Annotated in this window: 102 protein-coding genes (1 of these 102 running past the window's edge); 51 read left to right on the plus strand and 51 right to left on the minus strand. The window is 61.7% G+C overall.

The window, feature by feature from the left end:
* Positions 1 to 473: GntR family transcriptional regulator (locus DFO48_RS19245; protein ID WP_147282762.1), on the minus strand; the 473-nt coding region annotated here is incomplete at its 3' end.
* Positions 474 to 755: 282 nt separating this feature from the next.
* On the opposite strand from DFO48_RS19245, the gene DFO48_RS19250 reads away from it, so the two are divergent.
* Positions 756 to 1,457 (plus strand): GntR family transcriptional regulator, encoded by a 702-nt coding sequence (locus tag DFO48_RS19250; protein ID WP_003077729.1) that lies wholly within the window; start codon positions 756 to 758, stop codon positions 1,455 to 1,457.
* A gap of 734 nt (positions 1,458 to 2,191) precedes the next feature.
* On the opposite strand, the gene DFO48_RS19255 is transcribed toward DFO48_RS19250, so the two are convergent.
* A complete protein-coding gene (locus DFO48_RS19255; protein ID WP_147282763.1) occupies positions 2,192 to 2,521 on the minus strand; it encodes a hypothetical protein in 330 nt (109 codons plus the stop codon).
* Between the two features lie 2 nt (positions 2,522 to 2,523).
* Between DFO48_RS19255 and DFO48_RS19260 the strand changes: the two genes are divergently transcribed.
* Positions 2,524 to 4,128, plus strand: coding sequence for an NCS1 family nucleobase:cation symporter-1 (locus tag DFO48_RS19260; RefSeq protein WP_233506470.1), 1,605 nt, complete (start codon positions 2,524 to 2,526; stop codon positions 4,126 to 4,128).
* Positions 4,129 to 4,146: 18 nt separating this feature from the next.
* Positions 4,147 to 4,881, plus strand: coding sequence for an aspartate/glutamate racemase family protein (locus tag DFO48_RS19265; RefSeq protein WP_003077723.1), 735 nt, complete (start codon positions 4,147 to 4,149; stop codon positions 4,879 to 4,881).
* 159 nt (positions 4,882 to 5,040) lie between these two features.
* Here DFO48_RS19265 and DFO48_RS19270 read toward each other — a convergent pair whose 3' ends face one another.
* Positions 5,041 to 5,928 carry a LysR family transcriptional regulator gene (locus tag DFO48_RS19270; protein ID WP_114864488.1) on the minus strand — a complete coding sequence of 296 codons (888 nt, stop codon included), beginning with the start codon at positions 5,926 to 5,928 and terminating at the stop codon, positions 5,041 to 5,043.
* A gap of 252 nt (positions 5,929 to 6,180) precedes the next feature.
* Between DFO48_RS19270 and DFO48_RS19275 the strand changes: the two genes are divergently transcribed.
* The 7 genes from DFO48_RS19275 to DFO48_RS19305 all read left to right on the plus strand — a co-directional run bounded on the left by DFO48_RS19275 (position 6,181) and on the right by DFO48_RS19305 (position 16,711).
* Positions 6,181 to 7,890, plus strand: a complete 1,710-nt coding sequence (locus DFO48_RS19275) for an acyl-CoA dehydrogenase family protein (protein ID WP_114864489.1) — start codon at positions 6,181 to 6,183, stop codon at positions 7,888 to 7,890.
* A gap of 95 nt (positions 7,891 to 7,985) precedes the next feature.
* Positions 7,986 to 8,981: a tripartite tricarboxylate transporter substrate binding protein gene (locus DFO48_RS19280; protein WP_003077716.1), complete on the plus strand. Its 996-nt coding sequence runs from the start codon at positions 7,986 to 7,988 to the stop codon at positions 8,979 to 8,981.
* A 54-nt stretch (positions 8,982 to 9,035) separates the two neighbouring features.
* Complete coding sequence (locus DFO48_RS19285; protein ID WP_003077714.1) at positions 9,036 to 10,019, plus strand: tripartite tricarboxylate transporter substrate binding protein; 984 nt, start codon at positions 9,036 to 9,038, stop codon at positions 10,017 to 10,019.
* A gap of 169 nt (positions 10,020 to 10,188) precedes the next feature.
* Positions 10,189 to 11,367, plus strand: a complete 1,179-nt coding sequence (locus DFO48_RS19290; protein ID WP_114864490.1) for a M20 aminoacylase family protein — start codon at positions 10,189 to 10,191, stop codon at positions 11,365 to 11,367.
* Between the two features lie 30 nt (positions 11,368 to 11,397).
* Positions 11,398 to 12,405 (plus strand): tripartite tricarboxylate transporter substrate binding protein, encoded by a 1,008-nt coding sequence (locus tag DFO48_RS19295; protein WP_114864491.1) that lies wholly within the window; start codon positions 11,398 to 11,400, stop codon positions 12,403 to 12,405.
* A gap of 93 nt (positions 12,406 to 12,498) precedes the next feature.
* The gene (locus DFO48_RS19300; RefSeq protein ID WP_114864492.1) at positions 12,499 to 13,638 is read left to right on the plus strand and encodes a CaiB/BaiF CoA-transferase family protein; all 1,140 of its coding nucleotides are present in this window, start codon (positions 12,499 to 12,501) and stop codon (positions 13,636 to 13,638) included.
* Between the two features lie 166 nt (positions 13,639 to 13,804).
* A complete protein-coding gene (locus DFO48_RS19305) occupies positions 13,805 to 16,711 on the plus strand; it encodes an aconitate hydratase (RefSeq protein WP_114864493.1) in 2,907 nt (968 codons plus the stop codon).
* A gap of 73 nt (positions 16,712 to 16,784) precedes the next feature.
* Here the strand turns inward: DFO48_RS19305 and DFO48_RS19310 are convergent, their stop codons facing one another.
* The 6 genes from DFO48_RS19310 to DFO48_RS19335 all read right to left on the minus strand — a co-directional run bounded on the left by DFO48_RS19310 (position 16,785) and on the right by DFO48_RS19335 (position 24,275).
* Positions 16,785 to 17,174: a VOC family protein gene (locus tag DFO48_RS19310; RefSeq protein WP_012839226.1), complete on the minus strand. Its 390-nt coding sequence runs from the start codon at positions 17,172 to 17,174 to the stop codon at positions 16,785 to 16,787.
* A gap of 106 nt (positions 17,175 to 17,280) precedes the next feature.
* Complete coding sequence (locus DFO48_RS19315; RefSeq protein WP_114864494.1) at positions 17,281 to 18,396, minus strand: PepSY domain-containing protein; 1,116 nt, start codon at positions 18,394 to 18,396, stop codon at positions 17,281 to 17,283.
* Positions 18,397 to 18,458: 62 nt separating this feature from the next.
* Positions 18,459 to 20,681 carry a TonB-dependent siderophore receptor gene (locus DFO48_RS19320; protein WP_114864495.1) on the minus strand — a complete coding sequence of 741 codons (2,223 nt, stop codon included), beginning with the start codon at positions 20,679 to 20,681 and terminating at the stop codon, positions 18,459 to 18,461.
* A gap of 256 nt (positions 20,682 to 20,937) precedes the next feature.
* Positions 20,938 to 21,798, minus strand: a complete 861-nt coding sequence (locus tag DFO48_RS19325) for a hypothetical protein (protein WP_003077699.1) — start codon at positions 21,796 to 21,798, stop codon at positions 20,938 to 20,940.
* A 155-nt stretch (positions 21,799 to 21,953) separates the two neighbouring features.
* Entirely contained in the window at positions 21,954 to 23,342 is a 1,389-nt protein-coding gene (gene yegQ, locus DFO48_RS19330) for a tRNA 5-hydroxyuridine modification protein YegQ (RefSeq protein ID WP_114864496.1), read from the minus strand.
* A 27-nt stretch (positions 23,343 to 23,369) separates the two neighbouring features.
* Positions 23,370 to 24,275, minus strand: coding sequence for a LysR substrate-binding domain-containing protein (locus DFO48_RS19335; protein ID WP_114864497.1), 906 nt, complete (start codon positions 24,273 to 24,275; stop codon positions 23,370 to 23,372).
* A gap of 146 nt (positions 24,276 to 24,421) precedes the next feature.
* On the opposite strand from DFO48_RS19335, the gene DFO48_RS19340 reads away from it, so the two are divergent.
* A complete protein-coding gene (locus tag DFO48_RS19340; RefSeq protein ID WP_003077693.1) occupies positions 24,422 to 25,180 on the plus strand; it encodes a sulfite exporter TauE/SafE family protein in 759 nt (252 codons plus the stop codon).
* Between the two features lie 130 nt (positions 25,181 to 25,310).
* On the opposite strand, the gene prfH is transcribed toward DFO48_RS19340, so the two are convergent.
* The 25 genes from prfH to DFO48_RS19465 all read right to left on the minus strand — a co-directional run bounded on the left by prfH (position 25,311) and on the right by DFO48_RS19465 (position 51,721).
* Complete coding sequence (prfH, locus tag DFO48_RS19345) at positions 25,311 to 25,898, minus strand: peptide chain release factor H (protein ID WP_003077689.1); 588 nt, start codon at positions 25,896 to 25,898, stop codon at positions 25,311 to 25,313.
* Positions 25,889 to 27,043 (minus strand): RNA ligase RtcB family protein, encoded by a 1,155-nt coding sequence (locus DFO48_RS19350; RefSeq protein ID WP_003077686.1) that lies wholly within the window; start codon positions 27,041 to 27,043, stop codon positions 25,889 to 25,891. The genes prfH and DFO48_RS19350 overlap by 10 nt, the downstream gene beginning before the upstream one ends.
* Positions 27,044 to 27,434: 391 nt before the next feature.
* Positions 27,435 to 28,607, minus strand: coding sequence for a cell envelope integrity protein TolA (gene tolA / locus DFO48_RS19355; protein ID WP_003077684.1), 1,173 nt, complete (start codon positions 28,605 to 28,607; stop codon positions 27,435 to 27,437).
* A 76-nt stretch (positions 28,608 to 28,683) separates the two neighbouring features.
* Positions 28,684 to 29,115, minus strand: coding sequence for a biopolymer transporter ExbD (locus tag DFO48_RS19360; RefSeq protein ID WP_003077683.1), 432 nt, complete (start codon positions 29,113 to 29,115; stop codon positions 28,684 to 28,686).
* Positions 29,116 to 29,259: 144 nt separating this feature from the next.
* Positions 29,260 to 29,964 (minus strand): protein TolQ, encoded by a 705-nt coding sequence (gene tolQ, locus DFO48_RS19365; protein ID WP_003077681.1) that lies wholly within the window; start codon positions 29,962 to 29,964, stop codon positions 29,260 to 29,262.
* A complete protein-coding gene (gene ybgC, locus DFO48_RS19370; RefSeq protein WP_034349281.1) occupies positions 29,961 to 30,395 on the minus strand; it encodes a tol-pal system-associated acyl-CoA thioesterase in 435 nt (144 codons plus the stop codon). The genes tolQ and ybgC overlap by 4 nt, the downstream gene beginning before the upstream one ends.
* 52 nt (positions 30,396 to 30,447) lie before the next feature.
* Positions 30,448 to 31,641, minus strand: coding sequence for a pyridoxal phosphate-dependent aminotransferase (locus tag DFO48_RS19375; protein ID WP_003077677.1), 1,194 nt, complete (start codon positions 31,639 to 31,641; stop codon positions 30,448 to 30,450).
* Between the two features lie 206 nt (positions 31,642 to 31,847).
* Positions 31,848 to 32,384, minus strand: coding sequence for a transcription antitermination factor NusB (nusB, locus tag DFO48_RS19380; protein ID WP_003077675.1), 537 nt, complete (start codon positions 32,382 to 32,384; stop codon positions 31,848 to 31,850).
* Positions 32,377 to 32,850, minus strand: coding sequence for a 6,7-dimethyl-8-ribityllumazine synthase (ribH, locus tag DFO48_RS19385; RefSeq protein WP_003063913.1), 474 nt, complete (start codon positions 32,848 to 32,850; stop codon positions 32,377 to 32,379). The genes nusB and ribH overlap by 8 nt, the downstream gene beginning before the upstream one ends.
* A gap of 15 nt (positions 32,851 to 32,865) precedes the next feature.
* Positions 32,866 to 33,987 (minus strand): bifunctional 3,4-dihydroxy-2-butanone-4-phosphate synthase/GTP cyclohydrolase II, encoded by a 1,122-nt coding sequence (gene ribBA / locus DFO48_RS19390; RefSeq protein WP_003077673.1) that lies wholly within the window; start codon positions 33,985 to 33,987, stop codon positions 32,866 to 32,868.
* Positions 33,988 to 34,347: 360 nt separating this feature from the next.
* Positions 34,348 to 34,653, minus strand: coding sequence for a 2Fe-2S iron-sulfur cluster-binding protein (locus DFO48_RS19395; RefSeq protein ID WP_003077671.1), 306 nt, complete (start codon positions 34,651 to 34,653; stop codon positions 34,348 to 34,350).
* A 576-nt stretch (positions 34,654 to 35,229) separates the two neighbouring features.
* Entirely contained in the window at positions 35,230 to 36,651 is a 1,422-nt protein-coding gene (locus tag DFO48_RS19400) for an amidohydrolase family protein (protein ID WP_114864498.1), read from the minus strand.
* A 7-nt stretch (positions 36,652 to 36,658) separates the two neighbouring features.
* Positions 36,659 to 37,774, minus strand: a complete 1,116-nt coding sequence (locus DFO48_RS19405; RefSeq protein ID WP_114864586.1) for a BMP family ABC transporter substrate-binding protein — start codon at positions 37,772 to 37,774, stop codon at positions 36,659 to 36,661.
* 49 nt (positions 37,775 to 37,823) lie between these two features.
* Entirely contained in the window at positions 37,824 to 38,756 is a 933-nt protein-coding gene (locus tag DFO48_RS19410) for an ABC transporter permease (protein ID WP_114864499.1), read from the minus strand.
* Between the two features lie 2 nt (positions 38,757 to 38,758).
* On the minus strand, positions 38,759 to 39,790 hold the full coding sequence (locus DFO48_RS19415; RefSeq protein ID WP_199407035.1) for an ABC transporter permease: 1,032 nt from the start codon (positions 39,788 to 39,790) through the stop codon (positions 38,759 to 38,761).
* 25 nt (positions 39,791 to 39,815) lie between these two features.
* A complete protein-coding gene (locus DFO48_RS19420) occupies positions 39,816 to 41,429 on the minus strand; it encodes an ABC transporter ATP-binding protein (RefSeq protein WP_114864501.1) in 1,614 nt (537 codons plus the stop codon).
* A 1-nt stretch (position 41,430) separates the two neighbouring features.
* Positions 41,431 to 42,822, minus strand: coding sequence for a nucleobase:cation symporter-2 family protein (locus DFO48_RS19425; RefSeq protein WP_034349261.1), 1,392 nt, complete (start codon positions 42,820 to 42,822; stop codon positions 41,431 to 41,433).
* 84 nt (positions 42,823 to 42,906) lie between these two features.
* Positions 42,907 to 44,304, minus strand: a complete 1,398-nt coding sequence (locus DFO48_RS19430) for a UbiD family decarboxylase (RefSeq protein WP_370449597.1) — start codon at positions 44,302 to 44,304, stop codon at positions 42,907 to 42,909.
* Between the two features lie 99 nt (positions 44,305 to 44,403).
* Positions 44,404 to 45,351, minus strand: a complete 948-nt coding sequence (locus tag DFO48_RS19435) for an amidohydrolase family protein (protein ID WP_003077654.1) — start codon at positions 45,349 to 45,351, stop codon at positions 44,404 to 44,406.
* Between the two features lie 20 nt (positions 45,352 to 45,371).
* Entirely contained in the window at positions 45,372 to 46,307 is a 936-nt protein-coding gene (locus DFO48_RS19440) for an amidohydrolase family protein (RefSeq protein WP_003077653.1), read from the minus strand.
* 34 nt (positions 46,308 to 46,341) lie between these two features.
* Positions 46,342 to 47,454, minus strand: coding sequence for a GTP-binding protein (locus DFO48_RS19445; RefSeq protein ID WP_114864502.1), 1,113 nt, complete (start codon positions 47,452 to 47,454; stop codon positions 46,342 to 46,344).
* Positions 47,451 to 49,745, minus strand: coding sequence for a xanthine dehydrogenase family protein molybdopterin-binding subunit (locus tag DFO48_RS19450; protein WP_003077650.1), 2,295 nt, complete (start codon positions 49,743 to 49,745; stop codon positions 47,451 to 47,453). The genes DFO48_RS19445 and DFO48_RS19450 overlap by 4 nt, the downstream gene beginning before the upstream one ends.
* The gene (locus tag DFO48_RS19455; protein ID WP_003077648.1) at positions 49,742 to 50,230 is read right to left on the minus strand and encodes a (2Fe-2S)-binding protein; all 489 of its coding nucleotides are present in this window, start codon (positions 50,228 to 50,230) and stop codon (positions 49,742 to 49,744) included. Before DFO48_RS19455 ends, DFO48_RS19450 begins: the two co-directional genes overlap by 4 nt.
* The gene (locus DFO48_RS19460; protein WP_114864503.1) at positions 50,227 to 51,096 is read right to left on the minus strand and encodes a xanthine dehydrogenase family protein subunit M; all 870 of its coding nucleotides are present in this window, start codon (positions 51,094 to 51,096) and stop codon (positions 50,227 to 50,229) included. The genes DFO48_RS19455 and DFO48_RS19460 overlap by 4 nt, the downstream gene beginning before the upstream one ends.
* A 16-nt stretch (positions 51,097 to 51,112) precedes the next feature.
* On the minus strand, positions 51,113 to 51,721 hold the full coding sequence (locus tag DFO48_RS19465; protein WP_114864504.1) for a UbiX family flavin prenyltransferase: 609 nt from the start codon (positions 51,719 to 51,721) through the stop codon (positions 51,113 to 51,115).
* Between the two features lie 17 nt (positions 51,722 to 51,738).
* On the opposite strand from DFO48_RS19465, the gene DFO48_RS19470 reads away from it, so the two are divergent.
* From DFO48_RS19470 to DFO48_RS19490, 5 genes are all read left to right on the plus strand, one after another.
* Positions 51,739 to 52,149 carry a TIGR02444 family protein gene (locus tag DFO48_RS19470; RefSeq protein WP_003077642.1) on the plus strand — a complete coding sequence of 137 codons (411 nt, stop codon included), beginning with the start codon at positions 51,739 to 51,741 and terminating at the stop codon, positions 52,147 to 52,149.
* Between the two features lie 178 nt (positions 52,150 to 52,327).
* The gene (locus DFO48_RS19475; RefSeq protein ID WP_053283426.1) at positions 52,328 to 53,308 is read left to right on the plus strand and encodes a LysR family transcriptional regulator; all 981 of its coding nucleotides are present in this window, start codon (positions 52,328 to 52,330) and stop codon (positions 53,306 to 53,308) included.
* Positions 53,309 to 54,099: 791 nt separating this feature from the next.
* Positions 54,100 to 55,011, plus strand: coding sequence for an SDR family NAD(P)-dependent oxidoreductase (locus tag DFO48_RS19480; RefSeq protein WP_034349259.1), 912 nt, complete (start codon positions 54,100 to 54,102; stop codon positions 55,009 to 55,011).
* Positions 55,012 to 55,328: 317 nt separating this feature from the next.
* Entirely contained in the window at positions 55,329 to 56,855 is a 1,527-nt protein-coding gene (gshA, locus tag DFO48_RS19485; protein ID WP_114864505.1) for a glutamate--cysteine ligase, read from the plus strand.
* Between the two features lie 155 nt (positions 56,856 to 57,010).
* A complete protein-coding gene (locus DFO48_RS19490) occupies positions 57,011 to 58,663 on the plus strand; it encodes a methyl-accepting chemotaxis protein (protein WP_233506471.1) in 1,653 nt (550 codons plus the stop codon).
* Between the two features lie 35 nt (positions 58,664 to 58,698).
* Here DFO48_RS19490 and DFO48_RS19495 read toward each other — a convergent pair whose 3' ends face one another.
* Together DFO48_RS19495 and DFO48_RS19500 are read right to left on the minus strand one after the other, a co-directional pair.
* Complete coding sequence (locus DFO48_RS19495; protein WP_003077632.1) at positions 58,699 to 58,917, minus strand: oxidoreductase-like domain-containing protein; 219 nt, start codon at positions 58,915 to 58,917, stop codon at positions 58,699 to 58,701.
* On the minus strand, positions 58,914 to 59,138 hold the full coding sequence (locus DFO48_RS19500) for a hypothetical protein (protein ID WP_114864507.1): 225 nt from the start codon (positions 59,136 to 59,138) through the stop codon (positions 58,914 to 58,916). The genes DFO48_RS19495 and DFO48_RS19500 overlap by 4 nt, the downstream gene beginning before the upstream one ends.
* Positions 59,139 to 59,261: 123 nt before the next feature.
* On the opposite strand from DFO48_RS19500, the gene ylqF reads away from it, so the two are divergent.
* Both ylqF and DFO48_RS19510 read left to right on the plus strand, forming a co-directional pair.
* Positions 59,262 to 60,209: a ribosome biogenesis GTPase YlqF gene (gene ylqF / locus DFO48_RS19505; protein WP_003077630.1), complete on the plus strand. Its 948-nt coding sequence runs from the start codon at positions 59,262 to 59,264 to the stop codon at positions 60,207 to 60,209.
* A gap of 159 nt (positions 60,210 to 60,368) precedes the next feature.
* The gene (locus tag DFO48_RS19510; protein WP_114864508.1) at positions 60,369 to 62,654 is read left to right on the plus strand and encodes a bifunctional diguanylate cyclase/phosphodiesterase; all 2,286 of its coding nucleotides are present in this window, start codon (positions 60,369 to 60,371) and stop codon (positions 62,652 to 62,654) included.
* A 65-nt stretch (positions 62,655 to 62,719) separates the two neighbouring features.
* On the opposite strand, the gene DFO48_RS19515 is transcribed toward DFO48_RS19510, so the two are convergent.
* On the minus strand, positions 62,720 to 63,916 hold the full coding sequence (locus tag DFO48_RS19515; RefSeq protein ID WP_046461988.1) for a M20 aminoacylase family protein: 1,197 nt from the start codon (positions 63,914 to 63,916) through the stop codon (positions 62,720 to 62,722).
* Positions 63,917 to 64,254: 338 nt separating this feature from the next.
* Between DFO48_RS19515 and DFO48_RS19520 the strand changes: the two genes are divergently transcribed.
* The gene (locus tag DFO48_RS19520; RefSeq protein ID WP_003063891.1) at positions 64,255 to 65,274 is read left to right on the plus strand and encodes a DHH family phosphoesterase; all 1,020 of its coding nucleotides are present in this window, start codon (positions 64,255 to 64,257) and stop codon (positions 65,272 to 65,274) included.
* A 54-nt stretch (positions 65,275 to 65,328) separates the two neighbouring features.
* Here DFO48_RS19520 and DFO48_RS19525 read toward each other — a convergent pair whose 3' ends face one another.
* The gene (locus DFO48_RS19525) at positions 65,329 to 66,099 is read right to left on the minus strand and encodes a pseudouridine synthase (RefSeq protein ID WP_003077624.1); all 771 of its coding nucleotides are present in this window, start codon (positions 66,097 to 66,099) and stop codon (positions 65,329 to 65,331) included.
* A gap of 203 nt (positions 66,100 to 66,302) precedes the next feature.
* Between DFO48_RS19525 and rarD the strand changes: the two genes are divergently transcribed.
* Positions 66,303 to 67,193, plus strand: coding sequence for an EamA family transporter RarD (gene rarD, locus DFO48_RS19530; protein WP_114864588.1), 891 nt, complete (start codon positions 66,303 to 66,305; stop codon positions 67,191 to 67,193).
* A gap of 81 nt (positions 67,194 to 67,274) precedes the next feature.
* Positions 67,275 to 68,270, plus strand: coding sequence for a diaminopimelate dehydrogenase (locus tag DFO48_RS19535; protein ID WP_003077619.1), 996 nt, complete (start codon positions 67,275 to 67,277; stop codon positions 68,268 to 68,270).
* Between the two features lie 91 nt (positions 68,271 to 68,361).
* Here the strand turns inward: DFO48_RS19535 and DFO48_RS19540 are convergent, their stop codons facing one another.
* Positions 68,362 to 69,666, minus strand: a complete 1,305-nt coding sequence (locus tag DFO48_RS19540; protein WP_003077617.1) for an MFS transporter — start codon at positions 69,664 to 69,666, stop codon at positions 68,362 to 68,364.
* 344 nt (positions 69,667 to 70,010) lie between these two features.
* On the opposite strand from DFO48_RS19540, the gene DFO48_RS19545 reads away from it, so the two are divergent.
* On the plus strand, positions 70,011 to 70,358 hold the full coding sequence (locus tag DFO48_RS19545; RefSeq protein ID WP_003053278.1) for a hypothetical protein: 348 nt from the start codon (positions 70,011 to 70,013) through the stop codon (positions 70,356 to 70,358).
* A 438-nt stretch (positions 70,359 to 70,796) separates the two neighbouring features.
* On the opposite strand, the gene DFO48_RS19550 is transcribed toward DFO48_RS19545, so the two are convergent.
* Positions 70,797 to 71,618, minus strand: coding sequence for an META and DUF4377 domain-containing protein (locus DFO48_RS19550; RefSeq protein WP_003077615.1), 822 nt, complete (start codon positions 71,616 to 71,618; stop codon positions 70,797 to 70,799).
* A 437-nt stretch (positions 71,619 to 72,055) separates the two neighbouring features.
* On the opposite strand from DFO48_RS19550, the gene DFO48_RS19555 reads away from it, so the two are divergent.
* Complete coding sequence (locus DFO48_RS19555) at positions 72,056 to 72,514, plus strand: DUF2242 domain-containing protein (RefSeq protein WP_003077613.1); 459 nt, start codon at positions 72,056 to 72,058, stop codon at positions 72,512 to 72,514.
* 111 nt (positions 72,515 to 72,625) lie between these two features.
* Here DFO48_RS19555 and DFO48_RS19560 read toward each other — a convergent pair whose 3' ends face one another.
* The 5 genes from DFO48_RS19560 to DFO48_RS19580 form a co-directional block, all read right to left on the minus strand.
* On the minus strand, positions 72,626 to 73,507 hold the full coding sequence (locus DFO48_RS19560) for a M23 family metallopeptidase (protein ID WP_114864509.1): 882 nt from the start codon (positions 73,505 to 73,507) through the stop codon (positions 72,626 to 72,628).
* Between the two features lie 113 nt (positions 73,508 to 73,620).
* Complete coding sequence (locus DFO48_RS19565; protein WP_114864510.1) at positions 73,621 to 74,247, minus strand: FMN-binding negative transcriptional regulator; 627 nt, start codon at positions 74,245 to 74,247, stop codon at positions 73,621 to 73,623.
* A 127-nt stretch (positions 74,248 to 74,374) separates the two neighbouring features.
* Positions 74,375 to 76,315, minus strand: coding sequence for a DUF3300 domain-containing protein (locus tag DFO48_RS19570; protein WP_114864511.1), 1,941 nt, complete (start codon positions 76,313 to 76,315; stop codon positions 74,375 to 74,377).
* A 325-nt stretch (positions 76,316 to 76,640) separates the two neighbouring features.
* Positions 76,641 to 78,062 (minus strand): YdgA family protein, encoded by a 1,422-nt coding sequence (locus DFO48_RS19575; protein WP_114864512.1) that lies wholly within the window; start codon positions 78,060 to 78,062, stop codon positions 76,641 to 76,643.
* A 309-nt stretch (positions 78,063 to 78,371) separates the two neighbouring features.
* Positions 78,372 to 80,189: a glutamine--tRNA ligase/YqeY domain fusion protein gene (locus tag DFO48_RS19580; RefSeq protein WP_114864513.1), complete on the minus strand. Its 1,818-nt coding sequence runs from the start codon at positions 80,187 to 80,189 to the stop codon at positions 78,372 to 78,374.
* Between the two features lie 226 nt (positions 80,190 to 80,415).
* Here DFO48_RS19580 and DFO48_RS19585 point away from each other — a divergent pair, with 226 nt between their 5' ends.
* The 5 genes from DFO48_RS19585 to DFO48_RS19605 all read left to right on the plus strand — a co-directional run bounded on the left by DFO48_RS19585 (position 80,416) and on the right by DFO48_RS19605 (position 83,555).
* A complete protein-coding gene (locus DFO48_RS19585; protein WP_003077602.1) occupies positions 80,416 to 80,751 on the plus strand; it encodes a hypothetical protein in 336 nt (111 codons plus the stop codon).
* Positions 80,752 to 80,884: 133 nt separating this feature from the next.
* Positions 80,885 to 81,328 (plus strand): type II 3-dehydroquinate dehydratase, encoded by a 444-nt coding sequence (aroQ, locus tag DFO48_RS19590; RefSeq protein WP_003077599.1) that lies wholly within the window; start codon positions 80,885 to 80,887, stop codon positions 81,326 to 81,328.
* Positions 81,322 to 82,260 (plus strand): alpha/beta fold hydrolase, encoded by a 939-nt coding sequence (locus tag DFO48_RS19595; RefSeq protein WP_114864514.1) that lies wholly within the window; start codon positions 81,322 to 81,324, stop codon positions 82,258 to 82,260. Before aroQ ends, DFO48_RS19595 begins: the two co-directional genes overlap by 7 nt.
* Positions 82,257 to 82,667 carry an alternative ribosome rescue aminoacyl-tRNA hydrolase ArfB gene (gene arfB / locus DFO48_RS19600; RefSeq protein ID WP_114864515.1) on the plus strand — a complete coding sequence of 137 codons (411 nt, stop codon included), beginning with the start codon at positions 82,257 to 82,259 and terminating at the stop codon, positions 82,665 to 82,667. Before DFO48_RS19595 ends, arfB begins: the two co-directional genes overlap by 4 nt.
* A 195-nt stretch (positions 82,668 to 82,862) precedes the next feature.
* Positions 82,863 to 83,555 carry an alpha/beta hydrolase gene (locus tag DFO48_RS19605; RefSeq protein WP_114864516.1) on the plus strand — a complete coding sequence of 231 codons (693 nt, stop codon included), beginning with the start codon at positions 82,863 to 82,865 and terminating at the stop codon, positions 83,553 to 83,555.
* Here the strand turns inward: DFO48_RS19605 and DFO48_RS19610 are convergent.
* The 3 genes from DFO48_RS19610 to DFO48_RS19620 all read right to left on the minus strand — a co-directional run bounded on the left by DFO48_RS19610 (position 83,549) and on the right by DFO48_RS19620 (position 85,089).
* Positions 83,549 to 83,881, minus strand: coding sequence for a multidrug efflux SMR transporter (locus tag DFO48_RS19610; protein ID WP_043005486.1), 333 nt, complete (start codon positions 83,879 to 83,881; stop codon positions 83,549 to 83,551). The genes DFO48_RS19605 and DFO48_RS19610 overlap by 7 nt on opposite strands.
* A gap of 141 nt (positions 83,882 to 84,022) precedes the next feature.
* Positions 84,023 to 84,829, minus strand: a complete 807-nt coding sequence (gene map / locus DFO48_RS19615) for a type I methionyl aminopeptidase (RefSeq protein WP_003077586.1) — start codon at positions 84,827 to 84,829, stop codon at positions 84,023 to 84,025.
* Positions 84,826 to 85,089 carry a ParD-like family protein gene (locus DFO48_RS19620; RefSeq protein ID WP_114864517.1) on the minus strand — a complete coding sequence of 88 codons (264 nt, stop codon included), beginning with the start codon at positions 85,087 to 85,089 and terminating at the stop codon, positions 84,826 to 84,828. The genes map and DFO48_RS19620 overlap by 4 nt, the downstream gene beginning before the upstream one ends.
* Before the next feature lie 386 nt (positions 85,090 to 85,475).
* On the opposite strand from DFO48_RS19620, the gene DFO48_RS19625 reads away from it, so the two are divergent.
* The gene (locus DFO48_RS19625; protein ID WP_003077580.1) at positions 85,476 to 86,855 is read left to right on the plus strand and encodes an NAD(P)/FAD-dependent oxidoreductase; all 1,380 of its coding nucleotides are present in this window, start codon (positions 85,476 to 85,478) and stop codon (positions 86,853 to 86,855) included.
* A gap of 1 nt (position 86,856) precedes the next feature.
* Here DFO48_RS19625 and DFO48_RS19630 read toward each other — a convergent pair whose 3' ends face one another.
* From DFO48_RS19630 to DFO48_RS19640, 3 genes are all read right to left on the minus strand, one after another.
* Positions 86,857 to 88,527 carry a phospholipase D family protein gene (locus DFO48_RS19630; protein ID WP_114864518.1) on the minus strand — a complete coding sequence of 557 codons (1,671 nt, stop codon included), beginning with the start codon at positions 88,525 to 88,527 and terminating at the stop codon, positions 86,857 to 86,859.
* A gap of 22 nt (positions 88,528 to 88,549) precedes the next feature.
* Positions 88,550 to 90,157, minus strand: coding sequence for an alkaline phosphatase (locus DFO48_RS19635; protein ID WP_003077576.1), 1,608 nt, complete (start codon positions 90,155 to 90,157; stop codon positions 88,550 to 88,552).
* A gap of 86 nt (positions 90,158 to 90,243) precedes the next feature.
* Complete coding sequence (locus tag DFO48_RS19640) at positions 90,244 to 91,221, minus strand: NADPH:quinone oxidoreductase family protein (protein ID WP_114864519.1); 978 nt, start codon at positions 91,219 to 91,221, stop codon at positions 90,244 to 90,246.
* Positions 91,222 to 91,344: 123 nt separating this feature from the next.
* Here DFO48_RS19640 and surE point away from each other — a divergent pair, with 123 nt between their 5' ends.
* The 22 genes from surE to DFO48_RS19750 all read left to right on the plus strand — a co-directional run.
* A complete protein-coding gene (gene surE, locus DFO48_RS19645; protein ID WP_003077571.1) occupies positions 91,345 to 92,130 on the plus strand; it encodes a 5'/3'-nucleotidase SurE in 786 nt (261 codons plus the stop codon).
* The gene (locus DFO48_RS19650) at positions 92,127 to 92,912 is read left to right on the plus strand and encodes a protein-L-isoaspartate(D-aspartate) O-methyltransferase (RefSeq protein WP_199407033.1); all 786 of its coding nucleotides are present in this window, start codon (positions 92,127 to 92,129) and stop codon (positions 92,910 to 92,912) included. Before surE ends, DFO48_RS19650 begins: the two co-directional genes overlap by 4 nt.
* A 13-nt stretch (positions 92,913 to 92,925) precedes the next feature.
* Positions 92,926 to 93,786: a peptidoglycan DD-metalloendopeptidase family protein gene (locus DFO48_RS19655; protein ID WP_114864521.1), complete on the plus strand. Its 861-nt coding sequence runs from the start codon at positions 92,926 to 92,928 to the stop codon at positions 93,784 to 93,786.
* A gap of 2 nt (positions 93,787 to 93,788) precedes the next feature.
* Entirely contained in the window at positions 93,789 to 94,847 is a 1,059-nt protein-coding gene (locus DFO48_RS19660; RefSeq protein ID WP_114864522.1) for an RluA family pseudouridine synthase, read from the plus strand.
* A gap of 174 nt (positions 94,848 to 95,021) precedes the next feature.
* The gene (gene scpB / locus DFO48_RS19665; protein WP_370449598.1) at positions 95,022 to 96,119 is read left to right on the plus strand and encodes an SMC-Scp complex subunit ScpB; all 1,098 of its coding nucleotides are present in this window, start codon (positions 95,022 to 95,024) and stop codon (positions 96,117 to 96,119) included.
* Entirely contained in the window at positions 96,116 to 97,693 is a 1,578-nt protein-coding gene (locus tag DFO48_RS19670) for a pseudouridine synthase (protein ID WP_114864524.1), read from the plus strand. Before scpB ends, DFO48_RS19670 begins: the two co-directional genes overlap by 4 nt.
* A gap of 122 nt (positions 97,694 to 97,815) precedes the next feature.
* Entirely contained in the window at positions 97,816 to 98,241 is a 426-nt protein-coding gene (ndk, locus tag DFO48_RS19675; RefSeq protein ID WP_003053316.1) for a nucleoside-diphosphate kinase, read from the plus strand.
* Positions 98,242 to 98,373: 132 nt separating this feature from the next.
* Entirely contained in the window at positions 98,374 to 99,495 is a 1,122-nt protein-coding gene (gene rlmN / locus DFO48_RS19680; RefSeq protein WP_003077560.1) for a 23S rRNA (adenine(2503)-C(2))-methyltransferase RlmN, read from the plus strand.
* A gap of 25 nt (positions 99,496 to 99,520) precedes the next feature.
* Positions 99,521 to 100,372, plus strand: a complete 852-nt coding sequence (gene pilW, locus DFO48_RS19685) for a type IV pilus biogenesis/stability protein PilW (protein ID WP_233506472.1) — start codon at positions 99,521 to 99,523, stop codon at positions 100,370 to 100,372.
* Entirely contained in the window at positions 100,365 to 101,345 is a 981-nt protein-coding gene (locus DFO48_RS19690; protein WP_114864525.1) for a helix-turn-helix domain-containing protein, read from the plus strand. The genes pilW and DFO48_RS19690 overlap by 8 nt, the downstream gene beginning before the upstream one ends.
* Before the next feature lie 19 nt (positions 101,346 to 101,364).
* The gene (gene ispG, locus DFO48_RS19695) at positions 101,365 to 102,645 is read left to right on the plus strand and encodes a flavodoxin-dependent (E)-4-hydroxy-3-methylbut-2-enyl-diphosphate synthase (RefSeq protein WP_114864526.1); all 1,281 of its coding nucleotides are present in this window, start codon (positions 101,365 to 101,367) and stop codon (positions 102,643 to 102,645) included.
* Positions 102,646 to 102,880: 235 nt separating this feature from the next.
* Positions 102,881 to 104,161 (plus strand): histidine--tRNA ligase, encoded by a 1,281-nt coding sequence (gene hisS, locus DFO48_RS19700; RefSeq protein ID WP_218568235.1) that lies wholly within the window; start codon positions 102,881 to 102,883, stop codon positions 104,159 to 104,161.
* Between the two features lie 49 nt (positions 104,162 to 104,210).
* Positions 104,211 to 104,888 (plus strand): tetratricopeptide repeat protein, encoded by a 678-nt coding sequence (locus DFO48_RS19705; protein ID WP_003077545.1) that lies wholly within the window; start codon positions 104,211 to 104,213, stop codon positions 104,886 to 104,888.
* Positions 104,889 to 104,890: 2 nt separating this feature from the next.
* Positions 104,891 to 106,066, plus strand: a complete 1,176-nt coding sequence (bamB, locus tag DFO48_RS19710; RefSeq protein WP_114864527.1) for an outer membrane protein assembly factor BamB — start codon at positions 104,891 to 104,893, stop codon at positions 106,064 to 106,066.
* Between the two features lie 15 nt (positions 106,067 to 106,081).
* A complete protein-coding gene (der, locus tag DFO48_RS19715) occupies positions 106,082 to 107,422 on the plus strand; it encodes a ribosome biogenesis GTPase Der (protein ID WP_003077541.1) in 1,341 nt (446 codons plus the stop codon).
* A gap of 104 nt (positions 107,423 to 107,526) precedes the next feature.
* A complete protein-coding gene (gene hfq, locus DFO48_RS19720; protein WP_012839170.1) occupies positions 107,527 to 107,781 on the plus strand; it encodes an RNA chaperone Hfq in 255 nt (84 codons plus the stop codon).
* Positions 107,782 to 107,882: 101 nt separating this feature from the next.
* A complete protein-coding gene (hflX, locus tag DFO48_RS19725; RefSeq protein WP_003077539.1) occupies positions 107,883 to 109,046 on the plus strand; it encodes a GTPase HflX in 1,164 nt (387 codons plus the stop codon).
* A 71-nt stretch (positions 109,047 to 109,117) separates the two neighbouring features.
* Positions 109,118 to 110,509: an FtsH protease activity modulator HflK gene (hflK, locus tag DFO48_RS19730; protein WP_003077537.1), complete on the plus strand. Its 1,392-nt coding sequence runs from the start codon at positions 109,118 to 109,120 to the stop codon at positions 110,507 to 110,509.
* An 11-nt stretch (positions 110,510 to 110,520) separates the two neighbouring features.
* Complete coding sequence (gene hflC, locus DFO48_RS19735; protein ID WP_003077535.1) at positions 110,521 to 111,411, plus strand: protease modulator HflC; 891 nt, start codon at positions 110,521 to 110,523, stop codon at positions 111,409 to 111,411.
* Positions 111,412 to 111,557: 146 nt separating this feature from the next.
* Complete coding sequence (locus DFO48_RS19740) at positions 111,558 to 111,746, plus strand: DUF2065 family protein (RefSeq protein ID WP_034349243.1); 189 nt, start codon at positions 111,558 to 111,560, stop codon at positions 111,744 to 111,746.
* Between the two features lie 93 nt (positions 111,747 to 111,839).
* Complete coding sequence (locus DFO48_RS19745) at positions 111,840 to 112,988, plus strand: ATP phosphoribosyltransferase regulatory subunit (protein ID WP_114864528.1); 1,149 nt, start codon at positions 111,840 to 111,842, stop codon at positions 112,986 to 112,988.
* Between the two features lie 37 nt (positions 112,989 to 113,025).
* Positions 113,026 to 113,948, plus strand: partial view of an adenylosuccinate synthase gene (locus DFO48_RS19750; RefSeq protein ID WP_003063796.1) — the 5' portion only. The gene runs 454 nt beyond the window's last position; only the first 923 of its 1,377 coding nucleotides appear in the window; its start codon is at positions 113,026 to 113,028; its stop codon lies off the right edge, out of view.

Raw genomic sequence — 113,948 nt, forward strand, 5'->3', positions numbered from 1 at the left:
ATCAATGCGCAGCGGGAAATCAGCTCGCCCAGCAGCTGAGCCAGCACCTCGTTGCCCATGAGCTCGGCCATGCGCACGTGGAAGTCGCCCAGCAGTTCGGTGCGCTGGCCCACGTCATTGGCTTCCATGGCCTTCTTCTCGGCAGCCACATGCGCTTTGAGCTCCAGCAAGCGGGAGGGTGTCTGCTGCGCGGCAAAATTGCGCACCATTTCGGCTTCGAGCATGCGACGCACGGCAAAGACCTGGCGCGCTTCTTCAACCGAGGGCGTGGCCACAAAGGCACCGCGCGTGGGCTCGAGTGTGATCAGCCGGTTCTGTGATGCCTGAAACAAAGCCTGGCGAACCAAAGTGCGGGAAACACCAAAATGATTGGCCAGCTTCTGTTCCGGCAACTTGGTGCCGGGCATCAGTCGATGTTCAACAATTGCTTTGGTCAGACTTTCTGCAATGGACCAAGTAAGTGAGGTTTCCATTGCTTCATCATAGATCTTGAACTCAACACTTGTATACAACATTGATTCAAGAAAAGGTAGGTGTTCTCCCTTAAGGCGTATCGGGCGTTTCTTGAGGCAATCGCAGGAGAAGATAGATGAATGGCCCGCTAGGCGTATTTAACTTACGCTCCTCCTTCAGCCAGCTCTGCCACATGCTCTCTGGAGCGCAATATTTATCACCTGCCATTGCGGGCACGGTCGAATTTATTGACTCTTCCGATCCTCAACTTCGTAACAGCTCGGTCGCATAAAATCAATTTAATGAGTACTCCAGTCATCACCAAAACCAAGATCGCCGAGCGTCTCATAGAGTCGATCCTGACAGCCAAGCTCCGTCCAGGAGAGAAACTTGGTGAGCAAGACATTGCGGACTTGTTTCAGGTCAGTCGAACCCTGGTCCGCGAGGCATTGATGCACCTTCAGACCCGGGGTTTTGTGGAGGTCCGCTCCAGGGTTGGCTGGTATGTTGCAGAGCCTTCGTTTGAGGAGGCTCAGGAAACCTATGCAGCGAGGCGCGTCGTTGAACCGGGCATGTTGCGTGACGCTGGTCAACCCTTGCAGGCAACACTGAAACGCCTGCGCAAGCACATCGCCGAAGAGCGCAAAGCCATTGCCTGTGGGGACGCAGAAGCCCGCAGCTGGCTGCTGGCCGACTTTCATATTTGTTTGGCAGAGTGTCTCGGCAATCGGTTCCTGACTTCTATGATGGTCGATCTCTCGGCGCGAACAACTTTGATCTCAGATCTATATCAATCGAAGACTGAGGCCAGAGTCTTCAATGACGATCACGCTGCCATTGTTGAGGCGCTGGCAGATGGGGACAATTTGCGGGCCGAACAATTAATGATTGCTCACATTGATGCGTTGGCATCGCGCCTTGATGAAAGCCTGATCGGTCGTCGCGGAGCACGCAACCGACTCCGCTCCATTCTGGCTCCTGAAGATTCGTCTTCAGCCAAATAGGCGTTTCAAGTCGATGGGAGTCCTGGGCGGGATCAAGCCTGGTTGAGCCCCTCGGCTGCTCGGCCGCTTCCCTGATCTTGAGCTCCCATCACTTTCCGGCGAGCCAATATTGACGCTTGAAGCGCTTGCCCCTGGCAGGCAGCGATTGAGCTCGCCATCTGTGCCGGTGATGACTTGAGCGTTCGCTGATCGTGCCTGGCGGCATTCATCAAGGAGCCGGTCCATGGAGATCATGGCATCGGCGCTACGCCAGCTCCTCGACCAGGACTTGGAATGGCTCGCGCAGCAGATAGACGTCGCCACAGTTTCAATGAGGGCCATGAAACCACACGGATAGCCATCGCGTCGTGGAATGGTCTTCCAGCAAGAATTGCCAATGCCACCGATCGCAACAGAGCGCTCGTCTGCGCATTACCTGCCGAATGGACTATCCATCTATCTCGACTGCTGCCGCACTTGGTGAATGCAGCTGCCAAGGTCTTGCCTTGCATTCCAACTGATCTCAAAGCCATGGGCGCATCAGCGCCGATTGCTCATTGGCGAGCGATATTGCTGCGATGGACACGGGCTGAATGCCAGCTTTGCAGCAACTGACCGGTGACTACTGGTACTCATTGCGGTGTGCGACTTCGGCAATATTTTCTATGGCACCTGGATACGCACAGTGACCTGGCTTTGCTCAGCGCGGATCGTGGAGAAGTTCATAGATGGATATCTGCGCAAAACAGCCATGATCAAAGTGTAGGTTCCTGCGCCTCGCCCAGTGCAGAAATGCGCGCCAGGGCTTGCTGCGCCTGCTGGTGACCGTTTGTCCTCCCATCTGAGGACTCCACCGAACCAATCTCTCTGGCCGATAGAACAAGGGTTCCTACTAGCATCTTGAATTCATGCCTTGTATACATTGCATGCATGTCAGCGATGTGTTCAAAGCATTGCTGAACAAGCTTGCGGAAGCAGATGGATATGGGGCAGATTCGATTCGCTTCATGAGCATCACAGCTCTTCAGCAGCGAAAACATGGCTGCAGGCCTGCGTCGCCCGTAGCCGCTAATAACGGTAGACAAGCATGGCCTGCTCAGCCGAAATGAGGTCATGGCAAAGGGGCTCCACGGCGCACCCTGATGGAAGGCGGCATATGAACAACCTAGTACTGGACACCCATGGTGAGTCATTAACCTCGGGGGCCAACACCACAAGCCCAAAGCGAGATGAGGGCTTGCCGGCCGGAGTTTCTCCGGCGCTGTACAACCACGATCTGGCACCAACCTCAAAGGAGGGGCGTACCTGGGGGAGCTACAGCCTGTTCACCCTTTGGGCCAACGATGTACACAGCCTCGGCAACTACGCGTTTGCCATTGGTCTTTTTACACTTGGGCTGGGAGGACACCAGATCCTGATGGCGCTTTTGCTGGGTGCGGCATTTCTATTCGTGCTGCTGTCCCTCTCGGGCTTTATGGGGACCCGTACAGGGATTCCATTTCCGGTGATGAGCCGCATCAGCTTTGGTACACGCGGTGCGCAGATTCCTGCATTGATCCGCGGCGGAGTCGCTATTGCCTGGTTCGGCATTCAGACCTACCTGGCATCCATGGTCCTCGACGTGATGCTGATCACGCTGTTTCCCGGCTTGCAATCGCTCAAAGAGCAAGTCGTACTGGGCCTGCCATTGCTGGGCTGGCTTAGCTTTTCCATCCTGTGGGTTGTGCAGGTGCTCATTGCCTGCTGGGGCATGGAGAGCATCCGAAAGTACGAGGCCTTTGCCGGCCCTGTAATTCTGTTGACTTTCATTGCCCTGGCAGGATGGATCTTCTATAGCGCCAAGTGGACTCTGCACTGGTCCGCCCCTTTTGAAAGCAGCGGCAAAGCCATGTGGCTGCAGATCCTGGGCGCAGCGTCACTGTGGGTTGCCATCTACGGTACCTTCGTGCTGAACTTCTGTGATTTCACACGGGCAGCTACTTCAAGCAGCGCTGTGGTGAAAGGCAATTTCTGGGGTATTCCGATCAATATGCTGATCTTCGGCTTGATCGTCGTCATTTTGACGGGGGGACAACTTGCCATCGATGGCACGCTGATTCAAAGCCCGACCGACATCGTCCAGAACATTCCCAACAAGCCACTGTTGATGCTGGCCAGTCTTTCACTGCTGATCCTGACCATTGCCGTGAACCTGATGGCAAATTTCGTGGCTCCGGCCCTGGCGTTGGCAAACCTCATGCCCAGGCATCTGAACTTCCGCCGGGCAGCTCTTGTCAGTGCAGTTCTCGGTTTCGTGATCCTGCCCTGGAATCTCTACAACTCTCCACTGGTCATCGTCTACTTCCTGGGAGGGCTGGGTTCATTTCTGGGACCGCTATTCGGCATCGTGATGGCCGACTACTGGCTGATCCGCAAACAGCGCGTGAACGTGCCGGCGCTCTATACACACGACCCCGCAGGCCCCTATCACTACCGCAATGGCATCAACCCCAAGGCAATTCAGGCGCTGATTCCTTCATCCCTGATCTCGCTGCTCTTTGCATTCCTGCCGACGCTGCAATCGCTGTCCCAGTTCTCCTGGTTCATCGCAGCCGGACTTGGTGCTCTGTTCTATTGGATGGTTGCACCGAAAGGACTCACCTACGAAGACCAGGATGGCGAAGCCATTTCCGTAGCCTCCGCCAAACACTGAGAAAGAAAGTTGAAAATCATGCGCATTCTGATCGTGAACGTGAACACCACTGAGTCGATGACCCATGCCATTGGCATGCAAGCTCGGAAAGTTGCTGCGCCTGGAACAGAGATAGTCGCGCTGACCCCGCGCTTTGGTGCCGAATCGGTCGAGGGGAATTTTGAGAGCTATCTTGCCGCGGTCGGTGTCATGGATGCAGTGATGAGCTATCGACAGCCCTTTGATGCAGTCATTCAAGCCGGCTACGGTGAACATGGCCGCGAGGGCCTGCAGGAGTTGCTGGACGTTCCCGTGGTGGACATCACCGAGGCGGCGGCCACTGCGGCCATGTTCCTGGGCCACAAATACTCGGTGGTCACGACGCTGGATCGCGCTGTGCCATTGATTGAGGACCGACTAAAGCTCGCTGGCCTGGACGAACGCTGTGCATCGGTTCGCGCCAGCGGCATGGCTGTGCTGGAGTTGGAGACTCAACCCGAACGCGCGGTTGAAGCGATTGTTCGTCAAGCGGGCCTTGCCGTCAGCGAAGACCATGCTGAAGTCATTTGCCTCGGCTGTGGAGGCATGGCCGAACTGGATGCCAAGATCCGTGAGCTGACCGGTGTACCAGTGGTCGATGGAGTAGCTGCGGCCGTGACCATTGCCGAGTCGCTGGTGCGCCTGGGCCTGAGCACCTCCAAGGTCCGTACCTACGCGCCCCCCCGAGCCAAGCGCGTGACCGGCTTCCCATTCGCTAGCCAGGTCGCAGGATGAATTGCCTTGAGTTGTGTCAATCGTCCTGGCCTCTTGTTTCCATTCAGGCGAGAGTTCCTTGTGGGCAGTCAATGCTGTCTCGAAGAATTCGGCAGTGAAGCGTTGAAGTAGATCCGCGGGCTGGCCTGCCGGTCAGCGATGATCGGTCCTGACTTGGCGTCATAGCTCTGTTACCGCCTGCTGCAGGCAGGCCAGCAATGCCTGCACCAGCGGATTGGCCGGCGTACGACGCCACATGGCCAGCATTTCTGAAGATGGGTGCGAGCCTTTGAGCGGACGAAACACCAGGCGCGGCATGCCCACGCGCGTCAGTGCCTGGGGCACCAGTGCCACGCCCTGACCCAGCGAAACCAGAGAGATCACCGACAGCCAGTGCCGTACCTCGTGGCGTACTTCGGGTGCAAAGCCATGGGCCAGGCACATCTCGTAGATGCGCTGGTGATAGGTGGGCGAGACCAGGCTGGAGAACAGGATCAGACGGTCGTTCTTGAGTTCGGCCAGATCGATGGCGGAGCTGGCGTGCAGCGGGTGGCGCTCGGGCAGGCAGACCACGAAAGGCTCTTCCATCAGCAGCCGGCTGGCAATTCCTTCGGGCGGCTGTATGGAGTGGACCAGGGCCATGTCTAGCCGCATTTGCTGCAGGTCCAGAATTTGCTCTGCGCTGTTGGCCTCAAGCATGTCCACGCGCACCAGGGGGTGGTCGTGCTGGAACCGCTCCAGTGCCTGTGGCAAGCCGCGGTACAGGCTCGATCCGACGAAACCCAGGCGCAGATGGCCTCGCGTGCCCTGGGCCACGTCGCGCGTTTCCTGTGCGGCCTGCTGACTCAGAGCCAATAGCTGGCGCGCCTTGTCCAGCAAATGTTCACCGGCCGCAGTCAGCCGTACGCCCTTGCTGCTGCGCTCGAACAACTGGGCCTGCAGTTCCTGCTCCAGCTGCTTGATGGCTACGGACAGCGGGGGCTGGGAGATCGACAGCCGCTGGGCCGCACGGCTGAAATGAAGCTCTTCGGCGAGGGTGACGAAGTAGTGCAGCAGTCTCAGTTCCATGGGTTATTGATATTTTAGAAGTATTGAGAAAGATTTTAATAATATTTGACGCGAATATATGAGGGTGCTGAAATTCGTGACAGTCCTTGCCTCCATTGCCGGCTTTGTGTGCGGTACATATCGCCTGAATTCGTCACAGCCCCAACCAGAGACGGCAAGCAAGGTCAGCCCTGTAGCGAGGTTGTCGTCCTCTTTCCAATGAGAGGGCGCTCAGCTCCTCAGGGGGATATTCGAATTCAGCAGGAGACGTTCATGTCCGCAAACGATAAGAGCCAGATGCATGCCTTGGCCCAGGCTGAGCGCGCTGCAGCCCATCCCGTGCCTGATCGCCACGGAGCCAATTTCTACGCCACCGATCCTGAGTTGCAGTCGCTGCTGGCGCTTTATCTGCCAGCCGATCTGCTGGCGCATCTGCAGCCCTATCTGCAGCGCATGGGTGAGCTGGCCGGTGGGCGCGTCGACGAGCTGGCCGGCATTGCCGACAGGAATCCGCCCACGCTCGAGCACCGCAGCCGCGCCGGCCAGGACAGCCAGCGCATCATCAAGCATCCAGCCTATGAAGAGCTTGAGCGCATCGCCTACGGGGAGTTCGGCCTGCAGGCCATCTCGCACCGGGAAGACATGCTGGGCTGGAGCGGCAAGCTGCCGCCCATCGTCAAGTACGCGCTGACCTTTCTGTTCGTGCAGTCCGAGTTCGGTCTGTGCTGCCCGTTGTCCATGACCGATTCGCTGACGCGCACGCTCAAGAAGTACGGTACCCCTGAGCTGGTGGACAAGTATTTGCCTCAGCTGCTCTCGCTGGATTGGGAAAACCAGGCCCAGGGCGCGATGTTCATGACCGAGCAGGCAGCAGGCTCGGACATCGCCAACACGCTGACTATGGCCGCCCCTCAGGCCGATGGCTCCTGGCTTCTCACCGGCGACAAGTGGTTCTGCTCCAACCCCGATGCCGAGTTCGCCATGGTGCTGGCTCGTGTGGAGGGTGGAGCGCCGGGCATGAAGGGCATCTCGCTGTTTCTGCTGCCGCGTTCCCTGGACGATGGCAGCACCAATCGCTACCGCATCGTCCGCCTCAAGGACAAGCTGGGCACCAAGTCCATGGCCAGCGGCGAGATCCGCATGGACGGCGCCGTGGCCTATCTCGTGGGTGAGCAGGGCCGGGGCTTTGTGCAGATGGCCGATATGGTCAACAACTCGCGTTTGTCCAACGGTGTGCGCTCCGCCGGCATGATGCGCCGCGCTGTGGCCGAGGCCGAATTCATCGCCCATGAACGCATTGCCTTTGGCAAGCGCCTGGAGCAGATGCCGCTGATGCAGCGCCAGCTCGACAAGCTGCGCGTGCCCGCCGAGCAGGCACGCACCATGGTGTTCCAGACCGCGCAGACGCTGATGCGCTCCGACGCGGGCCAGCCGGATGCCTATGCGCTGCTGCGCATCCTGACGCCGCTGATCAAGTTCCGCGCCTGCCGCGATGCACGCAAGGTCACTGGCGATGCGATGGAAGTGCGCGGCGGCTGCGGCTATATCGAGGAGTGGAGCGATCCGCGTCTGGTGCGCGATGCCCACCTGGGCTCCATCTGGGAAGGCACCAGCAATATCGTGGCGTTGGACGTGATCCGCGCCATCAAGCGCGAAGGTTCGTTGCCCGTACTGCAGCAGTACCTGCGTGGCTTGCTCGATCACGCCCGCCTGGTGCCCGGTTACCGCCAGGCGCTGGAAGATGCATTGGCCCGCGCCAGCACCCTGGCCGATAGGGCCGCTCAGGACGGCGGCGAAGTGCTGGCTCGCCAGGCCGCCACAGCTCTGTACAACTGCACCACGGCCATCGCCATGGCCTGGGAAGCCGCACAGACCGGATCAAACGAGCGCCTGCGCCTGTCGCAGCTGGTGCTGCTGCACCGTGTGCTGCCGCGTGATCCGCTGGACGATGCGGCCGCCGTGCCGGCGCAGTGGCTGGAGTGATTGCTGGCGGCCTTGAAATAAGTAGAAGAAACGGCTGAAGCGCTTCGTGAGAAAGGCGCTATCGGCTCTCGGATTATTTCTGCAAGGAGACAAATATGCGCAATCACACAAGAGAGCGCCGAAGGCTGCTGGTCGCAGCCTCGGGTGCAGTGCTGCTGGCGGCAGCCCATTTCGCCGTGCAGGCTCAGGGCGACTCCTATCCGGCTCGGCCGATACGCCTGGTGGTGCCTTATGGCGCGGGCGGGCCGACGGACGCGCATTTGCGGGTGGTGGCACAGCAAGCCTCGCAGCTGCTGGGGCAACCGGTGGTCATAGAGAACAAGCCAGGCGCCAACGGCACGTTTGGCGCGGTGGAGCTGGCGCGGGCTCAGCCTGATGGCTACACCCTGGCCGTGCTGCCTGCCAGTGTCTATCGCGAACCGTATCTGAACCGGGTGAGCTTTGACCCCTTGAAGCTGAGCTATGTGATCGGCATGACCGACTACACCTTCGGGCTGGCTGTGCGTCGGGAAGCGCCGTGGAAGAGCTGGAAGGAGTTTGCCGAAGATGCGAGCAGGCGTCCCGGCCAGATCTCCGTCGGTGCGGCCGGCCCGGTGCAAACGCCCAGCATCGTGCTCAGCGAGCTGGTGCAGTCCACGGGCCTGCAGTTCAATCGCGTGCCCTACAAGGGTGACTCGGAGCAGGCCAGCGACCTGTTGGGCGGTCACATCGATGCGGGCGTGCTCTCCGGCGTAGCCTCCCAGCATGTCCAGTCGGGCCGATTGCGCTACCTGGCAATGTTCACCTCCAGTCGTGTTCCGCAGTTCCCCCAGGTACCCACCTTGACGGAGCTGGGCGTGGACGCGGTGATCGAGTCGCCTTATGGGATTGCCGCCCCTGCCGGCCTGGCTCCGGCGCGGTTGCGCATCATTCATGACGCCTTCAAGGCTGCTCTTGAGTCGGCGCAGGGGCGCAAGATCCTCGAACAACTCAATCAGCCGCTGAACTACCGCAGCCCGCAAGAGTTCGAGCAGTACGCCAGGAGCGCCTACGCACGCGAGAAGACGCGCATGGAGCACTTCAAGGCCGGTGCCGGCGGTACCCCCCAGTGATATCTCAGTGATATCTGGCCGGTTCATCGGCAACACCCTTCCAAGGAGACAGACATGCATAGAGCCAGACGCGCAGCGCTGGGCCTGATGGCATCCGCCGCCCTGTCGGCAGCACTGCCCGCACTTGCCCAGGAGAAATACCCGACACGCCCCATCACGTTCATCGTGCCGTTTCCACCTGGCGGCCCTACCGACGCCATGGCGCGCATTCTGGCTACCGAGCTGACCAAGGAGCTGGGCCAGAGCGTGATCGTGGAGAACAAGGCCGGCGCCGGCGGCAATATCGGAGCCGACTTCGTGGCACGTGCCAAGCCTGACGGCTATACGCTGATGTTCGGTACTTCGGGTCCGCTGGCCATCAACAAGCCGCTGTACAAGTCCATCAGCTACGACCCACGCACCAGCTTCACGCCCATCATCTACGTTGGCTATCTGCCCAATGTACTGGTGGTTCGGCCGGATCTGGGCGTTGGCAACGTCAAGGAGCTGATTGCGCTGGACAAGAGCAAGCCCGGCAAGCTCAATTTCGCGTCTTCGGGCAATGGTGCTTCATCCCATCTGGCGGGTGTGCTGTTCAATGGCCTGGCCGGCACCCAGCTGCAGCATGTGCCATACAGGGGCACGGGGCCGGCACTCAACGACCTGCTGGCCGGTCAGGTGGACATGACTTTCACCGACATCCTCACGGCCATGCCCTATATCAAGGCCGGCAAGGTCAAGGCCCTGGGCGTGGCCACGTCCAAACGCTCCAGCGCCATGCCCTTGATCCCCACCATCGCCGAGCAGGGTCTGGCTGGCTATGACGTGAGCGTGTTCTTCGGCGTGGTCGGCCCCAAGGGCATGCCGGTAGAGCGGGTGGAGCTGCTCAATCAGGCCTATGCCAAAGCGCTGGATTCCGAGAATGTGAAGAACGCCTTTGCGGCCCAGGGCCTTGAGCGCGGCGCGGATGCCAGGCCCGCCTATCTGGCCGGCTTCGTCAAGAGCGAACTCGACAAATGGAGCGAGGTGGTGCAAAAGGCCGGCGTGAAGCTTGACTGATGGCGCTGTCGCTTGGGCGCAAGCGCAGGCATGCCATCGAAGGTTGGACGTGTTAGAACTTTTCGAAACTCCTCATCTTGGTCATGAGGAGGACACTGTTTCGCACTGCCTGCCACTGCCCGAGAGTCCATGCAATGCATGAGCCGGGGTACTTCACCTATCCATAGCCATGATATCTTCACCTTCCCTTCTGCTCGCACAACTGCAGTCCGTCGCAGCCGAGTTCGTCGAGGTGCGCCGCAGCATCCATGCCCATCCCGAACTGGCTTTCGAGGAGACGCGCACCAGCGATTTGGTGGCCGCATCCCTGACTCGCTGGGGTTATGCCGTGCACCGAGGTTTGGGCGTGACCGGCGTGGTCGGCGTGCTCAAGAAAGGCTCGGGCAGCAAGTCGCTGGGCATACGCGCGGACATGGATGCCTTGCCCATCCATGAAAGAACAGGCCTGGACTATGCCAGCCGACTGCCTGGGAAAATGCACGCCTGCGGCCATGACGGACATACCGCCATCTTGCTGTGCGCGGCAAAGTACATCGCCGAAAAGCTCGATTTCGACGGTACGCTGAACCTGATCTTCCAGCCTGCCGAGGAGAATGAGGGCGGCGCCATGCGCATGGTGGACGAGGGCCTGTTCGAGCTGTTTCCCTGCGACGAGATCTATGCGCTGCACAACGCGCCTGGCCTGCCCGTGGGCCGGATGGCCATCAGCTCCGGACCGGCCATGGCTTCGTTCGACCGCGTAACCGTTACGCTGCGCGGGCGCAGCGCCCATGGCGCCATGCCGCACCACGGCATAGACAGCATGCAGTGCGCGGCCAGCATCGTGCTGGGCCTGCAGTCCATCATCACGCGTGAGATCGATGCCCAGCATGCGGCCGTGATCACAGTGGGCTCCATCCAGGCTGGCGAGGTCTTCAACATCGTGCCCGAGAGCGCCGTGCTCAAGATTGGCGTGCGCGCCCTGCACCCGGACGTGCGCAGCTGGGTGGAGACGCGCATCAAGGCCTTTGTGCAGGCCCAGGCCGAGAGCTATCAGCTCAGCTGCGACATCGACTACGTGCACAAATACCCGGTGCTCGTGAACTGTGCAGCCCAGACCGAGTACGCGCGCCAGGTGGCAATCAGCCTGCTGGGCGAGGACAAGGTGGGCGAGCGCACGCCCACCATGGGCAGCGAGGACTTTGCCTACATGCTGCAAAAGCGTCCCGGTGCCTATATCCGGCTGGGCAACGGCGTGGGCGAGGATGGCGGTTGCATGGTGCACAACCCGCTGTATGACTTCAATGACAAGGCCTTGCACATCGGTGCGGCCTTCTGGACGCAACTGGTGCAAAGCTATCTGGCCTGAGCGGCCGCTTGCTGAAATGGGAGGCAGGAGATGGATACATGGAACCGCCGCAGCTTTATGCGGCACACACTGTGGCAGACGGCTGCCTTGGCGGCAGCTTCGAGCTGGGTCCGGGCTGCAGAAAGCTTTCCGGCCAAGCCTCTGACTCTCATGGTGCCTTTTCCTGCAGGCGGGGCCAGCGATGTGGCAGCGCGCATCTTTGCCGAATCCATAGGCAGCAGCATCAGGCAGCAGGTGGTGGTGGAGAACCTGGGAGGCGGCACGGGACTGATTGCCGCGGCCAAGGTGCTCAACGCGCCAGCAGACGGCTATATGTTCTTTCACGGCTCGGCCAACGAGATCTTCCTGGCGCCCATGCTCAATACGGCAGCGCGCTACAAGCCAGGCGATTTCACGCTGGCGGCCCCCACGACGGAGTCGCCCATCGTGCTCATGGTCAAGAGCAGGCTGCCTGTCGAAAGCTATGACGAGTTCATTGAATATGCACGCGCCAGCAAAAGCGGCCCGCTGACCTATGGCACGGTGGGCGTGGACTCCATGTACAACCTGATGGGCGATGCCCTGGCAGCCAGACTGAAGCTGCCGTTTCTGCACGTGCCCTACAAGGGCGGCGCGCCGGCTCTGCAGGACCTGGCAGGAGGGCAGGTGGACTTCGCCATCCTGCCTTATCAGGCAAGCTTCGAAGGCATGGCCAAGCAGGGGCGCCTGAAAATTCTGACCAGTTTCTCCAGGACCCTGCCCAAGGAGCTGGCCCATGTGCCGCTGATATCGCAAAGTCGCCTCAGCCCGGATTTTGAATACACGGTCAGTGCGGGCTACTTCGTGAAGAAGGGCACACCCGCCGATCGCGTGGCCGCGCTGCGCAGCGCCATAGGGCAGGCGCTGGTGAATCCGGAAATCCGCGCCAAGCTGGAGCTGGAGGGCAAGCATATCCGCCAGCCCGTTGCCTCGCAGGTAGAGGCGGACCAGAGCTTCCATGCCATCCATCAGCGCCTGAGCGCGCTGGTGCGCGGCCTGGGCCGAAAGCCTCTGGCCTGAGGCGTGGGCTGCCGCGACTGGCGGCGCAAGCCTTCGAGCAATCTTTGATCAACACGCGGGCCCATGGGCCTGCATTCTGTCGGAAAGTGAAACATGCACAATCCAGCCGCGGTTGGCGCCGGAGCCTTGCAGGGCGTCAAGGTGCTTGATCTGTCACGCATTCTGGGCGGTCCGTTCTGTGGCCAGATACTGGGCGACCATGGCGCCGATGTGCTCAAGGTGGAGCCGCCGCAGGGTGACGATACCCGCACCTGGGGGCCTCCGTTTCGCGACGGCGTGGCCTCCTACTACTTCGGCTTGAACCGCAACAAGCGCCTCCAGTTTCTCGATCTGTCCGTGCCCGAAGGCCAGCAGCGCGTGCGCGAGCTGATGGCCCAGGCCGATGTGGTGGTGGAGAACTTCAAGGTCGGCACCATGGAAAAATGGGGCATAGGCTTTGAGCAGATGCGAGAAGAGCTGCCGCATCTGATCTGGTGCCGCGTCACGGGCTTCGGCGCCGACGGCCCTCTGGGCAGCCTGCCCGGCTACGACGCCGCCATCCAGGCCATGGCCGGCATCATGAGCATCAACGGCGAGGCCGATGGCGACCCGCTGCGCGTGGGCCTGCCGGTGGTGGACATGGTGACGGGGCTGAATGCCACCATCGGCGTGCTGCTGGCCCTGCACGAGCGGGGGCGCAGCGGGCAGGGCCAGCTGGTGGATGCCTCGCTCTACGACTCCGGCCTGTCGCTGCTCCATCCCCACGCAGCCAACTGGTTCATGGGGCGCAAGGTGCCGCAGCGCTCGGGCAATGCCCATCCCAATATCTATCCCTACGATGTGCTCAGCACCGGCGGTGCCCCCATATTTCTGGCCGTGGGCAATGACCGACAGTTCCGGCTGCTGTGCAGCCATGTCGGTCAGGAGGGGCTGGCGCAGGACGAGCGCTTTGCCACCGCAGGCCAGCGCTCCGTTCATCGTGCCGAGCTCAAGCCCTTGCTGCAGCAGGCGTTTGCGTTGCTCGATGGCGTGAAGCTTGCCGATGAGTTGATGGCCATAGGCGTGCCCGCCGCGCCGGTGCTCGATGTCGCCCAGGCGCTAGCGCATCCGCACACCGCGCACCGGGAAATGGTGGTGGAGATGGGCGAGTACCAGGGGCTGGGCGCACCGGTCAAGCTCAGCCGCACGCCGGCCAGCTACCGCTTTGCGCCCTTGAGCGAAGGACAGGAGTTTCTGCCGGATGCCGGCGCCTGAGCTTGCCTCACCGTAACTCCAGCCCGCCCAGCGCGGGCTTTCTTTTTTGCCCCCATGCGAGCCGGTTTGCGTTGCCGGCGCCCTGTCCCACCCTTTTCTCGGGAGTTGTGTGCACAATGGAATGCAAAAGCGTTTTCCCTGTGTTCTGTCCATGGAGAGTCTCACGATGTCGCATGCTTTTGCCAAAACCCTGAAGTCCTTTGAACTGGCCGAGGGCACGAAGGGCAAGTTCTATTCCCTGCCGGCCCTGGCCAAGCAGTTCCCGGAGATCAAGCGCCTGCCGGTCTCGATTCGTATCGTGCTCGAATCGGTGCTGCGCAACTGTGACGGCAACAAGATCACCGAGGAGCATGTGGCGCAGCTGGCGCGCTGGCAACCCAAGGCCGAGCGGGTCGACGAGATTCCGTTTGTCGTCGCGCGCGTGGTGCTGCAGGACTTCACCGGCGTGCCCTTGCTGGCCGATCTGGCCGCCATGCGCAGCACGGCTGCCAAGCTGGGCAAGAAGCCCAAGTCCATCGAGCCGCTGGTGCCCGTGGACCTGGTGGTGGACCACTCCATCATGGTGGACTACTTCGGAACCAAGAAGGCGCTGGACCTGAACATGAAGCTGGAGTTCCAGCGCAACCAGGAGCGCTACCAGTTCATGAAATGGGGCATGCAGGCCTTCGACACCTTCGGTGTCGTGCCGCCGGGCTTCGGCATCGTGCACCAGGTCAATCTGGAATACCTGGCGCGCGGCGTGCACAAGGCAAGGAGCGGCAAGGGTGATGCGGTGTACTACCCCGACACCCTGGTCGGCACCGACAGCCATACCACCATGATCAACGGCATAGGCGTGGTGGCCTGGGGTGTGGGCGGTATCGAGGCCGAGGCGGCCATGCTGGGCCAGCCCGTGTACTTCCTCACGCCCGATGTGGTGGGCTTCGAGCTGACCGGCCAGTTGCGCGAGGGTGTGACGGCCACCGATCTGGTGCTCACTGTCACGGAGCTGCTGCGCAAGGAAAAAGTGGTCGGCAAATTCGTCGAGTTCTTTGGCGAAGGAACGCGCAGCCTGTCTCTGCCGGATCGCGCCACCATCGGCAATATGGCTCCTGAATATGGGGCGACCATGGGTTTCTTCCCGGTCGATGAAAAGACCATCGAGTACTTCAAGGGAACGGGACGTACCAAGAGCGAGATCCAAGCCTTCGAGGCCTACTTCAAGGCCCAGCAGCTGTTTGGCGTGCCCAAGGCCGGCGAAATCGACTACTCGCATGTGGTCAAGCTGGACCTGGGCAAGGTGGCTCCGAGCCTGGCCGGGCCCAAGCGCCCGCAGGACCGCATCGAGATCGGCCATGTGGCCGGGCAGTTCGACGAGCTGTTCAGCGCTCCCGTGGCCCAGAATGGCTTCAACCTGCCTGCCGATCAACTGGCGCGTCGCCACGTGGTGAGTCCCGATGGTCCCGAGGCCTTGCAGCCCGAGAGCAAACCCCTGTCGGCTGGTGCGGAGCGCAACAAGGCCGAGATGGTGAGCAACACGCCCGAGACCGGCAAGGCCGAGGCCAGTGCGATTGCTTCTGATGCCAGCCATGCGGTTGCAGCGCCGGAAAAGGGCTTCGATATCGGCAGCGGCGATGTGCTGATTGCCGCCATCACGAGCTGCACCAATACCTCCAACCCCAGCGTCATGCTGGCGGCAGGCCTGCTGGCCAAGAAGGCGGTTCAGGCAGGCCTCAAGGTCAAGCCGCATATCAAGACCTCGCTGGCGCCGGGCTCCCGCCTGGTGACTCGTTATCTGACCGAGGCAGGCTTGCTGCCCTATCTGGAAAAGCTGGGTTTTGCGCTGGCCGGCTACGGCTGCACCACCTGCATTGGCAATGCCGGTGATCTCACCCCCGAGATCAATGCTGTCATCACGCAGAACAATCTAGTCTGCGCGGCCGTCCTGTCGGGCAACCGCAACTTCGAGGCCCGCATTCACCCCAATATCAAGGCCAACTTCCTGGCCAGCCCTCCGCTGGTGGTGGCCTATGCGATCGCCGGGACAGTGCGCAAGGACCTGATGACCGAGCCCGTGGGCAAGGGCAAGGGCGGCAAGGACGTGTATCTGGGCGATATCTGGCCCAGCAGCGAGGAGATTCAGGAGCTGCTCAAGTTCGCCATGAATGGCAAGGCCTTCCGCAGCAATTACGAGCAGGTGGCCAGCGAGCCGGGCAAGCTCTGGGAAAAGATTCGGGGGGTGACAGGCGCCACCTACACCTGGCCCGAGAGCACCTATATCGCCGAGCCGCCGTTCTTTGCCGACTTTGCTCTGGAACTGAAAGCGCCGTCCGCAACGACAGATAGAGCCTCCAATCCAAGCGCTGCGCACGGCGCCCGCATCATGGCCTTGTTCGGTGACTCCATCACCACCGACCATATCTCGCCCGCAGGCTCCATCAAGGAGTCTTCGCCGGCCGGCAAGTGGCTGCTCGAGCATGGCGTGCAAAAAGCCGACTTCAACAGCTATGGCTCGCGCCGGGGCAACCACGAGGTGATGATGCGCGGCACTTTTGCCAACGTGCGTATCAAGAACCTGATGATTCCCGCCGCAGCCGACGGCTCACGCGAGGAGGGCGGTGTCACCTTGTTCCGCGATGAGCATGGCAAGACCGAGAAGATGGCCATTTACGACGCGGCCATGAAGTACCAGGCCGCAGGCCGCGCCACGGTGGTGCTGGCCGGCGAGGAATACGGCACGGGCTCCAGCCGCGACTGGGCGGCCAAGGGCACGCAGCTGCTGGGCATCAAGGCCGTGGTGGCACGCAGTTTCGAGCGCATTCACCGTTCCAATCTGGTGGGCATGGGCGTGTTGCCGCTGCAGTTCAAGGGCAATGACAGCTGGCAAAGCCTGGGCCTGACGGGTGAGGAGTTCATCGATGTGATCCCAGCCGCTGACCTGGCGCCGCAAAGCGATGCTCAACTGGTGATCACCAGGCCCGACGGCAGCAAGAAAACCGTGACCGTGAAGCTGCGCATCGATACACCCATCGAGGTGGACTACTACCGCCATGGCGGCATCCTGCCCTATGTGCTGAGGCAACTGCTGGCCTGATTGCACCCGCTAGCCACGTAAAAAAGGCCTGCTCTTCTCGGAGGCAGGCCTTTTTCGTGGACCGGTGCGAGCTCTATTTCATCGAGTGCAGGCCAAACATATTGCCTTCGGTGTCGATGGCCAGGGCAATAAAGCCATAAGGGCCTATGGAGACTTTGTCGCGGTGCAGGCTGCCGCCGTTGCGTGCAACGCGCGCGGCCTGCTCGGCGCAGTCTTCACAGACGAAATAGACCAGCGTGCCGCCGCCGCCAGAGGGGCATTCGGGCATGCGGACCAGCGCTCCGGTGGCGCCGGCATTATCCGGCTGTCCGGGAAAGGCCCACATCTCCATATCGGGGTGCTCGCCGCCTTCCGGCATGGCCAGCGCTTGCAGCTGACAGCCCAGCACGGCTTCGTAGAAGCTTCTGGCGCGCGACATGTCCTGCACGTAGATCTCGAACCAGCCAACGGGATTCATAGCCATCTTCAGCTCCTTGTCTGCTCATCGGTGGAAGTCCAGATGCTGAGGCCGCAGAGGCTGTGATGCAAGCAGACCCGACCCTGAACAGGGGCATCCGAGCGCGGATCCCTCAGGGCTTTCTCTGGGCCGCAAGCTTTCTGGCCTTGCGGCGGTGCCACCAGAGCCAGATTCCGCTGATTCCCAAGCCGCCCAGCACCAGACCGTTGAGGCCGGCCAGGATTTCCATCAGCACGCCCCCCAGCTCTCCCGTGTGCAGCGGATAGGCCACGGCCACTGCCGCAGCGCCGGTGTCGAGTTCATTCCAGCGCCTGACGTCCAGCACGGCACCGTTGCGCGGGTCCAGCCATACCGAGCTGATGCCGTTGGGGTGCGGCTCGCCGGGGGCGCGAAAGCGGATGCGCACGGCTTGTTTGGCATTGGGCGGCAACTGCACGAAGCTGGCCTGGGCATCGGGCATGGCCGCACGGGCCGAGGCCAGCATGGCGTCCACATTGGCGGGCAGCGGCTGGGCGGCGTCTTGCGCAGCCAGTGCGGGCAGCTTGGGCGGCTTGATTGCCGTGCTGTTGCTGAGCACATTGAGCCAGTCGCCCAGCGGTCGCCAAGCCATATAGGCACCGGTGACGACCGACACCGCGATCAGCAGGCCCATGATCACGCCGCCGATGCGGTGCATGTCGAACAGGGCGCGCACCAGGGATTTGTTCAGTTCTATGCACCAGTTGCCCGGCCAGCGCTTGGGCCACCAGAGAATGACGCCCGTCAGCAGCAGCAGCACATAGGCCAGCGTGGTCCAGGCCAGTATGGCCTTGCCATTGGCGTCGAGCAGCAAGGTGCTGTGCAGCTTGAACAGTGTGTTGACAAAGCCCTCGGTCTCGCCGCGCCGGCCCTGCTCCTGTCCGGTGACGGGGTCCAGGTAAATGGTGCCGCGCCAGTTGGCCGCCTGAACGCGCAGCCACAGGCTATCGAGCCTCTCCTGAGGCAGTCGGAAGCGCAAAGTGGCTTTGCTGCCGAATTCCTCATGGGCTCTTGCCAGTATCGGCGTCAGCGCTGCGGCCTGCTGCGCATGCGTCGTACGGGCCTGGAACAGCTCGGGGTGTGCCATGCGGTCCAGCGGCTGGCCGATGATGAGCAGGGTGCCGGTGAGCCCGGCCAGAATCAGGATCCAGCCCAGGCCCAGGGCAAACCAGCGATGCAGCCGCAGCCACAGAGAACGGAGCGAAGTCATTGCGCGTGATGGTGTGATGCCCCACGAGACCGGCCTTGAGGGTGGACTCGCGGGGCCGCCGCTTAGAACGGCAGGGTGGCCTGAACGTACAGGGTGCGTGGCATGCCAACGTATTTGCCGCCGCCGTTGTTGTCGGTGGAGCGGGTGAAGTAGCGGCGGTCAAACACGTTCTTCATGCCCACAGTCAGGCGCAGATTGTTCAGCTCCTTGCCCGCCTGGTAGCTGGTGCGCAGGCCCAGAATGGCAAAGCCGGGGATATCACCCAGATTGCCGTTGGCGTCTTCCTGCGTGATGTAGGGATTGGGCTTGGCGCTGGTGCCGGGCGTGCCGGGCGAGCGCTGCTTGGACTGGGCGTTCAGATCGGCATTGAAGGTCCAGCGCTCCATCGCGTAACGTGCCGACAGGCCGGCCGTGTGGCGCGAATAAAGCGGCAGGTCGCGGCCTGCGAAGGGGCCAGCCTGGCTGGTGGCCTGGGTGAAGGTATAGCTCATGCCCAGCGACAGGCCCTTGAGTGCCGGGTAGTTCTTGCCGAAGTCATAGCGCAGCGCCGATTCCAGACCACGGTGGCGCGTGGCGCCCAGATCGGTCCAGATGCCGTTGCCGGTGCCGTCGCCCGGGCGATCCAGGAACAGCTCCTTGTTGAAGTCGATGTTGAACAGCGTCAGCTCGCCATTCCAGGTATCGCTCTTGTAGTGCGTGCCCAGTTCATAGGTCTTGGCCGATTCGGGATAGAGCTGGTTGTTGGACGACTGGGCCAGCTGTGCGTACTGCTGGGGCCCGAAGGACTTGCCGGCATTGGCGAACACCGACCAGTGGCTGTCGACGCGGTAGAGCACCGACAGCGTGGGCAGCCATTCGTTGGCGGCCGCCGTCGGGTAGATGGCCGCTGCGGTCGCGCCCTTGTAGTCCACCACATTGTTGAAGGAGCGGATGCGCTCGTAGCGCACGCCGGGGGTGATGGTCCAGTTGCCCACATCGATGCGGTTGTCGATATAGAAGGCATTGGCCGTGGTGCCGCCCTGGCTGGTCTGGGTGGTGTTCAGCGGCAGGGCCATGGCATCGACCTTGCCGGGCACATAGAAGCCGGAAGTGGCCAGCGCCGTTTCGGAGCTCTTTTCCTTCAGGTAGCGATAGCCAACGCTGACTTCCTGCACCACGGAGCCGGTCTCGAAAATGCGCGAGTAGCGCGGCTCCACGCCGTAGTAGCTGTAGTCGCGCGGTGCGGCCGTGAGGCTGCGCTTGCCGGCATTGGCACCTGTGGCGTCGCGTTCGATATAGCTGCCGCGGAAGGAGTCCACGTAGTAGCTGAGCACTTCGAAGTTGTTGCGACCGTCCTTGTAGCTGTACTTGAGCGAGCCGTCGGTGCGGCGGCCCGTGAACTGGTCATAGTTGCGCGTGCTCTGGAACGGGTCGGCTGCGTACTGGGCCGTGGTCAGGCCGCCGGGCATCTGGCCCTTGCCCTCGAAGTGGTGCAGCGAAGCGGAAATGCTGCTGTTGTTGCTGAGCTTGTAGCTGCCCTTGACCAGCAGATCGTCGATGTCGGTCTTGTCGTTGCTGCTGCGCCAGCCCTTGCCGTGCGTGCCCGAATACAGCACGGCCAGGCCCAGGCCCGACTCGTTGGTGCCGCCCACAAAGAAGCTGGGCGTGGTCTTCACATTGCCGCCGTGGCTGTAGATCTCGGTGCCGATGGAGGCTTCGGCCGCAAAGGTCTTGGGAATGGCACGCGTCGTGAAGTTGATGATGCCGCCCACGTTCTGCGGGCCGTAGCGCACCGAGCCTGCGCCGCGCACCACGTCGATGGAGTCCAGATTGCCCAGCGCCACGGGCGCCAGCGACAGCTGAGGCTGACCGTAGGGAGCGTAGGAGACGGGCACGCCGTCCTGCAGCACATAGGAGCGTGGCGACAGGCGCGCGGTCAGCCCGCGCACGCTCAGGTTCAGAGAGATATCGCTGCCGCCCGTGCCGTTGCTGTCCTGAACCTGCACACCGGGCACCAGGCGCAGCGCTTCGCGCAAGGTGGCCGCGCCGCTTTCCTGAATGCGCTCGCGCTCGACGATGGTGCGGGCACCTGGATGCTCCAGAACCTTCTCGGCACTGGACATATCGCCATCCAGCCAGTTGCCGGTGACGGTGACCGAGTCCAGGGCTGCTTCGGCAGCGGCGGCGGTGGCGCTGGCCGTCTGTGCATGAACGGGGCTGGCGAGCACGCCAAGGGCTGCGGCAACGGCAGCGGCGGCGCTGCTCAGGCGAAAAGCAGGAGGGGCGGAAAGATGGAGGTTAGCCATAGGTGTTGTAGAGGAAGGCACACAGCACCTGGCTGGCATGAACAGCGCGCTGCCCCAGCCTTGCGCTGGCGGCATCTCTTGTCTTCAGTCGGGGCCGGAGGGGGCTATGTGGCGTTTATTGGCAGGCGCGAATATTAATGAGAATGGCTGTCATTTGGCTGTATGTGGTTATGTTGAGACACAAAAAAACAGCCTCCCTGTCCGGCAATCTGGCCGTCCGGGGAAGCTGCATGTGGGAGCCGGGCGAGAGGGCTACTTAACCCTGTTCTGCCAGCAGGTCCTGCAAGGTCTTGACCTGCAGGCGCAGGCGCTCGTTCTCAGCTTCCAGCTCGGTGACGCGGGCCTGCAGCTCTTCGGGGCTGGCGGCTGGCGCGGCCTCTGCCGATTCTTCGGCTTCGGGCTTGGCGGCCTTGGGCTTTTTCTTGGCATCGCGCACGCGCTTGGCGGCCTGCTTGAGCGCGTCGGCGCCTTCGGCGGCCACGGCCTGCTGCTCTTCCTCGGGCAGGGTGGCGACCACGGCTGCGGCATTGAGCGAGAGCTCACCAGCCTTGACCGCGGCAACGACTTCGGGCGCTGCCTTTTCCTGGATGGTCTCGATCATCTTGACCTGGCCGGCCGACAGGCGGGCGGCGCGGGCCAGGGCTTCACGCGTGTCCAGCGCTTCGTCGGGCACCTTGGCAACACTGGCCAGGGCCTGGGCCACCACGGGGTCGGTCTCGCCTTCCCAGGGGGCTTCCTCGCTGGCCGGCTGTGCGGCCTTGGCGGCGTTCACGGCAGCGGCTGCCGCAGCGCGTCGCTCGGCAATGATCTCGCGCTTGCGCAGCGCCAGCACGCCGCGCTGGAAGTCGGAGACCGAGCGGCGGCCCAGATGCTGGTCGATCATCCACAGATGCACGTCGTCCATGTTCTTGAACTGCGTGGCCTGCACGGTGTTGAAGGGCAGGCCGTGCTTTTGGCAGATGCCGTAGCGGTTGTGGCCGTCGATGAGCAGATCGCCCCAGACCACCAGGGAGTCGCGGCAGCCTTCGGCGAGGATGCTGCGCTCCAGCGATTCGTGCTCGTCCGGGGTCAGAGGGTCGATATAGGCCTTCAGGCCTTCGTCAATCTTCAGTTCCATGTGTGTTCTTTAAATTGAGGAGCTACTTGCGCTTGTTGGTATTCGTTTTCAGCATGAAATCAATGTGAATTCAAGAGAGGGAGAGCGAAAGTAGCTATAGATAAAAGAGCAACGCCCCAGTGTATGGGGCGTTGGAAATGCAAAGCTGCTTGAGCTTACAGCAGACGCGAAATCAGCGCACCTTCCACAGGGCCTTCCAGCGGAATGCGCACGCGCACGGGGTTGCCTTGTGCGACTTCCACGGGCTGGCCTTCGAGGTTGAACATTTTCTCCAGCTTGACCTGTCGGTTGCCCTGGGGATGAATCACTTCGATGGTGTCGCCCACGGCGAAACGGTTCATGGTTTCAATCTCGGCCATGCCGTCGGCATAGCCGCGCACCGCGCCCACGAAGTGGCTGCGCTGCAGCACGCTGTGGCCGGTTTCGTAGTTCTGGTAGTCGTTGGCAGGGCGGCGCTCCAGCAGGCCGCCGGTATAGCCGCGGTTGGCCAGGCCTTCGAGCTCGGTGATCAGATGCGGGTTGAACGGGCGTCCGGCCACGGCGTCGTCGATGGCGCGGCGGTAGGTCTGGGCCGTGCGGGCCACGTAGTACAGGCTCTTGGTGCGGCCTTCGATCTTGAGCGAGTCCACACCGATCCTGGTCAGGCGCTCCACATGCTCCACGGCGCGCAGGTCCTTGGAGTTCATGATGTAGGTGCCGTGCTCATCTTCCATGATGGGCATCATCTCGCCGGGGCGGCCCTTTTCCTCGAGCAGATAGATGGCATCGGCCTTGGGGTGGCGCTGCTGGTCGCCGCAGGTACTGGTGAACTGGTTGTCCAGATCGTTCTTGGCTTCTTCGAAGTTGAAGCCGTTTTCCATGGTCTGGCCCAGGGCCTCGCCGGTGTTGGGGTCCACGGCCGCGTCATGCGTCTTGTAGTCCCAGCGGCAGGCGTTGGTGCAGGTGCCCTGGTTGGGGTCGCGGCGGTTGAAGTAGCCCGACAGCAGACAGCGGCCCGAGTAGGCAATGCACAGTGCGCCGTGCACAAACACTTCCAGCTCCATGTCGGGGCATTCCTGGCGGATCTTCTCGATCTCGTCCAGGCTCAGCTCGCGCGACAGGATGATGCGGGAGACGCCCATCTTCTGCCAGAACTTCACGGTGGCGTGGTTGGTGGTGTTGGCCTGTACGGACAGGTGAATTTCCTGCTCGGGCCATTTTTCCTTGACCATCATGATGAGCCCGGGGTCGGCCATGATCATGGCGTCGGGCTTCATGGCGATGATGGGCTCGATATCGCGGATATAGGTGCGCACCTTGTCGTTGTGCGCAATCAGATTGCTGGTCAGGAAGAACTTCTTGCCGCGTGCATGCGCCTCGGCAATGCCCTGGCCGATCTGCTCCAGGCGGAATTCGTTGTTGCGCGCGCGCAAGCTGTAGCGCGGCTGGCCGGCGTAGACGGCGTCGGCACCAAAGTCGTAGGCGGCGCGCATCTTGTCGAGCGAGCCGGCAGGCAGCAGCAGTTCGGGGGCTTTGAGGGTCATGATGGCGCTATTGTCCCGCATAGCGCTTTTCACCGTGGCTTGCTAAGGCTACGCGGTCTGTAGCAGTTGCGCGTGCAACTGCCGCGCAGGCAATGACAGGGAGGCCGTCGCGGCGGGCGTGCACAGCAGCAGCTGGCGCTGCGCCCAGGCGTCGGACAGCGGCACGGCTACCACGCCGGTGGCGGCGCCGTGGCGCTGCACGGCGGCCAGCGGCAGCACGGCAATGCCTACGCCCTGGCCCACGAGCTGGCACAGACCTTCGAAATGCTGCAGCTGGACCTGCATGCGCAGCAGCCTGTCATTGATCTGCAAGGCCTGTTTCTGCAGCAGCTGCTGCAAGGCGGATTCGCGCGGCAGACCGACCCAGTTCTCGTGCAGCAGCTCGGCCAGTTTCAGTTGCCGGCGCCCGGCCAGCGCATGGCCCAGCGGCAATGCGGCGGCCAGCGGGTCCGGCCTCCAGGGTTGGCAGTGCAGGCCTGCCAGGGCCGCCGCGTCTTCGGCATCCCAGGCGGCCACGCCGATATCGCACAGGCCCTGGCGCAGTCCGGCCAGCACTTCGCTGCTGGGGCATTCCTGAAGCTCCAGCGCAATCTGCGGGTGCTGGCGCAGAAAGCCGCTGACGGCCAGCGGCAGGTGCTCGCGCACGGCCGAGGTATTGCCGCGCAGCCGGATCTGCCCGGCCAGGCCGGCGCCGAACTCGCCCATGGCTCCGCGCAGGAGCTGCATCTGGCTGAGCACCTGCCGCGCATGCTGCCCCAGGGTGTGGCCCGCAGCCGTGGGCTGCACGCCGCGTGCCTTGCGAATGAGCAGCGCCGTGCCCAGAAGCTGCTCCATGCCGCGCACGCGCTCGCTGGCCGAGGCCAGCGTGAGATGGCTGAGCTGTGCCGCTGCCGTCAGCGTGCCGCTGTCGAGGATGTGCACAAACAGCTGGAGGTCGGTCAGGTCAAAGCGCATGGGGTTCAAGCCTAAGGTTTATACGAAGTCATTATTTGAATAATCCTGCTGGTCAAGCATCTTTCATCGCTGGATTATTGGCGCTATGCAAGAGAAGAATGATTCTTGCCGATGTTTGATGGTTCGGGCAATACGAAGGATTGATGATGTGGAATGAAGGCTGGATGGCTGCGGCAGCCATTGCCGTGTTTGGCCTGGCGGGTTGTGTCAAAGGCGTGGTGGGCCTGGGCCTGCCCACGGTTTCCATGGCCTTGCTGGCGGTGTTCATGCCGCCCGCGCAGGCGGCGGCGCTGCTGCTTTTGCCGTCGCTGGTGACGAATCTGGTGCAGATGCGGCCCGTGGCGGGTTTGCAGCCCTTGCTGCAGCGTCTTGGCTGGATGCAGCTGGGCATTGTGTTGGGCACGCTGGGAGGCGTGGCCCTCTGGGGCGGAGTCGGCAGCCTGCCCGCAGCCAGGCCGGCGCTGGGCCTGGCGCTGGTGATATACGCCCTGTGGGGGCTGTCGGGCCTGCGCTGGCAGACGCCGGCGCCGCACCAGGCCTGGCTGGGGGCGGCATGCGGCCTGCTGACGGGCGCCATCACGGCGGTGACCGGTGTCTTTGTCGTGCCGGCCGTGGCCTTTTTGCAGTCGCTGGGCCTGTCCCGTCCCGCACTCATGCAGGCCATGGGTCTGTGCTTTACCACCTCCACGCTGGCCCTGGGGGCCGGTTTGCTCTGGCAGGGCCAAGGCCTGGGCGCGCAGGCGCAGGAGATGGGACTGGGGTTGCTGGCTTCGGCACTGATGCTGATTCCGGCGCTGGCCGGCATGCACTGGGGCGAGTTGCTGCGCGAAAAGCTCTCGCCCGAGCTTTTCCGGAAGCTGCTGATGCTCAGTCTGCTGGCCCTGGGGGCCTACCTGTGCTTCTGAGTGGCCGGGCCGTAGTTGCAAGGGGTACAGGCCCAGCCACAGGCTGCCGAGCAGCAGCCCGGTAGGCCGCTGCGACATTGCCGCCATCCCTGCGCTCGGGAGGAGGGACGGCAATGTCGTCACGGGACGGTTACAGGCGGAAGACCTTGACGGCCTGACCGCGCTCGACTTCCCAGTGCTGCTGGCTGCGCAGGCGCTGAGCCTGCCCCTGGCTGCGCGCATTGTGCTGCGCCAGCTTGATGGCCAGCAGCTCGCGTGCCAGCCGCTTGTTGGCATGCTGGCTGCGTTCGCTCATGACCTTGACAGCAATACCGCTGGGCACATGCAGGGCATGGACGGCCGAGTCCGTGGTGTTGACATGCTGGCCGCCCTTGCCTGAAGCCTTGCAGGACTGGAACTGGATCTCGCCGTCCATGGCCAGCTGGCGCGGCGGCTCGCAGCGCTGAACGGCGACGAACCAGTTCTTGCGCGGATGCCGGGGCCGAAAGGGGCTGGCGAAGATCCACTGGATGGTGCCCAGCCATTCACGCAGGGCCGGCGTCTCGCGCTCGCAGCGCAGCAGCACCGACCTGTAGCCGGCCGGGGTACAGGACTCCTCCAGCACCTCGACCGCGAGATCCTCGGCAGCGCAGGCCTGCAGCAGCTTGCGCAGAGTCAGCCGCAGCGCGTATTCACACTCGGCGGGGCCGTGGGCGGAGCTCAGTTGCATCAGCAGCATTGCATGGCTCCTTTCTTGTAGGTCAGCAGGGGTTTGAGGCGCGCGACCAGCTCCACCAGGCCGGCCTCCTGCAGGCAGGCGACCACGGAGTCCACATCCTTGTAGGCCTGGGGAGCCTCCTCGTAGACCAGCTCGCGGTCGGCGCAGACCACGGCGCTGCCGAAGCGCGTGCGCAGCAGCTCGTCCAGCGTGAAGCGGGGCCGCAGCCGGCCCATGCAGTCCGTGCGCGCCCATTTGCGGCCGGCGCCGTGAGCCAGCGAATCGAGGGCCTCGTGCCGGCCGGTGACGGGCCGCACCAGATAGCTGTAGTCGCCGCGCGAGCCCGGAATGACGACCAGACCCCGGTCTGCCGGCGTGGCGCCCTTGCGGTGCAGAAAGCCGTCCTGGCCCTGCCAGTGGTGGGGCAGCACATGGTTGTGCGTGATGTCTAGCACGGCTTCTGCCTGGGTGCGGATCGCGCGCAGCAGGCGCTGGGCGATGCTGCGGCGGTTGAGCTGCGCATAGTCGATGGCGGCATCGTGCTGCAGCAGGTATTGCCTTGCGGCTTCGCTGCCGGCGGCCAGACCGTCGTGGCTGAAGCGCTGCACATGCTCGCGCAGTATGGAGCCGCCAAGGCCCCGCGAGCCGCTGTGCACCATGAGGTGCACGCGCTTTTTGTCGAGCGCGCCTTCCTCGTAGAGGGTCTCGATCTGCTGCAGTTCGGCAAAGTGGTTGCCGCCTCCGATGGTGCCCAGACTCTGCAGCAGATAGGCCAGATCGGCGACGCCGCTGGTCTGCGCGATCTGTTGCAGGTGCTCCATGTCCACTGTCTCCAGCAGTTCCTGAGGCAGAGGGCCGTCGATATTGCCCACGGCTTTTTCAAGCTTGGCGGCCGAGGTCTTGTGCACGGCGAGATCGGTGGCGTGGAGCGACATGCCGCAGCCTATGTCGCCACCGACCAGGGCCGGGTAGAAGCGTCCTGTCGAAAAGAAGGCCGCGCCTACGGGATAGCCCCGGCCCGGATGCAGGTCGGGCAGACCCACGGCGGCGCGGATGCCGTCCAGATTGGCGGCTGTGGTGTGAAGTTGCTGGATGGCAGCGTCCTCGATCCAGACGCTGCGGTTGGCGAACACCTTGATATAGGTGTCCGAAAAAGAATTGCCCATGAATGGCCCTTGGTCGAATGCATGAAATCAGCGATGGGGCAGTCGCGACATGCTCGGCCAAGAGGCATCCGGAAATTCACGCGCAGCGCAAAGCCTGACTCCATGTCATTCCATGGGCCGGCCAGGGTCTGCAGCGTGGCGGGAAGCGCTAGAAGGCTTTAGGCGCGCACGACTGCAAAGGGATTTGTCGTCTGGGACATGGCTCTCTCCTTTGCGTGAGTGGGTGAGGCGCGCAATCCTGCATGGAGTGCGGCAAAGAAAGGCATGCTATGGACTGGCGGGCGGCGGCGCAAGCCGTGCAGCTCGGTGCGTTGTGTATTGGCCACAGATATGAAAAAGCCCCGCAGGCCATGCCTGCGGGGCTTGGAGGGAAGCGCGGGCATGGCCTGCGTCAGTCCTGGGGTCTGAAGCCGATGACCAGATCGGAGGGCACCTTGCCGTCGATATCGCGCGGCAGCTTGTCGGTCTTGTGCAGGGCGCGGACCACGGCCTCATCCCAGGCCGCGTTGCCGCTGGACTTGGAGATCGTGGCACTGGTGATGGTGCCGTCCGGTGCCGTGCGCACGCGAACCTCGGCACGCGGATTGCCGCTGACCGCATCGGGGTAGACGATGTTGGGCTTGACGCGTGCGGCCACCTTGGCACCGTAGCCGGCCGATGGGCCGCCGCTGGCACTGCTGCCCGCACCGCCGGTGCGACTGCCGCCAGCGCCGCTGTGATCGCTGCCACCGCTGCCACCAGCATTGCCGGAGCCGCCGGCCAGCCCTTGCAGGCGTGCCAGCTCGGCCTTGCGGCGATCATCGGCTGCCTTGGCATCCCTGGCGTCCTTGGCTGCCTTCTCCTTGGCTTCCTTGGCCGCTTTTTCCTTTTCAGCCTTGTCCTTCTCGGCTTTTTCCCTGGCAGCCTTGTCCTTGGCTGCTTTCTCGGCTTTCTCTTTCTCAGCCTTTTCCGCTTTTTCCTTTTCGGCCTTGTCCTTGGCCGCCTTCTCGGCCTTTTCCTTTTTCTCGTGCTCGAGCTTTTCCTTGCGTTCCTTTTCCGCTTTTTCAGCCTTCTCGGCCTTTTGCTTTTCCAGCTGCGCCTTTTCGGCCTTTTCCTTTTCGGCCTTGTCCTTCTCGGCTTTTTCCTTGCGCTCCTTTTCCCGCTGTTCGCGGGCTTCCTGCTCGGCCTTTTCCTTCTTCAACTGCTCCTGCTTTTTCTTTTTGGCCAGGGCAATCTCGGCCTCATGATCGTCGTCATGGGCCTGAGCCTTGGGGGCCGGCGCAGGAGGAGGCAGCGGTGCCACCACGGGCTCCGGCGGAGGAGGTGGCGGCTCGGGAGCCGGGGCAGGCTCCGGCGTGGGCTCCGGAGCGGGAGGCGGCGGTGTCACGGCGGCTGCGGAAGCCGGGGCAGAGCTGCTCCAGACCTCGGCTTCGACCATGGCTTCGTCGGCTTCCTTGGGGGGGCGCACCGTCCACAGCAGGGCCGCGATCAGCAACCCGTGCGCGGCCAGGGCGAGCGACCATGAGCGCGCCCGGCCTTTGGGGCGGGGCGGGGCAAACTGATCGCGATCTTGCTGGTTAGGCATGGTGAATTGGTGGTCTGTGCGGGCTACGGCTTCAAAGCATCAAAGTCGCGGCTGGCGGCAGAGCTTCATGTATGGGTCAATTGCTGGAAGAGGAAACAACGCCGAAGGCTATGCGCTTGACGCCAGCCTTGGACAGCGTGGTATGCGCCTTCATGACGTCATCGAAGGGCAGACCCTTGTCGGCGATGATCTGGATGGCGCTGTCCTCGCCCTGGCCTTGCTGCCAGGACTGGGCCAGGCCCATGAGGTCGCCAGGCTTGATGGTCTGGGTATTGCTGCCGTTCTTGAACTGGATGCTGCCGTCCTTGTCGAGCAATACATAGGCAATGTTCTTGGTCGGCGGGCGCGAGGACTTGCCTGCGCTGGGCACGTTGATGGAGCCGGGCGTGAGCATGGGGGCCGTCACCATGAAGATGATGAGCAGCACCAGCATCACGTCGATGAAGGGCACCATATTGATTTCGTTGACGGTGCGGCGATTGCGACCGCGTGAACTCATGGCTGGCATGGATCACACTCCTTACAAATAGGCTGCTTGGCGCGCAGCCGTCCTGCTTGTGCAAGTTTCAATCCAGAGGCGCAGTGCAAAGGCCCGCAGGCCTTGTGCCCTGTCAAGGCCAGAGGCCTGAAGCGACTCGGGAACAGTTTCATCTCAATGGCCGGAGGCAGAGCCGCTGGCGGTGGAGCCGACATTGCGCTGCAAGATATTGGAGAACTCTTCGATGAAGGTTTCTTCCTGGCTGGCGATGCGGTCGATGTGGTGGGCGTAGCGGTTATAGGCCGTCACGGCGGGGATGGCCGCAAACAGACCCATGGCGGTGGCCACCAGCGCCTCGGCAATGCCGGGGGCCACGGTGGCCAGCGTGATCTGCTCCATGTTGGCAAAGCCGGTGAAGGCGTGCATCACGCCCCATACGGTGCCGAACAGGCCGACGTAGGGCGAGACCGAGGCCACCGTGCCCAGGAAGGACAGGCCGGATTCGATCTCGTCGAGTTCGCGCTGAAAGCTCGCGCGCATGGCTCGGCGTGTGCCGTCCATCAGCGTGGCGACATCGCCGATGCGGCGCTCGCGCAGCTTCTGGTATTCACGCATGCCGCTGGCAAAGATGCGCTCCATGGGGCCGCCGGTCTTGGCGTTCTGCGCGGCAGAGGCGTAGAGGTCGTTGAGACTGGTGCCCGACCAGAAGTCCTGCTCGAAGTTGTCGTTGAGCGAGCGCACGCGCTTCAAGGTCTGGGCCTTGCGAAAAATGGTGGCCCAGCTCGCTATGGATGCGATCACCAGGATCAGCATGACCAGTTGCACCACCCAGCTGGCCTGCATGATGAGGCTGAGGATGGACATGTCTTGGGAGTTCATGAAAGTTGCTCCAGGATATGGTTCGGAATTCTCGCGGGGCGCATGGTCGTGCCATCCACCCACCCAATTCGGATGGAGCCCGTGCACAGTGGCGTGGGCTCTTGGGCTTGACTGTTGGAATGGACCAGCAGCGCCTGCTGCTCGATTGTGAGCGAAGCGCGGCCGGCACTTTTCAAGCTAGCGGTAACAAAGAGTTGGTCATCGAGTCGCGCCGGGTGCAGATATTCAAGCTGCGCAGACGTTACGACAAAGATGCCGCCGGTTTGTTCCCGCAGCTTTTGCTGGGCGATGCCCAGCGAGCGCAACCACTCGGTGCGGGCACGCTCGAAGAACTTCAGGTAGTTGGCATAGAACACGACGCCGCCGGCATCGGTGTCTTCCCAGTAAACGCGCATCGGGAATGTGAACACCCCGGCTGCGGCGGCTTGCATGGCATCGGTCCCGTCAGGCAATGGCGCTGGTTGGCTCTGCATCATCACGGATTCAGCACAAGAGCTTTTTCATGCGAGCAATCGCTTCCTGCAACTGCTCCATGGAGTTGGCGGTGGAAAAGCGCACATAGTTTGCCGTCTCGGCCTGACCGAAGTCGCGGCCGGGGGTGATGGCCAGGTGAGCCTGGTTCATCAGCGCATAGGCAAAGTCCCAGCTGCCCTTGACGCCGAGCTTTTCGGCAGCGGCGCGGCAGTCGGCCCAGGCGTAGAAGGCGCCGTCGGGCTTGACGGGCACGGGCATGCCGATCGATTCGAGAGCCGGGATGAAGTAGTCGCGGCGGGCCTTGAACTCGGCGCGGCGGCGTTCGTATTCGGCAATGCTTTCAGGCTCGAAGCAGGCCAGGGCCGCATATTGCGACACAGTGCTGGCGCAGATGAACAGATGCTGGGCCAGCATCTCGATGGGCGCGACCAGCGATTCGGGCACCACCATCCAGCCCAGGCGCCAGCCCGTCATGTTGAAGTATTTGCTGAAGCTGTTGATGGAGATGATGTCGTCGCCAAGAGTCAGGGCCGATTGGCCGAAGGCTTCGTCGTAGGACAGGCCCAGATAGATTTCGTCGACGATGGTCAACCCGCCTTTGGCGCGCACGACTTCGTGGATGCGGCGCAGCTCATCGGGCGCAATCGAGGTGCCCGTGGGGTTGGACGGCGAGGCCAGCATCACGCCGCGCGTGCGCTCACCCCAGGCCGCTTCGACCTTGGCTGCGCTGAGCTGAAAGCGCTCCGCCGCCGAGGAGGGGATCAGCACCGGCTTGCCCTCGGCTGCTGAGACAAAGTGGCGGTTGCAGGGGTAGCTGGGGTCGGGCATCAGCACCTCGTCGCCCTCGTCGATCAGTGCCAGGCAGGCCAGCTGCAGTGCAGCCGAGGCGCCGGCCGTGATGATGATGCGGCGCGCCGGCACGTCCACGCCGAAGCGGCTGGCGTACCAGGCGCTGATGCGCTCGCGCAGCTCGGGCAGGCCAGGTGCCTGGGTGTACTGGGTGCGACCGCCGCGGATGGCGCGTTCAGCGGCTTGCTGCACCAGAGGCGGGGCGCTGAAGTCCGGCTCGCCAATGTTCAGATAGATCATGGGCGTGCCGCTGGCGCTGGATTGGCGGGCCACTTCCTGCGCGTGCTTGGCCATTTCCATGACGTAGAACGGCTCGATGCGCTGGGCGCGGCGGGAAAGCTCGATGGCGGACATGGACGACGTTATTCTTTCAATCAATCAGCGTTCGGGAGCAGTCGGGCAACTGCGCAGCAAGTGGTGCAGCAGCTTTGCGCCCATAAAAAAACTGCAACCAGCCAGCCGGTGCACGATAGCACCTGCGGCCCTGTTGCAGTATTTGCATTGACTATGCATGTGGCGCCAGCAGGGCCGCGCAGGCACGGCGCTGCAGCTCAAACGGTTCAGCTGGCAGACTTGCTCGCGCGGTCATGCGCCACTTCGGTGGCGCGCATCTCGGGAGCCAGTCCGTTGAGCACGGCGTTGACATACTTGTGACCGTCGGTGCCGCCGAATTCCTTGGCCAGCTCGATGCACTCGTTGAGCACCACGCGCCAGGGCACGTCGGGGCAGTTCTGGAATTCATATACGCCAATCCACATGCAGGCATGTTCGATGGGCGAGATCTCGGTCAGGCCGCGATCGAGCTTGGGCGTGATCAGTGCATCCAGTGCTGCCTCGTTTTCCACGCAGCCGCGCAGCAGTGCGTCGTAGTGCACCACGTCGGCCTTGTGAAAGCCGGCCAGATCGCGCGTGAAGCGGTCGATGTCAAGCACCGCATTGCGGCCCACGATGTGCTGATACAGACCTTGCAGTGCGAATTCGCGTGCGCGGCTGCGGTTGGACTTGGAGCCCGCCTTGCGTGCGCCGGTGCTGGTCAGGCCGGTGCGCTTTTGGGGAGGGCGGCGCGAGCCGGACTCGCTGGATTGTTCTTCACTCATGATCGTCGTAGGAGTTGAGCAGATTGGCCATTTCCACGGCGACCTGGGCTGCGTCGCGGCCCTTGTCTACCTGGCGGGCAATGGCTTGCTCCATGTTTTCAGTGGTGATGATCGCGTTGGCGATCGGCAGTCGGTAGTCCAGGGACAGGCGTGTCACGCCTGCGCCCGATTCGTTGGCTACCAGCTCGAAGTGGTATGTCTCCCCACGGATGATGCAGCCCAGCGCCACCAGGGCGTCGTACTGATCGGTGTCGGCCAGTGTCTGAAGCGCCACGGGCACTTCGAGTGCGCCGGGGACTGTGACATGGTCGATGTTCTCGCTCTTCACACCCAGTGCCAGCAGCTCGTCGCGGCAGGAGGCAAACAGGGTGTTGGTAATGCTTTCGTTGAAGCGTGCCTGCACGATGCCGATCTTCAGCTCGGCGCCGTTGAGGTTCTGGCCTTGGCCTTTTTCTGCGTTTTGCATCTGGTGTTCCGTCTCTTATTCTTTGGGGATGTAACCCGTGATTTCCAGGCCGTAGCCTGCCATGCTGGGCATGCGGCGGGGCTGGCCCATGAGGTGCATCTTGCTCACGCCCAGCTCGCGCAGGATTTGAGCGCCCACGCCATAGGTGCGCAGGTCCATGCGGCCGCGCTCGGGTGCCTGGGCCGAACGGGCCTTGCCTTCGAACTGGGTCAGCAGCTGCTCGCCGGACTCGCTGCAGTTGAGCAGCACGGCCACGCCCTGGCCATTGCCGTTGATGTACTTGAGGCTCTCGTCCAGGCACCAGGAATGCTGGTTGCGGCCGATTTCAAGCGCATCGAGCACCGACAGCGGCTCGTGCACGCGCACGGGCACGGTGGTGTCGGGCTGCCATTCGCCCTTGACCAGTGCCAGGTGCACGGAGCCACTGGGCACGTCGCGGAAGGCGTGGGCGATGAATTCGCCATGGGCCGTCTGCATGGGACGGCTGCCCACTTTCTGCAGCAGCGATTCGTTGCGGCTGCGGTATTCGATGAGGTCGGCAATCGTGCCGATCTTGATGCCATGCTCGGCGCAGAACAGCTGCAGATCGGGCAGGCGGGCCATGGTGCCGTCGTCCTTCATGATCTCGCAGATCACGGCCGAGGGCGTGCAGCCTGCCAGCGCGGCCAGGTCGCAACCAGCCTCGGTATGGCCGGCGCGCATGAGCACGCCGCCGTCCACGGCCTGCAGCGGGAAGATATGGCCGGGTTGCACCAGGTCGCTGGGCTGGCTGTTCTTGTTCACGGCCACCTGGATGGTGCGCGCGCGGTCGGCGGCCGAGATGCCGGTGGTCACGCCTTCGGCGGCTTCGATGGAGATCGTGAAGGCCGTGCTGTACACGGTGCCGTTGCGCGCGGCCATGGGCGGCAGCTTGAGGAATTCGCAGCGCTCGCGGGTCAGCGTCAGGCAGATCAGGCCACGGCCGAAGCGGGCCATGAAGTTGATGGCCTCCGCTGTGACATGGTCGGACGCCAGAACCAGATCGCCTTCGTTCTCGCGGTCCTCTTCGTCAACGAGAACGACCATGCGGCCGGCACGCATTTCCGCCACGATTTCTTCGACGGGCGAGATGGGCACGGGTTGGAGGGAGCTGTTCATGGAATGCCTTCTTGGACGTGAACTGGATGCGATGCACTGCAGTCGGCGGCTGGCGCATGACACGCACCAGTGAGGCATTGCCGACGCCGCCACGGGCGCAGGCAGGACTTCCAAAGAACGTGTGAGGCGGGAAGCCGCCTGGGCGGAGCCGCTTTCTGCAGGACAGGGCCTTGCGGAAAGCGCTCATTCTATTGCAGAGCGAGCTTTGAGCGCGCGAGCCGACCCTGAAACCATGATGCAGTGCAAGAACTGGACGCAGCTCCAAGGCATGGCATCGAGCAAGAGCCGCCCCGCCGCATGGCCCGCTCCAGCCATGATGCCGTCCCCCTTGGGGCAAGCGGCAAGGCCGCTCAGAGGGGCTTACAAATACTCGTGATCCTTGAGCACCACATCGCTGTCGGGATAGGCGCAGCAGGGCAGCACATAGCCTTCGGCCTGTTCCTCGCTCGTCACGCCCGGCCACTCGATGTCGTAGTGCACGCTGCCCGATACCAGCTGTCCCATGCAGGTGCGGCAGGTGCCGTTGCGGCAGGAGCTGGGCCAGTTCACGCCGCCGCTCTCCAGCGAGTCCAGCAGCGACTGGTCGGCCCAGGCATCGACCTGCTGGCCGCTGGGCTCGCACTTGGCGATGAAGAAGGGAGGGGCAAATGCGGAGTCGTTGGACATGAGGCGCTGTGGAGATTCTTTGCAAAACCCGTTGTTGTAGCCGGTTTGCCAAGGCCGTGGGTCCGGTGCGGGTTGCCTGTTTTTTCAGCGCCTGGAAATGAGTCGTTTTAAATCAAGGACTTGCCCGACTTATTCATGGGGCTGGTGCAGTTGTTCACAAGGATGTCCAGCGTAGGACGGGATAAGTGGCTGTCTGTCGGAGATGATCTGATCAAAAAACAGGCAGTTTGAAAAATCCCTGAAAAATCAAATGCTTGAAGCATTGCTGCAAAAGCTATTCAGGCTTGTCCACAGGCTTGTTGAGAAAAATTGGGGAAAAGCCTGGCGCTTGTATTTCGGGTAATGAAAGTCGTAGACCCAAGCTTGTTTGGATGATTTTGGTCGATGAAATTCACGTGAAGCACATTCCTTCAGTGTGCTTCGATGCTATGAAAATTGCTTTGTTGGAGCGCTTTTTCTTTTGGGTACGTGATTCTTTCTCGAATCTCCGTACCCCCTAAAAGCAGAGTGCTTCAACGGGCGCTTCTGCTGCGGCTCTTCATAGGAGCGCCACCACCACGCCAGCAGGAACTTGGCTCAGTTCTGCAGTACCAGCAATGCTTGGACTTCCGCCCTGGCCTGTATCCCGAGTCGCTCCAGATCAAGGCCTGTTGGTAAGTCATCTTCGAGGATGACCTTGCCAGCACACAGCACCCACTTGAGGTGGGGGCGCCCGCCGCTGGCGATGGGGCCGATTGCAGGGTCGTGCAGCCCAAAATATCGGGGGTCATCGAGTGCATATACGGCCAGATCAGCAGCCATACCCGCTGATAGATGGCCGACACCTTCAAAGCCGAGCATCTGCGCGCCGCTCTGACTGGCCCAGTGGATGATTTGCTCCACGGTGGTGGCGTCGCCGCCTTCTTCGCCTAGCCCTTCGGGTCTGGCGCGGGAAAGCGCGCCAGCTTGGGCGCGGTGTAGCATCCACGCAAAATGCAGCTCGCTGATCATGTCTGCGGCTTCGTTGGAGGCCGCGCCATCGACGCCCATCGTAACGGGGGAGCCCATTTTGGCCAGCGCAGGTGCGGGCGCGATTCCGTCGGCTAGGCGGGCATTGCTTTGGGGGCAGTGGGCAATGCCGGTACGGCTTTCTCCCAGCATCCTGATTTCCTCGGGGCTTAGGTGTACCAGGTGGGCCAGCCATACATCGGGCCCCAGCCACTCATTGCGGGCAAGATATTCAATGGGTAGACAACCGAATTTTTCACGGCAATGCTCGATATAGGCCACGGACTCCGACATATGGCTGTGCAGTCGCAAGCCCATGGAACGCGCGGCTCTGGCCACTTCCTTGAGCTCCTGTTTTGGCAGCGAGACATGGACAGAGGTGGGTGCCATGGCCACTTTGCTCATGGCCATGGGGGTGGTCTGGTGGAAATACTTGGCCGTGGCTTGTACCGAGCTCAGCATCTGATCCAGTGTTTCGGTGGCCTGTAACAGCTTTTCATCGGCCTCCAGCTTGCGGGTGACGGTGGCACCGCCGCGCAGCAACATGAAGCGCATGCCCAGCGCGTGGGCTTCCTCGAAAAGAATGGCAGCAGCATCAAAGTCCTGTCCGGGCTGGAACAGGTAATGATGGTCGGCTACGGTGGTGCAGCCTGAGCGCAGCAGCTCCACCAGGCCAATGCGCACGGCTATGCGCAAACGCTTTTCATCAAAGCTGCGCCGGTAGCTGAAGGGCACAGCCTGCAGCCACGGGCTCAGCGTCAGATTGATGCCCGCAGGCACACCTTTGAGTAAAGACTGGAACAGGTGGTGGTGGGTATTGACCCAGCCGGGGTAGATGACGCAGTTGCTAGCATCGAGCTGCTCCTCGTCGGGCAGGGGCGGTAGCCCGTTGCCCATCTCGGTGATGACGCCGCTCTCTATGCGGATGTCGCGGGCGGAGCTTCTGGCCTTGCTTCCCGGCAGCCCCGTCATGATGGCTGCCGCATTGCGGATCAGAATGTTATTTTTCATGGGGCTCTCAGTTCTTGGGCATCAGGCCGTCCACGCCTTGGACCAGATAGTTCATGGTGGCCAGATCATCGGGCGAGATATGCTGGCCCGCTGGAACGCGTGTCGTGCCCTGCTGATCGACCAAAGGGCCGGTGAAAATCTGGCGCTGACCTGAAGCAATTTCCTTGGTGAGGGTTTCAACCTGGTTGCGCACCTCGGCAGGAATGGCTGAGTTCAGCGGTGCCAGCTTGATGATGCCGTCACTGAGGCTGCCCATGACGCTTTCGGGCTTCCATTTATCCGCCAGTACTTCGTTGACGACCTTGATGTAGAAGTTGCCCCAGTTTTGGGTAATAGAGGTGAGGTTGGTCGTGGGGCCGAACTTGGACATGTTCGAGTAGTAGCCCAGGGTGTAGACCTTTTTCTCTTCGCCTGTGGTGACGATGGAAACGCCCGAGGTGGCATAGGCAAGGGTGTCTGCGCCCAGCTTGATGAGGGCATTGGCGGCATCGCGCTCCTTGCCCGGGTCATACCAGGAATTTACCCAGATCAGGCGCAACTGAGCTTTGGGATTGGCGCTTTTCATGCCCAGTGCGAAAGCGTTCACGCCTTGCAGCACCTCGGGGATAGGGAAGGCGCCCACATAGCCGACCACATTGTTCTTGGTCATATGACCGGCGATCACACCTTCCAGATAACGGCCCTCATACCAGCGGGCGTTGTAGGTGCCGACATTGGTTGCTGTCTTGTAGCCGGTGCCGTTCATGAAGATGATTTTGGGAGCGGTGCGCGCCACCTTGAGCGTGGGCTCCATGAAGCCAAAGGAGGGCGTGAAGATCAGTTTGCAGCCGTCTTTCACAAAATTGCGTACAACGCGCTCTGCGTCTGGGCCTTCTGCTATGTTTTCTACGTATTTGGTGCTGATTTTGTCGCCGAGGGCAGCGACCAGTTCCTTGCGCGCCAGCTCATGCTGATAGGTCCAGCCGCTTTCTCCAATCGGGTTGGAATAGAGAAAACAGACTTTGAGTGGCTCGGCGGCAGAGGCGCTGCTCAGGCCCAGCATAAAGAGCGACGCTGCGCTGCATGCCGCAAGACAGGGAAATGCGGTCGATCGGTGCGTGTAGCGCACGTTGTTGCTGTTCATGGTCATGCCTCCTTGGTTTTAGTCGTAGGGAACGCGATGCTTTGAAACTTCAACTTTCCGGCTTGTAGCTCTGTCCCAGCGAGGCGGGAGAGTTCAGCTTGATCGTGGTCTTGTTGCGCGATATCAGCACCAACACGACGATGGTGGCGATATAGGGCAGTGCGGACAGCCATTGCGAAGGGAGCTCCAGCGTCAGGCCTGAGCCTTGGACAAACAGCTGGGAGACCAGCACGCCGCCGAACAGATAGGCGCCGACCAGAATGCGCAGGGGGCGCCAGGTGGCAAAAACCACCAGTGCCAGCGCAATCCAGCCCCGGCCTGCGACCATGCCGTCCGCCCACAGTGGCGTGTAGAACACGGACAGAAACGCTCCGCCCAGACCGGCCATGGCTCCGCCATAGAGCACTGCCATGTAGCGGATGGCGATCACCGGGTAGCCAATGGCGTGGGCTGCGGTGGGTGATTCTCCGACGGCGCGCAGCACCAGACCTCCACGGCTGCGATCCAGAAACCAGGCGGTTGCGGCTACCAGTACCCACGAACCGTAGACTAGCCAGTGCTGGTGAAACAATGCGGTGCCCAGAAACGGTATGTCCCCAAGTATGGGAATGGTGGGGACGGGCACGGCCGTCAGTGGCGCGGATTCATAGGACTTGCCCAAAAAGGCCGACAGACCCACTCCGAAGATGGCCAGGGCCAGCCCGCTGGCGACCTGGTTGGCCTGCATGGTCAGGCACAGATAGCCGAAGATGAGCGCCAGCGCTGCACCTGCGAGCATGCCCACTGCGGCCGCGGTCCAGGGGCCAGCTCCTGTAAAGGCAGCTGCAAAAGCAGCAACCGCGCCCACGGACATCATGCCTTCTGCGCCAAGGTTGAGCACACCAGAGCGTTCGACGATCAGCTCGCCCAGTGCGACGATGATCAGTGGTGTGCCTGCGACCAAGGTGGCCGCCAGGATGGAGGAAATCAGCGAGGTATCCATGGTCAGGTCCTTTGGAGACCGCCTTGCCAGCGCAGACGGTAAGCAATGAACAGATCCGAGGCCAGCAGGAAAAACAGCAGCATTCCCTGGAAAACCTTGGAGATGGAGGACGGCAGGTTCAGTTGCTGCTGGGCTTGCTCGCCGCCCAGAAAGAACAAGGCCATGATCAGGCTGCTGGCCAGAATACCTACGGGGTGCAGACGTCCGACAAAGGCCACGATGATGGCGGCAAAGCCATAGCCGGCGGAGATTTGCGCCGTCAACTGGCCCATGGGACCTGAAGCTTCGGTCATCCCGGCCACGCCGGCCAGCGCCCCGCCAGCCAGTAGCCCGACCCAGATGGCCTGCTTTCCCGAAAAACCGGCATAGCGTGCGGCATCAGGTGCCTGACCACCGACCTGCATGCGAAAGCCCTGCATGCTCAATTGCAGAAACACATAGCCTGCCAGCAGTACAAACAACGCCAGAATGAAGCCAGCATGCAGGCGTGTACCTTCGATCAGCACAGGCAACAGCGCACTGTCGCCAAAGCTGCGGGTTTGGGGAAAGTTGTAGCCGTCAGGGTCCTTCCATGGGCCATAGATCAGCCAAGATGCCAGCAACTGGGCAACATAGACCAGCATCAGCGACACCAGGATCTCATTGGTGCCAAAGCGTGTGCGCAACCAGGCTGGGATGGCTGCCCACAGCGCGCCGCCACAGGCACCGGCCAGCACTATCGCGGGCATGGCCCAGAAAGCGCTTCGGTCGCCCACCATCAGCGCAATGCCGGTGGCAAACACGGCGCCAAGAATGAACTGACCTTCTGCGCCGATATTCCAGACTCCAGCACGAAAGCCGATGGCCAGCCCCATGCTGATCAGCATGAGCGGTGTGGCCTTGAGCAGCAGCTCGCTCAGGCCATACAGGTCACTGATGGGCTGAATGAAGAAGGCATGAATGCCTTGCAGCGGTTTTTGACCCAGCGCGGCAAAAAGCAGTGCTCCGCTGAGCACGGTAAGCAGCACGGCCAGCAGTGGTGAAAGCCAGCGCATGGAGCGAGAGGCTTCGGGACGTTTTTCAAGCTTGAGCCACACGGTAGACCTCTCTTTCTGTATGAAGAGTGGGCGGTACAGCATGGGGAAGGGGGGCACTCTCATGAGGCCACATTCCGCTCATCCACAGGCCTATGGTCTCGACATCGGTCTCGTCAATGGCAACCACGGGAGATAGGCGGCCATCAGCAATCACAGCGATGCGGTCGCAGATTTCGAATAGCTCGTCCAGCTCTTCGGAGACCACCAGCAGGCTGGCGCCGCTGTTTCTCAGCTCAATCAGCGACTGGCGAATGAAAGCTGCTGCTCCCACATCCACGCCCCAGGTGGGCTGGGCCGCGATGAGTACTTGAGGCTTCTGCATCAGCTCCCTTCCCACGATGAACTTTTGCAGATTGCCGCCCGAGAGCGAGTTGGCAGGCGCTTGCGGTCCTGAGCATTTGACGTGAAAGCCCGCGATACAGTTCTGCGCAAGCTGGGTCACCGCATCTCTGCGAATCAGACCACGCTGCAGCAGGCCTTGGTCATAGGCAGTCAGCAAGGTGTTTTCGGCCAGGCTCATGGCTGGAACCGCACCACGCCCCAGACGTTCCTCCGGAACAAAGCCCAAGCCTTGTGTGCGGCGGCTGGCGCTGTTCAGGTGCGCGACTGGCTGGCCATTGAGATGAATCATGGCGGCATCGCGCGGCGGAAGCGGGTCTTCTCCTGATAGAGCAAACATCAGCTCCTGCTGGCCGTTGCCGGACACTCCGGCAATTCCCAGGATTTCACCGGGCTTGAGGGTAAAGCTGATGTCCTGTAACGCAGTGCCAAAAGGATGGCTGGCAGCGCGGGACAGAGAATGGACCTGTAGCCTGGCCGTGTCTGCTGTATTTGCCATGGGCTTGGGGCGCTGGCAGGGCACCAGCTCCTTGCCAATCATCATGCGGGCCATGGAGGCTGGTGTCTCCTGGGCCGGAATGCAATGGCTCGTCACGCGGCCGCTTCGCAAAACAGTAGCACTGTGGCAAAGCTCTTGAACTTCATCCAGCTTGTGGCTGATGTAGAGAATGCTGCAGCCTTCATCGGCCAGCTGGCGCAGGGTTTCAAATAGCTTGCGCACGGCCTGCGGCGTGAGTACCGAGGTCGGCTCATCCATGATGAGCAGCTTTGGATTTTGAAGCAGGCAGCGGATGATTTCCACGCGCTGGCGCTCGCCGACGGAGAGGGTGTGCACCAGCCGCAGCGGGTCTATGGGCAAGCCATAGCGCTGGCCGACCGCATGAATGCGCTGACACAGGTCAGCCAGGTCGGGGCGACCCGGCAAGGCGAGGGCCACGTTCTGCACGACGGTCAGTGTCTCGAACAGCTGAAAATGCTGAAACACCATGCCAATGCCCAGTGCGCGAGCCAGGCCGGGGCTGCCCATCTGCACGCGCTCGCTCTGCCAGTAGATCTCTCCGTCGGTTGGAGTCGTCACTCCATAGATGATTTTCATCAGCGTGGATTTCCCCGCGCCGTTTTCGCCAAGGATGGCTTGAATTTCACCGGGTGCCACGACCAGGTCGATGCCATCATTGGCAACCACGGAGGAATAGACCTTGCGAATGCCTCGCAACTCCAGCTGGGGTTTGCTTTGAGAAGGGATGAGGCTTGGCATATCAGGCCGCCTTTTCTAGAGCGTGAAGGGATTGCTCCTGGCTGGCGCTGGCGTTAAACAGAACGTTCAGCAGCACGGCGGTGAAGGTGCCCAGCAAAATACCGTTCTGGCAGAATTTGGCCAGCAGGTCTGGCAGGCGCATGAAGAAGCGGTCCGCGACGAGAGGAATCATGCCCATGGCCAGGCTGATGGCCACGATGTAGGCGTTCTTGCGGTTTTCGACAAAATCCACATGGCTGAGAATGCGCACGCCCGTGGCTGCCACCATGCCGAACATCACCATGGCTGCGCCGCCCAGAACATACTGGGGAATGGATGCGGCGATGAAAGACAGTTTGGGAAAGCTGCTGATCACGATCAGCATTACCCCGGCTGTTACGCAGACCCAGCGGCTGCGTACCCCGGTGACCTGCACCAGTCCGATGTTCTGCGCATAGGAGGTGTATGTGAACGTGTTGAAGATGCCACCCACGATGGCTCCAACACCATCGGCGCGGAGGCCGCGGGCGATATCGTCTTTCTCCAACGGACGCTCCACCACTTCTGAAAGGGCCAGGAACTGACCCACGCCCTCGATCATGATGACAACCATCACCACGCACAGCGTGACCGTGGTCATCACGTCAACGGTGGGAATGCCAAAGTGAAATGGCGTGATGATGCGTACCCACTGTGTGGATTGCATGCCCACGAAGTTGACCTGGCCTGATGCCAGCGTGATCAAAAAGCCAACGGCAATGCCGATCAGGACGGCAATGTTTGACAGAAAACCCTTGCACCAGGCGATGATGAAGAGAATCGTCATCAGCACAATGCCGGAGATGGCTATGTGCGAAGGAATGCCATAGGCTGGGTTGTTGATGGGGCCGTTGGGGCCGGGGATGGTGGGGTTTCCACCCGCTGCCCAGTTGATTCCCACGCGCATCAGCGAAATGCCAATGATCAGAACGACGGAGCCGGTGACCACGGGTGGAAACCAGCGCAGTAGACGGCTGACATAAGGAGCAACTAGTAGCGTGAATATGCCCGCTATGATGACTCCGCCAAAAACCGCTCTAAGACCTAGCCCTGGTGTGCTGCCTGCTGCAATAATAGGAGCGACTGCGGTGAAGGTCACTCCCATCATCATGGGCAGGCGTATGCCCACCTTGCCAATGCCCATGCTCTGGATGATAGTCACCAGCCCGCAGCAGAACAGGTCTGCTGCGATCAGGAATGCTGTGTCTTCCTTGGTGAGCTTGAGCGCGCTTCCAATGATGAGGGGAACGGCAATCGCCCCCGCATACATAACCAGCACATGCTGCAGTCCCAGTGCTGCTAGTTGGGGCAAAGGCAGTTTTTCATCGACTGGATGTACTGCAGGCGGACTATGGTTCGTGGTGCTCGTCGTCATGGTTTGTCTCCTGAACAGGTTTCGAGCGGTCTGGAAACACCTGGCTTTTTCAGCTCTGTGTGTCCCAGACGGTTTATGGCTGTCTCATGTTTCGTTGCGCAGGCTGGAGAGAATCAAGGGTTGAACACGCTGCATGGCTTCGGGGCTGATGCGTGCCCGCAAGCCGTCGAACTTGGGTCCCCGCGTGGCATCGATGCCAAGGCGTGAGGTAGTTCCATCGGCGGAAGAGGACGGGTCCAGCGGGCTGCCGGGTAGTCCGTCCACCATGAACAGATCTTGGTGCGGCTGGAAATGCGTTGCCATGGCCCAGAGCACTTCTTCATCGCGGGTGATGTCCACATCCTCGTCAACGGCAAACACTGTCTTCAGATATGGGTCCCAGCCCAGCAGGCCCAGCATGACCTGGCGTGCTTCTCCGGGGCGTGATTGCTTGAGCGCGATATAGGCGTGGAAGTGCGTTCCGGAATTGGGGTAGTGCACCGCAGTGACGCCGGGAAAGCGCTCCTTGAGCTTTTCCACCATCTCGGACTCTCTGGGGATACGGCCCAGATTCAGGTGCTCGGCTGAATTGCCTCCCACTACATCGAGCAGCCAGGCATCGCTGCGCTGCATCAGGGCCTCGACCTTGAAGACGTTGTTGGTGGATCGGTCCGAGGAGTAGCCGGTGAATTCGCCGAAAGGCCCTTCTTCGGCGCGCATGCTGGGGTCAATCACGCCTTCAAGAACGAACTCCGCATGGGCAGGCACGGAAATGCCGTACTTTGGAGTATTGACGACTTGCAGCGGAGCACCGATCAGCCCTCCCGCCACGTGGCGCTCATCGATGCCATAAGGCAGGCGTGCAGCCGCGGCCAGCATGAACAGCGGATGTGCACCGATGACCATGGCCACTGGCAGGGGTTTGCCTTGGGTTTCGGCGGCCCGCAACATGCGCCACAGGTGACCGCGCGAGTGCAGGCTGGTGGCGATCTCCGTGTCTGAGTGAACCATGGAGCGGTGATAGCTCACATTGCTTATGCCATCGAACTCGGAAATCAGAATGGAGTTGGTGATGTAGGGGCCGCGATCACTGGCGAAATGCTTGATGGTTGGGATGTCGGTATGCAGATTGATCTGGCTGCTCTTGATTTGCTGCAGGACTTTGCCGTCCTGAATCAACTGCGGCTGCAGCAGGTTTCTGCTGCGAGCTTGGTATTCGGCGTGTAGGCCTGCTGCGCCCACTCCGCCCAGCATGCGGCCCACGCGTTCACGTGAGGCAAACAGATTGGTAATTAATGGGCGCTGCAGGTCGTCAATCTGGTTGAAGCGTAGCAAGGGGTGAAGACCTTGAGCGGCGAGGGACCAGACGATGGCAGTGACATCCTGGTCACGACCGGCGGGGTGGTCGATGGACAGAACATCCTCCGGCCAGCTGTCGGCATAGGCTGCATAGAAGTCGTGCAAATCCTGACCGGTGTCCATCATTGTTGTTCTGGCATTCATCGAGTGCCTCCTCGGCAAAGCGAAACGGGGAGCCAGTGATTGCTGGCACTTTCTCTGTATGGGGTGCCCACCGCCCGTAGGCGATGGGCGAGAGCCGCACTACTTGGCTGCGGCGAAGGTCATGGCTTCTTTTCTTTCGACGCCTGCGTAGGTGTCTTTCAGACGGGCCTTTGCGTCTTCCTGGCTTTTTGGCGGAGGTGTGGTTTCAATGCCCACCAGACGCGCAATGTTGTTGCCCAGGTAGTCTTCCAGCGTGTCCTCGTCGAGGTCGATTCCGTGCGGTGCGGGGCGGCACAGCATTTCCAGCTCGCGAAGCCACATGCCGGGCTCGTTGGGAGGGCTGTCCGTGCCGAACACCAGCTTGTTGCGCGGCAGTTCCTTGGCAAACTCGGCAATGCGCGCCTGGAAGCACCAGCCGGATTCGACATAGACATTGGGAGTGTCCATGGCCATCCAGAAGGTCTCGAACGAATAGTTGCCACCGGTCTGAATGCCAAAGTGCGCGATCACGAAGTTCACCATGGGGAACTCGCGAATGATCGGGTAGAACATCGTGGGAATGGTGAACGGGCCGTCACCGGTGTGGATCAGCACAACGATGTTGTACTTGGCGCAGACCTTCATCGCCGGGCGCAGCCATTCCAGCGCGCGATCAGGCCGGTAGCCATGCATATTGGCGTGCAGCTTGATCATCTTGAAGCCATAGGCCAGATGGTGGTACTCGATTTCGGCAGCACCGTTTTCGGGACCCCAGCGGGGGTTGTAGGTGAAGTTGCCGATGAAACGGTCAGGGTACTTCTGAGTGAGCTCGGCAATGTAAGACATATAGTCACGGATGCCGTCACGGCCGCGGCGGTTGCCATCACGGTAGCCGGTATTACCGGGTGGGGGCTGGATGAAGCCCATGTCGATGCGGCGCGGCTTGCCGTTGATCATGTAGGGACCATCCATGAGCTTGAGCATGCGCTCGCCATTGAAGGGCGTACCTGTGTGGCGCCACGCCTCGTCCACCAGATTGGTGGGGTGCAGGTGAGTGTCGATAATCATTTTGTGTCTCCGGGCTTGAATTAGTACAGTTCGATCACGGGCTGGCGCTCGGCCTTGTGGCCCAGCATCTGCTCAGCCTCTTCAAAGGTGCGAGGGGCTGGCGTGGGTTCGATGCCGATCATTCGGGCGATGTTGTTGCCCAGGTAGTCCTCTAACGTTTCCTCGTCGAGATTCATGCCCTGTGGGGGGTTGGTACACAGCACTTCCAGCAGGCGCAGCCACATGCCGGGCTCGTTGGGTGGGGTGTCGGTGCCAAAAATGATCTTGTGCTTGGGCAGTACCTTGGCAAACTCCACAATGCGCGACTGCAGGCACCAGCCGGATTCGCAATAGACATTGGGCAGATCCATGGCGGCTTGAAAGGGCTCAAAGCAATAGACACCGCCGGTCTGCACGCCGAAGTGGGCCATGATGAAGTTCACATTGGGGAACTCCTGAATCATGGGGATCCATTCGGAGGGGATGCTGTAGGGGCCGTCGCCCGTATGCAGCTTTACCGGCACACCCAGCTCGGCGCATTTTTCGAAAGCCGGGCGCACCCAGTCCAACGCGCGGTCGGGCCGGTAGGCATGCATATTGGCCTGCATCTGAACCATCTTGAAGCCATGCTCCTTGACATAGCGCTCTATGGCTTCGACGCCGTTCTTGACGCCGCAGCGAGGGTTGTAGACAAAGCAGCCAATGAAGCGGTCGGGATGCTCCTGCACGCATTTGAGTGTGTAAGCCATGTAATCGTCGATGGACTCGCGGCCCGACTTCTCACCGTCGCTCCATGTGTAGATGGTGTTGCCCTGGGGCGGCTGAATGAAGGCCTTGTCGATACGGCGGGGTTTGCCATTGACGTAGTAGGGGCCATCCATGGTTTTGAGCAGCCGGTCCACGGTATAGGGTTTGCCGTCGTGCCACCAAGCCAGGTCAACCTGGTCGGTGGGGTAGCAGCTGATGTCGATGATCATGTGTCTCTCCTTCTGTGATGACGGTTGAAGCGCTTCAGGCGGCTTCCTGAGCCTCGATGGAAACCAGGTGGCGAGTGAGTGCGCTTCGCAGCTGCGTGGCATTGAGATGGCGACCAATGAAGACCAGCTTGCTGCCGGGTGTTTCATCCCACCAGGGCAGGGCGGGCTTGAGTTCGAGCAGGCGGTGAACCCCTTGCAGCACATGGCGGCGGTCATCGCCTTGCACATGCAAAATTCCTTTGACGCGGTAGATGTCGTCGCCGTGTTCGCTCAGCAGTGCATTCAGCGTGGGCATCAGGGCATCGATATCGAAGGGCCGGTCAAAGCTGAACGACACAGAGTTCACGGACGGGTCGTGCGTGTGAGCATGGTCAGCGGACTGGCTAATGGCCGGCAGATGATCGTGTTCCTGGTGCGTGCAATGCTCGTCGCAGACACGGGCGCCGATAGGGCCGCCAATGGCTGGCTTGTGCAGAAAGTCGGGGTCTGTCATGGACAGGGCATCGGACTCATATGTCTGCAATCCCAGAATCTGGGATAGGTCCACTTGGGCCTGCACAGTGCGCATCACAGGCGCAATGCTGTTGAGTCTGCTGATGCGGCGCTCCAGCTCCTTGAGCTCGGGCTCGCCGACCAGATCGGACTTGTTCAGCAGGATTCGGTCTGCAACCACAATTTGCGTGACGGCCTGGTTGTCATACTCGGCCAAGGCTGGATCGTCCAGGTGAGGCTGGACGTGTACGGCATCTACCAGAGTTACGATGCCGTCCAGCATCACTTTCTTGGCCACGTCGTTGTCCATGAAGAAGGTGGCGGCCACGGGCGAGGGGTCCGCCAGTCCGCTGGTCTCCACCAGGATGTGGTCAAACTGGTCCTTGCGCTCGAGCAGCTTCTGCAGAATCTGCACCAGATCGTTGCGCACATCGACTACGCAGCAGATGCATCCATTGGCGACCTGGAAGATTTCCTCTTCGGAGGCCATCACCAGATCGGAGTCCACATCTATTTCGCCGAACTCGTTTTCGATCACAGCGATGCGGTGACCATGCTTTTCCGTGAGGATGTGATTGAGCAGCGTCGTCTTGCCTGCCCCCAGAAAGCCAGTGAGTATGGTGACGGGAATGGGGCGTTGAGAGGTCGAGGTCATGTGTAAGCTCCTTCTGTGACACGGTGGCTTTGCGCAGTCCGGGCTTTGAGCGCTTGCAGCACTTGCTCGGGACGGATGGGGTAGTGACGAAAGCGCACGCCGATGGCGTCATACACGGCGTTCACGATGGCCGGACCGATGGCGATGATGGGGTCCTCGCCCACGCCTTTGGCGCCATACGGCCCGCCTGGATCGGGCGCGGTCTCCAGCAGCACGGTGCGTATCTGAGGCATGTCCATGGACAGCGGCATCTTGTAGTCGACAAAGTTGGCATTCAGTGAGCGCCCGGTACTCATGTCGATCTGGTAGTCCTCGTAAAGCGTGTGACCTATGCCCTGCTGTATGCCGCCTTCGATCTGGCCGGCAGCCGCAATCGGATGGATAACCTTGCCAATTTCATGCACGGGTACAACCTGCAGTACCGTGATCTGGCCGGTTTCGGTGTCCACGCTGACCTCGGCAAAGTGGGCCGCGAAGGAATAGGCCTTGGTCGGGTGGTAGGTGGCTGTGCCCACCAGTTGCGCAGCCGGAATGCCTTTGCGCGCTGCGACGGCATCACGCACGCTCATGCTTTTGCCATCGGGGCCACATATCACGCCTTGTGACACCTGGAGGTTGGAGGCAGCAGTGTCAAGATAGCCTGCAGCGCGCTCCAGCAGTTGCTCTTTGACCTTCGCTGCCGCCATCTGGGCTGCTCGCCCACCCATATAGGTTGTGTGGCTGGCAAATGCGCCAATGTCCCAGGGAACGACGTCGGTGTCTCCATGCATGACGCTGACGGCTTCAAAGCACAGTCCCAGCTCCTGGGCCACGATTTGTGCCAGCGCCGTATGAGCGCCTGTGCCCAGACCGGCAGTGCCCGTCAGCAGTACTACCGTGCCGTCTTCATTCATCTTGACGATGGCATTGCCTTGCTCCTTGATGCCGGGGTAGGCGCTGCTGCCATGCATTTCGCAGCCCATGCCCCAGCCTCGGCGTACCGGGCCCTCTTTCGGACTTGAGCCACGCGGCCAGTGCACCTCTTCCATGCCGCGGCGTATGCAGTCGGGCAAGCCGTGGCCTACGATGGGGTGGCCCGAAGGGGCCAGATCGCCCTGGCTGACGGCATTCATCAGCTTGAGCTCTGCCGGGTTCATGCCCAAGACCTGCGCCGCTTCATCAAGCTGCAGGTCCAGCGCAAAATAGGTCTGAACGACGCCATAGCCGCGAAACGCGCCAGCGATGGGGCTATTGGTATAGACGCACAACCCTTCCAGGTCCACGTTCTCGCAGCGGTACAGCGATGTCAGGGATGCTGTGCCCACGTTGGTCACGCCCGGGCCATGTGAGCCGTAGGCACCTGAGTTGAAGACCACGCGGGCCTGGCGCGCGGTGATGCTGCCGTCCTTGCGAAAACCCTGTTTGAGCCAGATCTTGAAGGGGTGTCGGGTGCGGCCTCCGAGGAAGGTTTCTTCCCGCGAGAACTCCATGCGCACAGGACGGCGCGTCTGTTTGGCTAGCAGTGCGCAGAGAAACTCGCTCTGGAACAAGTCCTGCTTGGCGCCAAAACCGCCGCCCATATGGTCAACCAGCACGCGCACCTTATGCAGCGGCAGGCCCAGCACTTCGGCCATGATGCCGCGCACCATGAAAGCCGTCTGGGTGGAGATCCAGACCGTGAGATTGCCGTTGCCATCCCACTGGCACATGCAGGCGTTGGGCTCCATATAGGCGGGAGTGGGGCGGCCGCCTTCATACTCGCCTTCGAGGACAAAGTCGGCTTCCTCAAAGCCTTTGACGATATCCCCGCGCTGTACCCGAACCGGTGGCAGCACCAGGTTGCCACCAGGCTCTCGGTCGTGAATGAGTTGGGAGGCCGGTGCGGCCAGAGCTTCTTCGGTGGTGAAAAAAGCCGGAAGTAGCTCATATTCGATATCAATGAGATCAAGAGCCTGCTCTGCAATTTCTTCGCTTGTTGCCGCGACCACAGCAACACTTTCGCCCCAGTACCTGACCTTGCTGTCCAGAATGTACTGATCGCAGGTGACTGATGCAGAGCGTGGGTGTGGTGAGCCTGCGTGCAGTACGCGGGGTACGTTCTCATGGGTCAGAACGGCTTTCACTCCCGGCAGGGCCAGAGCCCGGCTGGTGTCGATCTTCACGATGCGGGCATGGGCGACATTGCTGCGCTTGGTCCTGGCATACAGCAGGCCGGGCAGATGCATGTCAGCCACATATTTGGCGTCGCCTGTGACCTTGGCCAGCAAGTCGTTGCGCTTGACGCTGGTTCCGATGATGGATTTTTGGCTCATGATGCGCTGGCCTCCTGTGCGACGGGGGCGGCTGCAGCAATGGCGTCCAGAATTTTGGTGTATCCCGTGCAGCGACAGATGTTGCCGGCGATGGCAAAGCGGATGTCTTCGGTGCTGGGGCAGGGGTTCTCGTCCAGCAAGGCTTTGGCTGCGACCAGAATGCCGGGTGTGCAGAAGCCGCATTGCGCCGCGCCGCATTGCATAAAGCATTCCTGCAAGGGATGAAGCTTGCCGTCTGCACCTTGCAGACCTTCAACGGTGGTGATTTCGGCTCCCTGGGCTTCTGCAGCCAGAATCAGGCAGGCGTTGGCAGGGCGGCCATTGAACAAGATGGTGCAGGAGCCACATTCGCCCACATCGCAGCCTTTTTTGGTGCCTGTGAGGCCCATCTCGGTGCGCAGCGCGTCCAGCAGACTGCGGTTGGGTGCGACATCGAAGTCCAGCAGGTCTCCATTGACCGTGCAGGAAACATTGAGCTTGTTCATTGTTGTGCCTCCTTGATGGCTTGTGTCAGTGAGCGAGCAGTCAGCACGCGCACCATGTCCCGGCGGTAGCCAGCGCTGGCGCGCACATCGCTGATGGGCGTCGCTGCAGTAGCTGCCGCCAGACTTGCTGCTGCGATATCCTGTTCATCAGGTATGCGCCCCTTGAGCAGAGCCTCTGCGGCCGCAGCCCGCAAAGGCGTGGGCCCCACTGCGGCAAGAACAATGGATATGGAATCCACTTTTCCTGCGGCGTTGAGCGTCACGCTGACCGCCACGCCGACGGTGGCCAACTCCATCTGGCTGCGCCGGCCATGCTTGATGTAGACCTTGCCGGTGCGCTGAGCAGGGGCGGGAAGTTGGATATGGGTGACGATTTCATCGGTCGCCAAAGTGGTGCGCCCCCTGCCTTGCAGAAAATCTTCTACCCGGCATTGGCGCTGCCCTTGCGTGCCGTAGATGTGCAGCACGGCACCGTCGGCAATCAGCGGCGGCAGGCTGTCTGCCGAAGGCGAGGCACGGCAGACATTGCCCACCAGCGTGGCGCGGTTGCGGACCTGGATGGAGGCGAAGTCTGTGCAGGCCTTGGCCAGACTGGCGTAATGCTTGAGTGCGATGTCCGAGGTCTCGATCTGTCGGGTGGTCACCAGTGCGCCCAGGCACAGACCGCCTTCCGAAGTGAAACTGAAGTCATCCAGGCCCGGAATCTTCTTGATGTTGACCACATGCGACGGTGCCCGCACATGCTCTTTCATCATCACCAGCAAATCCGTACCTCCGGCCATCAGGCTGGCAGTGCCTGCGCAGCTTTGCAGCAGTTCTGCGGTCTCCTGCAGGCTGGTGGGTTCTGCATACTCAAAGAACTTCATGCTTGTGACTCCTGCTTCATGAGACTTCGCTGCGGCGGATGGCTGAAAGCCCTTGCCAGCGCTTGACGGTGTTCACTTCGATGTCGAAAAGATCCAGGACCCGGCCCAGCGAGTGGTCCACCATCTCGTCGAGATTGGCTGGGCGGGTGTAGAAAGCGGGCACCGGCGGGGTGACGATGGCGCCCATTTCCGTCACGGCCAGCATGTTTTTGAGGTGGGTGAGTGTCAGCGGCGTCTCTCTTGCCATCAGCACCAGGCGGCGGCGCTCCTTGAGCATCACGTCGGCAGCGCGAGAAATCAGCGTGGAGCCAATGCCGTTGGCAATCTCGGCCAGCGTCTTCATCGAGCAAGGTGCAATCACCATGCCCAGTGATTTGCAGGAGCCGCTGGCAACGCAGGCGCCGATGTCCTCGTTCTTGTGAACCTGTGCCGCCAATGCAGTGACCTGAGACAGCTTGAGATCGGTTTCCGCGCCCATGGTGATTAGCGCGGCGCGGCTCAGGATCAGGTGCACATCAATGTCCGTATCCTGCAAAAGCTGTAGTAGCCTGTAGCCATAGATGAATCCGGATGCTCCGGAGATGGCCACGATCAGACGCTGACGGTTGACCTGCTGCATCTTCATGAAACTCTCCCAGACATATGAAAGCCATGACCCCGGAACAGGCCTGGAAGGAAATCGGTGAGCGCTATGCGGTTCCCGGTCGTGCGGCTGAGCTGCTGCAGCAGCAGAACGAGCGCGGGGTGGATGTGGTCCTGGAGCTTTTCTGCGAATGTGCGCAGGCTCGTGGATTCCGGCTCGATGCCCGGGTCAGGCAAGAGGCTGATGATTGCGTGCGCGATTGGCGTGCGCAGGTGGTGCAGCCACTGCGTCAGGTTCGCCATGCGCTGAAGCCCATGATGGAGCGAGTGAGCGATGCTGCGCAACTCAGAGCCCAGATTCAAGCGTCCGAGCTGCAAGCCGAACGCGTGCAAGTGGGGATGCTCTGCGAGTGGCTCGATAAATACCTGGCTCGATCTGCTGCGGCGAGTGCCGCTGGCTGCAAGATCTGAAGCTCCCCTTGAGAACGTTAGGGTAGAGCACAGCATCCTGGCCTCCTGCTTAGGAAAACCGACCCGACGAAGCCCTTTCGTCACGGGGATGAGTTAATGCTGGCAGAAGGTGAAGCTTTGTAAAACTATCGAGGGCTTATATATTCATTGCTGATTCATATGATTTGGCGATAAATATATGTCGATTACCCTACGTCAGCTGGAAGTGTTTGTCGCGGTTTCTGAGGAGGGTAGTCTCACTAGGGCCGGTGAATCGCTGGGCTTGCCGCAGTCCAGCATCAGCACGCAACTCAAGGAACTGGAGGGGTTGCTCGGCCTCAAGCTCTTTGATCGTCACACGCGCATGCTGCGCCTGACCGAGGGCGGCATGCAGATACTGCCGCTGGCGCGCAAAACACTGGCAGATCTGGCGGCCATGCTCGACGGCTCAGCACAGCTCAAGACGCTGGAGAGGGGGCGGGTTTCGATTGCGGCTTCTTCCATGCAGGCGGCTCTGGTGCTTCCCCGAATGGTCAAGTTCTTCAGCGAGATGCATCCGGGCATCAAGATTGAGCTGCTCGATGTTACCCAGGACGATGTCATCCAGATGGTCAAAGGCGGTGCTGTGGATTTTGGCGTGGGTACGGCCTTTGGCGACCATGGAGATCTGTCTATGAAAACACTGTGGTCAGAACCTTTTTTTGCCGTGATGCCGCATGACCATGCTTTGGCGAAAAAAAGAAGCGTGACCTGGAAGGAGTTGCAAAAACACCCCTTGATAGGATCTCGCAAGGGAAATCCAGTGAGAACGGCGCTGGAGTTTTCCCTGGCGAGTGAAGGCGTTTCGCTGAAATACGTGCATGAAGTTGCACTGCCGTTGACCATTGTCGGTATGGTTGCAGGGGGACTGGGTGTGGGCGTTCTGACAGGCTCTACACGCCGCCTTTCGGAGTCGATGGGGTTGGTGCTTAAGCCTATTTCCCAACCTCGACTGGAGCGAGAAGTCGTGCTGGTGCTTCATGCCGCGCGTTCGCTGTCTCCTGCCGCAAAGAAGTTCAGTGACGCATTGGTGAGTTGGACGAGTCTTAAAAGATCGCGCTATAACGAAGATGACAATGATGGTCATTGGTTCTGCAATGTTTGCTATCAATTCGGATGCGCACTAAAGCATCAGATGTGATTCAGGCCAGAGTTTTCTCCATGGTTTTCAGGGCCCTGCTGATTGCGCACGTTCTTGCCGAATAGATCAGGTACTTTCATCTTCAAGGTGTTGAGTGTGGGTTCAACTGATCAATGCAATGCAACGACTGAGGCACGAAGCAAGGGCGGTGGATTCACGACACTGAAGTTCAGAAAATACTCGTGTGGTATCGCTGAAAAGCTGGCGATAGCTTGCACGAGACCGGCAAGCAGTTTGGCTGAGCACACCTCCGTTCACTCCATCCTGAGTGGATCGTCCATCTGCGAGACGCCGATGGTGCTTGGCGCAGTCTCTGGCCGAGAGAGAATCAACCGGCTGACACTGCGGACAGCTAACCGGGAGGTTGGCACCATCAAATTCTTGACAGCGAACCACCTGGAAGGCATCAACTTGAAAAAGATTCGCGAATGTGGCTTCTTGTAAGTGATTGCTTTGATTGACGCTGGATGGTGTTTACGACTTTAGTTCGACAGGCTGCGCAGGTGATGCTCTGGAAGGTGCATGGATGCTCGGTCTGTGTTTACAACTTTAATGACCCAGAACATCGGCTGTGGATGGTTGACTTGCTATTTAAAAAATAGCGTTTTGCGCATGTATACATTGAAACTTGAATGCTTTTAATATTGAAAGTAAGTAATAGTTTGAGGTAATTGCTTCCATATTAATAGCATTCTCCTGACTTACCCGCAGGCAGTCGCAAACGCTACGCTGCGCTGCAGCATGGGCGCTTAAAGTGGCTGCATCAATGCACAAGCAAGGAGCAGGACATCATGGCAATGGATTTTCAAGGTCGTGTGGCCATCGTGACGGGAGCGGGCGGTGGTCTGGGGCGTCTGCATGCGCTGGCCCTGGCCAGGCGCGGCGCCAAGGTGGTGGTCAACGATCTGGGCGGCGCGGTGGACGGCTCGGGCGGCTCGGCCACGGCGGCGCAGCAGGTAGTGGATGAAATCCGTGCGGCGGGCGGCGAGGCGATTGCCAACGCGGCCTCCGTGACCGACTTCGAAGCCGTGCAGGCCATGGTCAAGCAGGCCATCACGGCCTGGGGGCGCGTGGACATTCTGGTCAACAACGCCGGCATTCTGCGCGACAAGAGCTTTGCCAAGATGGACATGGCGGACTTTCGCCTGGTCGTCGACGTGCACCTGATGGGCGCGGCCAATTGCTGCAAGGCGGTCTGGCCCTATATGCAGGAGCAGAACTATGGCCGCATCGTGATGACGACTTCGTCGACGGGCCTCTACGGCAATTTCGGCCAGGCCAACTATGGCGCGGCAAAGCTGGCCCAGGTGGGCCTGATGCAGACGCTGGCCATCGAAGGGGCCAAACACAATATCCGGGTCAACGCGCTGGCCCCCACTGCGGCCACGCGCATGACGGCGGGACTGCTGCCCGAGCCGGTGCTGGAAGCCCTGAAGCCGGAGGCCGTGGTGCCTGCCATGCTGGTGCTGGCGCACGAGAGCGCGCCTACGCGCACCATTGTCTGCGCCGGTGCCGGCGGTTTCGAGGCGGCGCACATCACCATGACCGAAGGCATTTATCTGGGCATGGGCGAGGCCGTCCCTGAGGAGTTGGCCGCGCGCCTGGCCGAGGTCACTGCCAGCGAGGGCCAGCAGGTGCCGGCCAGCGGCGCCGTCCAGGGACAGGTGGAAGTGGGCAAGGCCATGAAGGCGCATGGACATTGATCAAGGCCAAAGTCGCCGCATTTTTTGCCCTGTACGAGCGGCAAGAGCGGCTGGCGGTTGCGATTAGCACAGCTGAAAAAAGCCCTCTCGCGAGGGCTTTTTCTGTTTTGGAGTGAGCATGTGCTCATGTTTGGGTTGCTGTTAACCTGACAAATTTCTGGAAGAGGCCCTGGCTCTTAGCTGCTCAACAGGCCGAAAAACGTGGTTAAGCGGCCAGCCGCCATCGCGTTGCGTCTTGTTTCTCTATCATTCGCCGTCTGGGCGCGATTGGGCAGACGAAGTTTGTCGTCAGCGTCTTCACTAAGAAGGTAAGAACAATGAAGACATCGCAGGCCGCCGTGAATATGCCCACCGCCGAGAGGCTGCTGGGCATTCGTCGCGGCATCGAGAAAGAGGGACTGCGGGCATTGGCTACAGGCTCGCTGGCCCTGACTCCGCACCCGGCGGAACTGGGTTCGGCTCTCACGCACCCGCACATCACCACCGATTACAGCGAGTCCCAGCTGGAACTCATCACCGGCGCACGCCTGGGTGTCGAGGAGTGCCTGGACGAGCTGACTGAAGTCCATCAGTTCGTGCTGCGCAACCTCAGCGAAAGCGGCGAGCTGATGTGGAACTCCAGCATGCCCTGCCGCCTGCCTACGGATGAGACGATTCCGCTGGGCCGCTATGGCAGTTCGCACTCGGGCCGTTCCAAGAGTGTGTACCGCATGGGTCTGGGCCACCGCTATGGCCGCCGCATGCAGACCATCTCGGGGATTCATTACAACTGGTCGCTGCCCGGAGTGAGCAGCGACCAGTACTTTGCGCTGATCCGTAACTTTCGTCGCAACGCCTTTGTGCTGCTGTATCTGTATGGGGCCTCTCCCGCGCTGTGTCCCTGCTTTGTGGAAGGGCGCGAGCATCGCCTGCAACCGCTGGGCGACGGCAGGCATGCGCTGTACCTGCCCTATGCCACATCGCTGCGCATGGGGCGCCTGGGCTATCAGAGCGACGCGCAGTCCAGCATCAATGTCAGCTACAACGGACTCGACGGCTATGCGGACTCCCTGCATGAGGCGCTGACCCGTCCTTACCCGGCCTACGAGCAACTGGGCGTGAGAAACCCCGGTGGCGACTACAACCAGCTGGGCACGGGCCTGCTGCAGATCGAGAACGAGTTCTACGGCACCATCCGCCCCAAGCGCACCGTCAAGAGCGGCGAGCGCCCCCTTCACGCGCTGCGCGAGCGCGGCGTGGAATATGTGGAAGTGCGGCTCATGGATATCGATCCCTATGAAACCGTGGGCATTGCCCCGGCCACCATGCGCATGATCGACGTCTTCCTGCTGCACTGCCTGCACAGCGACAGCCCTGATGACACGCCCCAGGAAATTGCCGACCTCAAGCACAATCAGCATCTGGCCGCAGAACAGGGCCGCGAGCCGGGCCTGACGCTGGTGCGCAACGGCCAGCAGGTGCTGCTGACCGACTGGGCGCAGGATGTGCTCGAGCAATGCCGTCCCTATGCCCAGGCTCTGGACGCTGCTCACGGCACAGGCGACTACAGCGCTGCGCTGGATCAGGCCCTGGCCCGCGTGCAGGATGCGCAGTCCACGCCCTCGGCCCATGTGCTCAAGGAGCTCACCGGCGCCTATGACAACCGTTTCATAGACTTCATGACCATGCAGTCCGCCAAGGCGCGCGATGCCTTGCTGGCCATGCCCTGGACGGCCGAGCAGCAGGCGCGCTACGAGCAGATGAGCCAGGAGTCGGTGACCGCGCAGCAAGCCATCGAGGCTGCCGACACCATGACGTTCGAAGAATGGCGCCAGCGCTATATGGACCCGGCCAGCCTGCGCTGATTCTCTGAATTCGATAGCAAAAAGCGCTTGCAGTTATTGAGCTGCAAGCGCTTTTTCTTTTTGAGCAGGTCGCGATGTCATGGCCTTGTCATCTGTGTTTCATATCGTAACGACGAGCGGGGCACTGCGCTCCGCGCTTGATCGGCGGTGTGCTCATGTTGTTGAAGAAATTCCAGAACCTTTCCGTGGCTCGCAAGATGTGGGCCTTGTTCCTGGGGCTGTTGCTGTGCAATGTGCTGGTGGCAGGCGGCTTGTTCAGCTATTTGCAGAATGTGGAGCAGCGGGTCAGCGCTGCCGTTCAGGCCACGGACAAGCGCATCAATCTTGCGCTGCGCTGGCAGGCACTGACGCTGCAGAGCGTGGAGGCGGCTCTGGCCAGCGTGCTCTCTTCGGAAGAGCATCTGATTGCTCAGCTCTCTCAGAAAGCGCGTGGGCTGATGCAGCAGGCAGGTGGTCTGCAGCAACAGGTGCAGGCCGATGCGCAAAGCGAAGTCGATCGCAGCGGCCTGGCCATGGTGGAGCAGGAACGCAAGGCAGTGCTCGATATCTACGAGCAGGCCTATCAGGCGCGTGATCTGGGCAAGGCCTGGGAGGCGCAGAAGCTGGTAGACGAACAACTGATCCCCGCTTCCAGGCGCTATGTCCAGGCGCAGGACTCCTTTATCGAGGCTCAGCAGCAGCAGCGCCTGGACGCAGAGCAGCATGGCCGTGAGCAAACCGCCATCGCCAAGCGCATGGCCATGGGGGTGGGCCTGTTCATGGGGCTGGTGGGAGCATTGCTGTCGCTGGCGACGATTCGCTCGATCACCACGCCCCTGAGCGAGGCAGTGCAGCTGGCGCAGACCATTGCGGCGGGCGATCTCAGCTATGCACCGCCGTCGACGGGGCGCAGCGACGAGCTGGGTCGGCTCATGCAGTCGCTGGCGCTGATGACGCGCCAGCTGCGCGGCCTGGTGGGCGAGGTTCAGGGCGGCGTGGAGGCCGTGGCCGCCGCATCCAGCCAGATGGCGCAGGACAACAGTGATCTCTCCGATCGCACAGCCCATGCGGCAGAGCAGCTCAAGGCCACGGTCAGCAGCATAGAAAACATGGTCACCCTGGTCACCCATTCGACCGACAGTGCGCGCCATGCCGACCAGAGCGCGCGCAGCGCCGCCGAGGCTGCGGCCAGCGGCGGCAGCGTGGTGCAGGAGGTGGTTCGCAATATGGAGCACATGGCGCAAAGCAGCCAGCAGGTGGCGGCCATCGTGGGGGTGATTGACGGCATTGCCTTCCAGACCAATATCCTGGCGCTGAATGCCGCAGTGGAAGCGGCGCGGGCAGGCGCTCAGGGCCGTGGCTTTGCCGTGGTGGCGGCCGAGGTGCGCGAGCTGGCCCAGCGCAGTGCCGAAGCGGCCAAGCAGATCCGCCAGCTCATGGAGCATTCCACAAAGCAGATGAAGTCGGGACAGACCTTGGCGCTGCAGGCCGGCCAGCGCATGGAGCATATCGTGCGTGATGTGCGCACGGTCAGCGGTCTGATCGCGTCGATCACCGAGGCTGCCCAGGCGCAGAACCAGGGTATCGCCCAGATCAGCGAGGCGGTGCAGGCGCTTGACCACATGACCAGCCAGAACGCTGGTCTGGTGGCTGAGTCCAGCGCGGCAGCGCGCGAGCTATTCCATCAGGCGCAAAGGTTGGAGGCCGGGGCGGGGCGCTTCCGTATCAACTATCAAGCGCTGGGTAACGAGATCGCCGATGTCGAGGTAGATGTCATGGAAGAAGTCCATGTACCTCGCCTGGCTGCGCTGGAAGCCGAAATGGCATGAATACCGAGTAGCGGGTTTCGGGTCTCGGGTCTCGGTCAGGTCTCGGCCAGGCCTTGGGCCGCATCCTCCAGCCAGAAAGCCAGCGCACCGTAATAACCTTCCCAGACGCAGCCGTTGCAGCCGCGCCCGCAGCAACTTGTGGGCTCGGGCGGAGGCTGACGCAGCGTCACCGCCGCAGCTGCGGCGCGCTGCTGCCACAGCGCAATCTGGCTGCGAGCCTGGGTCAGCGGCTGCAGCAGGGCCGCATCGCTCATTTCCTGAAGCGAACCCAGAGAAACTGGGCGATGAAGGCCAGACCCAGCACCAGAGCAAACCAGCCCACGATATGGGACTGGGCAAACAACTGGGCAATGCCGCTTTCAGGCTTGAACACAGGGGCCAGCAAGATGATGATGCCGATCAGTGCAATCGTCAGGCCCTTGATCAGAATTTCGTTGCGGGCTTTGGACTTTTGGGGGGCGGAGGGCAAGGGCATAAGCGAGCTGGCAGGTCAGAAAAGCAGAGGGAGATTATCCTTGCGCGCCTGAATTCACTGACATAAAAGGGTGTTTGTGCCCATTGCGTGCTCGCACCCAGCAAAAAAGAAAGATCTCCGCTTATGGCCATCCAATGGTTTCCCGGTCACATGCATCTGACGCGTCAGGCCATCACGGAGCGCGTCAAGGAAATCGATGTGGTCATCGAGGTTCTGGATGCGCGCTTGCCCGGCTCCAGCGCCAACCCCTTGCTGCAGGAGATGACGGGCCACAAGCCGCGCCTGAAGATACTCAACAAGCAGGACATGGCCGATCCGGTCCAGACCAAGGCCTGGATGGACTGGTACAACGCCCAGAGCGAGACGCGCGCCATTGCGCTGGACGCCTCGGAACCTGCTCCCACCAAGCGCCTGATCGAGCAGTGCAAGCTGCTGGCACCCTCGCGTGGCGGTCTGGCCAAGCCCATGCGCGTGCTGATCTGCGGCGTGCCCAATGTGGGCAAGTCCACGCTGATCAACTCCATGAGCGGCAAGACCCAGGCCAAGACCGGCAATGAGGCCGGAGTGACCAAGCTGGAGCAGCGCATCGTGCTGGCCGATGACTTCTATCTCTGGGACACGCCCGGCATGCTGTGGCCGCGCATCATCGTGGAGAAAAGCGGCTACAACCTGGCGGCCAGCGGCGCCGTGGGACGCAATGCCTACGACGAAGACCTGGTGGCGCTGGAGCTGCTTTTGTATCTGCAAAAACACTATGCCCCGATGCTGGAGGCGCGCTACAAGCTGGGCATTTCGGCTGAAGAAATTGCGGCGCTGCACGATGACGAGTTGCTGACAATGATCGGCAAAAAGCGTGGTGCCGTGATGAGCGGAGGCCGCGTGAACCTGCAAAAGGCGGCCGAGCTGGTGCTGACCGACTTCCGTGATGTGAGCATAGGCCGCATCACGCTGGAGACTCCGGCCGAATTCGAGGCCTGGCTTGCCGAGGGCCAGCAAAAGGATGCGGAGCGCCAGGCCAGGAAGGATGCCCAGACCAAAGCGCGCCGAAGCGCGCGCCGCCGCCAGCCCTGAGCTTGCGACTAACGCCCGGCCCCTGGGCGGCGCAGGCAGGTGGCACTGGGCAGGCGGGCCTTGCGTGCAGATTTTCTGAATCAGACTTGCCTGGGCGATTGAACTAATTGGCAACTGCCCCTAGCATTCATCATTCAGTCTGAATGCCAAAGGGCTTGCATGCAGCGTCATTTCGTCGAGACCAGATACCGGTTGCCCATGCGCCGCATGGTGTGGCTGGGCTGTCTCTGGATGTGGCTCCTGGGCGCCGCGATGAGTCTGGTCTGGTTGCTGACCCCGGCGATGGACGACTGGGATCTGGCGCTGTCCGGCGGCGTCATGCTGCTTTCGCTGCTGTGCATGGGCCTGGCCAAGGCCAGGCAGTGGGTCTGGGCCGTGTCCTGCTTTGTCTGGGGCAACTGGCTGTTGAGCTTGTTCTGGGTCTGGCACATGGGAGGGCTCTATGGGCCGGGAGTGATGGCATTTCCTGCCTGGTTGGCTGTTGCGCTCTGGGTGCAGGGCACGCGTGCCGCCCTCACGATGCTGGGGCTGTCCTCCATCGTCGTTGCCGCCCTATGGTGGCTGGCTCCTCATATCGGCACTCCGTTTGCGACTCTCTCGGCAGCCGAGCATCTGCTGGCGATGGTTCATTTGCTGGGCATGATGATGCTGGTGCTCATCATTTGCTTGCAGGCAAGAGCCAGCCTGGGGCGGCGTGTGCAGAAAAGCCAGGAGATGCTGGCCGCACTGGAGGCCAGCCAGAACGAGTTGCGCAAGTTCTATCGGGCGGTCGAGCAGAACCCCGAGAGCATCGTCATCACCGATCCCGAACTGAAGGTCATCTATGTCAACGAGGCCTTTCTGCTGCGCTCGGGCTATGCGCGTGAGCAGGTGATTGGCCAATCTACCGAGCTGGTGTCCACCATGGGCATGGACCGCAGTCACCGCCAGCGTGCGCTCAAGCAACTGGCCAAGGGAACGCTATGGCGTGGCGAGATGACCAATCGCACGAGCAAGGGTGAGGCCTTGCGGGAGTCGGTGCTGGTGACGCCGATTCGCACGCCTCAGGGAGAGGTCGTCAATTATGTGGAGCTCAAGCGCGATCTCTCCGAGCGCGTTCTGGCCGAGCGACGTATCCACGACCTGGTCTATCTGGACTCGCTCACAGGGCTGCCCAACCGCCATTCGCTGACCTTGCATCTGCGCGAGCTGGCCCTGGTTCGGCAGGATGCCAGCCATGGCTTGCTGCTGCTGGATGTAGATCGCTTTTCCGTCTTCAACGATGTGCATGGCATGCAGCACAGCGACGAGCTGGTGCAGGCCATGGGGGCCAGACTGGTCGAGGTGCTGCCTGACGATGCCTGGATTGCGCGTATCGCGGCTGCGGAGTTTGCTATCGTCTTCGATAGTCTGCACAAGCATGCCCAGGGCGTGGAGGAGCAGCTGCAGCAGTACGCGCAGACCTTGAAGAAGGCCTTGCAAAAGCCCTTTTCCCTCAACAGCTGGGTGGAAACCGAGTTTGTCAGCTGCTGCATCGGTGGTGCAGTGCTGGAGCCGGCCATCAAAGGCGGCAACAGTCATGACGTGCTGCGCTTTGCCAGCGTGGCCTTGCATGAGGCCAAGCTGGGCGGTCCGGGCAGCGTGGTGCTGTTCGAGCCGCGCATGGCCCAGGATGTGTATCGGCGCGTGCGCATTGCCAGGGATCTGTACCACGGCATCTCACAGGGCGAGCTGCGCCTTTATCTGCAGAGCCAGACCGATGCGCGCGGTCGCTGTGTGGGGGCAGAGGCACTGGTGCGCTGGCAGCATCCGGAATGGGGGCTGGTCAGTCCGGGAGAGTTCATCCCGGTGGCCGAGGAGTCCGAACTCATCGTGCGTCTGGGTGACTGGGTGCTGCGTCAGGCCTGTACGCTGCTGGCGAGACCGGCCATGGCAGAGCGCGGACTGCGTCTGTCGGTCAACGTCAGCGCCCAGCAGTTTGCGCATGACGACTTCATGGCCTCGCTGGACAAGGTCTTGAGGGAAACCGGTGCCAATTCGCGCCAGCTGACACTGGAGATCACCGAAGGCACCTTGCTACGGGATCTGGATCAGGCGCGGCGGCGCATGCTGGCACTGCGCGGCCTGGGCATAGAGATTTCTCTCGATGACTTCGGGACCGGCTATTCCAGCATGTACAGCCTGCAGCACCTGCCGATTCAGGAGCTCAAGATCGACAGAAGCTTTGTCAGCGGCAGCCATCGTTCCGAAAAAGATGCAGCTCTGGTGGAAGCCATGTTGCTGGTGGCGCGCCGCTTGCAACTGCGCGTGGTGGCCGAAGGCGTGGAGCTGTCCGAGCAGGCGCTGCAGTTGACGCAGTGGAACCCTGATATCGTGCTGCAGGGCATGCTGCTCGGTATGCCCCTGCCGCAGCAGCGTTGGCTGGTCGAGGTATTGGGCGAGCCCGATGCCACCGACAAGATATGAAAAAAGCCCACAACCATTGCTGGTTGAGGGCTTTCAGCTATGAATAGCGTAGTTGTTGGCTGTCGTCAGGCGGCAGGCTGCTCAAAATAGCGACGTGCCAGCAGATCCCAGAACCTCGAGCCGCGACCGATGTTGTCATCGTTGAAGTCGTAGGCCGGATTGTGCAGGCTCACGCCGGGCTGGTCGCCCTTGGCATTGCCAATCCAGCCATAGGCGCCGGGGACGGCCTCCAGCATGAAGCCGAAGTCCTCGGAGGTCATGGCGGGCAGCACATCGTCAAAGGCGTTGTCATCGCCGACCACTTCACGCATCACGGCGGCCATGAACTTGGCTTCGCGGGCGTGGTTGGTGGTGTTGGGGTAGGCGCCGGGGCGCAGCGTGAACTCGGCCGTGCACAGATGGGCGGCTGCCACATGGCTGCTGATGCGCTTGAGGCCTTCGACAAACATCTCGCGCGTCTCCTTCTTCAGGGTACGCACGGTGCCGGCGATGATGGCGTCATCGGGAATGATGTTTTCCACGGTGCCGCTGGTGATCTTGCCCACAGTGAGCACTGCCGAGTCCAGCGGATCGGTGCTGCGCGAGACCAGGGTCTGCAACTGGCTGACGATGGCACAGGCCACGGGAATCGGGTCCAGCGTCGTGTGGGGCATGGCCGCATGGCCGCCCTTGCCGTGGACTCTGATCTGAAAGCGCAGGGTGGAGGCCATGATGGGGCCAACGCGCACCGCCATTTGACCTGCCGGCAGCGATGGCCAGTTGTGCAGCGCAAACACAGCTTCACAGGGAAATTTGTCGAACAGGCCGTCATCCATCATGGCCTTGGCGCCAGCGCCTCCTTCTTCGGCTGGCTGGAAGATCAGGTGGACTGTGCCGTCAAAGTCGGGCTGCTGAGCCAAGGTGGTGGCTGCGCCCAGCAGCATGGTGGTGTGGCCGTCGTGGCCGCAGGCATGCATGCGACCCTTGTTCTGGCTGATGTGCCCGAAGGTGTTGATTTCCGTGACGGGCAGGGCATCCATGTCGGCGCGGATGCCGATGCTGCGGCCGGGGTTGTCCTTGCTTCGGCCCTTGCCGTAGATGCTGGCGACGATGCCAGTCTGGCCCAGGCCACGATGCACGGTCAGACCCAGGGCCGTGAGGTATGCGGCGACCTTGTCGCCGGTGCGGTGCTCTTCGTATTTGAGCTCAGGATTGGCGTGCAGGTCGCGGCGAAAACTGAGCAGCGTACCGAGGTGAGGAGTGATATCGGGTGTAGATCGCATACAGGGGCCGCGGAGCACCCAGTGCTGTAACTGTCGTGGCAGGCAAGCGTTGCGGGCCTGCCGGTGACCGCAGCATTTCAATAGCAAGACCCCCATCATAGGCGTATGCGGAGAGTGGGGGCTTAGGTAGATACCGAAATCAGGGATTTCAGCGCTTGTGCTAACCGAGGAAAAAGCAAGCGGTGACTTACCAGGCGTGAGAGCTCTTGCAGGCGGCCCGATGAGCCCTGCAGGCCGTGTCTTGCAGGGCGAAACACCCGCCACGGCAGCAGTCAGTCGTGAGCCCGCAATGCCCGTGTGTCGCCTCGCTCCGGCGCAAACGGCGAAAATACCAAGTTATGACCGCACAGAACGCCAAAATTTCCCTGTTCCAGCAGTTGCTGGTGCGCCCCGATCGCAACGATCCCAAGCCCCTCATCCTCTACCACGGCCGCCGCTGCCCCGACGGCTTCGGCGCGGCGCTGGCGGCTTGGCTGTTCTATGAAGGTCAGGCCGAGTTTCGCGGTCTGGATCACGGCGAGATCCAGACAGCCGACGACCTGGGCGATCTGGCCGGTCGTGCCGTCTATGTGCTGGACTTTGCCTTCGAGCCCACGTTGATGGCCGAGATCGAGTCGCGCGTGGCCAAGCTCGTGGTGCTGGACCATCACAAGAGCGCAGCCGAGAAACTCAGCGGCTACCAGTGCCAGTGCGGCGTAGTGCATTTCGATATGAGCAAGTCCGGCGCGCGTCTGGCCTGGGAGTTTTTCCAGGCCGACAAGCCTGTGCCCGGTCTGATCCGCTACATCGAGGACCGCGATATCTGGAAATGGGAATTCCCCGAAAGTGCGGCGTTTCTCGCGGCTCTGGACATGGAGCCCGTGCGCAGCTTTGAGCGCTGGGCCGAGATTGCAGCCTTCACGCCCGAGCAGGAAACGGTCTACATGGCCCGTGGGGGTGCCATGGACGAGAAATTCCAGAAGCTTTGCGCCGATATTGCCGACGGCGCCCAGGTGCTGGTCTTCAACGGCAGGCAGGGCCTGATGGTTAACTGCCCGGGCATGTTCCACAGCCAGGTGGGCGATTTGCTGGCGCGCCAGAGTGGCAGCTTTGCCCTGATGTGGCATGCCAATCACAAGGGCACCAAGGTGGGCCTGCGCTCGCGCTCGGAGTTCAATTGCATTCCTCTGGCAGAGAGCTTTGGCGGCGGCGGCCATGCCCAGGCCTGTGGCTTCAAGATGGGCAACGAGCGTCTGGTGGAACTGCTGCAGGGTGAACTCAAGGCCGAGCCCGAAGCGCAATACGAGTTTGCGGCCGCACCGGGCCTGCAGTTCGACGAAGAGGGCAAGTGGATTCGCGCAACGCCAAAGTCGGCGTAATTCAAGAAAATCATAGCTGTCAGCGCTTGAGATACAAGCGCTGACAGCTGTTTCTTATGCTTTGGATTGCCAGCCCGGCAGCGCCAGCAGCTTTTGCCAGTCCCGCGCTTCCTGCAGCTGAGTCAGGCTGGACCAGTCGGCCTCGAAGCGCATGGGCTGCCCGCTCACGGGGTGGGCAATCTCCAGCGCTCTGGCATGAAGCCATAGTCGTTGCTGACCCAGGCGCTCGGCCCACCAGCGGTTCAGCGGTCCCTTGCCGTGGGTGGCGTCACCGATGATGGGGTGGGCCACATGCTTGAGGTGGCGGCGGATCTGGTGTCGGCGGCCTGTAGTGGGCAGGGCTTCGACCAGGCTGATGCGGGTCTCGGGGTGCCGGCCGTCATAGCTTTCGGGCCAGGACAGGCGTGCCAGACAGCGCAGGCGCGTGTGCGCCTCCTGCACCGGGGCATCCTCGGGCGCATCGTCGGGCTTGAGTGGGTGATCTACTTCCACTATTTCGGGCAGCCAGCCGCGCACCAGGGCCCGATATTCCTTGCGGGTTTCATGGGCTGCAAAGCTCGCCGCCAGGGCCTGGGCTGCGTCCTTGTGCAATGCCATGACCAGCACGCCGCAAGTGCCCTTGTCCAGCCGGTGCACGGGCCAGACATGGCGACCCAGCTGGTCGCGCAGCGTCTGCATGACAAAGCGGGTCTCGTGCGCGTCCAGGCCCGTGCGATGCACCAGCCAGCCAGCGGGTTTGTAGACCACAACCATATGCTCATCCTGCCAGAGTATGTGCAAAGGCGGATTGGCAGAAGAGCCGTCGGGCAGGGCGGTATCGGGCATGTGAAAGGCAGACAGAGGAGGGCGAGCCGCACTCTAGCGCACAGCGCAAAGCTTTGCTGACCAGGGCCTGCCTGCTGACAGACCGCTTCGTGGCCGAAAATGGGTGCGGGCCGCTCTACGTCGGCTCATTTTTTTTGGAGTAGCTGCCAGCTCTTGACGGATCAATGCTGGCAGCCATTTGGAGGCTTGATCTTGTGTCTGTGATGTTCAAGGGCGTGGTGGTTTCGGTCCTGGCGTCCGTGCTGTTCGCTTCGCTGTATTACCTCTCGCCTTTTCTTGCCCCGCTCGATGGCGAGCAGATCTTTGGCTGGCGCGTGCTGGTGACGCTGCCCTTTACCACTGCCCTGCTGTTCGCTCTCAAGGAGGTTGCGGCGGTACGCGACTTGCTGGCGAGAGCCCTGGCCCAGCCACGGTTTGGAATGCTGCTGGTGCTGAGCTCGGCGCTGCTGGGCGTGCAGCTATGGATTTTCATGTGGGCACCCATGAACGGGCGTGCGTTGCCGGTGTCGCTGGGCTATTTTCTGCTGCCGCTGGTGATGGTCGTGGCCGGGCGTGTGCTGTTTGCCGAGCGCCTGACGCCCGGCCAGAGCCTGGCTACGCTCTTGGCGGCTGCGGGCGTGGCGCATGAGCTCTGGCAGGCCGGCGGCATGTCCTGGGAGACCTGGGTGGTGGCGCTGGGTTACACGGTGTATTTCTCGCTGCGCCGCTGGCTGCAGACCGATACCCTGGCCGGTCACTGGATCGACATGGCCTTGCTGGTGCCGGTGGCCGTCGGCTTCACGCTGCGCGTGCCCGGCAGCTGGCCTCTGGTGGCGGGTTATCCGACGTTATGGGCCCTGCTGCCCTTGCTGGGCGTCGTCAGCGCCGTGGCGCTGGCGCTGTACATGATTGCCAGTCGCTGGCTGCCGCTGGGCCTGTTCGGTCTGCTGTCCTATGTGGAGCCGGCCCTGCTGGTCGTGGTGGCCTGGCTGCTGGGCGAGAGCATGGAGCCACAGCAGCAACTGAGCTATGCGCTGATCTTTGCCGCCGTGGGTCTGCTGATCGGCGACGGTTTGCGGCATTCATGGCGTGGGCGTTCACACACATCGGACTGAGATGGCTGCAGTTCCAGCCCCAAGTTGGTGCATCAAAGGACAATAATTGAAGTTTTGTTTTGTTTGAAGGAATTGCTCGTCATGGCATCGACCCCATCCCCTATCCGCGTTGCTATCGTCGGTTACGGCAATCTGGGCCGCGGCGTGGAAGCTGCTGTCGCCAAGAACCCCGATATGCAGCTCAAGGGGATTTACACCCGTCGCGACCCTTCCCAGCTCCAGCCCCTGAATGCAGGTACGCCGGTGCATTCCATGGATGTTTTGCTGTCGCACAAAGGTCAGGTCGATGTGCTGATTCTCTGCGGCGGCTCCAAGGACGATTTGCCCAGGCAGGCGCCCGAGCTGGCGGCCCATTTCAGTCTGGTCGACAGCTTTGACACCCATGCCCGCATCCCCGAACACTTTGCCAATGTGGACAAGGCCGCTCAGGGGGGGCAGTGCACGGCCCTGATCTCGGCCGGCTGGGACCCGGGCATGTTCTCCATCAACCGCGTGCTGGGTGAAGCCCTGCTGCCTGACGGCGCTACCTACACCTTCTGGGGCAAGGGCCTGAGCCAGGGGCATTCCGACGCCATCCGCCGTGTGGAAGGCGTGGCCGGCGGCGTGCAGTACACCATCCCTGTGGAGGAGGCCGTCAACAAGGTGCGCTCCGGCGTGCGCCCTGAGCTGTCCACTCGCGAGAAGCACCAGCGTGAATGTCATGTGGTGCTCAAGGATGGCGCCGACGCCGAAGCCGTGCGCAAGACCATTGTGGAAATGCCTCACTACTTCGACCAGTACGACACCACGGTCCACTTCATCAGTGCCCAAGAGCTGGCCCGTGATCACTCTTCCATGCCCCATGGCGGCTTTGTGATCCGCAGCGGCAACACCAGTGCAGAGAACAAGCAGGTCATCGAATATCGCCTGCAGCTGGACAGCAACCCCGAGTTCACTTCCAGCGTGCTTGTGGCCTATGCCCGCGCCGTGCATCGCCTGGCCCAGGCCGGCCAGCATGGCTGCAAGACCGTGTTTGATGTGGCTCCTGGCCTGCTGTCGCCCAAGAGCGCCGAACAACTGCGTGCCGAGCTGCTGTAAATCAGTCGCCAGCAGCAAAAAGCCTCGCAGAGTCTGCGAGGCTTTTTTGTGTCGAAACGGGCTGCAGCGCCAATTGCCAGATGTTTGGCAGCTATTGATTTTCAAGTGGTTGCGGGGATTCGAGGCCGCTCACGCGTGCCGCATCTTCGAGCCTGTCCACATCGCGCAGAGGTTTGAACAGCGTCATCCAGCCGCCCACCACGCCCAGCGTGCACAGGCTGCCCAGAATGGCAGCGGGAACTGCGCCGAACCATGAGGCGCTGCTGCCTGCGCGGAACTCGCCCAGCTCATTGGAGGAGCCGATGAACAGCATGTTCACCGCATTCACGCGGCCGCGCATATGGTCGGGCGTGGAAAACTGCACCAATGCGCCGCGAATATAGACGCTGACCATATCGGCTGCACCGGCCACGGCCAGTGCCAGCATGGACAGTACAAACCAGTGCGAGAGTGCAAACACCAGATTGGCCAGTCCGAACACTGCTACGGCAGCAAACATCACCTTGCCCACGCGGCGGTTGATGGGGCGCGATGCCAGCCACAGGCCCATGCAGACCTCTCCCGCAGCCATGGAGGAGCGCAGCAGGCCCAGGCCTTGCGGACCTACCTGAAGCACTTCATGCGCATAGACGGGCAGCAGGGCCACAACGCCGCCCAGCAGTACCGCAAACAGATCGAGCGAGATGGTGCCAAGGATGATGGGGCGGGTGCGCATGAAATGCAGACCTTCGGCAAAGCGTTGCCACATGGTTGTTTGCACGTCAGTGACGATCCTGGGGCTGGCAAAGTGCACGGGGACCTGGCTCAGCAGGCCTGCGCCCAGAAGCAGAGCGACGCCGCAGACCGCATAGGTCAGCACGCCGCCACCGAGCGCATACAGCAGGCCGCCCAGCACGGGAGCAGCAATCGCCGAGATACGCATCAGCATGCTGTTGGTGGCCAGGGCCTGGGCCAGTTGCTCGCGGGCTACGATCTGCGGCAGCAGGCTTTGCAGCGCCGGACCGCTGAAGGCGCGACTGCAGCCAAACAGCACCAGCACTGCATAAATCCAGTGCACATTGTGTGCGCCGCTCTCGGCCAGCAGCCACAGCAGGCCTGAGCAGACCGCGGCCACCAGCCAACTGATGCCGAGCAGGCGCTTGCGGCTCATACGGTCGCTGAGATCGCCTGCGGGAATCAGCAGACCAGCCATGGGCAGGAACTGCGCCAGCCCGACATAGGCCAGAGACAGCGGCTCGCGCGTGATGTCGTACACCTGCCAGGCCACCACCACGGCCTGCATCTGCTGGGCAAACATGGCAAGCATGCGTGCCAGCACGAAATTGACAAAAGCGGGATCGCGCAATGGCGGGATGGTGGAGGCCTGAGGCGCTGCAGAGGTGGCGGGGGTGGACAAGGTGAGATCCGTGAGTGCGGCTGGGGAGGCGGGAGTTGGCCTGGGCCGACTTCCTGCCTTGGCGACCTGAAATGTCAGAGGGTCGAGTATGCGCGATCGCCTTGTTTTCTGCAGTGCCTGTGGCCGTCCTGAGCGTCCACTTCTGTTGCGGTTCATATCCTGCAAGCAGGCTGCGGATTGACCTTCATGCCATGAAGGAGAGAAGCCTTGTTTGTCAAAAAATGTTTACCGACGAAGGCATGAGTCACTTTCCCACACGCAAAAAAACAGTGTCGATTCATCATAGCTTCACACAAATGGTTTTGCGTTATGAATAGCGAAGCTTTCTTTCAAGGAGTCACATCATGTCCATGCTTTCGATGCAATACGCAGGAACTCTTCTGGGCCGCGAAGCAGTCATTGAATTCCCGGACAGCCAGGCCCAAGTCCGCTACACCGCTAGCGGTCAGATGCGCTGGCGCGTGGTGGACTCGCAAGGACATATTTCCGAGGGCTGCGAGAACCTCAGCTATCTGCAACTGAGCGACCATCTGCATTTTTTGAACTGGATCGAGAAAACCGGCTTCACGGTCAGCCAGGTCATAGACTCGGCCAAGGGCACAGTTCAGGCTTTCTGGTCCTACGCTGACAACCAGTGTGAAAGCGGCCATCGTTCCTCCATGTTTGTGGAAGGCCGTTTCCGTCTGCGTTGAATCTGTCGGCTCTTGCCCAGGGCATGGAGCGGGGGTAAGAGCCAGCTCCATGATTTGTGTGTGTGAGGTCAGTGACTTTCCTCTCTTGCCGACATCCCAAAGGTGTCGGCTTTTTTCTCCGTGAAACATCGCAGGCTCAACCATCCCTGCGTATTTTTTGATCGCAGGGCCAGAAGTCAATGCCTGTGCGGCCTGGCCCTGTTTTCCCGAGGCTTGTCCACAGGCGGTTCCACAGACGCTGGGCATAACCTGCAATCCTGTTTTCCGAACTGCTGCGTTCAGAAAACATTCCCTAAGTAGTTACTGCCAAAAGAAAAACGTCCTCTGGCAACGAATCTGATGGATGGAGCGAGGTGCGTGAAACATCGGCATTGAATGTACGCATGAAAATAGAAAAGCCGGCACCTGGGCCGGCTTTTTCAATGCCTGAGCGCTGGCTTACTTGCGCTTGTCAGCGATGGCCGAGGACACCACCATGTCCAGCACATAGACATAGCTTGAAGCATCGGCGGGAACATTTTGGCGCTTGAAGCGGTTGATGCGCAGCACATTGCTCACACCGGCTTCGTGCTTGTAGCCTTCAATCTCGCTGTAGAAGTTCTCCCACTGGCCGGTATAGGTCTTGACGCCGTTGTCGCCGTAGCGGATCTCGCGCACCTGTAGACACTGATGGCGGCCTGCACCTGCACTACAGGCCTTGCGCTCGGGGCCGACCTCGAGAAATATGCGTTCGGGCGCACCGCCGTATTGGGTCTGGGCGGTGGGCTTGCCGTTGAGCTGCCAGCGAGTGCCATCAATGAACTGCAGCGTCAGGCGAGGCTGTTCGGTAGTGGAGCCGCCGAGCTGCACGTTCCACTGCTTGGCGGTGGGCAGAATGCGCGCTACCTTCTGCTCCAGCATCATCAGCTGGTTGTCATTGCAGGCACGCAGGGTGCTCATGCCGCGCTGCAGATTGATGCGCTGGCCTTCAACGGTGTAGGCCGACGAGATGACATTGCACAGATTCTTGACGACGACGCGCTGGTCCACGAAGTCCAGCTCGATAGGTGCCTGGCTGGAGCCCAGAAACCAGCTCTGGTCCTCATTGCCAGCCGGTGTGTAGGCCTGCTGCAGTTTCCAGTGATAGGCGGTCAGCGACGCGGCATCGCCTGCGGGGCCTGTAGGGCCGGGCTTGCTTGCACCGCCGCCGCTTGTCGTACCGCAGGCGGCAAGCGTCATGGAAGCAACAAGGGGAAGGCACCAGGTCCAGCGAAATTTCATAGGGTTTCCTTAAGGTGGAATAGAGGAATACGGCAAACCGTGTCAGCAGAAGCAGAGTCTCTGTTGACCATATCAGTTCCCTGCGGGTTTTATCTGACCTTAACCCAACGTTGCAGTTGTTTTGCGCTTCGACAACCTCAGAGTGTCAACAAATGCTGCACGCTGACGGGCGGGGAAATCTGATGTGCTGCTCGGGCGTGAAGCCCCTGTAAAGATCGAAAAAATCCGTACAACTAGACAGCGCTTCGTCAAATTAGTCTTTGCCAAGCTGCTACGCTTCAAAGGTTCGGGCCATGAAGAGACTATGGCCCAGGCATCAAGGAGTTTCTGTGCGCTTAGGTGGTGTTGCTTTGTTTGGGCTGAATTGGGGGCGGCTGGGTTCTGTGGGCATATTGGCAGGTTTGCTGGGGGCATGCTCGGCAACCGCACCTCAGCATATGCCGGTCCAGGAGACCTTCGATTCCAGTTCCACGTTTTCCCGCGGCTTTGATGCGACACCGGCACAGACTTGCGAGGCCGCGCGCCGAGCCTTGTTGAGTCAGGGTTATATCGCCACGGCCAGGACGCAGGAGCTGATAGAGGGGCGCAAGAACTTCCAGCCCAATACGGAGACCAATCTGGAAATCAATTTCCGCGTGGTCTGCGTGCCGCAGACCAGCGACGGCCTGGTCAGCCTGGGCTTTGCGACGGCGCTGCAGGATCGCTATTCGCTCAAGAAAAGCGCAACCTCGGCCAGCGTGGGGGTGAGCGCTCTGGGGTCGCTGTCGCTGCCGTTTTCTTCCAGCAACGATTCGCTGGTCAAGGTGGGCAGCGAGACCGTTTCCAAACGCAGCTTCTACGACAGCTTTTTCGAGCTGGTGGAAAACTATCTGAAGCAGGATCAGGATGCACCATAGTTTTGAGCACACCAGTCTGCAGCGCATGGTAGGTGGGCGCTTGCGATTCTGATCTGGTAGCAAGAACTAAAAAGCGGCTCTGCGAGCCGCTTTTTAGTCTGCGAGATCCGTTCAGATGAACAGCGCCGGGTCCACCATGGCGCGGTTCAGCATCACGCTCCAGTGCAGGTGGGGGCCGGTCACGCGGCCAGTGGCTCCGACCTTGCAGAAGGCATCGCCTGTCTGCAACTGATCGCCCGGCTTGCAGTCCACCTGGCTCAGGTGGCAGTACATGGTCAGCAGGCCGCCGCCATGGTCCAGCCAGACCGTGCCGCCGTTGAAGAAGTAGTCGCCCACATCGATCACCTTGCCCGGCAGAGGTGCGCGCACCGGCGTTCCGGTGGGGGCGGCAATGTCCATGCCGCTGTGCGGATTGCGCGACTGGCCGTTGAAGACACGACGCAGGCCGAAGCTGCTGGAGCGGCGGCCCGGCACCGGCACGCGCATGTGCAGGCTGCCGGAAGGCGGCGGCTCGGTGAAGGTGGCCATCACGGTCTTCAGGTGGGCGGCCTCGCGTTCGTAGCGGGCATTGTCTTCGGCAGACAGATCCACCGTCTTGGGCGAGACCTTGAGGCGCTGCTCCACATACTGTTTGTCGCGCACCGTATAGCTCATGCTTCGCAAGCGGCCATCGGTCTTCACGCCAATGCTCTGCTCGCCCGGTGCGGTGGCAAGCGGTATGCCCACGATTGCGGTCCATTCGATCATGTCGCCCACCACCAGAACCTCGGCTTCTGCGGCCGTGACCAGGGGGCGTGCGGAAGCCGGGCCCAGCGACAGGCGTGCGACGCCGCCGGGAACCCTGCTGTCCTGCGGCCAGAGCGCGCCGTCCGAGCTGGCGCTGCGTGCCGCCCAGGCCGGTGCGGCGGCAAACAGCGCTGTTTGTGCCATCCATTGCAGCAGGCGACGGCGTTCGGGCGGGAGAGAGGGGCTGGTGAGGGTTTCGGTCGGCATGGTGCTTATCGGGTTGTGCAGGCATTGTGCTGCATTGCTATCGATAGCGGAGCTAAAGGCGATACAGACATGTGAGCTTTACGCTGGCCAGCCCTTGAAGACCGGCTGCGTGATCAGGGCCGGCGCATGCTCCGGGCCAGGTCCAGCTGTTCCCGCTGCTCCAGGGCCTGGACTGCACCAAGCCGGTCGCGCTGCTGCTTGTTCTGGCTCAGCTTGAACTTGGCTTCCAGGCGGTCGACAGTAATTTCCAGGCCCACGATGGCGCCGAGCATGCGTTGCAGGTAGTCGGGCGGAGCGTCGCTCATCTTCCATGGGGCTTCGGCATTGTTGCTGGCCTCGTGGCGGCGGGTGAGCCGGCCCACCACGCCGCGCACGAACTTTTCATCGTCGCGCACGCTGATGCGGCCGTGCGCGTGGACCACACGGTAGTTCCAGGTCGGCACCTGCTCGTGGGTCTCGTGCTTGCTGGGATACCAGCTGGGAGAGATATAGGCCTGCTCGGCACGGAAGATCACCAGCACGGAGTTGTCGTCCCGGATCTGCTGCCACACAGGATTGGCGCGTGCCACGTGGGCGATCAGTCGCAGCATGCCATCCTCGTCCTGCAGCAACTCGAATGGCAGGTGATTGGCATCCAGCCCCGCATCGGACTGGGTGACCAGGCAACCCAGCGGGTGAGCCTGGATCAGGGCATGCAGGGCGGTGGGGTCGTCGACCTTGAAATGGCTGGGGTTGTACATGAAGGCTGCTGCAATGAGTGGTGCAAAAACGAATGAGCTTTTATGAGCTTGTTTATACCGTCATGCAGGCTGCGCGCCGAGAAGCCGCCTGCATGGCAGGCGGCATGGCACGAAGGCGAGTGGCGTTTCAGCGGTGCTCTCGATCCCCGCGCGAGCGGCCCTCGGAGCGCGCCGCTTGCATGCGAGCCTGTTGCTCGGCCTGGTGCTGCTGAGCCTGCTGGTGGCGTTGGGCCTGTTCCTGCGCCCGTTGTTGCTGCATCTGGGCTTGCTGCTGGCGTTGCTGTTGTTCACGGGCCTGTTGCTGCTGCATTTGCTGCTGGCGCTGAGCTTGCTCCTGAGCGCGCTGCTGTTGCATCTGGGCTTGCTGCTGGCGCTCCTGCTGCTCTCGGGCTTGCTGCATTTGCCGCTGGCGCTGGGCCTGCTCCTGGGCGTGCTGCTGTTGCATCTGGGTTTGCTGCCGATGCTCTTGCTGTTCACGGGCTTGCTGCTGCATTTGCTGCTGGCGCTCCTGCTGCTCTCGGGCTTGCTGCATTTGCTGCTGGCGCTGGGCCTGCTCATGGGCCCGCTGCTGTTGCATCTGCTGCATCTGGGCTTGCCGTCGCTCCTGTTGCTCGCGGGCTTGCTGCATTGGCTCCTGTGGGCGTTGCTGCAAGGCTTTCTCCGTCATGGCAGCCTGCATCTGTGGTGCCTGCGGCGGATGGCGATCATGTGGGGCTTGCGGTTGCATCAAGGCATTGCCATTGGATGCGCGCGGCCCGCCTGGAGCCTGGCTGGGGCCCTGGGCAAAGTCCGGCCGCCCCTGAGGCTGTGTCGCCAGGGGGCTTGATGCTGGTTGGCGCTGGTTCAGGACATGGCCGCCGGCTGCGAGGGCGGCGGCACCGACGGCTGCGCCCGCTGCTGCGCTCGCTGCCATCGTGCCATGCCCAGTAAGCACGCCTGCTGCCTGGGGCTGCCCGGCCGGCTCGCGGCGCTCGCCTGAGGCATTTTCATGGATGTTGTTGATGTAGGTGTTGTCCGTGCGATGGATGTTCTGCACCACGGTTCGCGACTGGGATATATAGGTTGTGTTGTTGTAGACCACAGCCGGACGTGCCTGCGGGGGCGGGGGGCGCTCGCCGTGACGCCAGGGCCTTTCAGGATCGCCCCAGTGCATATTCCAGGCATTCCAGCCCCAGGACGGATGCCTGTCCATGGACCCGGCCAGCACGATGGCGGTGCCAAAGCCCAGCAGGCCGGCCATCACGGGCACGCCGGCCACGGGAGCCGGAGGCGGCACCTCCACATAACGGTAGCCGCCATATACGGGCAGCGGCTGACCGTAGACCGCAGCCGGGTCGTACTGAGGAACGTAGACCGTATCCACCTGGGAGGGGCTGATTTCAATGAACTGCTCCGGTGGCTCTATGACCGGGTCGGGCAGCGGTGTGACCACGGCTCCTGGCGTATAGGCCACGGCGGCGGGCGTGGACGCCAGGTTGACCTTGAGCTGGCTGGAGGTCTTGAGCGTGCCGGCCTTGTAGGCCCGGCTGCGCATGACCTGTATGGCGTTCATCACATCCGAGGGATCGTTGTAATAGGCCTTGCCTAGCGCCGTGGTCCAGGGCAGGTTGGAGGCCAGCTGTTCCAGCACGTTGGGAAACTGGGTCAATGATTTGACGGACGGGTCCCAGTTCTGGGCGTTGACGGCATTGCTCAGCGCCGTCCTCTGCAGACCGGGGTTTTGCCCCAGCCAGGTTTCGGCGGCGCTGATCTGGTCTGGATAGGTGGCACCGGCCAGGATCTGGGCCACCAGCTTGTCCGGGTAAAGCGCAATCGGCGCCACCATCCGGTAGAGCGCGTCTGCATCGGGTGGCACATAGGCTGCGGGCTGAGGCTGTGCGGCATCGGGCGTGGCAGCCGGTGCCAAGGCCGATGGCGCACTGTCCGCCTTGATCGGCGAATCCTTGTCGTTGCAGGCGCTCAGCGCCATGGCGGCGGCCAGGGCGATCACGCTCGGGTGCCATAGGCGGGCGACCGTGCTTGGCTGCTGTTCCGGCTGCTCAGGCCGGGTCCGGGGGAAATGCGACATCTGACGCTCCTTGCGCCGCACAGTGCAAGTCACGGTGCTATGGCGGATGCTGTTTTAACGCCAGTGTTGAGCCGTTGTTGACAGAGTGTTGTAAGCAAATCAAGCGTGTGGCGGCAGTCCGTGCTCAGAGAGGAACTGGCAAATTTTGATAGCTGTTATTGCAGTTTGAGTAATGCTTTGATGCTAAAAATAGTGAAAATTTACGGCAAAAAATGCAAGGGGCAGCTTCTCGGCTGCGTCACCAAGCTCGGGGCACTATCTCCCATGAAAAAGGCCTGCGCGAGGCAGGCCTTGGAGCTATCCGTGAAGTAGCACGCCGGTCACATTATTCGGTCATGGTGCCCATGAGTGTGCTCGTGCCCATGGCGTCCAGCGGCTTGCCGTTGACCTGGAATTCACCCTTGGCATAGACGATCTCGGTGCGCATCTTGCCGTCCTTGTCCTCGAAGATGCCTTGCTCCTTGAGCATGTCAAGGCTGGCTTGAGTCTGGGCCTTGGCGGTTTCCTCGATATCTTCGGGCTTGTACTCGCTCTCGCCTTCAAACACGGCCAGCAGGCTGGAGCGCCTGCGCGAGAGCATCATGTTTTCCATGAAGGGCTTGGGCATATCGGCCTTGAGGCTGACCTTCAGGTCCTGCAGCAGAGTGCCCATCTTCTGGCCATCGCCCAGATATTGAATGGCAGCCGCGAATTCGCTCACGCCATCGGGGGTGCGCATGGACAGGCGTTTGAGTTCGATCACGGGCTGGCGAGCCAGGGCCTGTGTGAGCGACTTGAGCATTTTCTCGCGCAGATCGCCGCTTTGCTGCTCGTCGGTGTCCTCACCGTCCCCAGCTTCGCCAGCAGCACCGAGCAGCGGGTTCTTGCGCTTGCTCATTTCCACAACCTGGTTGATCCAGTTGGCATCGACATTGTTGAACGCCATGTCCAGCACTAGGTCGTCAGCCTGCTTGTCTTCGAGTTTGGCGGTCTTGATGCCGGTCTTGAGCGTCATTTCCACGACCTCGCCCTTGAGGATGGTGTCCGAATCCATGGTGATGCCTTCGAAGTGGCTGGCAGAGCTCTTGCCTTCCTCTTCCTGCTTGGTGGCGGCAATCTTGGCAATCGTCATGGCAAACGGACCGGTCCAGAACTGCTGGCCCGAGGGCTGCTTCATGTCGAAACGCATATCGGCCTTGTCCAGCGTCACGCTGCCTTCCTCGTCCTTGAACTGCAGGCCGGCGAAGCTGCCCGTGCCCTTGGCGGCCTTCATGTCGGCGGGCATGTCCCAGACGATCTTCATGCCGCCCCAGTTCATTTCGCTGTCCTTGATCTTGCTGCTCACGGCCGGCGATGTCATGACGTTGGAGCTGCTGCGGCCCCAGCCGACCTTGGTGTCGACTTCCAGCGGAGAGCGGCCGTTGAGCGCAGTCTTCAGCTCCGGGTCTGCATTCTCGGGCAGATTGAAGCTGGTGTGAATCTCGGCGGCATGGCCCAGGGGGAGCGGTCCGTGGCTGATCTTGTGCTCTGCGGTGAACTGGACGGGCTCGTCGCCACTGTCCAGCGTCCATACCGTTTTGGCAGTGGAAGAAAAAGCACCGCGGTCATAGCTGGTGACCTGAATCTTCACGCCATGCTCGCTCCACTTGTCCAGACCTTCGGTAAAGCTTTGCTGCAGCTTGCCGCCCATGTAATAGCTGGTGCCCAGTGTTCCTGCCACGATCACGGCGACGGCCGCTGCAATGCCTGCTCCTGCTTTTCTGTTCATTATTGACCTTTGATGAAAATAAAAAATCCGCGAATGAATTGCGGATTGGTAATGTTGTGGTGAGCAGGATTCTAGAAAGAAAATAATCAAATGCTCTGAATTTCAGAACATTTTATGCAAATGTTTATCGAGTATTGAAAATCAATACCGACGGTATTCATTTCAATATGTAACCGTGATTCAGGGGTGCTATCCATTTCTCGGTCGGAGAGCCGAATAGCTGTTCTCGGAATAAATGCCGCAGCGGTATGCGCAATAAAAAAGGCTGCCAGTGAATCCTGGCAGCCTTGCTGAAACCGACTGGAGCGTTTACTTGCCCCAGCTGTCCTTGAGTCCGGTGATCTTGTTGAACACGGGCTTGTCGCTGCGGTGATCCTTGCGGTCGGCCACAAAGTAGCCAAAGCGCTCGAACTGGAACTTGTCATCAGCCTGTGCCGCCTTGAGCGAAGGCTCCACATAGGCGGTGACGACCTTGAGGCTGTCGGGGTTCAACAGGCTCAGGAAATCCTTGCCGCCGGCATCGGGTTGCGGGTCGGTGAACAGACGGTCGTACATGCGCACTTCGGCCTGCAGGCCGTCGGCCACGCCCACCCAGGTGATGGCTGCCTTGACCTTGACGCTGTCGGCGCCCGGTGTGCCGCTCTTGGTGTCGGGCACCACGGTTGCCAGCACCTTGGTCACATTGCCGTCGGCATCCTTTTCGGCGCCCGTGCATTCGATCACATAGCCGCCCTTGAGACGGACCTTGTTGCCGGGGAACAGGCGCTTGTAGCCCTTGGGCGGCACTTCGGCAAAGTCTTCGCGCTCGATCCAGACTTCACGGCCAAGGGTGAAACGACGCTCCGGCACGGTTTCACCTTCTGCAGCGTGGGGCAGGGCGGGCAGGTGGCAGTCCTCCAGGTGTCCGGCGCTGCCAAAAACCTCGGCCCAGTTGCTGAGCTCGAGCTTGACCGGGTCCAGCACGACCATGGCGCGGTGTGCCTTGTTTTCCAGATCTTCACGCAGGCAGCCGTCCAGCGTGCCGTAGTCGATCCAGGCGTAGTCCTTGGTCACGCCGATGCGTTCGCAGAAGTTGCGAATGGACTCAGGCGTGTAGCCGCGGCGGCGCAGGCCGACCACGGTGGGCATGCGCGGGTCGTCCCAGCCTGTGACGAACTGGTTGTCCACCAAGTGCTTGAGCTTGCGCTTGCTGGTGATCACATAGGTCAGGTTCAGGCGCGAGAACTCGTACTGGCGGGGCTGGGGGGCATCGATCAGACCGCCTTCGCGCAGGTGGTTCAGCAGCCAGTCATAGAAAGGGCGCTGATCCTCGAACTCCAGTGTGCAGATGGAGTGGGTGATGTGCTCGTAGGCATCCTCGATGGGGTGCGCAAAGGTATACATCGGGTAGATGCACCACTGGTTGCCGGTGTTGTGGTGCTCGGCATGGCGCACACGATAGATGGCCGGGTCGCGCAGATTGATATTGGGTGCGGCCATGTCGATCTTTGCGCGCAGCACGGCAGCGCCATCGGCGAGCTTGCCGGCTTTCATGTCGGCAAAGCGCTGCAGGTTTTCGGCCACGGAGCGGTCGCGGAAGGGGCTGTTCACGCCGGGACGGGTGAAGTCGCCGCGGTTGGCCTTCATCTCGTCGGCCGACTGCTCGTCCACATAGGCCAGACCTTGCTCGATCAGGTAGACCGCACAGCGGTACATGAAGTCGAAGTAATTGCTGGCGAAATAGAGGTTCTCGTGTCCGTCGGCATCCTTCCAGTCAAAGCCCAGCCAGCGCACGGCATCGATGATGCCGTCCACATATTCCTGATCTTCCTTTTCCGGATTGGTGTCGTCGAAGCGCAGATGGCAGACGCCGCCGAAATCGCGTGCCAGACCGAAGTTCAGGCAGATGGACTTGGCGTGGCCCACGTGAAGATAGCCGTTGGGCTCTGGCGGAAAGCGGGTGCGGATCTTGGCTTCGTCGACCTGGCCGCTCTGGTGATGCTGGGCATCGCCGGGCGCGCCGCCCCAGTGACGGGTGGCATAAGTGCCCTTGTCCAGATCCGATTCGATAATCTGGCGCAGGAAGTTGGTGGGCTTGACCGCTTCGGAGGCGGAGTCGTTGGATTTGGAGGCGTCAGCAGAGCTCATCGCACCATTTTAGGCCGGCTGCCATGACCTCATGTCGATCTGCGGACACTGCAGCTTTGCCTCGTGTGCATTTGGACACAATGTTTTTGAGGAATCATGCCATCCTGACGGGACTCTGAAACGTTATATCCCCAAGGGCCGAAGGCGCTGCACAGGTTTGCAAGCTTGCCCCCGGTGACTCATAAACAGAGGAGAGATTGTGATGTCCAGAACAACTTCCCCCCGCATGGCCAAGCTGCTTGCTGCTGGCTCTATCGTTGTGGCAGGCCTGATGGCTGCCGCAGGCGCCCAGGCGCATGGTGGCGTCAGCCTGTCGGTCGGTATCGGCGTGCCCGGCGTGGCCGTGGGTGTCGGCGCTCCCGTTTACGCTACGCCCTATGTGGCACCAGCTCCGGTCTACATGCCGCCACGCCCCGTCTACTATGCGCCTCCGGCACCGGTCTACTATGCGCCGCCGCCGCCCGTGTATCGTCCCGCACCCGTGATGGTTGTTCCCGGCCCGGTCTATTACGGTGGCGGCCCGCGCTGGCGTGGTCATCGCCATCATCATCACTATCGCTGATGGCATCGATGACAGAGCCCTGAAAGACTCTGCACCACAGACGGCTGCCCAGGCAGCCGTTTTTTATGCCTGCGGGTCGGGTGCCGCGCTCGCATAATCCGGGGCAGTCCTCAAAAACCAGGAGAGTGCTTCCGTGAAAACCGTCTATGTCCTCAATGGCCCGAATCTCAATCTGCTGGGCATGCGCGAACCCGCCATCTATGGCTCGGCCACGCTGGCCGATGTCCAGAAGCTCTGCGAGCAAGCTTGCGTGCGCCATGGCCTGAAGCTGGAGTTCCGTCAGAGCAACCATGAGGGCGAACTGGTGGACTGGATTCACGAGGCGGGCCGTCTGCACGCCAAGGGAGAGTTGCAGGCGCTGATCATGAACGCCGCAGCCTATACCCATACCAGTGTGGCAATTCTCGATGCCGTCAAGGGCACGGCCGTGCCGCTGGTGGAACTACACATCAGCAATGTCCATGCGCGCGAGAGCTTTCGGCACCATTCCTATTTGTCGGCCACGGCGCGCGCCGTGATGTGCGGCTTTGGTGTGGCCGGCTACGGCCTGGCCATCGATGCGGTGGCGCAGTGGTGACATCGGCGGTTGAAGCAGCCTGCTCCCTGGACCAGGTCTCGCAGGAGCTGGGTATTGACTTGCCACCAGCGATTGCCCGGCTGCAGGCCACGGCGCAGCGCGTGCAGACCCGGCTTGGCGAAGCCGCCGACAGCGGCGCGATGATCTGGCATGGCTGGCAGCCACCGGCCGGGGTGGCGCCGCGTGGCTTGCCGCTGGTGCTGCTGCATGGCGGCAGCGGCAGCTGGACGCATTGGTTGCGCGTGATTCAGCCTTTGACAGAGGCTGGTTATAGCCTGTGGCTGGCAGATCTGCCGGGTTTTGGCGAATCCGATGGCGTGCCCGGGGGCATGGATGTGGACACCATGCTGGAGCCTCTGGCCTATGGCATCCGGCAACTGCTGGGCAATGCCGGTGCAGGCCCTGTCTGCGATCTGGTCGGTTTTTCCTTTGGCGGCATGACCGCCGGTCTGCTGGCCGCCGAGCATCCGGAGCTGGCCCGCAAACTGGTGGTGGTCGGTGCTCCCGGCATGGGCATGACCGAAGGACGCAGCGTGCGCCTGCTGGGCTGGCGTCATCTGCCGGGTCTGGAGGCGCAGATGCAGGCCCATCGCCACAATATCGCGGCCCTCATGCTGCATGACGCGGCGCTGATCGATGAAGAGACGCTGGCGCTGCATGCACTCAATGTGGCTCGTGACCGGCTGCCGCGCAGACGGCTGTCGCGCACCGATGTGCTGGCCCGGGCTCTGACCCGTATCAAAGTGCCGGTTGCGGCGATCTACGGCGAGCATGACCCTCTGTATGCGGGCTGCCTGGCCGAACTGCAACTGCTGATGCAGCGACAGTGCCAGGGGGCACTGGACTGGCAGATGATGCGAGGCGTGGGCCATTGGGCCCAGCACGAGGACCCGACCACCTTCTGCGCCGCGCTGCAGGAGGCTCTGCTGTGAGCAATGCTGCCGTCTACGAACTGACCGAGGCCGATGTGCAATGGAGCGCCGTGCGCTCGCAAGGCCCTGGCGGCCAGAATGTGAACAAGGTGGCCAGCGCCGTGCACCTGCGCTTTGATGTCCGGGCCTCGCGTCTGCCGCCCGATGTTCAGCAGCGCTTGCTGGCGCTGGGCGATTCGCGCATCACCACCGATGGGGTGGTGGTCATCAAGGCGCAGAAGTACCGCACCCAGGAACACAATCTGTGGGATGCACTGCAGCGCCTCAATGCGTTGGTGGCCACGGTTGCCAGGCCACCACGCCCGCGCAAGCCGACCAAGCCGACCTGGGGCTCGCAGCAAAGACGCTTGCAGGGTAAAAGCCTGCGCTCCGGCATCAAGGCTTTGCGCGGCCGGGTGCATGACTGAGCTTGTGTAGCGGCAAAGCCACGCTCAGGTCAGTCAACTGTATCAAAAGGCATGTGCGCACCCCGTCGGGCCGGGTGCGGATCGGTCAGCTGGCTGCGGGTCTGCGCTATATTGTTTTGATAGCTGCAGTCGCAGAATGCAAAAGCGCTACAGCCTGTTTCCCATCAAATTCCGTGCTGCCTTCGGGGGTTGTCCATGAGCACATTGCCTTTGACTTATCTGGAGCGGCCCGCGCAGCTTGCCGCCGGTCAGCCTGCCTGGCTGCTGGTGCTCATGCATGGCGTGGGCAGCAATGAGCAGGACCTTTTCGGCCTGGTGCCCTATGTGCCGCCGCAGTTCCATGTGCTCAGTCTGCGCGCGCCCTTTGCCATGGGCATGGGCGCCTATGCCTGGTTTCAGTTCACCGTGGATGCCGATGGCACGCGCCATATCAATGTGCCGCAGGAGCAGCAGGCGCGCATTTTGCTGCAGCAGACGGTGGAGCAGGCAGCACAGCAACTGGACATCCCGCCCGAGCGTGTGGTGCTGGGAGGCTTCAGCCAGGGCGGCATCATGAGCCTGAGCCAGATGCTGACGCAGCCTCAGACCTTCCGTGCCGCACTGGTCTGGCACAGTCGTCTATTGCCCGAGATCGCGTCGCTGCACGCGCCCGCTGCCGCCTTTGAGGGTAAGTCGGCCTGGGTCAGCCACGGCACTTATGACAATGTGATCCCGCTGACCAGCGCTCATGCCGTGCGTGACCGCCTGGCCTCCTTGCCGTTGCAACTGAGCTATCACGAGTATCCGGGTGCCCATGAGATCCGGCCCGAAGAGCTGAGGGCCAGCATGCAGTGGCTGCAGGATCTGACGCAGTCAGCGGATGACTTCGGCGGCGACGGCGATCAGTGACCGGCGGTCTTTGAAAACAGATTGATCACCAGCACGCCGCCCACAATCATGGCCATACCGGCTAGAGCGGGGGCATCGAGCTTCTGGCCCTGCCAGAAATAGGCAACGGCCGAGACCAGCACGATGCCCACGCCGGACCAGATCGCATAAGCCACGCCCGTGGGAACGGTGCGCAGCGTCAGCGACAGCAGATAGAAAGAAATCGCATAGCCCACCAGGGCAACAGCGGTGGGGCCGAGCTTGGAGAAGCCGTCCGACCTGGCGAGGAAGGAAGTGGCAATCACCTCGCAGATGATGGCCAGGCCCAGATACAGGTAATTTGTCATTCCGGGCACTGTAGTGCGGCCGGAGCCAGGCTGTTTCCAGCCCAGCTCCAAGACCCTGGGCGGCTTCCGGCCGTTATTGCCAAAATCCAGCGGCTGTGCGCACATCGCCTGGGGCAATGTGCGAGGCCAGGTCACGCCGGATCAGATGGCGGGGTACTCGCCCGTGCCCTCGGGCCAGGGCGTCAGCACCTCGAACCCGGTCTCCGTCACCAGCACCATATGCTCCCACTGGGCGGACAGCGATTTGTCGTTGGTGATCACGGTCCAGCCGTCAGACAGTTCGCGCGTGGCGGCCTTGCCGGCGTTGAGCATGGGCTCGATGGTGAAGATCATGCCAGGCTGCAGCATCAGTCCCTGGCCGGGCGTGCCGTAGTGCAGCACCTGGGGCTCGTCGTGATAGACCTTGCCGATGCCGTGACCGCAGTACTCGCGCACGATGGAAAAGCGCTCACGCTGGGCCACGGTCTGGATGGCATGGCCCACATCGCCCAGCGTGGCTCCAGGCTTGACTGCGCGGATGCCGGCCACCAGGGCTTCATAGGTGGTGTTGACCAGGCGCCTGGCCAGATTGCTGGGCTGGCCCACGTAGTACATGCGGCTGGTGTCGCCGATCCAGCCTTCGGGCGTGGTCACTGCGACGTCGACATTGACGATGTCTCCGTCCTTGAGGACCTGCTTGGCATCGGGGATGCCGTGGCAGACCACATGGTTGACGGAAGTGCATACGGTCTTGGGGAAGCCGTAGTAGCCCACATTGGTGGGCGTGCATTTCAGCTCGTTGACGATGTAGTCGTGACAGATCTTGTCCAGCTCCTCGGTGCTGACGCCGGGCTGCACATGGGGCGTGAGCATGGCTAGCACCTTGGCGGCCAGGCCGCCGGCCTTGCGCGAGAGGTAGATGTCGGTGGCGTCATGAATGGGCACGACTTTCTGCTTGCCGCGCTTCATTGCATGCCTCCCACAAGGCGCACCGGACGGGGGCGGCGCACGGCGGCCTCGACTTCATGTGCGCTGGCTGGCTGCAGCTCGCGCTCGGCTTGCTGCAGCAGCAGGGCGCAGATGCCTTCGTAGTTGAGCTGGGGGTGATGCTCGGCCAGCTGGCCTACACGCAGCCAGTGCTCGGCCTGGGCATTGATGGAGCGGCCGAGGGCCGCGCTGGAGACACGAATCTGGTCGTGCAACTGGTCTGAAATTTTGACGATTCCCATGGCCGAGCATCATAAGGTCTGTATACGTTTCGTATATTGACAAACGCAAATTGCATGGTTGAAGCAGCGGTTTTGCCACTGCTTGACAAGCGCTGTTCGTCGAATGGGGTTTTAAGGCCACGTCGTACGACATGGCGCTCAAGAAGTTGATAGCGCTCTGCGCTTGATTGACATTGCTTGCAGCCATGGTTGTTCAGAAAATTGAAAGCTTTTAAGGCAGGCCTTGCATTCGTGCAGCTCAAGTCTTATAAAAGATATATATCATCAGTGTTTGCCTTGTCCATATTGAGTTTCATGCTATAAAAATTGAAGAACAATCAATGCGTGCCAGACATCTTGAGATGTTCTGGCGTCCGGTCACAACAGACGCAGAGTCAGGGTCGTTCATGGAAAACGCAGTCAACCAAGCAGAGCAGGGCGAGCAGCCCGTCACCGAATCCCAGGAGCCGCAAGCTCGAAAGCCACAGCATCCACGCAATGGGCATGCGGCCCGCATCGTGGTCGTGGGCGGCGGTGTGGCGGGGCTGGAGGTGGCCACTGCCCTGGGCAAGCTCAAGAGCGAGAGCATTGACACGGTGACGCTGGTGGACAGCGACTCCGCCCATGTCTGGAAGCCCATGCTGCACACGATTGCCGCTGGCACCCGCGATCTGGCTCAGCAGCAGACCACTTATCTTGCCCAGGCCACCGATGCCGACTTTGCCTACCAGCCCGGCGAGATGTGCGGCCTGGACCGCGAGGCACGCGAAATTCTGCTGGCCCCCATCTATGCCCCTGATGGTCGCGAGCTGGTGGCGGGGCGGCGCCTTGCGTATGACAAGCTGGTGATTGCGGTGGGCAGCGGTGCCAACGACTTCGGCACGCCCGGCGTGCATGAGCATTGCTTCATGATCGATTCGCGCCGCAAGGCCGATGCCTTCAACCAGGAAATCCGGCTGCGCATGGTGCGCTGCATGACCAGCGGCGAGCAGCTGCAGGTCGCCATCGTAGGCGGCGGTGCCACGGGGGTTGAGTTGGCGGCAGAGCTGGTCCAGCTTGCAGAAAGTGCCACGGCCTACGGCGCATTGGGCGAGGCGGCCAAGTTCCGCATCGTGCTGATTGAGGCAGGCTCGCGCCTGCTGCCCAGCTTTCCCGAAGAAATCTCTGAAGCCACGCGCGTGCGGCTGCAGGCCCTGGGCGTTTCCGTGATCGTCGGCGGCCGCGTCAGCCGTGCGACGGAGCAAGGTTTTGAGCTGGCCAATGGAGAGCTGGTTCCCGCCAGCCTGCGTGTCTGGGCGGCCGGGGTCAAGGCGCCGGAATTTCTGATGCAGCTGGGTTTGCAGACCACGCGCAGCAATCAGCTGCTGGTCAATGACGAGATGCAGACCAGCGACCCCGATATCTATGCCCTGGGCGACTGCGCCAGCTATACCTTGCCGGGCAAGCAGGAGGCCTTGCCTCCCACGGCCCAGGTGGCCCACCAGCAGGCCCGCTATCTGATCGAGACCCTGCCCCATGTGCTGGAGCGTCCCGGCGCCAAACCTGTAGGCTTTGCCTATCGCGACTTTGGCGCGCTGGTGTCCCTCGCGCATTACGACGCCTATGGCTCGCTGGGAAAGTTCGGCCTGTTCAACGGTGGTGTGATCCGTGGCCGCATGGCCATGCTCAGCCACATCATGCTGTACCGCTCGCACCAGGCAAGGCTTTACGGCTTCTGGCGCGGTGGCCTGCTGTGGCTGATCGATCTGATGAATGCGCGGCTGCGTCCCTCCATCCGTCTGGACTGAGCTACAAAAGCCCTTCGATGGGCAGCCAGCTCAGCACCCGCACCATGAAGCGTTGCCACCAACTGGTGCCGGGGTCCGCACTGAAGACCTGGGTTTCATGGGGCGGTTGCGGATTCTGGCCTGTCCAGCTGAGCCTGCCCTGCGGGTCCAGTTGCACCTTGTAGGCCATGCGCGGCAGATGCTGGTCCAGGCTGGTGCTGACCTGCTGGCTCAGGGCCGGGTCTTGGATGACCACGCCCATTTCGGTATTGAGCATGGCCGAGCGCGGATCGAAGTTGAAGGAGCCGACAAAGAGCTGCTTGCCGTCGACCGCGAAGGTCTTGGCATGCAGGCTGGCGCCGGAGCTGCCCGTGGTGGCCGAGCTGCCGCTTAGCGCGGCGGGTGACGGGGCTTCGCGCTTGGGAGCCTTTTCGGCAGGATCGCTCTTCCGGGTCTTGTCTGGCTCGTTGGCTGCGGGCTGACTGCGCAGATCGATCTGGCGGCGCATTTCGTAGAGTTCCACGCCCATCTTCAGCAGCGGCTTGCGGTATTTCTCGTAGCCTGCATGCACCACAGCCACATCGGTTGCCTCCAGGCTGTTGGTCAGAATGCGCACCCGCACCCCTTGCTGGCGCAGGTGAGCAAAGGTGTCGACTCCGGCCTGGGTTGGCACGAAATAGGGCGACACCACTTCCAGCAACTGCTGTGGCTGGCCAATCACCGGCTGGAGCTGGGACAGCAGCAAGTCCTCGGGCGCTGCTTCGCGCAGGACCTTGGCCGGGTCGTCGCTGACCAGGGTGGTCTCGGCCCATTGCAGCGGCAGCCGACCCGCCAGCAAGTCGGTGCTGAAGCGGCTGCGGCTAACGGCCTGCACATAGGCCTGGGATTCCGGGCGATTCACATCAGCGTGCAGGCCTGCATAGACCTTGTCCACGGCCTGCTGTGGCATGGCGGGCAGCAGGCTGGCTGCCGGGTAGGCGGAGGGGCTGCTCCAGTAACGGTCGAATTCCGCTGCAACCTCGCTCACCACCGAGCCTGTAGCCACCACATCGAGGTCGGCGAACAGTACGCCATCGGAGGCGGCAAAGTACTCGTCGCCGATATTGCGCCCGCCAACAATGGTGGCGGCGGAGTCGGCCGTGTAGCTCTTGTTGTGCATGCGCCGCTGGGTGCGCGCGAAGTCCGTTACATAGCCGATCGCCTTGGGTGTGCGCAAAGCGAAGGGGTTGAACAGCCGCACCTCGATTTGCGGATGTTGGTCCAGGGCTGCCAGCATGGCGTCCATGCCGCCGGTGCCGCCATCGTCCAAGAGCAGGCGTACGCGCACGCCGCGGTCTGCCGCGAGCAGCAACTCATCGAGCAGCAAATGGCCTGTGGTGTCGTTGCGCCAGATGTAGTACTGCACATCGAGCGTGCGCTGCGCAGCCCGGGCCAGCAGCGCACGGGCCGCATAGGCGTCATGGGCGTCGGCCAGCATATGGATGCCGCTTTGCCCGGGATGCGCCTGCTGTAGCGGCGCCAGCGCCTGGCCGAGCCGGGTTTGTAGGGCCTGCTCAGCGCTCAGGGCCTTGCTGGCCATGCGATCCGGCAGGGGGGGCAGACCGCAGCCCGACAGCAGTCCGGCGATCAGCAGGGCGGCCGCTGTACCGCGCCACAGGGGAAGTTCGGGTCTCGAGGCCTGTGTGTTTTGCATGATCCGAGTATGCCGCAGCGCATCAGGCGATCTTCACAGGGCCGGCTCGGCGATCTTCCACCACAAAACGTGCCAGCGTATAGAGGCTGCTGTCGGCCTGGAGCGGGTTGCTCACGGCGCGCAGCTCGGTGTTCATGGACTGCGGCGTGATCTCCACGAGGCTGTAGCCACGTTCCTCGCAGCGTGCGAAAACCACCTGGGGGTTGTGGGCCACGATGGCATCCACCCTGGCCTGTGTCGTGCCGCTGTGCGAGCTGATGGAGGTGCCGCAGAATTCGCTGGCAAGCACCGGATTGGCCTTGTCCGGGGCCTGGTCGGGCTGGGCCGAAATGGCGCAGACATAGTTTTGGTGAATGTCTCCACCGAGCAGCACGCTGTTGCGTGGCTGGCTCTCGGCAATCTGGCGCACCAGGCGCTGGCGGGCCTGAGGGTAGCCGTCCCAGCTGTCGGTCGACTGCCGGCCATTGGGATGCTTGCGGGCCGCGAACAAGGTGGTCTGCACCACGGTGCTCCAGCGGGTGGCGTCGACCCTCTCGCGTGCATCGCCCTGCAACTGCCGGGCCAGCCAGCGCTCCTGATCCCAGCCCAGAAAGCTGCGCGCCGGATCTTGCAGGGCAGGGCATTCGGCCGGGTCCACGGTGCCGGTGCTGGCCTTGCCCTCTGGGCGGCAGGCCTGCAGATCGCGGTACTGGCGGCCGTCCAGCAGATGCAGTCTGGCCAGCTTGCCCCATTGCAGGCTGCGGTACAGCGCCAGGCCTTGAAAGTTGCGCTGCAATGCGCTGCCACGCAGTGGCATGTTTTCATAAAAGGCCTGCCAGGCCGCCATGCGTCTTGCTAAGAAGTGAGCGCTGTCCCCTCGTCCGTACTGGGCCACATAATCGTTTTCAACTTCGTGGTCGTCCCAGATGACGGACCAGTTGCACACGGCATGGGCGGCCTGCAGATGGGGGTCGCTCTTGTGCAGTGCATAGCGGTCGCGGTAGTCCTGCAAGGTCTGGGCGGTACGCAGCGGCTGCGCACGCGCCAGTCCATCGGGCTTGGCCGGTTGCGCATATTCATAGATGTAGTCGCCGAGAAACAGCACCAGATCGGGCGAGGCCTGCGCGGTATCGGCCCAGGCGCTGTAGAAGCCATGCTCCCAGCGCTGGCAGGAGGCCACGGCCAGACGCAGCTTGCGCACATCGGCGCCGGCCGTCGGGGCGGTGCGGCAGCGTGCCGTGGTGCTGAAGGCGTCGCCACAGCGGAAACGGTAGAAATACCAGCGGTCAGGGCTCAGGCCGTTGACCTGCACGTGGACGGCATGGCCCCATTCGGCCCTGGCCTGAGCTTGGCCATAAGCCACGGGCTGGCGGAACTGGGCATCATGGGCCACTTCCCAATGCACGGTCTGTGCTGCCAGGTCGGGCGCGGCCGCTGTACCCAGATAGGTCAGAGGTGCTGTCAGCCGCGTCCAGATCAGGATATTGTCGGGTTCCGGGTCGCCGCTGGCCACCCCCAGTGTGAACGGATTGTGGGCCAGTGATTCCGTGGCGCGGGCCCAGGCCGGCAGGGCGCCTACGGCCGTGGCAAGGCTGGAGGCAATCAGAAAGCGCCGGCGATCCGGCGCGGGCGTGTGGACAGGAGAAAACATGGCGATGCTGTGGTGTCGGGGTTTTGTAGCCAGTGGCAGGAAGTATCTCCCCGACCTCACAGTCATCGCTGCGGTTTACTGCAGCTTTACGCGTTGACCAGCACCAGCTTGCCCTGCACCTGGCGCGAGCCCATGCGCTCATAGGCGGCGAATAGCTCGCTCATGGGCATGGTGCGGTCGATCACGGGCTTGATCCTGCCCTGGGCCCACCATTGCGACAGCTCCTGCATCATGGCCGCATTGTTCTGAGGCTCGCGCTTGGCAAAATCGCCCCAGAACACGCCGACCAGGGAAGCGCCCTTGAGCAGCGGCAGGTTCAGCGGCAGCGAGGGGATGGGGCCGGAGGCAAAGCCGATGATCAGATAGCGGCCGCGCCAGGCGATGGAGCGGAAGGCTGGTTCGGCGAACTCGCCGCCCACGGGATCGTAGATCACATCGGGGCCCTTGCCGTCGGTCGCTGCCTTGATGGCTTCCCGCAGATCGCCCTGGCTGTAGTTGATGGTGATGTCCGCACCCTGGGCCTTGCACAGCGCACATTTCTCGTCGGTGGAGGCCGCCGCAATCACCCGTGCGCCAGCCGCCTTGGCAATCTGTATGGCTGCCGTGCCAACGCCCCCAGCTGCGCCCAGCACGAGCACGGTCTCGCCGGCCTTGAGCTGACCGCGATCGATCAGCGCATGGTGGGAGGTGGCATAGGTCATGATGAAGGCGGCGGCATCGACAAAGGGGAAGTTGGCCGGAAGCGGCATGCACATGGCGGCAGGTGCCAGCGTATGCGTGGCGAACCCGCCCGTGCCCGAAAGACAGGCCACATGCTGGCCTGTCTTGAGATGTTTGACCCCTTCACCCACGGCCTGCACCACGCCGGCGTATTCCGAACCCGGCACGAAGGGTAGGGCCGGTTTGATCTGGTATTTGTTCTGCACGATCAGTAGATCGGGAAAGTTCAGGCTGGCAGCCTTGACTTCCAGCAGCACCTGGCCGGGGCCAGGCTGCGGCGTTGGCTGCTCGGTCCATTTCAGGGTCTCAACGCCGGTGGGGGTGGTGCAAAGCCATGCGTGCATATCTTGTCTCCTGATCTTCTTGAGGTGAGATTGGGGGGAATCGGCTCGCAGATGATAGAAGTGTGGCGCGAATGCCGCGTGTCTCTGTCGTGACCTTGGAGCCGCCTACAATCCGCCTCATCCATGAAGATTCTTATTTGCAATGACGACGGCTTCCAGGCCCCAGGCATCGTGGCCCTGCACGATGCGCTGCGCACCGTGGCAGACGTCGAAGTGGTGGCGCCCGAGCACAACAACAGCGCCAAGTCCAATGCCTTGACGCTGAATGCACCGCTGTATGTGCACCAGGCCTATAACGGCTTTCGCTACGTGAACGGCACTCCCGCAGACTGCGTGCATATCGCGTTGACCGGCCTGCTTGGCTACCGGCCCGATCTGGTGGTTTCGGGCATCAACAACGGCGCCAATATGGGCGACGACACGATTTACTCGGGCACCGTGGGCGCGGCCATGGAAGGCTATCTGTTCGGTATTCCCTCGATTGCCTTCTCGCAGGTGGACAAGGGCTGGGCCGAACTGGAGGCGGCGGCTGCCACCGCCCGTCAGATGGTTCAGGAGATGCTGGCCCAGCAGTTGATCGGTACGGCTCCCTGGCTGTTGAACGTGAATATTCCCAATATGCCGCTGCATGCACTCAAAAGCGTCAAGCTGTGTCGCCTGGGACGCCGTCATGCGGCCGAGCAGGCTATTCAGCAGCAAAGTCCGCGTGGCGAGACCATGTACTGGATCGGCAGTGCCGGCGCAGCAAAGGACGACTCCGAAGGCACGGACTTCCATGCCACGGCTCACGGCCATGTCTCCATGACGCCGCTCAAGGTGGATCTGACTGATCATGAAAACCTGGGCTATTGGGCGCAGACGGCCAGCAAGCTGGCAGGTCCATCCACTACGCCGGCGGCCGCATCGTGAGCGAGCGTCGTCCGCCTCAGGTCCCGGGCTGGATTGCACGTTCCGTGCAGACGGGCACCAGCGCGGTGCGGCCGCCCGTTGCTCCCAAGCCCATCAATCCGCTGCGCGTGGCCGCTTCGCCCGTGGGCGTGGGGCTGGACTCATCCACGGTGCGCTCCCGCATGGCCCAGCGAATCGGTGCGGCCGGTGTCAGCAACCCTGCCGTGCTGCAGGCCATGGCCACGGTGGAGCGTCACCGCTTTGTCGACAGTGCTCTGGTCAACCAGGCCTATGAAGACACCAGTCTGCCTATCGGCCTGGGTCAGACCATCTCCAAGCCCAGCATCGTGGCCCGCATGATCGAGCTGCTGCTCGACTCCGATGCGGCCCGCAACGGGCAAGGGCGCGTGCTGGAGATCGGTACAGGCTGCGGCTATCAGGCCGCCGTGCTGTCCATGCTTACCAAAGAGGTTTATTCGATAGAGCGGCTGCGCGGGCTGCATGAGAAAGCACGCGGTCATTTACGTCCCATGCGCCTGTCCAATGTGCATCTGATTCTCGGTGACGGCATGGTGGGCTTTGCCAGTGGCGCGCCCTATGCGGGCATCATCTCTGCTGCCGGCGGCGATGTGGTGCCGCAGGAGTGGTGCGATCAACTGGCAGTGGGCGGACGTCTGGTGGCTCCCGTCGTGGTTGGCGCGGGTAAGCAGGCACTGTTGGTGATTGACAAGAGTTCACACGGTTTTACTCAGACAGTTTTGGAAGCAGTCAACTTTGTCCCTCTAAAATCGGGGATCGCCTAGAAGGGAATAGCTTATGTTGGTATCGCGAAGTCTTGGTGCATGGGGAACGGCCGTGCTGGCAGGTGTCATCCTGGCCGGTTGTGCTGCCCAGGCAAACAGGGCTCCTGTGGAGGATCGCGGACAGTCGGCCTCCTCGTCTTCAACTGTGGACGTCAAGTCGCTGCCCGGCGCTGAAAATGCCGGCAAACCCGGTTACTACACCATCAAGCCTGGCGACACTCTGATCAGGATTGGTCTGGAGCACGGCCAGAGCTGGAAGGACATTGCTCGCTGGAGCAATCTGGACAACCCCAATGTGATTGAAGTCGGTCAGGTGGTGCGTGTGGTGCCGCCCGGACGCGAGGCGCCTGTCGCTTCGTCCGGCTCGGGTCGCGGTGTCGCGCCCGTGATCGTGGGCGGTGGCAGTACTGCAACGACGACTTCCCCTGCGACTCCCCCGGCTGCAACCGCAACGCCAGTGCCATCCACGCCTGCAACAACCCCGGCGCCTGTTGCCAAGGGAGCCGATGATGTGAACTTCATCTGGCCTGCCAGCGGCTCGCTGATTGCCGGCTTCGACGAGCAGCGCAACAAGGGCTACGACATCAGCGGCAAGGCTGGTGATCCCGTGGTGGCTGCCGCCGATGGCCGTGTGGTGTATGCCGGTGCCGGCCTGCGTGGCTATGGCAACCTCATCATCCTCAAGCACAACAACACCTATCTGACGGCCTACGCCCACAACCAGTCGCTGCTGGTCAAGGAAGATCAGGCCGTGAAGAAGGGGCAGAAGATCGCCGAGATGGGCAGCACCGATGCCGATCGCGTCAAGCTGCACTTCGAGGTGCGTCGCCAGGGCAAGCCTGTCGATCCTTCGCGCTATCTGCCTTCGCGCTGAGCATGGTCACGCAACGCAAGCAAGCCGCACAAGCCCCTGCCCAGCAGGGGCTTGTGCCTTCTGACGCGGTAGAGCAGAGCTGGGACGAAGCAGCCGAGGACAGCATTGCCTCGGCCGAGGTCGAGAACCGCGAACTCACGGTCGGCACCGAGCATCACGGTCAGCGTGTAGACAAGGTGCTGGCGCTGGGGGTGTCCGAGTTCTCGCGCAGCTATCTGCAGCAGTTGCTGGCCGACGGTGCGGTCACTCTCAACGGCAAGGTTCTGCTCAAGCCCTCGGTCAAGGTGGCAGTGGGGGATCGCCTGCGCGTGGAGATGCGGCCCACCCAGCAGAGCATGGCCTTCCAGCCCGAGGCCATGGATCTGCAGGTGGTCTATGAGGACGAGGATCTGCTGGTCATCAACAAGCCTGCAGGTCTGGTGGTGCATCCGGCGCCCGGCAACTGGACCGGCACATTGCTCAACGGCCTGCTGGCGCGTGACGAAAAAGCGCGCCAGGTGCCGCGCGCCGGCATTGTTCACCGGCTGGACAAGGACACCAGCGGTTTGATGGTGGTGGCGCGCAATCGCAGCACCATGGATGCGCTCATCAAGATGATTGCTGCGCGCGATGTGAGCCGTCAGTATCTGGCGCTTGCCCACAAGCAATGGGGCAGCCGCAAGCGCCGCGAGGTCGATGCGCCGATTGGACGCGACCCGCGCAACCGCCTGCGCATGGCGGTGGTGGATCTGAATCTGCATCCCGGCAAGCAGGCGCGTACCGACTTCGATCTGCTCGATGGCGATACAGCGCACAGCCTGGTGCGCTGCACGCTGCACACCGGCCGCACGCACCAGATCCGGGTGCACATGGCTTCGCTTGGTCATCCGCTGATAGGCGATACGCTGTATGGCGGCCAGCCCGAGGGCGGGCTGGAGCGTCAGGCACTGCATGCCTTCAGACTGGCCTTCGAGCACCCTGTGACGAAAAAGCCGCTGGTCCACTATGCGCCGCTGCCACAAGACATGGCCGGTGCACTGGATTTATGGGGCCTGCGTTACAATCTGCCGGAAAGCCTCTGACCATCACTCGCATGGCATCTTTGGGGCGCTTCCCTCTCTTCTTAGAATCAGGCGTCCCACCGCAGTCGGTGCGACAGCCGCTCCCGAAACGCTGCGCCCATGAATACGGTAGATGCCAAGCGGGTTCTTGAAACAGCATTGATTTGTGCCCCGCAGCCTGTAACACTGCGGGAATTGCGCTCACTTTTTGATGATGTACTGGGCTCGGACACGGTTAAGGATTTGCTGCTGGACCTGCAAAAGGACTGGGCCCTCAAGGGCGTGGAACTGGTGCAGGTGGCTTCTGGCTGGCGTTTTCAGAGCCGGCCGGAGATGCGGGTCTATCTGGACAAGCTTCACCCCGAGAAGCCGCCCAAGTACACGCGGGCGACGCTGGAGACGCTGGCCATCATTGCCTACCGTCAGCCCGTCACGCGGGGTGATATTGAGGACATTCGCGGTGTGACCGTGAACAGCCTGATCATCAAGCAGCTGGAAGACAGAGGCTGGATCGAGGTCATTGGCCACCGTGAAACTGTGGGGCGGCCTGCCCTGTTTGCCACCACGCGCCAGTTTCTCGATGATCTGGGCTTGCAGTCGCTGGATCAACTGCCCATGCTGGAGGAAACCCAGGCCCAGCAAAGTCTGTTCAAGGCGCTGGATGGGGAGGACGGTGAGCCAGCCGCTGTGCCGGAGGCCGGTGCCGAGGAGGCCCCGCACCAGGAAGGCGTGGAGGCTGCAGAGCCGGCCGAGGTCGCTGCGGATACGGATGTCGCTGCAGAGTCCGATGCGGCGGAGAGTGAGATCCTGCGTACCCCGGATGAGGAGGATGGCGCCGAGGAGCTGCCGGATACCGATGCCGACCCAGTGGCGCAAGCGCCTGAGGCGCTTGTGTCGGAACTTCAGCATGAGGCTGATGCCTCTGGGTTGGAGTCATATCCGGGCCAAACGCATGGTGGTATTGCGCAAGATGCTACTGAAAGGGTAGCGGCTGAGCCGCCGGATTCGGAACCAGGGCCTGCCGTGGAGCAGCCCTCCGTGAGCAAGCCCAAAGCGGCCAGGCCCGCCAGAGCTGTCAAGGCGGCAGAGTCGGAGCCCAAGCCGGCGGCCAAGAAAACAGGCCGTACCGAGTGGGTGGGGCTGAAGGCGTTTCTCGAGGATGACTACGGCAGCGATGACGACGAGGCCGAGGACGCAAAGACGAAAGCGCGGGCCGACGATGCCGTCGAGTCGGCAGAACAACGAATTGTGGAGGATGACGATGGCGTCATCCCCGAAGGAAAACTGGAATGAACAACGAGACATCGAACCCGATGCCCGAGTCCGCAGCCGCTTCGCCCGAAGCCGAGCCGGTCAAGAAGACTCGCAAGCCCCGCGCAGCCAAGGCCGATGGTGCCAAGGACGCCGCCGAGGCCAAGAAGCCTGCCGCACCGCGCAAGCGCGCTGGCGTCAAAAAGGATGCTGCTGCCGAGGTCAAGCCTGCGCGCAAGCGAGTGACCAAGCCCCGGGCCGAAGAACCCGTGGCTGTCGAGGAGCCGACTCAGCCCGTGGCCGAGCAGGAGGCGCAGTCCCAGGACCATGACGCAGCAGATGCCGTCGTCGTGGACGTGGCCGTGGACAGTGCTGCCGCTCCCCGTGAGCCCAAGGGACGCAAGGGTCAGAACATCGACTTTGCCGATGTGATCTCGGGCGACTTCGACGACGAGGAAGCAAACGGCAGCGCCATGCCCGCCAAGCGCGTGCTTGCGCCCCAGGTCGACTCTCCCAAGCTGCACAAGGTGCTGGCCCAGGCCGGCATGGGTTCGCGCCTGGAGATGGAGCAACTGATCCTGGAAGGGCGCATCTCGGTCAACAACGAGCCTGCCCACGTCGGCCAGCGCATTCAGTTCGGCGATATCGTCAAGGTCAACGGCCAGCCCATCCGCTTCCGTATCGATCCGCCGCCCGCACGCGTGATTGCCTATCACAAGCCTGTGGGCGAAGTGGTGACGCATGACGATCCGCAAAATCGCCCAACGGTGTTCCGCAAGCTGCCCAAGCTGCAGCATGGCAAGTGGCAGTCGGTAGGTCGCCTGGACCTGAACACCGAAGGTCTGCTGCTGTTCACCAGCTCGGGCGAGCTGGCGAACTCGCTGATGCACCCCCGCTTCGGTCTGGAGCGTGAATACGCGGCCCGCGTGCTGGGCGCGCTGAGCAAGGAAGAAAAGCAGCGTCTGCTGGACGGCGTGCAGCTCGAAGATGGCGAAGCCAGCTTTGGTGCCGTGGAAGATGGTGGCGGCGAAGGTGCCAACTGCTGGTATCGCGTGACCATCTCCGAAGGGCGCAACCGCGAAGTGCGTCGCATGTTCGAGGCCGTGGGCCATGCTGTCAGCCGTCTGATCCGCATTCGCTATGGCGCCATGATGCTGCCGCGCGGTCTCAAGCGCGGCGCCTGGGTGGAGCTCGATCAGGCCGATATCCAGGCGCTGATGTCGGCAGCCGGCGTCAAGGAGCGTGCTCCCGTCGAGCGCAACAACAATGGCGCCCGTGGTGCCAACAACCGGGGCGGCCGCAACAGTCGCAGCGGCGGTCGCGGCAACGGCATGAATGCCGATCGCGCACCCCAGGGGCGCCGTGAAGGCGGTGGTCAGCGCCGTGGCGAGTGGGACGGCAATCGTCCGGCACCTAGCGGCATGCTGGGTGACAACCCGCGAAGCAAGTCCGGCGGCCGCTCAGGTGGCTCGGGCCGCTCGCAGGGGGGTGGTCAGCCCGACCCCATGCGCACCTCGGTGGGCTATATCGGCAGCGACAGCCTGTCGCGTGCCCGTCAGAACGCCAAGCGCCGCCCTGGTGGCGGCGGTGGTGGTGGTCGCCGCGGCGGCCGCTAAAAAGGCGTCCGTAAGGAATTGAGTGCTGTCTGGACTTCAAGGTCTATGGCGGCACCGCTAAAATCAACTGTTTTGCTTTTTCGGCAAAAACCCATAGTAACCCTGATTAGGAAATAATCATCATGGCTATCGAACGTACCCTCTCCATCATCAAGCCCGACGCAGTTGCCAAGAACGTGATCGGCCAAATCTACGCCCGCTTCGAAGCTGCTGGCCTGAAGATTGTGGCTGCCAAGCTGGTGCACCTGTCGCGCGGCGAAGCCGAGCAGTTCTACGCTGTGCACGCTGCCCGTCCTTTCTTCAAGGATCTGGTGGACTTCATGGTCTCCGGCCCCGTGATGATTCAAGCTCTGGAAGGCGAGAACGCCATCCTGAAGAACCGTGAGCTGATGGGCGCCACCGACCCCAAGAAGGCAGAGAAGGGCACTATCCGCGCCGACTTCGCCGACAGCATCGATGCCAACGCCGTGCACGGCTCCGACGCTGCTGAAACCGCTGCTGTGGAAGTTGCCTTCTTCTTCCCCGGCATGAACGTGTACTCGCGTTAATCCACGCTAGCTTTACAGCATGCTCTCGCTGACGCCAGCGCTTTGCATTTGTGCAAAGCGGGTGTCAGCACTTGAAGATGCTGGCCACGGCGTGGCAAACCCCGTTCGCAAGACGCCTCGCCACATGCCGATATGACTACTAATTTGCTTGATTTTGACCTCGAAGGACTGACCGCTTATTGCGAGCAGCTCGGGGAGAAGCGTTTCCGTGCGACGCAGCTGTTCCGCTGGATTCACCAGCGTGGTGCATCCGATTTCGACCAGATGACCGATCTGGCCAAGTCCCTGCGCGAAAAGCTCAAGAGCCGGGCCCACATTACCGCTTTGCCTGTGGTGACGGAGCATGTCTCTGCCGATGGCACAGTGAAGTGGCTGTTCGATGTGGGTGACGGCAATGCCGTTGAATCCGTTTTCATTCCTGAGGACGACCGTGGCACGTTGTGTGTATCGTCCCAGGCAGGTTGCGCCGTAGGCTGCCGCTTTTGCTCAACGGGGCATCAGGGCTTCAGCCGCAACCTCAATACCGGCGAAATCCTTGCTCAGCTCTGGTATGCGGAGCATTCGCTGCGCAAGCGCTTCGGTACCGAAGATCGCATCATCTCCAACGTGGTGATGATGGGCATGGGCGAGCCGCTGCAGAACTACAGTGCGCTGGTGCCTGCGTTGCGCGTGATGCTGGACGACCATGGCTACGGCCTGTCGCGTCGCCGCGTGACGGTGTCCACCTCGGGTGTGGTGCCCATGATGGACCGACTGTCGCAGGACTGCGCGGTGGCGCTGGCGGTGTCGCTGCACGCGCCCAATGATCCGTTGCGTGACAACCTGGTGCCGCTGAACAAGAAGTACCCGATTGCCGAGCTGCTGGACGCCTGCGAACGCTATCTGGAGTTCGCGCCGCGTGACTTCATCACCTTTGAATATTGCATGCTCGACGGCGTTAATGATCAGCCTGAGCATGCGCGCCAGCTGATAGAGTTGGTGCGCGCGCGCGGCGATGGCAGGAGCTGGTGCAAGTTCAATCTGATCCCGTTCAATCCTTTCCCCGCTTCGGGTCTGTTGCGCTCGCCTTCGGCCCGTGTGACCGAGTTCGCAGCGTTGCTGAGCAATGCCGGCATCGTGACCACGGTGCGCAAGACCCGCGGTGACGATATCGATGCGGCCTGTGGTCAGCTCGCAGGCGATGTGAAGGACAGAACTCGCGCTGCTGAGCGTATGGCCAAGCAGCGTACTATCCCGCTCAAGCAGGTGTCTTGACGGAGTTTTGAATAAAGGACAATCAATGAGGGCAGTGGTACAGCGACCGGTTTGGCAACATTGGGGCTTGTTGGCCCGGTGGGGGGTACCGGTTGCGGTCGCGGCACTTGTGGGTTGTACTTCGACAACGACCACCACCACTTCCTCTACGTCCGTACCCCAGACTTCAGTGGTTGGCACGGGCGGGGCCCAGGTCGCCGATGCCAATCGCCGTGCACAGATTCGCCTGGAGTTGGCTGCCAATTACTTTCAGGCCGGGCGCCTGGATGTGGCCATGGATGAGGTGGGGCAGGCCTTGGCTGCCAAGCCCGATTACGCCGATGCATACGGCCTGCTGGGCCTGATCCTCATGCAGAACCAGGACTGGACGCAGGCCGAGATCGCCATGCGCAAGGCCGTGGATCTCAATCCGCGCGACGGCAACCAGATTCACAATTACGGCTGGATGCAATGCCAGCAAAAGCATTTCGACGTAGCCCAGCAGTGGTTTGATAGAGCCTTGCAGGCTCCGGGCTACCGTGAGCAGCCCAGGACTTTGCTGGCCAAGGGCATGTGCTACCAGCAGGCAGGACAGCTGGAGCAGGCCTACCAGAACATGTTTCGTGCCTACGAGATGGATGTGGGCAACCCCGCTGCAGGCTACAACCTGGCAAATGTGCTTTGGCTCAAAGGTGATCTGAAGAAGGCACAGTTCTACATCCGGCGCTTGAATAACAATAGCAATCAGGCCAGTGCGGAAAGCCTCTGGCTGGGGATCAAAATAGACAGGGCACTGCACGACGACATTGGAGTGCGTCAACAGGCCGATCAGTTGCGCGAGCGTTTTCCTCAATCGCGTCAGTGGCTGGCCTATGAACGTGGAGCTTTCAATGAATGAGGCTGCGGTGGAAGAGGAAACTATGCAAAGCGAAGAGCAGGTGCCAACTCAGGGGCAGGCCACGGCCGGGGTCTTGTTGCGTCAGGCGCGGGAAGCAGCCAGGATGCAGTTGCCCGTGATGGCTGCGACATTGAAGGTACCGCAGCACAAGCTGGAGGCGCTGGAGGCCGATGACTATGCGGCCTTTCCCGATCATGTGTTCATGCGTGCTCTGGCCATGGGAATGTGCCGGACCTTGCATATCGATGCCGAATCGGTGCTGGCTAAGCTGCCACGTACCGAGATCAAAAGCCTTGCCAAAACAGGTCCTGGCATCAACGAGGCCGTCAAGGTGCGCAGCAGCTTCAAGGTCACGGGTACACCGCTGGACTCCGGCAACAGCAGCTCTCGCAAGATTGCGGCAGGTGTGCTGATTCTGCTGGCGGCAGCCGCTGCCGTGTACTTTGTGCCATTCCAGCAGATGGTGGACGGCGCCGATGGGGCAGGCGCGCCAGCGCCGGCTCAGGCCCAGTCTGGCCAGGCGGCAGCGGTGAGCGCTCCGGCTGCTGAACCGCTTGCCCAGGCTGAGGGCGGCGCACAAGGCAGTTCTGCCACACCTGCGGCGCCGGTGACAGAGCCTGTGTCGGCTGCTGCCGGCATGCCAGGCGACGGCGCTGCAGCAAGCGCTCCCGCATCTGCGGCAGCTGCCCAAACCGCAGCCCTGGCCGCCGAGGCAGCCACGCCCGCAACCGGCGCTGGCGGCCTGCTGGTGCTGAAGGTGAATACCGGCCAGTCCTGGGTCAAGGTCAAGGACGCAACTGGCAAGGTGGTGCTGGAAAAGACCCTGTCCAAGGATGAATCTGCGACTGCCGAAGGCCAGTTGCCCCTGTCGGTGATCGTGGGCAATGCCAAGGGCACGCAGGTGACGGTACGTGGCGAACCCTTCGATATCTCGAGCACACGCGACAATGTGGCTCGCTTCGAGGTGAAGTAACCGTTCGAGGTAAACAAGAGTGCAAGATTCTCAAAGCTCGCAGCAGCTCAGCCAGGCGATAGCCATCGCCAGCCCGCTGCCGCGCAAATCGCGCCAGGCCCGTGTGGTGTGGCGCAACAACGTGGTCACCGTGGGGGGCGATGCGCCCGTGCGCGTGCAGTCCATGACCAATACCGACACCGTGGATGCCGTGGAGACCGCCATCCAGGTGCGCCAGCTGGCCCAGGCCGGCTCGGAGATGGTGCGCATCACCGTCAACACGCCCGAGGCCGCAGCCGCCGTGCCCTATATCCGCGAGCAGCTCGACCGCATGGGCGAGTATGTGCCGCTGGTGGGGGACTTTCACTACAACGGCCACCGTCTGCTGACCGACTACCCCGACTGCGCCCAGGCGCTGTCCAAGTACCGCATCAACCCTGGCAACGTGGGCAAGGGCGACAAAAAGGATAAGCAGTTCGGTCAGATGATCGAGATTGCGGCCAAATACGACAAGGCTGTGCGCATCGGCGTGAACTGGGGCTCGCTCGACCAGGAAATCATGGCCGATCTGATGGATCAGAACAGCCGTCGCGAGAAGCCCTGGGAAACGCGCCAGGTCATGTACGAGGCACTGATCACATCGGCCATCAGCTCGGCCGAGCTGGCCAGGAATATCGGCCTGAATCCCGACAACATCATCCTGTCCTGCAAGGTCAGCGGTGTGCAGGATCTGATTTCGGTCTACCGCGAGCTGGCACGCCGCTGCGACTATGCGCTGCACCTGGGCCTGACCGAGGCCGGCATGGGCACCAAGGGTACGGTGGCATCCACCGCAGCACTGTCGGTGCTGCTGCAAGAAGGCATCGGTGACACGATTCGCGTCTCGCTCACGCCCCAACCCGGTGAAGCACGCACGCAGGAGGTCGTTGTGGCCTCCGAAATCCTGCAGGCCCTGGGTCTGCGCGTGTTCGTGCCCAGCGTCACCGCCTGCCCGGGCTGTGGTCGCACCACCAGCACCACCTTCCAGGAACTGGCCAAGAAGATCGACGATTTCCTGCGCGGTGAAATGCCGGTCTGGCGCACCCAGTTCCCCGGCGTGGAAGCCATGAAGGTGGCCGTGATGGGTTGCATCGTCAACGGCCCCGGCGAGAGTAAGCATGCCGATATCGGCATCAGCCTGCCCGGCAATGGCGAGGCACCTGCGGCGCCTGTGTTCATCGACGGCGAGAAAGCCTTGACGCTGCGCGGCGAGCATATCGCCGAGGAGTTCCAGACCCTGGTGCTGGAATATGTGCAGCGCCGCTACGGCCAGAAGGCCTGAGCGACTCGAGCGCTTGCAGCGGCCCGGCATGCGGGTGGTGATTGCGCTTGCTGGCACAATGCCGGCGAGCCAAGACTTTGGAATTGATAGCTGCTTGTGCACTATCTGTATGGATTTGAATTAGGTTTCTAGTTGAAAAGCATGATTGACGTGTGCAATATGCTCTTGTTTTGCTAGTAACCCAAGTGTGAGACTTCACGTGGCCAAGAACGAAAAACTGACCGCCGTCAAAGGCATGAACGATATTCTCCCCCCCGACTCGGCGCGCTGGGAGTGGTTTGAAGCCAAGGTGCGCGATCTGATGGGCCGCTTTGCCTATCGCAATATGCGCACCCCCATCGTCGAGCCCACGGCACTGTTTGTGCGCGGCCTGGGCGAGGTGACCGATATCGTCGAAAAGGAGATGTACTCCTTCGAGGACCGGGCGGATAAGCATGGTCAGGCCGAGCATCTGACCCTTCGTCCTGAAGGTACGGCCGGTGTGGTGCGTTCGGTGGTGGAAAACAATCTGCTGTATGAGGGCGGCAAGCGTCTGTTCTACATCGGTCAGATGTTTCGGCGCGAAAAACCCCAGCGCGGCCGCTATCGCCAGTTCCACCAAGTCGGTGTGGAAGCCATGGGTTTTGCCGGTCCCGAGCTGGATGCCGAAGTGATTTTGCTGGCCGCTCAACTTTGGAAAGAGCTGGGCATTGAAGGTGTGCGTCTGGAGCTCAACAGCCTGGGTCAGCCCGAGGAGCGCAAGATCCACCGCGAGGCGTTGATTGCCTACTTCGAGCAGCACACCGATGTGATGGACGAGGAAGCCAGGCGCCGCATGTACAGCAACCCGCTGCGCGTGCTGGACACCAAGAACCCTGCCATGCAGGAAATGGTCAACGCAGCTCCCAGGCTGATGGACTATCTGGGCGATGCATCCAAGGCGCATCTGAAGGCTGTGCAGGACATTCTGGATGCCAACGATGTGGCGTGGAGCCTGAATCCGCGTCTGGTGCGCGGCATGGACTACTACAACCTCACGGTGTTCGAGTTCATTACCGACAAGCTGGGTTCGCAGAGCACAATCTGCGGCGGCGGTCGTTACGACTATCTGATCGAGGAAATCGGCGGCAAACCCGCTCCGGCCGTGGGCTGGGGCATGGGTGTGGAGCGCGTGCTCGAAGTGCTCAAGGAAGTGGGTGTAGAGATTCCCCAGCCCGCAGCCGACGTCTACGCCATCATTCCCGATGCCTCGGCGCTGCCCCAGGTCTTCAAGACCGTGCAGCAGCTGCGTGCAGCCGGTGTGGCGGTGCAGATGCATGCTGCCGCCGGTGGCTCGGCCGAGGGCATGGGCTCGATGAAGTCCCAGTTCAAGAAGGCTGATGGCTCGGGTGCGCGCTTTGCTCTGATCTTCGGCTCCGACGAGCTGGCCCAGGGCAAGGTGACCGTGAAGTCGCTGCGCGACGGCGAAGGCCAGCAACAGCAGCAAGCTCTGGCGGACGTGGCCCTGTGGGCCGGCAGCCTAAAATCGGCGGTTTGATTTTCCGCACCTCGTTTTCCGACCAGCGTTCCACTCAATCTAAGTAGCCATGGCAAATCATCTCGATCTTGAAGAACAAGAGCAAATTGAGCAGCTCAAGCATTTCTGGAATTCCTGGGGAACTCTGATCACCAGCGTGCTGGTCGTGGTCTTTCTCGGACTGGCCGGCTGGAACGGCTGGCAGTACTGGCAAAAGCGTCAGGCGACCCAGGCCTCGGCCCTGGAGTTCGCTGTGGATGAAGCGCTGACGGCCAAGGATGCGGCGCGCGCCGATCTGGCTTTCAGTGAGCTCAAGGATAAGTACTCGGGCACGGCACAGGCCGCACAGACCGCTTTGCTGATGGCCAAGGCCTCGGTGGATGCCGGCAAGCTCGACGACGCCAAGGCTCAGCTGAGCTGGGTGGCCGACAAGGGCGATGAAAGCTTCAAGGCCCTCGCTCGCATTCGTCTGTCTTCAGTGCTGGAGCAGCAAAAAAGCTATGACGAAGGCCTGAAGGTGCTTGAGGCGGCCATGCCCGAGTCCTATGCCGGTCTGCAGGCTGATCGCCGTGGCGATCTGTATGTGGCGCTGGGCAAGCAAGCTGAGGCGGTTGCCCAGTACCAGGCTGCCTACAAGGCACTGGACAAGGATCTGGACTACCGCCATCTGGTGGAATTCAAGCTGAACGCGCTGGGCGTGGCTCCTGAAGCCGCAACCCTGGTCAAGACAACGCCGTCGGAGAAATAATCTTGAAGACTTTTGCCCATCAAGTGAAGTCCGCTGCCCCTGCAGCGCAATCCGCAGCCCGTGTGCTGGTGCTGACTGCTGTGGCCGCGTCGCTGGCTGCCTGCTCCATGTTTGGCGGCAAGGACAAGCCCAAGCCTCTGGACCTGGGGCCCAATCCCGGCAAGATAGCGGTGCATCAGGCTTGGTCTGCCAAGCTCGGCAGCGAAGTGCCTCTGGCCATGCCTGTGCTGGTGCAGGGCAATACGGTCACCATGGTCACCAAGGATGGCAGCGTGACCACGCTTGATGGCAATACCGGCAGCCAACTGGGCAAGTTCAGCGCGGGCGAGCCGCTGACCACTGGCGTGGGCAGCGACGGCCAGCGCACAGCGGTGGTTACACGCAGCAACCAGCTCATGGTGTTTGCCGAAGGCAAGCAGCTGTGGAAGAGCAATCTGACCGCAGCGGTCTATACGCCGCCTCTGGTGGCTGGCGGCCGCGTGTTCGTGATGGCGGCTGATCGTTCTCTGGCGGCCTTCGATGCCAATACGGGTCGTGAGCTGTGGTCGGTTGAAGGCCCCAGCAATGAACCGCTTATTTTGCGACAGCCAGGCGTTTTGCAGGCCGTTGGTAATAATCTGGTGGTAGGCGTGTCCGGACGTCTGGCGGGTGTTGATCCTGACAATGGCTCGGTGCGCTGGATGGCTCCTCTGGCCGCACCGCGCGGGACCAACGATGTGGAGCGACTGGTGGATCTGGTTGGTCCCGTCAGCCGTGTGAGCAGCAGTGTCTGCGCGCGTGCGTTCCAGGCCTCGGTGGGGTGCGTGGATGTGAGCACGGCCAATGTGCGCTGGACGCAGACCTCCAAGGGCAGCGATGGCGTGGCCGGTGACGAGCAGGCCGTGTTCGGCGCCGAAAGCAACGGCACGGTACAGGCATGGAATCGTGCAGACGGTCAGCGTCTGTGGTCCATCGACAAGCTGCAGTACCGCAGGCTGACGGCGCCTCTGGTGCTGGGCCGCTCCGTGGTGCTGGCCGATGATTTGGGGACAGTGCATATGCTCTCGCGTGAAGACGGCTCTGCACTGGCCCGTTTGGAAACTGACAAGGCAGGAGTTGCCACTTCCCCGGTTGTTGCCGCCAATACTCTGGTGGTCGTCAGCCGAAGCGGAACTGTGTATGGCTTCAAGCCGGATTGATAGGTTGTTTTTGGAATGAAGCCAGTTATTGCCCTGGTAGGGCGCCCCAATGTGGGCAAGTCGACGCTGTTCAATCGACTCACGAAGTCGAGGGATGCCATCGTCGCCGACTTTGCAGGGTTGACGCGTGACCGCCATTACGGCCAGGGCCGTCAGGGCAAGCATGAGTACATCGTTATCGATACGGGCGGCTTCGAGCCGGACGCATCGCGCGGCATCTTCAAGGAGATGGCCAAGCAGACGCAGCAAGCCGTGGCGGAAGCCGATGTCGTGATCTTCGTGCTGGATGCGCGTGCCGGTCTGTCCGGTCAGGATCACGAGATCGGCAACTACCTGCGCCGTCTGGGCAAGCCCACCATTCTGGTGGCCAACAAGGCTGAAGGCATGAAGGATGGTGCGCAGCTGTCCGAGTTCTATGAGCTGGGTCTTGGCGAGGTCGTGCCCGTGTCTGCAGCCCACGGTCAGGGTGTGCGCAGCCTGGTCGATGCAGCCCTGGGTCTGCTGAATCTGCCCGAGCCCGAAGAGGAAACTTTTGGCGAGGAAGACCAGAAGCCCGTTCGTCTGGCGGTGGCAGGTCGCCCCAATGCCGGCAAGTCCACACTGATCAATACCTGGCTGGGTGAAGAACGTCTGGTGGCTTTTGACATGCCAGGCACCACGCGCGATGCGATCACGGTGCCTTTCGAGCGCAATGGTCAGAAGTTCGAGCTGATCGACACTGCTGGTCTGCGCCGCAAGGGCAAGGTGTTCGAAGCCATCGAGAAATTCTCGGTGGTCAAGACACTGCAGGCCATCGAAGGCGCCAACGTCGTGCTGTTGCTGATCGATGCCACGCAAGGCGTGACCGACCAAGATGCCCATATCGCGGGCTATATCCTGGAGAGCGGCCGCTCGGTCGTGCTGGGCATCAACAAATGGGATGCCGTGGATGACTACCAGCGCCAGATGCTGGAGCGTTCCATCGAAACACGTCTGTCCTTCCTGAAGTTTGCGCCGCTGCACTTCATCTCGGCACAAAAGCGCCAGGGTCTCGAGCCGCTGTGGAAATCCATCATCCAGGCCCATCGTGCAGCCACCTGCAAGATGCCTACGCCGGTGCTGACGCGCATTCTGATGGAGTCGATCCAGTTCCAGACGCCCAAGAAGGTGGGAGCCTATCGTCCCAAGATGCGCTATGCCCACCAAGGCGGCATGAACCCGCCCATCATCGTGATCCATGGCAACTCGCTGGAGCTGGTCACCGATGCGTACAAGCGCTTTCTGGAAGGTCGTTTCCGCAAGGAGTTCAATCTTGTCGGTACCCCGTTGCGCATCGACTTGAAAACCTCCCATAATCCTTACGCCGACAAGGATTAATAGCTGTCTGCTGGTGCCTACGGGAAAACCCTTTTTGCTGTTTTTCCCGGGGCCTGTGGTAATGTGTCGGTTTACAACAACACTCTTCGAACACGGAGAATATCGTGAGCAATAAAGGTCAACTCCTCCAAGATCCGTTCCTGAACGCACTGCGTCGTGAACATGTGCCGGTCTCCATCTATCTGGTCAACGGCATCAAGCTGCAGGGCCAAATCGAGTCGTTCGACCAATATGTGGTGCTTCTGCGCAACACTGTGACCCAGATGGTTTACAAGCACGCCATCTCCACCATCGTTCCCGGTCGCGCCGTGAACTTCTCGGCCGCTACTCCGGCTGACAACGACGCCGCTGCAGCCTAAGCTTTCTTGCGTCAACGCCCGCCGGCTAGCCCGGCGCGGCTCTTACCCTACGGGACAGGTATTTGAGTTCTGAATCCTTTGAACGCTCCGCGTCTGCGCCAGTGCTGCTGGTGGGCGTGGATTTTGGTGTTCCCCATTTCGACGACGAGCTGGAAGAGCTGGGCCTGCTGGCACAGACCGCTGGCTTGCAACCCGTGGCGCGCTTGACCTGCAAGCGCAAAGCCCCCGATCCCGCGTTGTTCGTGGGCAGTGGCAAGGCGGATGAGATCCGCATGCTGGCCCAGATGCACGGCGCCAAGGAAGTCTGGTTTGACCAGGCCCTGAGTCCGGCGCAGCAGCGCAATCTGGAGCGCCACATCCAGATGCCGGTCAACGACCGGACCATGCTGATTCTGGAAATCTTCGCCCAGCGCGCACGCAGCCATGAAGGCAAGCTGCAGGTGGAGCTGGCTCGCCTGCAATACATCAGCACACGCCTTGTGCGCCGCTGGAGTCACCTGGAGCGTCAGGCCGGCGGTATCGGCGGCCGAGGCGGCCCGGGTGAAAAGCAGATCGAGCTGGATCGCCGCATGATTGACGATGCCATCAAGCGCACCAAGGAGCGCCTGAAAAAGGTCAAGAAGCAGCGTTCTACGCAGAGGCGTCAGCGCTCGCGTCGCGAAGTTTTCAATATTTCCCTGGTTGGCTATACCAATGCCGGCAAATCCACGCTGTTCAATGCCATGGTGAAGGCTCGCGCCTATGCCGCAGATCAGCTGTTTGCCACGTTGGATACCACCACCCGGCAGATGTATCTGGCGGAGGCCGAGGAATCGGTTTCCCTGTCCGATACCGTCGGTTTTATTCGTGACTTGCCGCACGGTCTGGTGGATGCTTTCCAGGCGACCTTGCAGGAGGCGATTGACGCCGATCTGCTGCTGCATGTCGTGGATGCATCGAATCCCGGATTCCCCGAACAAATACAACAAGTCCAAAAAGTTCTGGGTGAAATCGGGGCCGATGATGTGCCCCAGATTCTGGTTTTCAACAAGCTGGATGCCATTGAGCCCGAGCGTCAGCCTGCCATGCTGCAGGATATGTATGAGCTCGATGGCATGCCGGTGCCGCGTGTGTTTGTCAGTGCTCGCTCGGGGCAGGGGCTGGCGCAGCTGCGGCAGATGTTGGCTGACCGGGTTTTGCAGGTACGTGAAGAGGCGGCACGCGAAGAAGTCGAGGGGCAGGACGATACGTACTGGATGTCCCCTGATGACGACGCGCAATACTAGGGGCTTGCGTTCCTATTGGGCACAATGCTTGCCATGGTCCATGTCTTTTTGAAAACACAGAGACGTCTCGCATGAATTTTTCACAACGCGTCCATCGCCTGGCGGTGCTGCCGCAACGCATTCGCGGGATGTTCAATTTGAACGATCCGCGCTGGGGTCGTGGCGACAACAACAACGAAGATGGCTCCAAGCCGGACGGCTCGGCACCCGAAGGGGAGCGTCCTCCGATGCCGCCCGCACCCGAGCAGCGACCCCGTCCTTCCTCTCCTCAGCAAGGCCAGCCGCCTGATCTGGAAGAGGTGTGGCGTGATCTCAATCGCAAGCTTTCCGGCCTGTTCGGTGGAGGCTCCGGCAACGGCCGTGGTGCGCCACCCAGCCGCAGCGGCGGTCAACCTGGCGAGCCTTTCAACCCCGGCAAAGGAATTTTCCTGATTGCCGGCGTGGCCGTGCTGATCTGGCTGGGTACGGGCTTTTTCATCGTGCAGGAAGGCCAACAGGCCGTCATCACGCAGTTCGGAAAGTACAAGAGCACCGTGGGCGCGGGCTTCAACTGGCGCCTGCCTTATCCCGTTCAAAAGCATGAGCTGGTCTATGTTTCGCAGATTCGCTCGGCTGAGGTGGGCAGCGACAACATCGTGCGCAGCACGGGGCTGCGTGAATCGGCAATGCTCACCGAGGACGAGAACATCGTCGAGATCAAGTTTGCCGTGCAGTACCGCCTGAGCGATGCGCGAGCCTGGCTGTTCGAAAGCCGCAGTCCTTCCGAGGCCGTGATCCAGGTGGCAGAGTCCGCCGTGCGTGAAGTCGTCGGCAAGATGAAGATGGACGCAGCTCTGGCTGAGGAGCGTGACCAGATCGCGCCGCGAGTGCGCGATCTGATGCAGTCCATTCTGGATCGCTACAAGGTGGGCGTTGAAGTGGTGGGCATCAATATGCAGCAAGGCGGCGTGCGGCCGCCCGAGCAGGTGCAGGCCTCGTTTGACGATGTGCTCAAGGCTGGTCAGGAGCGTGAGCGTGCCAAGAATGAGGCCCAGGCTTATGCCAACGATGTGGTGCCCCGTGCTGCGGGTGCTGCGGCGCGTCTGGGTGAGGAGGCTGCAGCCTACAAGTCCAAGATCGTGGCCCAGGCCCAGGGTGATGCCGGACGCTTCAGTTCGCTGTATTCCGAGTACCAGAAGGCTCCTCAGGTCACACGCGACCGTCTCTACATCGATGCGATGCAGCAGGTCTACACCAGCGTGACCAAGGTTCTGGTGGAGTCGCGTCAGGGCTCCAATCTGCTGTATCTGCCTCTGGACAAGATCATGCAGAACGTGGGTGGCAGCTCCGCTGCTCCCGCTGCGTCGGGTGATGCAGCTGCCGGCGGCGCAGCTTCGGCTCCAGCCAACGTACGTGTAGTACCCAATCCCGCCGGTGATGCTCGCAGCCGCGATGCGCGCAGCCGTGACCGTGACGCACGCTAGGAGAGAATGCAGTGAATCGAATCGGATTTTTTGTCACCAGCATTCTCGTGGTGCTGGCCTTGCTGAGCTCGACCCTGTTTGTCGTGGATCAGCGTCAGTTCGGTGTGGTCTATGCGCTGGGTCAGATCAAGGAAGTGATCACCGAGCCCGGGCTTAACTTCAAGCTGCCGCCACCGCTGCAGAACGTGCGCTATATCGACAAGCGTCTGCTGACGCTCGACAGCACCGATACCGAGCCCATGCTCACGGCTGAAAAGCAGCGCGTGGTCATCGACTGGTATGTGCGCTGGCGCATCTCCGAGCCTTCGGAATACATCCGTAACGTGGGTCTGGATGAATCTGCCGGAGCCATGCAGCTCAACCGCGTGGTGCGCAATGCCTTTCAGGAAGAGATCAACCGCCGCACCGTGCGTGAGTTGCTGTCTTCCAAGCGTGAAACGCTGATGGCCGACGTCAAGCGTGAAGTGCTGGAAACCGTGCGCGGCTCCAAGCCCTGGGGTGTGGACATCGTCGATGTGCGCATCACTCGCGTGGACTATGCCGAGACCATCACCGAGTCCGTCTATCGCCGTATGGAGGCCGAACGCAAGCGCGTGGCCAACGAGCTGCGCTCCACAGGCGCGGCGGAGGGTGAAAAGATTCGCGCCGAGGCCGACCGTCAACGTGACATCACCATTGCCAATGCCTACCGCGATGCCCAGAAGATCAAGGGTGAGGGCGATGCTGAAGCAGCACGTGTCTACGCAGAGTCCTTTGGTAAGGATCCGCAGTTTGCGCAGTTCTATCGCAGTCTGGATGCTTACAAGGAGAGCTTCTCCAAGAAGAGCGATGTGCTGGTGCTCGATCCCTCGCAAAGCGACTTCTTCAAGGCTTATCGCAGTGGCGGCTCTGCTGGCAAATAAGCCCAGGCTTGCGCAAATTCGGATCAGGCATGGTGTTTTGCCGATAGCAATGCCTGTTGTGCATCCTTGTTTGCGCAAGTTCGGAAAGCTTTGACAGCGATACAAGCAATGGCCCCTTGAGGGCCATTGCCTATTGGGGGATGGCAATGGATTGGTGGGAGATCCTGGGGCTGGCGATTGCCATGCTGCTGGTGTTGGAGGGGCTGCTGCCCCTGTTCGCGCCCGGGCTGTGGCGCCAGCTGTTTGCCCAGCTGCTGCAACTCAGGGATGGGCAGCTGCGCTTTTGCGGATTGCTCTGTATCGCAGCAGGCGCCATCATGCTGATGCTGCTTTGAATACTGCCGATACTGGCTAGGCCTTAGCGGTCAAATTGGGCAGGGCTGGCAAAGCCGGTAGAATCGCATTTTTAACAGCCTCCCCATTTCTCCATGTCTGCTTGGGTCCTGCCGGATCACATTGCCGATGTTTTGCCCTCCGAGGCACGGCACATCGAAGAATTGCGTCGAGGATTGCTCGATACTGCGCGCAGCTATGGCTATGAACTTGTCATGCCACCCATGCTGGAGTATCTGGAGTCCTTGCTGACGGGTACAGGCGAAGCTCTTGCCCTTCAAACCTCCAAACTGATTGACCAGCTCTCCGGTCGAACCATGGGTCTGCGCGCCGACATGACGCAGCAGGTGGCCCGTATCGATGCGCATCTGCTCAATCGCAAGGGCGTGACCCGTCTGTGCTATTGCGGCCCCGTGGTCCATGCGCGCCCCGATCGTCCGCGTGCCACACGTGAGCCGTTCCAGTTCGGTGCCGAAATCTACGGTCATGAAGGCCTGGAAGCCGACCTCGAAGCCCTGCATCTGGCTCTGGACTGCCTCAAGGGCGCGGGCGTCAAGGACGTCATCGTGGACCTGGCCGATGTGCGCATCGTGCGCAGCCTGCTGGCCGGCGTGATGGTGGACGAGCAAGTGCTGCGAGGCGTTCATGCAGCCCTGGCTTCCAAGGATGCAACCGAGCTGGCCCAGCTGACCCGCGACTTCCCCGAAGCCTCGCGTGAAGGCCTGATGGCGCTGCTGCAGCTGTACGGCGGCATGGAAGTGCTCGATCAAGCTGAAGAGCTGCTGGAGCGCACTGCCGGCGTGCGCAATGTGCTGTCACATTTGCGCTGGCTGGTGCAGCATCTGGATGGCGTCAAGGTCAGCTTCGACCTGGCCGATCTGCGTGGCTACTCCTACTACAGCGGCACTCGCTTTGCGATCTATGTGCCCGGCGGCAGCGATGCCCTGGTGCGCGGTGGCCGTTACGACGAAGTCGGTGCAGTGTTCGGACGCAACCGTCCCGCTGCTGGCTTCAGTCTCGATATCAAACAACTGGTGGCTGTCGTGCCCGAGCGTCCGCTCAAGGCTGCCATCCGCGCTCCCTGGGGCGATGACGCGCAAGTGGCTGCTGCCATTGCCGCATTGCGCCAGCAGGGCGAGACGGTGGTCTGCGTGCTGCCTGGGCATGAAAGCGAAGTGGACGAGTTCCACTGCGACCGTGAGCTTGCCAATGTTGGCGGGCAATGGGTCGTGCAAGCCATTTAAGGCATTTGACTAATTCTTCGATTTATCGGATTGGAATATGAATACATCCAAAGGTCGCAATGTGGTCGTCGTCGGCACCCAGTGGGGTGATGAGGGCAAGGGCAAGCTGGTTGACTGGCTGACCGAAAGCGCCAACGGCGTCGTGCGTTTCCAGGGCGGCCACAACGCTGGTCACACACTGGTCATCAATGGCGTGAAGACGGCTCTGCACCTGATTCCCAGCGGCATCATGCGCCCCGGCGTGAAGTGCTATATCGGCAACGGTGTGGTGCTCTCCGTGGGCAAGCTGTTTGAAGAAATCGAAGGCCTGGAGAAGGCCGGCGTGCAAGTGCGTGAGCGCCTGCGCGTGTCCGAAGCCTGCCCGCTGATCCTGCCTTTCCACCAGGCACTGGACGTGGCCCGTGAAGCGGCCCGTGAAAAGGGTGGCGTGCAGAAGATCGGCACCACCGGCAAGGGCATCGGCCCTTCCTACGAAGACAAGATCGCCCGCCGCGCCCTGCGCGTGCAGGATCTGAAGCACCCCGAGCGCTTCGCCACCAAGCTGCGCGAGCTGCTGAGCCTGCACAACCACATTCTGGTGAATGTGCTGGGTTCCAAGAACTTCGACTTCGGCGCCGGCCTGGCTCCCTACATGAAGGACGGCGAAGTGCAATTCGACGCCGTGTATGAAGAAGCCATGCGTCATGCCGAGCTGATCAAGCCCATGATTGCCGATGTTTCGCGCGAGCTCAACGCTGTGCACGCCGAAGGCGGCAACCTGCTGTTCGAAGGCGCGCAAGGCACGCTGCTGGACGTGGATCACGGCACCTACCCCTATGTCACCTCGTCCAACTGCGTGGCCGGCAATGCCGCCGCAGGCGCCGGCGTGGGCCCAGGTCTGCTGCACTACATCCTGGGTATCACCAAGGCTTACTGCACCCGCGTGGGCGGCGGTCCCTTCCCCACCGAGCTGGAATGGGA

The sequence above is a fragment of the Comamonas sp. AG1104 genome, from assembly GCF_003350425.1.
In the GTDB taxonomy this organism is placed as follows: Bacteria; Pseudomonadota; Gammaproteobacteria; order Burkholderiales; family Burkholderiaceae_C; genus Comamonas; species Comamonas testosteroni.

What these genes read in the sequence shown, in the direction of transcription:
- DFO48_RS19405 (WP_114864586.1), bottom strand. Translation starts at nt 37,774, where the DNA reads ATGAACAGCAACAACGTGCGCTACACGCACCGATCGACCGCATTTCCC.
- DFO48_RS19470 (WP_003077642.1), top strand. Translation starts at nt 51,739, where the DNA reads ATGAAAGCCATGACCCCGGAACAGGCCTGGAAGGAAATCGGTGAGCGC.
- hisS (WP_218568235.1), top strand. Translation starts at nt 102,881, where the DNA reads ATGAACGATATTCTCCCCCCCGACTCGGCGCGCTGGGAGTGGTTTGAA.
- ybgC (WP_034349281.1), bottom strand. Translation starts at nt 30,395, where the DNA reads ATGCAAGCCGCCGCAGCCGGGGTGTTCACATTCCCGATGCGCGTTTAC.
- DFO48_RS19420 (WP_114864501.1), bottom strand. Translation starts at nt 41,429, where the DNA reads ATGCCAAGCCTCATCCCTTCTCAAAGCAAACCCCAGCTGGAGTTGCGA.
- DFO48_RS19295 (WP_114864491.1), top strand. Translation starts at nt 11,398, where the DNA reads ATGGATACATGGAACCGCCGCAGCTTTATGCGGCACACACTGTGGCAG.
- rlmN (WP_003077560.1), top strand. Translation starts at nt 98,374, where the DNA reads ATGACTACTAATTTGCTTGATTTTGACCTCGAAGGACTGACCGCTTAT.
- DFO48_RS19610 (WP_043005486.1), bottom strand. Translation starts at nt 83,881, where the DNA reads ATGACAAATTACCTGTATCTGGGCCTGGCCATCATCTGCGAGGTGATT.
- der (WP_003077541.1), top strand. Translation starts at nt 106,082, where the DNA reads ATGAAGCCAGTTATTGCCCTGGTAGGGCGCCCCAATGTGGGCAAGTCG.
- DFO48_RS19670 (WP_114864524.1), top strand. Translation starts at nt 96,116, where the DNA reads ATGAACAACGAGACATCGAACCCGATGCCCGAGTCCGCAGCCGCTTCG.
- DFO48_RS19435 (WP_003077654.1), bottom strand. Translation starts at nt 45,351, where the DNA reads ATGATTATCGACACTCACCTGCACCCCACCAATCTGGTGGACGAGGCG.
- DFO48_RS19280 (WP_003077716.1), top strand. Translation starts at nt 7,986, where the DNA reads ATGCGCAATCACACAAGAGAGCGCCGAAGGCTGCTGGTCGCAGCCTCG.
- gshA (WP_114864505.1), top strand. Translation starts at nt 55,329, where the DNA reads ATGAAGACATCGCAGGCCGCCGTGAATATGCCCACCGCCGAGAGGCTG.
- ndk (WP_003053316.1), top strand. Translation starts at nt 97,816, where the DNA reads ATGGCTATCGAACGTACCCTCTCCATCATCAAGCCCGACGCAGTTGCC.
- DFO48_RS19605 (WP_114864516.1), top strand. Translation starts at nt 82,863, where the DNA reads ATGAGCACATTGCCTTTGACTTATCTGGAGCGGCCCGCGCAGCTTGCC.
- DFO48_RS19455 (WP_003077648.1), bottom strand. Translation starts at nt 50,230, where the DNA reads ATGAACAAGCTCAATGTTTCCTGCACGGTCAATGGAGACCTGCTGGAC.
- DFO48_RS19265 (WP_003077723.1), top strand. Translation starts at nt 4,147, where the DNA reads ATGCGCATTCTGATCGTGAACGTGAACACCACTGAGTCGATGACCCAT.
- ribH (WP_003063913.1), bottom strand. Translation starts at nt 32,850, where the DNA reads ATGCAAAACGCAGAAAAAGGCCAAGGCCAGAACCTCAACGGCGCCGAG.
- DFO48_RS19635 (WP_003077576.1), bottom strand. Translation starts at nt 90,157, where the DNA reads ATGTTTTCTCCTGTCCACACGCCCGCGCCGGATCGCCGGCGCTTTCTG.
- DFO48_RS19520 (WP_003063891.1), top strand. Translation starts at nt 64,255, where the DNA reads ATGACCGCACAGAACGCCAAAATTTCCCTGTTCCAGCAGTTGCTGGTG.
- DFO48_RS19625 (WP_003077580.1), top strand. Translation starts at nt 85,476, where the DNA reads ATGGAAAACGCAGTCAACCAAGCAGAGCAGGGCGAGCAGCCCGTCACC.
- DFO48_RS19555 (WP_003077613.1), top strand. Translation starts at nt 72,056, where the DNA reads ATGCCGGTCCAGGAGACCTTCGATTCCAGTTCCACGTTTTCCCGCGGC.
- DFO48_RS19250 (WP_003077729.1), top strand. Translation starts at nt 756, where the DNA reads ATGAGTACTCCAGTCATCACCAAAACCAAGATCGCCGAGCGTCTCATA.
- DFO48_RS19285 (WP_003077714.1), top strand. Translation starts at nt 9,036, where the DNA reads ATGCATAGAGCCAGACGCGCAGCGCTGGGCCTGATGGCATCCGCCGCC.
- pilW (WP_233506472.1), top strand. Translation starts at nt 99,521, where the DNA reads ATGAGGGCAGTGGTACAGCGACCGGTTTGGCAACATTGGGGCTTGTTG.
- yegQ (WP_114864496.1), bottom strand. Translation starts at nt 23,342, where the DNA reads ATGCGGGACAATAGCGCCATCATGACCCTCAAAGCCCCCGAACTGCTG.
- DFO48_RS19565 (WP_114864510.1), bottom strand. Translation starts at nt 74,247, where the DNA reads ATGTACAACCCCAGCCATTTCAAGGTCGACGACCCCACCGCCCTGCAT.
- DFO48_RS19560 (WP_114864509.1), bottom strand. Translation starts at nt 73,507, where the DNA reads ATGCCGACCGAAACCCTCACCAGCCCCTCTCTCCCGCCCGAACGCCGT.
- DFO48_RS19535 (WP_003077619.1), top strand. Translation starts at nt 67,275, where the DNA reads ATGGCATCGACCCCATCCCCTATCCGCGTTGCTATCGTCGGTTACGGC.
- DFO48_RS19360 (WP_003077683.1), bottom strand. Translation starts at nt 29,115, where the DNA reads ATGCCAGCCATGAGTTCACGCGGTCGCAATCGCCGCACCGTCAACGAA.
- DFO48_RS19655 (WP_114864521.1), top strand. Translation starts at nt 92,926, where the DNA reads ATGTTGGTATCGCGAAGTCTTGGTGCATGGGGAACGGCCGTGCTGGCA.
- DFO48_RS19315 (WP_114864494.1), bottom strand. Translation starts at nt 18,396, where the DNA reads ATGACTTCGCTCCGTTCTCTGTGGCTGCGGCTGCATCGCTGGTTTGCC.
- DFO48_RS19575 (WP_114864512.1), bottom strand. Translation starts at nt 78,062, where the DNA reads ATGAACAGAAAAGCAGGAGCAGGCATTGCAGCGGCCGTCGCCGTGATC.
- ribBA (WP_003077673.1), bottom strand. Translation starts at nt 33,987, where the DNA reads ATGAACAGCTCCCTCCAACCCGTGCCCATCTCGCCCGTCGAAGAAATC.
- DFO48_RS19430 (WP_370449597.1), bottom strand. Translation starts at nt 44,304, where the DNA reads ATGAATGCCAGAACAACAATGATGGACACCGGTCAGGATTTGCACGAC.
- DFO48_RS19290 (WP_114864490.1), top strand. Translation starts at nt 10,189, where the DNA reads ATGATATCTTCACCTTCCCTTCTGCTCGCACAACTGCAGTCCGTCGCA.
- DFO48_RS19630 (WP_114864518.1), bottom strand. Translation starts at nt 88,527, where the DNA reads ATGCAAAACACACAGGCCTCGAGACCCGAACTTCCCCTGTGGCGCGGT.
- DFO48_RS19275 (WP_114864489.1), top strand. Translation starts at nt 6,181, where the DNA reads ATGTCCGCAAACGATAAGAGCCAGATGCATGCCTTGGCCCAGGCTGAG.
- DFO48_RS19660 (WP_114864522.1), top strand. Translation starts at nt 93,789, where the DNA reads ATGGTCACGCAACGCAAGCAAGCCGCACAAGCCCCTGCCCAGCAGGGG.
- DFO48_RS19465 (WP_114864504.1), bottom strand. Translation starts at nt 51,721, where the DNA reads ATGAAGATGCAGCAGGTCAACCGTCAGCGTCTGATCGTGGCCATCTCC.
- DFO48_RS19495 (WP_003077632.1), bottom strand. Translation starts at nt 58,917, where the DNA reads ATGAGCGATGCGGCCCTGCTGCAGCCGCTGACCCAGGCTCGCAGCCAG.
- DFO48_RS19690 (WP_114864525.1), top strand. Translation starts at nt 100,365, where the DNA reads ATGAATGAGGCTGCGGTGGAAGAGGAAACTATGCAAAGCGAAGAGCAG.
- DFO48_RS19580 (WP_114864513.1), bottom strand. Translation starts at nt 80,189, where the DNA reads ATGAGCTCTGCTGACGCCTCCAAATCCAACGACTCCGCCTCCGAAGCG.
- DFO48_RS19515 (WP_046461988.1), bottom strand. Translation starts at nt 63,916, where the DNA reads ATGCGATCTACACCCGATATCACTCCTCACCTCGGTACGCTGCTCAGT.
- DFO48_RS19335 (WP_114864497.1), bottom strand. Translation starts at nt 24,275, where the DNA reads ATGCGCTTTGACCTGACCGACCTCCAGCTGTTTGTGCACATCCTCGAC.
- DFO48_RS19490 (WP_233506471.1), top strand. Translation starts at nt 57,011, where the DNA reads ATGTTGTTGAAGAAATTCCAGAACCTTTCCGTGGCTCGCAAGATGTGG.
- prfH (WP_003077689.1), bottom strand. Translation starts at nt 25,898, where the DNA reads ATGCTGCTGATGCAACTGAGCTCCGCCCACGGCCCCGCCGAGTGTGAA.
- DFO48_RS19705 (WP_003077545.1), top strand. Translation starts at nt 104,211, where the DNA reads ATGGCAAATCATCTCGATCTTGAAGAACAAGAGCAAATTGAGCAGCTC.
- rarD (WP_114864588.1), top strand. Translation starts at nt 66,303, where the DNA reads ATGTTCAAGGGCGTGGTGGTTTCGGTCCTGGCGTCCGTGCTGTTCGCT.
- DFO48_RS19585 (WP_003077602.1), top strand. Translation starts at nt 80,416, where the DNA reads ATGGCCAAGCTGCTTGCTGCTGGCTCTATCGTTGTGGCAGGCCTGATG.
- DFO48_RS19260 (WP_233506470.1), top strand. Translation starts at nt 2,524, where the DNA reads ATGGCCTGCTCAGCCGAAATGAGGTCATGGCAAAGGGGCTCCACGGCG.
- DFO48_RS19440 (WP_003077653.1), bottom strand. Translation starts at nt 46,307, where the DNA reads ATGATCATCGACATCAGCTGCTACCCCACCGACCAGGTTGACCTGGCT.
- DFO48_RS19270 (WP_114864488.1), bottom strand. Translation starts at nt 5,928, where the DNA reads ATGGAACTGAGACTGCTGCACTACTTCGTCACCCTCGCCGAAGAGCTT.
- ylqF (WP_003077630.1), top strand. Translation starts at nt 59,262, where the DNA reads ATGGCCATCCAATGGTTTCCCGGTCACATGCATCTGACGCGTCAGGCC.
- DFO48_RS19300 (WP_114864492.1), top strand. Translation starts at nt 12,499, where the DNA reads ATGCACAATCCAGCCGCGGTTGGCGCCGGAGCCTTGCAGGGCGTCAAG.
- nusB (WP_003077675.1), bottom strand. Translation starts at nt 32,384, where the DNA reads ATGAGTGAAGAACAATCCAGCGAGTCCGGCTCGCGCCGCCCTCCCCAA.
- surE (WP_003077571.1), top strand. Translation starts at nt 91,345, where the DNA reads ATGAAGATTCTTATTTGCAATGACGACGGCTTCCAGGCCCCAGGCATC.
- tolQ (WP_003077681.1), bottom strand. Translation starts at nt 29,964, where the DNA reads ATGAACTCCCAAGACATGTCCATCCTCAGCCTCATCATGCAGGCCAGC.
- DFO48_RS19640 (WP_114864519.1), bottom strand. Translation starts at nt 91,221, where the DNA reads ATGCACGCATGGCTTTGCACCACCCCCACCGGCGTTGAGACCCTGAAA.
- DFO48_RS19395 (WP_003077671.1), bottom strand. Translation starts at nt 34,653, where the DNA reads ATGTCCAACGACTCCGCATTTGCCCCTCCCTTCTTCATCGCCAAGTGC.
- DFO48_RS19475 (WP_053283426.1), top strand. Translation starts at nt 52,328, where the DNA reads ATGTCGATTACCCTACGTCAGCTGGAAGTGTTTGTCGCGGTTTCTGAG.
- DFO48_RS19340 (WP_003077693.1), top strand. Translation starts at nt 24,422, where the DNA reads ATGTGGAATGAAGGCTGGATGGCTGCGGCAGCCATTGCCGTGTTTGGC.
- DFO48_RS19350 (WP_003077686.1), bottom strand. Translation starts at nt 27,043, where the DNA reads ATGGGCAATTCTTTTTCGGACACCTATATCAAGGTGTTCGCCAACCGC.
- DFO48_RS19410 (WP_114864499.1), bottom strand. Translation starts at nt 38,756, where the DNA reads ATGGATACCTCGCTGATTTCCTCCATCCTGGCGGCCACCTTGGTCGCA.
- DFO48_RS19450 (WP_003077650.1), bottom strand. Translation starts at nt 49,745, where the DNA reads ATGAGCCAAAAATCCATCATCGGAACCAGCGTCAAGCGCAACGACTTG.
- DFO48_RS19375 (WP_003077677.1), bottom strand. Translation starts at nt 31,641, where the DNA reads ATGTCCGCCATCGAGCTTTCCCGCCGCGCCCAGCGCATCGAGCCGTTC.
- DFO48_RS19545 (WP_003053278.1), top strand. Translation starts at nt 70,011, where the DNA reads ATGTCCATGCTTTCGATGCAATACGCAGGAACTCTTCTGGGCCGCGAA.
- DFO48_RS19400 (WP_114864498.1), bottom strand. Translation starts at nt 36,651, where the DNA reads ATGAAAAATAACATTCTGATCCGCAATGCGGCAGCCATCATGACGGGG.
- DFO48_RS19305 (WP_114864493.1), top strand. Translation starts at nt 13,805, where the DNA reads ATGTCGCATGCTTTTGCCAAAACCCTGAAGTCCTTTGAACTGGCCGAG.
- DFO48_RS19320 (WP_114864495.1), bottom strand. Translation starts at nt 20,681, where the DNA reads ATGGCTAACCTCCATCTTTCCGCCCCTCCTGCTTTTCGCCTGAGCAGC.
- DFO48_RS19620 (WP_114864517.1), bottom strand. Translation starts at nt 85,089, where the DNA reads ATGGGAATCGTCAAAATTTCAGACCAGTTGCACGACCAGATTCGTGTC.
- DFO48_RS19480 (WP_034349259.1), top strand. Translation starts at nt 54,100, where the DNA reads ATGGCAATGGATTTTCAAGGTCGTGTGGCCATCGTGACGGGAGCGGGC.
- DFO48_RS19325 (WP_003077699.1), bottom strand. Translation starts at nt 21,798, where the DNA reads ATGGAACTGAAGATTGACGAAGGCCTGAAGGCCTATATCGACCCTCTG.
- DFO48_RS19570 (WP_114864511.1), bottom strand. Translation starts at nt 76,315, where the DNA reads ATGTCGCATTTCCCCCGGACCCGGCCTGAGCAGCCGGAACAGCAGCCA.
- DFO48_RS19525 (WP_003077624.1), bottom strand. Translation starts at nt 66,099, where the DNA reads ATGCCCGATACCGCCCTGCCCGACGGCTCTTCTGCCAATCCGCCTTTG.
- DFO48_RS19740 (WP_034349243.1), top strand. Translation starts at nt 111,558, where the DNA reads ATGGATTGGTGGGAGATCCTGGGGCTGGCGATTGCCATGCTGCTGGTG.
- tolA (WP_003077684.1), bottom strand. Translation starts at nt 28,607, where the DNA reads ATGCCTAACCAGCAAGATCGCGATCAGTTTGCCCCGCCCCGCCCCAAA.
- DFO48_RS19510 (WP_114864508.1), top strand. Translation starts at nt 60,369, where the DNA reads ATGCAGCGTCATTTCGTCGAGACCAGATACCGGTTGCCCATGCGCCGC.
- DFO48_RS19445 (WP_114864502.1), bottom strand. Translation starts at nt 47,454, where the DNA reads ATGACCTCGACCTCTCAACGCCCCATTCCCGTCACCATACTCACTGGC.
- hflK (WP_003077537.1), top strand. Translation starts at nt 109,118, where the DNA reads ATGAATTTTTCACAACGCGTCCATCGCCTGGCGGTGCTGCCGCAACGC.
- DFO48_RS19425 (WP_034349261.1), bottom strand. Translation starts at nt 42,822, where the DNA reads ATGACGACGAGCACCACGAACCATAGTCCGCCTGCAGTACATCCAGTC.
- DFO48_RS19460 (WP_114864503.1), bottom strand. Translation starts at nt 51,096, where the DNA reads ATGAAGTTCTTTGAGTATGCAGAACCCACCAGCCTGCAGGAGACCGCA.
- map (WP_003077586.1), bottom strand. Translation starts at nt 84,829, where the DNA reads ATGAAGCGCGGCAAGCAGAAAGTCGTGCCCATTCATGACGCCACCGAC.
- DFO48_RS19415 (WP_199407035.1), bottom strand. Translation starts at nt 39,790, where the DNA reads ATGCGCTGGCTTTCACCACTGCTGGCCGTGCTGCTTACCGTGCTCAGC.
- DFO48_RS19500 (WP_114864507.1), bottom strand. Translation starts at nt 59,138, where the DNA reads ATGCCCTTGCCCTCCGCCCCCCAAAAGTCCAAAGCCCGCAACGAAATT.
- DFO48_RS19745 (WP_114864528.1), top strand. Translation starts at nt 111,840, where the DNA reads ATGTCTGCTTGGGTCCTGCCGGATCACATTGCCGATGTTTTGCCCTCC.
- DFO48_RS19310 (WP_012839226.1), bottom strand. Translation starts at nt 17,174, where the DNA reads ATGGCTATGAATCCCGTTGGCTGGTTCGAGATCTACGTGCAGGACATG.
- DFO48_RS19550 (WP_003077615.1), bottom strand. Translation starts at nt 71,618, where the DNA reads ATGAAATTTCGCTGGACCTGGTGCCTTCCCCTTGTTGCTTCCATGACG.